Source organism: Pseudomonas asuensis (genome assembly GCF_014646755.1).
In the GTDB taxonomy this organism is placed as follows: domain Bacteria; phylum Pseudomonadota; class Gammaproteobacteria; order Pseudomonadales; family Pseudomonadaceae; genus Chryseomonas; species Chryseomonas asuensis.
This window is the reverse complement of sequence record NZ_BMNW01000001.1, coordinates 733,836-847,490: the sequence shown is the minus strand read 5'-3', so window position 1 is coordinate 847,490 and position 113,655 is coordinate 733,836. Positions and strand designations below refer to the sequence as shown.

At 55.8% G+C, this 113,655-nt stretch carries 109 protein-coding genes, 1 tRNA gene, 1 pseudogene and 2 riboswitches (2 of these 113 running past the window's edge); of the genes and pseudogenes, 63 read left to right on the top strand and 48 right to left on the bottom strand.

The window, feature by feature from the left end; genetic code table 11:
* On the bottom strand, positions 1-285 hold the 5' end (the start) of the coding sequence (locus IEX86_RS03900) for a lactate permease LctP family transporter (RefSeq protein WP_188864728.1). It extends 1,416 nt beyond the left edge of the window; the window shows 285 of its 1,701 coding nt (coding positions 1-285); the start codon lies at positions 283-285; the stop codon falls past the left edge of the window.
* A gap of 228 nt (positions 286-513) precedes the next feature.
* Here IEX86_RS03900 and IEX86_RS03895 point away from each other — a divergent pair, with 228 nt between their 5' ends.
* Positions 514-1,299, top strand: a complete 786-nt coding sequence (locus tag IEX86_RS03895) for a GntR family transcriptional regulator (protein ID WP_188864727.1) — start codon at positions 514-516, stop codon at positions 1,297-1,299.
* A gap of 22 nt (positions 1,300-1,321) precedes the next feature.
* On the opposite strand, the gene smpB is transcribed toward IEX86_RS03895, so the two are convergent.
* Positions 1,322-1,798, bottom strand: a complete 477-nt coding sequence (gene smpB, locus IEX86_RS03890) for an SsrA-binding protein SmpB (protein ID WP_188864726.1) — start codon at positions 1,796-1,798, stop codon at positions 1,322-1,324.
* 102 nt (positions 1,799-1,900) lie between these two features.
* On the opposite strand from smpB, the gene IEX86_RS03885 reads away from it, so the two are divergent.
* The 3 genes from IEX86_RS03885 to IEX86_RS03875 are packed head-to-tail and all read left to right on the top strand — an operon-like array spanning position 1,901 to position 4,050.
* Positions 1,901-3,301, top strand: a complete 1,401-nt coding sequence (locus tag IEX86_RS03885; protein ID WP_188864725.1) for a sodium-dependent transporter — start codon at positions 1,901-1,903, stop codon at positions 3,299-3,301.
* A 7-nt stretch (positions 3,302-3,308) separates the two neighbouring features.
* Positions 3,309-3,743 carry a type II toxin-antitoxin system RatA family toxin gene (locus tag IEX86_RS03880; protein ID WP_188864724.1) on the top strand — a complete coding sequence of 145 codons (435 nt, stop codon included), beginning with the start codon at positions 3,309-3,311 and terminating at the stop codon, positions 3,741-3,743.
* Complete coding sequence (locus IEX86_RS03875; RefSeq protein WP_188864723.1) at positions 3,736-4,050, top strand: RnfH family protein; 315 nt, start codon at positions 3,736-3,738, stop codon at positions 4,048-4,050. Before IEX86_RS03880 ends, IEX86_RS03875 begins: the two co-directional genes overlap by 8 nt.
* A 50-nt stretch (positions 4,051-4,100) precedes the next feature.
* Here the strand turns inward: IEX86_RS03875 and IEX86_RS03870 are convergent, their stop codons facing one another.
* The 5 genes from IEX86_RS03870 to IEX86_RS03850 form a co-directional block, all read right to left on the bottom strand.
* Positions 4,101-4,784, bottom strand: a complete 684-nt coding sequence (locus IEX86_RS03870) for an OmpW/AlkL family protein (protein WP_188864722.1) — start codon at positions 4,782-4,784, stop codon at positions 4,101-4,103.
* A gap of 90 nt (positions 4,785-4,874) precedes the next feature.
* A complete protein-coding gene (locus IEX86_RS03865; protein WP_373290383.1) occupies positions 4,875-5,363 on the bottom strand; it encodes a DUF3299 domain-containing protein in 489 nt (162 codons plus the stop codon).
* Between the two features lie 20 nt (positions 5,364-5,383).
* A complete protein-coding gene (locus IEX86_RS03860; protein WP_188864720.1) occupies positions 5,384-6,646 on the bottom strand; it encodes an ABC transporter permease in 1,263 nt (420 codons plus the stop codon).
* Position 6,647: 1 nt separating this feature from the next.
* Positions 6,648-7,355 carry an ABC transporter ATP-binding protein gene (locus IEX86_RS03855; protein ID WP_188864790.1) on the bottom strand — a complete coding sequence of 236 codons (708 nt, stop codon included), beginning with the start codon at positions 7,353-7,355 and terminating at the stop codon, positions 6,648-6,650.
* Positions 7,356-7,416: 61 nt separating this feature from the next.
* Complete coding sequence (locus tag IEX86_RS03850) at positions 7,417-8,019, bottom strand: DUF2796 domain-containing protein (RefSeq protein WP_188864719.1); 603 nt, start codon at positions 8,017-8,019, stop codon at positions 7,417-7,419.
* A gap of 121 nt (positions 8,020-8,140) precedes the next feature.
* Here IEX86_RS03850 and IEX86_RS03845 point away from each other — a divergent pair, with 121 nt between their 5' ends.
* Positions 8,141-8,518, top strand: a complete 378-nt coding sequence (locus IEX86_RS03845) for a hypothetical protein (RefSeq protein WP_188864718.1) — start codon at positions 8,141-8,143, stop codon at positions 8,516-8,518.
* Here IEX86_RS03845 and trxA read toward each other — a convergent pair.
* The 3 genes from trxA to IEX86_RS03830 all read right to left on the bottom strand — a co-directional run bounded on the left by trxA (position 8,512) and on the right by IEX86_RS03830 (position 10,550).
* Positions 8,512-9,384 carry a thioredoxin gene (gene trxA / locus IEX86_RS03840; RefSeq protein WP_188864717.1) on the bottom strand — a complete coding sequence of 291 codons (873 nt, stop codon included), beginning with the start codon at positions 9,382-9,384 and terminating at the stop codon, positions 8,512-8,514. The genes IEX86_RS03845 and trxA overlap by 7 nt on opposite strands.
* A gap of 63 nt (positions 9,385-9,447) precedes the next feature.
* Positions 9,448-10,107 carry a class I SAM-dependent methyltransferase gene (locus IEX86_RS03835; protein WP_188864716.1) on the bottom strand — a complete coding sequence of 220 codons (660 nt, stop codon included), beginning with the start codon at positions 10,105-10,107 and terminating at the stop codon, positions 9,448-9,450.
* Positions 10,104-10,550 carry a YbaY family lipoprotein gene (locus IEX86_RS03830; protein WP_188864715.1) on the bottom strand — a complete coding sequence of 149 codons (447 nt, stop codon included), beginning with the start codon at positions 10,548-10,550 and terminating at the stop codon, positions 10,104-10,106. Before IEX86_RS03830 ends, IEX86_RS03835 begins: the two co-directional genes overlap by 4 nt.
* A gap of 175 nt (positions 10,551-10,725) precedes the next feature.
* On the opposite strand from IEX86_RS03830, the gene nrdR reads away from it, so the two are divergent.
* From nrdR to IEX86_RS03775, 11 genes are all read left to right on the top strand, one after another.
* Positions 10,726-11,190: a transcriptional regulator NrdR gene (gene nrdR / locus IEX86_RS03825; RefSeq protein ID WP_010796873.1), complete on the top strand. Its 465-nt coding sequence runs from the start codon at positions 10,726-10,728 to the stop codon at positions 11,188-11,190.
* A 64-nt stretch (positions 11,191-11,254) separates the two neighbouring features.
* Positions 11,255-11,398, top strand: a riboswitch (FMN riboswitch).
* A gap of 173 nt (positions 11,399-11,571) precedes the next feature.
* Positions 11,572-12,681: a bifunctional diaminohydroxyphosphoribosylaminopyrimidine deaminase/5-amino-6-(5-phosphoribosylamino)uracil reductase RibD gene (gene ribD, locus IEX86_RS03820; protein ID WP_229685246.1), complete on the top strand. Its 1,110-nt coding sequence runs from the start codon at positions 11,572-11,574 to the stop codon at positions 12,679-12,681.
* A 15-nt stretch (positions 12,682-12,696) separates the two neighbouring features.
* Complete coding sequence (locus IEX86_RS03815; protein WP_188864713.1) at positions 12,697-13,362, top strand: riboflavin synthase; 666 nt, start codon at positions 12,697-12,699, stop codon at positions 13,360-13,362.
* An 18-nt stretch (positions 13,363-13,380) separates the two neighbouring features.
* Positions 13,381-14,466: a bifunctional 3,4-dihydroxy-2-butanone-4-phosphate synthase/GTP cyclohydrolase II gene (ribBA, locus tag IEX86_RS03810; protein ID WP_188864712.1), complete on the top strand. Its 1,086-nt coding sequence runs from the start codon at positions 13,381-13,383 to the stop codon at positions 14,464-14,466.
* A gap of 113 nt (positions 14,467-14,579) precedes the next feature.
* Positions 14,580-15,056: a 6,7-dimethyl-8-ribityllumazine synthase gene (gene ribH, locus IEX86_RS03805; RefSeq protein ID WP_188864789.1), complete on the top strand. Its 477-nt coding sequence runs from the start codon at positions 14,580-14,582 to the stop codon at positions 15,054-15,056.
* The gene (gene nusB / locus IEX86_RS03800) at positions 15,053-15,523 is read left to right on the top strand and encodes a transcription antitermination factor NusB (RefSeq protein ID WP_188864711.1); all 471 of its coding nucleotides are present in this window, start codon (positions 15,053-15,055) and stop codon (positions 15,521-15,523) included. The genes ribH and nusB overlap by 4 nt, the downstream gene beginning before the upstream one ends.
* Positions 15,524-15,531: 8 nt before the next feature.
* Positions 15,532-16,497, top strand: a complete 966-nt coding sequence (gene thiL, locus IEX86_RS03795) for a thiamine-phosphate kinase (RefSeq protein ID WP_188864710.1) — start codon at positions 15,532-15,534, stop codon at positions 16,495-16,497.
* Positions 16,498-16,537: 40 nt separating this feature from the next.
* Positions 16,538-17,059 carry a phosphatidylglycerophosphatase A family protein gene (locus IEX86_RS03790; RefSeq protein ID WP_188864709.1) on the top strand — a complete coding sequence of 174 codons (522 nt, stop codon included), beginning with the start codon at positions 16,538-16,540 and terminating at the stop codon, positions 17,057-17,059.
* A 24-nt stretch (positions 17,060-17,083) separates the two neighbouring features.
* Complete coding sequence (locus tag IEX86_RS03785; protein WP_188864708.1) at positions 17,084-17,722, top strand: retropepsin-like aspartic protease family protein; 639 nt, start codon at positions 17,084-17,086, stop codon at positions 17,720-17,722.
* 100 nt (positions 17,723-17,822) lie between these two features.
* Entirely contained in the window at positions 17,823-18,440 is a 618-nt protein-coding gene (ribA, locus tag IEX86_RS03780; RefSeq protein ID WP_188864707.1) for a GTP cyclohydrolase II, read from the top strand.
* A complete protein-coding gene (locus tag IEX86_RS03775) occupies positions 18,440-19,252 on the top strand; it encodes a cobalamin-binding protein (RefSeq protein ID WP_188864706.1) in 813 nt (270 codons plus the stop codon). Before ribA ends, IEX86_RS03775 begins: the two co-directional genes overlap by 1 nt.
* A gap of 15 nt (positions 19,253-19,267) precedes the next feature.
* Here IEX86_RS03775 and dxs read toward each other — a convergent pair whose 3' ends face one another.
* From dxs to ppa, 4 genes are all read right to left on the bottom strand, one after another.
* On the bottom strand, positions 19,268-21,205 hold the full coding sequence (dxs, locus tag IEX86_RS03770) for a 1-deoxy-D-xylulose-5-phosphate synthase (protein WP_188864705.1): 1,938 nt from the start codon (positions 21,203-21,205) through the stop codon (positions 19,268-19,270).
* Positions 21,206-21,307: 102 nt separating this feature from the next.
* Positions 21,308-22,186, bottom strand: coding sequence for a (2E,6E)-farnesyl diphosphate synthase (ispA, locus tag IEX86_RS03765; protein ID WP_188864704.1), 879 nt, complete (start codon positions 22,184-22,186; stop codon positions 21,308-21,310).
* Positions 22,183-22,425, bottom strand: coding sequence for an exodeoxyribonuclease VII small subunit (locus IEX86_RS03760; RefSeq protein ID WP_188864703.1), 243 nt, complete (start codon positions 22,423-22,425; stop codon positions 22,183-22,185). Before IEX86_RS03760 ends, ispA begins: the two co-directional genes overlap by 4 nt.
* Before the next feature lie 413 nt (positions 22,426-22,838).
* A complete protein-coding gene (gene ppa / locus IEX86_RS03755; RefSeq protein ID WP_188864702.1) occupies positions 22,839-23,366 on the bottom strand; it encodes an inorganic diphosphatase in 528 nt (175 codons plus the stop codon).
* Between the two features lie 190 nt (positions 23,367-23,556).
* Between ppa and IEX86_RS03750 the strand changes: the two genes are divergently transcribed.
* Entirely contained in the window at positions 23,557-24,654 is a 1,098-nt protein-coding gene (locus IEX86_RS03750; protein ID WP_188864701.1) for a mechanosensitive ion channel family protein, read from the top strand.
* A gap of 604 nt (positions 24,655-25,258) precedes the next feature.
* Here IEX86_RS03750 and IEX86_RS03745 read toward each other — a convergent pair.
* Positions 25,259-25,915 carry a DedA family protein gene (locus IEX86_RS03745; protein WP_188864700.1) on the bottom strand — a complete coding sequence of 219 codons (657 nt, stop codon included), beginning with the start codon at positions 25,913-25,915 and terminating at the stop codon, positions 25,259-25,261.
* A gap of 273 nt (positions 25,916-26,188) precedes the next feature.
* On the opposite strand from IEX86_RS03745, the gene mpl reads away from it, so the two are divergent.
* From mpl to ribB, 4 genes are all read left to right on the top strand, one after another.
* Positions 26,189-27,553, top strand: a complete 1,365-nt coding sequence (gene mpl, locus IEX86_RS03740) for a UDP-N-acetylmuramate:L-alanyl-gamma-D-glutamyl-meso-diaminopimelate ligase (protein WP_188864699.1) — start codon at positions 26,189-26,191, stop codon at positions 27,551-27,553.
* A complete protein-coding gene (ubiX, locus tag IEX86_RS03735; protein ID WP_188864698.1) occupies positions 27,550-28,179 on the top strand; it encodes a flavin prenyltransferase UbiX in 630 nt (209 codons plus the stop codon). Before mpl ends, ubiX begins: the two co-directional genes overlap by 4 nt.
* The gene (locus IEX86_RS03730; protein WP_188864697.1) at positions 28,172-28,459 is read left to right on the top strand and encodes a YceK/YidQ family lipoprotein; all 288 of its coding nucleotides are present in this window, start codon (positions 28,172-28,174) and stop codon (positions 28,457-28,459) included. The genes ubiX and IEX86_RS03730 overlap by 8 nt, the downstream gene beginning before the upstream one ends.
* Before the next feature lie 46 nt (positions 28,460-28,505).
* Positions 28,506-28,650: riboswitch (FMN riboswitch) on the top strand.
* Between the two features lie 81 nt (positions 28,651-28,731).
* Positions 28,732-29,391, top strand: coding sequence for a 3,4-dihydroxy-2-butanone-4-phosphate synthase (ribB, locus tag IEX86_RS03725; protein ID WP_188864696.1), 660 nt, complete (start codon positions 28,732-28,734; stop codon positions 29,389-29,391).
* A gap of 21 nt (positions 29,392-29,412) precedes the next feature.
* Here ribB and IEX86_RS03720 read toward each other — a convergent pair whose 3' ends face one another.
* Positions 29,413-29,883, bottom strand: a complete 471-nt coding sequence (locus tag IEX86_RS03720) for a YbaK/EbsC family protein (protein WP_188864695.1) — start codon at positions 29,881-29,883, stop codon at positions 29,413-29,415.
* 63 nt (positions 29,884-29,946) lie between these two features.
* Positions 29,947-31,323 carry an L-serine ammonia-lyase gene (locus IEX86_RS03715; protein WP_188864694.1) on the bottom strand — a complete coding sequence of 459 codons (1,377 nt, stop codon included), beginning with the start codon at positions 31,321-31,323 and terminating at the stop codon, positions 29,947-29,949.
* Between the two features lie 128 nt (positions 31,324-31,451).
* On the opposite strand from IEX86_RS03715, the gene IEX86_RS03710 reads away from it, so the two are divergent.
* Positions 31,452-32,387, top strand: a complete 936-nt coding sequence (locus IEX86_RS03710; protein ID WP_188864693.1) for a LysR substrate-binding domain-containing protein — start codon at positions 31,452-31,454, stop codon at positions 32,385-32,387.
* Here the strand turns inward: IEX86_RS03710 and IEX86_RS03705 are convergent.
* From IEX86_RS03705 to IEX86_RS03695, 3 genes are all read right to left on the bottom strand, one after another.
* Positions 32,367-33,008, bottom strand: a complete 642-nt coding sequence (locus IEX86_RS03705) for an oxidoreductase (RefSeq protein WP_188864692.1) — start codon at positions 33,006-33,008, stop codon at positions 32,367-32,369. The two genes, IEX86_RS03710 and IEX86_RS03705, sit on opposite strands and share 21 nt — an antisense overlap.
* Positions 33,009-33,141: 133 nt before the next feature.
* Positions 33,142-34,779 carry a C13 family peptidase gene (locus tag IEX86_RS03700; protein ID WP_188864788.1) on the bottom strand — a complete coding sequence of 546 codons (1,638 nt, stop codon included), beginning with the start codon at positions 34,777-34,779 and terminating at the stop codon, positions 33,142-33,144.
* 52 nt (positions 34,780-34,831) lie between these two features.
* Complete coding sequence (locus IEX86_RS03695) at positions 34,832-36,397, bottom strand: AhpA/YtjB family protein (RefSeq protein WP_188864691.1); 1,566 nt, start codon at positions 36,395-36,397, stop codon at positions 34,832-34,834.
* 166 nt (positions 36,398-36,563) lie between these two features.
* On the opposite strand from IEX86_RS03695, the gene serB reads away from it, so the two are divergent.
* On the top strand, positions 36,564-37,760 hold the full coding sequence (gene serB, locus IEX86_RS03690; protein WP_188864690.1) for a phosphoserine phosphatase SerB: 1,197 nt from the start codon (positions 36,564-36,566) through the stop codon (positions 37,758-37,760).
* A 52-nt stretch (positions 37,761-37,812) separates the two neighbouring features.
* On the opposite strand, the gene IEX86_RS03685 is transcribed toward serB, so the two are convergent.
* From IEX86_RS03685 to IEX86_RS03665, 5 genes are all read right to left on the bottom strand, one after another.
* Complete coding sequence (locus IEX86_RS03685; protein ID WP_188864689.1) at positions 37,813-39,897, bottom strand: EAL domain-containing response regulator; 2,085 nt, start codon at positions 39,895-39,897, stop codon at positions 37,813-37,815.
* Positions 39,898-39,953: 56 nt separating this feature from the next.
* Entirely contained in the window at positions 39,954-41,750 is a 1,797-nt protein-coding gene (locus IEX86_RS03680; RefSeq protein ID WP_188864688.1) for a cyclic-di-GMP receptor FimW-related protein, read from the bottom strand.
* A gap of 103 nt (positions 41,751-41,853) precedes the next feature.
* Positions 41,854-42,753 carry an archaetidylserine decarboxylase gene (gene asd, locus IEX86_RS03675; protein WP_188864687.1) on the bottom strand — a complete coding sequence of 300 codons (900 nt, stop codon included), beginning with the start codon at positions 42,751-42,753 and terminating at the stop codon, positions 41,854-41,856.
* Between the two features lie 144 nt (positions 42,754-42,897).
* Positions 42,898-43,710: a thiosulfate sulfurtransferase gene (rhdA, locus tag IEX86_RS03670; protein ID WP_188864686.1), complete on the bottom strand. Its 813-nt coding sequence runs from the start codon at positions 43,708-43,710 to the stop codon at positions 42,898-42,900.
* Between the two features lie 42 nt (positions 43,711-43,752).
* On the bottom strand, positions 43,753-45,300 hold the full coding sequence (locus IEX86_RS03665; protein ID WP_188864685.1) for an HDOD domain-containing protein: 1,548 nt from the start codon (positions 45,298-45,300) through the stop codon (positions 43,753-43,755).
* A gap of 114 nt (positions 45,301-45,414) precedes the next feature.
* Between IEX86_RS03665 and motA the strand changes: the two genes are divergently transcribed.
* Both motA and motB read left to right on the top strand, forming a co-directional pair.
* Positions 45,415-46,266 carry a flagellar motor stator protein MotA gene (motA, locus tag IEX86_RS03660; protein ID WP_188864684.1) on the top strand — a complete coding sequence of 284 codons (852 nt, stop codon included), beginning with the start codon at positions 45,415-45,417 and terminating at the stop codon, positions 46,264-46,266.
* A gap of 12 nt (positions 46,267-46,278) precedes the next feature.
* The gene (gene motB, locus IEX86_RS03655; protein ID WP_188864683.1) at positions 46,279-47,388 is read left to right on the top strand and encodes a flagellar motor protein MotB; all 1,110 of its coding nucleotides are present in this window, start codon (positions 46,279-46,281) and stop codon (positions 47,386-47,388) included.
* Between the two features lie 23 nt (positions 47,389-47,411).
* On the opposite strand, the gene rsgA is transcribed toward motB, so the two are convergent.
* Positions 47,412-48,431 carry a small ribosomal subunit biogenesis GTPase RsgA gene (gene rsgA, locus IEX86_RS03650; RefSeq protein ID WP_188864682.1) on the bottom strand — a complete coding sequence of 340 codons (1,020 nt, stop codon included), beginning with the start codon at positions 48,429-48,431 and terminating at the stop codon, positions 47,412-47,414.
* Positions 48,432-48,560: 129 nt separating this feature from the next.
* On the opposite strand from rsgA, the gene IEX86_RS03645 reads away from it, so the two are divergent.
* Both IEX86_RS03645 and orn read left to right on the top strand, forming a co-directional pair.
* Complete coding sequence (locus tag IEX86_RS03645; protein WP_188864681.1) at positions 48,561-49,331, top strand: class I SAM-dependent methyltransferase; 771 nt, start codon at positions 48,561-48,563, stop codon at positions 49,329-49,331.
* A 71-nt stretch (positions 49,332-49,402) separates the two neighbouring features.
* Complete coding sequence (gene orn / locus IEX86_RS03640) at positions 49,403-49,945, top strand: oligoribonuclease (RefSeq protein WP_188864680.1); 543 nt, start codon at positions 49,403-49,405, stop codon at positions 49,943-49,945.
* Here the strand turns inward: orn and queG are convergent.
* Positions 49,942-51,006, bottom strand: coding sequence for a tRNA epoxyqueuosine(34) reductase QueG (queG, locus tag IEX86_RS03635; RefSeq protein WP_188864679.1), 1,065 nt, complete (start codon positions 51,004-51,006; stop codon positions 49,942-49,944). The genes orn and queG overlap by 4 nt on opposite strands.
* Before the next feature lie 58 nt (positions 51,007-51,064).
* Between queG and IEX86_RS03630 the strand changes: the two genes are divergently transcribed.
* From IEX86_RS03630 to IEX86_RS03580, 11 genes and pseudogenes are all read left to right on the top strand, one after another.
* Complete coding sequence (locus IEX86_RS03630) at positions 51,065-52,552, top strand: NAD(P)H-hydrate dehydratase (protein WP_188864678.1); 1,488 nt, start codon at positions 51,065-51,067, stop codon at positions 52,550-52,552.
* Entirely contained in the window at positions 52,540-53,028 is a 489-nt protein-coding gene (tsaE, locus tag IEX86_RS03625; protein WP_188864677.1) for a tRNA (adenosine(37)-N6)-threonylcarbamoyltransferase complex ATPase subunit type 1 TsaE, read from the top strand. Before IEX86_RS03630 ends, tsaE begins: the two co-directional genes overlap by 13 nt.
* A 53-nt stretch (positions 53,029-53,081) precedes the next feature.
* Positions 53,082-54,278 (top strand): annotated as a pseudogene (locus IEX86_RS03620) (N-acetylmuramoyl-L-alanine amidase); the annotation flags it as partial.
* Positions 54,279-54,433: 155 nt separating this feature from the next.
* The gene (gene mutL, locus IEX86_RS03615) at positions 54,434-56,389 is read left to right on the top strand and encodes a DNA mismatch repair endonuclease MutL (RefSeq protein ID WP_188864676.1); all 1,956 of its coding nucleotides are present in this window, start codon (positions 54,434-54,436) and stop codon (positions 56,387-56,389) included.
* Positions 56,390-56,431: 42 nt separating this feature from the next.
* A complete protein-coding gene (gene miaA, locus IEX86_RS03610) occupies positions 56,432-57,400 on the top strand; it encodes a tRNA (adenosine(37)-N6)-dimethylallyltransferase MiaA (RefSeq protein WP_188864675.1) in 969 nt (322 codons plus the stop codon).
* A gap of 83 nt (positions 57,401-57,483) precedes the next feature.
* A complete protein-coding gene (hfq, locus tag IEX86_RS03605; RefSeq protein ID WP_145144391.1) occupies positions 57,484-57,732 on the top strand; it encodes an RNA chaperone Hfq in 249 nt (82 codons plus the stop codon).
* 14 nt (positions 57,733-57,746) lie between these two features.
* A complete protein-coding gene (gene hflX, locus IEX86_RS03600; protein WP_188864674.1) occupies positions 57,747-59,051 on the top strand; it encodes a ribosome rescue GTPase HflX in 1,305 nt (434 codons plus the stop codon).
* A 99-nt stretch (positions 59,052-59,150) separates the two neighbouring features.
* Positions 59,151-60,350: an FtsH protease activity modulator HflK gene (hflK, locus tag IEX86_RS03595; RefSeq protein ID WP_188864673.1), complete on the top strand. Its 1,200-nt coding sequence runs from the start codon at positions 59,151-59,153 to the stop codon at positions 60,348-60,350.
* Entirely contained in the window at positions 60,350-61,219 is an 870-nt protein-coding gene (hflC, locus tag IEX86_RS03590) for a protease modulator HflC (RefSeq protein ID WP_188864672.1), read from the top strand. The genes hflK and hflC overlap by 1 nt, the downstream gene beginning before the upstream one ends.
* 260 nt (positions 61,220-61,479) lie before the next feature.
* Positions 61,480-62,667: an ATP phosphoribosyltransferase regulatory subunit gene (locus IEX86_RS03585; RefSeq protein WP_188864671.1), complete on the top strand. Its 1,188-nt coding sequence runs from the start codon at positions 61,480-61,482 to the stop codon at positions 62,665-62,667.
* Between the two features lie 48 nt (positions 62,668-62,715).
* Positions 62,716-64,008: an adenylosuccinate synthase gene (locus tag IEX86_RS03580; protein WP_188864670.1), complete on the top strand. Its 1,293-nt coding sequence runs from the start codon at positions 62,716-62,718 to the stop codon at positions 64,006-64,008.
* 140 nt (positions 64,009-64,148) lie between these two features.
* On the opposite strand, the gene IEX86_RS03575 is transcribed toward IEX86_RS03580, so the two are convergent.
* Positions 64,149-64,235: transfer RNA gene (locus tag IEX86_RS03575), tRNA-Leu, on the bottom strand.
* Between the two features lie 203 nt (positions 64,236-64,438).
* Between IEX86_RS03575 and rnr the strand changes: the two genes are divergently transcribed.
* The 10 genes from rnr (at position 64,439) to IEX86_RS03525 (ending at position 76,753) form a co-directional block, all read left to right on the top strand.
* Positions 64,439-67,108 (top strand): ribonuclease R, encoded by a 2,670-nt coding sequence (gene rnr, locus IEX86_RS03570; RefSeq protein ID WP_188864669.1) that lies wholly within the window; start codon positions 64,439-64,441, stop codon positions 67,106-67,108.
* Positions 67,105-67,848, top strand: a complete 744-nt coding sequence (gene rlmB / locus IEX86_RS03565) for a 23S rRNA (guanosine(2251)-2'-O)-methyltransferase RlmB (protein ID WP_188864668.1) — start codon at positions 67,105-67,107, stop codon at positions 67,846-67,848. Before rnr ends, rlmB begins: the two co-directional genes overlap by 4 nt.
* 36 nt (positions 67,849-67,884) lie before the next feature.
* The gene (locus tag IEX86_RS03560; protein ID WP_268239847.1) at positions 67,885-70,005 is read left to right on the top strand and encodes an ATP-binding protein; all 2,121 of its coding nucleotides are present in this window, start codon (positions 67,885-67,887) and stop codon (positions 70,003-70,005) included.
* A gap of 17 nt (positions 70,006-70,022) precedes the next feature.
* Positions 70,023-70,400 carry a response regulator gene (locus IEX86_RS03555; protein WP_188864666.1) on the top strand — a complete coding sequence of 126 codons (378 nt, stop codon included), beginning with the start codon at positions 70,023-70,025 and terminating at the stop codon, positions 70,398-70,400.
* A gap of 170 nt (positions 70,401-70,570) precedes the next feature.
* Positions 70,571-70,999 carry a 30S ribosomal protein S6 gene (gene rpsF, locus IEX86_RS03550; protein ID WP_188864665.1) on the top strand — a complete coding sequence of 143 codons (429 nt, stop codon included), beginning with the start codon at positions 70,571-70,573 and terminating at the stop codon, positions 70,997-70,999.
* Between the two features lie 26 nt (positions 71,000-71,025).
* The gene (gene rpsR, locus IEX86_RS03545; RefSeq protein ID WP_007161145.1) at positions 71,026-71,256 is read left to right on the top strand and encodes a 30S ribosomal protein S18; all 231 of its coding nucleotides are present in this window, start codon (positions 71,026-71,028) and stop codon (positions 71,254-71,256) included.
* 35 nt (positions 71,257-71,291) lie between these two features.
* A complete protein-coding gene (locus IEX86_RS03540) occupies positions 71,292-72,182 on the top strand; it encodes a YybS family protein (protein WP_188864664.1) in 891 nt (296 codons plus the stop codon).
* Between the two features lie 21 nt (positions 72,183-72,203).
* A complete protein-coding gene (rplI, locus tag IEX86_RS03535) occupies positions 72,204-72,650 on the top strand; it encodes a 50S ribosomal protein L9 (RefSeq protein ID WP_188864663.1) in 447 nt (148 codons plus the stop codon).
* Positions 72,651-72,799: 149 nt separating this feature from the next.
* Positions 72,800-74,194 carry a replicative DNA helicase gene (gene dnaB / locus IEX86_RS03530; RefSeq protein ID WP_188864662.1) on the top strand — a complete coding sequence of 465 codons (1,395 nt, stop codon included), beginning with the start codon at positions 72,800-72,802 and terminating at the stop codon, positions 74,192-74,194.
* 306 nt (positions 74,195-74,500) lie between these two features.
* On the top strand, positions 74,501-76,753 hold the full coding sequence (locus tag IEX86_RS03525) for a YgiQ family radical SAM protein (protein ID WP_188864661.1): 2,253 nt from the start codon (positions 74,501-74,503) through the stop codon (positions 76,751-76,753).
* Between the two features lie 35 nt (positions 76,754-76,788).
* Here the strand turns inward: IEX86_RS03525 and IEX86_RS03520 are convergent, their stop codons facing one another.
* The 6 genes from IEX86_RS03520 to IEX86_RS03495 form a co-directional block, all read right to left on the bottom strand.
* Positions 76,789-78,432 (bottom strand): acid phosphatase, encoded by a 1,644-nt coding sequence (locus tag IEX86_RS03520; RefSeq protein ID WP_188864660.1) that lies wholly within the window; start codon positions 78,430-78,432, stop codon positions 76,789-76,791.
* A 274-nt stretch (positions 78,433-78,706) separates the two neighbouring features.
* Entirely contained in the window at positions 78,707-80,395 is a 1,689-nt protein-coding gene (locus tag IEX86_RS03515) for a bifunctional metallophosphatase/5'-nucleotidase (RefSeq protein WP_188864659.1), read from the bottom strand.
* 176 nt (positions 80,396-80,571) lie between these two features.
* Positions 80,572-81,429 (bottom strand): SDR family oxidoreductase, encoded by an 858-nt coding sequence (locus IEX86_RS03510; RefSeq protein ID WP_188864658.1) that lies wholly within the window; start codon positions 81,427-81,429, stop codon positions 80,572-80,574.
* 32 nt (positions 81,430-81,461) lie between these two features.
* The gene (locus IEX86_RS03505) at positions 81,462-82,529 is read right to left on the bottom strand and encodes a class I mannose-6-phosphate isomerase (RefSeq protein ID WP_188864657.1); all 1,068 of its coding nucleotides are present in this window, start codon (positions 82,527-82,529) and stop codon (positions 81,462-81,464) included.
* 141 nt (positions 82,530-82,670) lie between these two features.
* Positions 82,671-83,528: an SDR family oxidoreductase gene (locus IEX86_RS03500; RefSeq protein WP_188864656.1), complete on the bottom strand. Its 858-nt coding sequence runs from the start codon at positions 83,526-83,528 to the stop codon at positions 82,671-82,673.
* A gap of 135 nt (positions 83,529-83,663) precedes the next feature.
* Positions 83,664-84,251, bottom strand: a complete 588-nt coding sequence (locus IEX86_RS03495) for a cytokinin riboside 5'-monophosphate phosphoribohydrolase (protein WP_188864655.1) — start codon at positions 84,249-84,251, stop codon at positions 83,664-83,666.
* Between the two features lie 429 nt (positions 84,252-84,680).
* On the opposite strand from IEX86_RS03495, the gene azu reads away from it, so the two are divergent.
* Positions 84,681-85,133 carry an azurin gene (gene azu / locus IEX86_RS03490; RefSeq protein ID WP_188864654.1) on the top strand — a complete coding sequence of 151 codons (453 nt, stop codon included), beginning with the start codon at positions 84,681-84,683 and terminating at the stop codon, positions 85,131-85,133.
* 54 nt (positions 85,134-85,187) lie between these two features.
* Here the strand turns inward: azu and rutR are convergent, their stop codons facing one another.
* Positions 85,188-85,841, bottom strand: coding sequence for an HTH-type transcriptional regulator RutR (gene rutR / locus IEX86_RS03485; RefSeq protein WP_229685245.1), 654 nt, complete (start codon positions 85,839-85,841; stop codon positions 85,188-85,190).
* A gap of 339 nt (positions 85,842-86,180) precedes the next feature.
* Here rutR and rutA point away from each other — a divergent pair, with 339 nt between their 5' ends.
* From rutA to IEX86_RS03455, 6 genes are all read left to right on the top strand, one after another.
* Positions 86,181-87,269, top strand: a complete 1,089-nt coding sequence (gene rutA, locus IEX86_RS03480; protein WP_188864786.1) for a pyrimidine utilization protein A — start codon at positions 86,181-86,183, stop codon at positions 87,267-87,269.
* Positions 87,269-87,997, top strand: coding sequence for a pyrimidine utilization protein B (gene rutB / locus IEX86_RS03475; RefSeq protein ID WP_188864652.1), 729 nt, complete (start codon positions 87,269-87,271; stop codon positions 87,995-87,997). Before rutA ends, rutB begins: the two co-directional genes overlap by 1 nt.
* 2 nt (positions 87,998-87,999) lie before the next feature.
* Positions 88,000-88,386 (top strand): pyrimidine utilization protein C, encoded by a 387-nt coding sequence (rutC, locus tag IEX86_RS03470; protein ID WP_188864651.1) that lies wholly within the window; start codon positions 88,000-88,002, stop codon positions 88,384-88,386.
* A gap of 161 nt (positions 88,387-88,547) precedes the next feature.
* Positions 88,548-89,318 carry a pyrimidine utilization protein D gene (gene rutD, locus IEX86_RS03465; RefSeq protein WP_188864650.1) on the top strand — a complete coding sequence of 257 codons (771 nt, stop codon included), beginning with the start codon at positions 88,548-88,550 and terminating at the stop codon, positions 89,316-89,318.
* A gap of 41 nt (positions 89,319-89,359) precedes the next feature.
* Positions 89,360-89,899, top strand: a complete 540-nt coding sequence (rutF, locus tag IEX86_RS03460) for an NADH-dependent FMN reductase RutF (RefSeq protein WP_188864649.1) — start codon at positions 89,360-89,362, stop codon at positions 89,897-89,899.
* 107 nt (positions 89,900-90,006) lie between these two features.
* Positions 90,007-91,161, top strand: coding sequence for a hypothetical protein (locus IEX86_RS03455; protein WP_188864648.1), 1,155 nt, complete (start codon positions 90,007-90,009; stop codon positions 91,159-91,161).
* A 45-nt stretch (positions 91,162-91,206) separates the two neighbouring features.
* Here the strand turns inward: IEX86_RS03455 and IEX86_RS03450 are convergent, their stop codons facing one another.
* The 3 genes from IEX86_RS03450 to IEX86_RS03440 form a co-directional block, all read right to left on the bottom strand.
* Positions 91,207-92,544: an MFS transporter gene (locus IEX86_RS03450; RefSeq protein ID WP_188864647.1), complete on the bottom strand. Its 1,338-nt coding sequence runs from the start codon at positions 92,542-92,544 to the stop codon at positions 91,207-91,209.
* A gap of 264 nt (positions 92,545-92,808) precedes the next feature.
* On the bottom strand, positions 92,809-93,759 hold the full coding sequence (locus IEX86_RS03445; RefSeq protein ID WP_188864646.1) for a PDR/VanB family oxidoreductase: 951 nt from the start codon (positions 93,757-93,759) through the stop codon (positions 92,809-92,811).
* Positions 93,760-93,834: 75 nt separating this feature from the next.
* Entirely contained in the window at positions 93,835-94,896 is a 1,062-nt protein-coding gene (locus IEX86_RS03440) for an aromatic ring-hydroxylating dioxygenase subunit alpha (RefSeq protein ID WP_188864645.1), read from the bottom strand.
* A gap of 227 nt (positions 94,897-95,123) precedes the next feature.
* Between IEX86_RS03440 and IEX86_RS03435 the strand changes: the two genes are divergently transcribed.
* The 6 genes from IEX86_RS03435 (at position 95,124) to IEX86_RS03410 (ending at position 99,859) form a co-directional block, all read left to right on the top strand.
* Positions 95,124-95,837, top strand: a complete 714-nt coding sequence (locus tag IEX86_RS03435) for a GntR family transcriptional regulator (RefSeq protein WP_188864644.1) — start codon at positions 95,124-95,126, stop codon at positions 95,835-95,837.
* A gap of 86 nt (positions 95,838-95,923) precedes the next feature.
* Positions 95,924-96,670, top strand: a complete 747-nt coding sequence (locus tag IEX86_RS03430; RefSeq protein ID WP_188864643.1) for an SDR family oxidoreductase — start codon at positions 95,924-95,926, stop codon at positions 96,668-96,670.
* 97 nt (positions 96,671-96,767) lie between these two features.
* Positions 96,768-98,825, top strand: coding sequence for an AsmA family protein (locus IEX86_RS03425; protein ID WP_188864642.1), 2,058 nt, complete (start codon positions 96,768-96,770; stop codon positions 98,823-98,825).
* Positions 98,826-98,944: 119 nt separating this feature from the next.
* Complete coding sequence (locus IEX86_RS03420; RefSeq protein ID WP_010796957.1) at positions 98,945-99,181, top strand: hypothetical protein; 237 nt, start codon at positions 98,945-98,947, stop codon at positions 99,179-99,181.
* Positions 99,178-99,423, top strand: a complete 246-nt coding sequence (locus tag IEX86_RS03415) for a YgdI/YgdR family lipoprotein (RefSeq protein WP_188864641.1) — start codon at positions 99,178-99,180, stop codon at positions 99,421-99,423. The genes IEX86_RS03420 and IEX86_RS03415 overlap by 4 nt, the downstream gene beginning before the upstream one ends.
* 22 nt (positions 99,424-99,445) lie before the next feature.
* Entirely contained in the window at positions 99,446-99,859 is a 414-nt protein-coding gene (locus IEX86_RS03410; protein ID WP_188864640.1) for a Rho termination factor N-terminal domain-containing protein, read from the top strand.
* 156 nt (positions 99,860-100,015) lie between these two features.
* On the opposite strand, the gene scpC is transcribed toward IEX86_RS03410, so the two are convergent.
* From scpC to IEX86_RS03385, 5 genes are all read right to left on the bottom strand, one after another.
* Positions 100,016-101,551 (bottom strand): succinyl-CoA:acetate CoA-transferase ScpC, encoded by a 1,536-nt coding sequence (scpC, locus tag IEX86_RS03405; protein WP_188864639.1) that lies wholly within the window; start codon positions 101,549-101,551, stop codon positions 100,016-100,018.
* 168 nt (positions 101,552-101,719) lie between these two features.
* The gene (locus IEX86_RS03400) at positions 101,720-102,964 is read right to left on the bottom strand and encodes a complex I 51 kDa subunit family protein (protein WP_188864638.1); all 1,245 of its coding nucleotides are present in this window, start codon (positions 102,962-102,964) and stop codon (positions 101,720-101,722) included.
* Positions 102,965-102,975: 11 nt separating this feature from the next.
* Positions 102,976-104,631 (bottom strand): FAD-binding protein, encoded by a 1,656-nt coding sequence (locus tag IEX86_RS03395; protein WP_188864637.1) that lies wholly within the window; start codon positions 104,629-104,631, stop codon positions 102,976-102,978.
* A 10-nt stretch (positions 104,632-104,641) separates the two neighbouring features.
* Positions 104,642-105,277 (bottom strand): 4Fe-4S dicluster domain-containing protein, encoded by a 636-nt coding sequence (locus IEX86_RS03390; protein WP_188864636.1) that lies wholly within the window; start codon positions 105,275-105,277, stop codon positions 104,642-104,644.
* 176 nt (positions 105,278-105,453) lie between these two features.
* A complete protein-coding gene (locus IEX86_RS03385; RefSeq protein WP_188864635.1) occupies positions 105,454-106,716 on the bottom strand; it encodes a cation:proton antiporter in 1,263 nt (420 codons plus the stop codon).
* A 271-nt stretch (positions 106,717-106,987) separates the two neighbouring features.
* On the opposite strand from IEX86_RS03385, the gene IEX86_RS03380 reads away from it, so the two are divergent.
* Positions 106,988-107,374 carry an MAPEG family protein gene (locus IEX86_RS03380; protein ID WP_188864634.1) on the top strand — a complete coding sequence of 129 codons (387 nt, stop codon included), beginning with the start codon at positions 106,988-106,990 and terminating at the stop codon, positions 107,372-107,374.
* Between the two features lie 62 nt (positions 107,375-107,436).
* Here the strand turns inward: IEX86_RS03380 and IEX86_RS03375 are convergent, their stop codons facing one another.
* The 5 genes from IEX86_RS03375 to IEX86_RS03355 form a co-directional block, all read right to left on the bottom strand.
* Entirely contained in the window at positions 107,437-108,966 is a 1,530-nt protein-coding gene (locus tag IEX86_RS03375) for a DHA2 family efflux MFS transporter permease subunit (RefSeq protein WP_188864633.1), read from the bottom strand.
* A gap of 11 nt (positions 108,967-108,977) precedes the next feature.
* Entirely contained in the window at positions 108,978-110,177 is a 1,200-nt protein-coding gene (locus tag IEX86_RS03370; RefSeq protein WP_188864632.1) for an HlyD family secretion protein, read from the bottom strand.
* Positions 110,178-110,187: 10 nt separating this feature from the next.
* The gene (locus IEX86_RS03365; RefSeq protein WP_188864631.1) at positions 110,188-111,654 is read right to left on the bottom strand and encodes an efflux transporter outer membrane subunit; all 1,467 of its coding nucleotides are present in this window, start codon (positions 111,652-111,654) and stop codon (positions 110,188-110,190) included.
* Positions 111,655-111,658: 4 nt separating this feature from the next.
* The gene (locus IEX86_RS03360; RefSeq protein WP_188864630.1) at positions 111,659-112,129 is read right to left on the bottom strand and encodes a MarR family transcriptional regulator; all 471 of its coding nucleotides are present in this window, start codon (positions 112,127-112,129) and stop codon (positions 111,659-111,661) included.
* Positions 112,130-112,316: 187 nt separating this feature from the next.
* Positions 112,317-112,886, bottom strand: a complete 570-nt coding sequence (locus tag IEX86_RS03355; RefSeq protein WP_188864629.1) for a DUF6436 domain-containing protein — start codon at positions 112,884-112,886, stop codon at positions 112,317-112,319.
* 114 nt (positions 112,887-113,000) lie between these two features.
* Between IEX86_RS03355 and bipL the strand changes: the two genes are divergently transcribed.
* Positions 113,001-113,655 carry the 5' portion of a phospholipase BipL gene (bipL, locus tag IEX86_RS03350; RefSeq protein ID WP_188864628.1) on the top strand. 287 nt of this gene lie beyond the right edge of the window, so only the first 655 of its 942 coding nucleotides appear in the window; it begins with the start codon at positions 113,001-113,003; the stop codon falls past the right edge of the window.

The following is a 113,655-nucleotide window of genomic DNA, read 5'->3' as shown; positions in this document are numbered from 1 at the left end:
TACCGTGAGCTTGTAGAGAAACACTGCCGCAACAATGATCCAGGCGATTGGCCACAGCCCATATAGAAAACCATAGCCGGCGGCTGCCAGCGCCTTTGCAATAGGCATCTTGTAAATCGTTATGGCAATAGCAAGCGACAATGCCAGGGTAATAGTTCCGGCAAGGTGGCCTTTCATGCGAAAGACAGCCAACGCGAGAAAGAAAAACACGATAGGAACAAGTGCCGCTGTTGCAGACAGGCCTAAACTGCCAAGCGGTGTGTACAGCTGTTGCCAGGTTTCCATGTAGAGCTCCCTTGATTGTTTTTGTGTAGGGGGCAGTGCTTCCGATAAGCGTATCGGTCTCTTAATGTCAAAATTGGTCATACCAATTTACAATGGCTGACGATTGAGGTTAAAAGTTGCCTGGCAAGTCTGTCAAACCTTGGTTTTTAAGACTTTAGTCTGGATGCGTAAAAGCCCTTTGGCTCAGAATCAAGCCCGCCGCTCTGGCAGGCACATTAGAGGATGGAGATGGGGTTCGATCAGGTACAGCAGCGTCGTTTGTCGGATGGCATCGTTGAGCATATTGAGGCGATGCTTGTTGAGGGCTCGTTGAAAGCAGGTGAGCGGTTACCGGCCGAGCGAGTGCTGGCAGAGCGTTTTGGTGTTTCGCGCCCTTCGCTGCGTGAAGCAATTCAGAAGCTGGTTGCTCGAGGTGTATTAATCAGTCGCCAGGGGGGCGGTACTTACGTTGCCGCTTCTTTCGGTTCCACGTTTAGCGACCCTTTGCTTCAGCTGCTTGAAAGCCGTGAGGAAACGCGACACGACTTGCTGGAGTTCCGTCATATGCTAGAGGGCTCGTGTGCTTATTACGCAGCGCTGCGAGGGACCGAGCTTGACCACCAGCGTCTGACTGAAGCTTTCAGGGTATTGCAGGATTGCTACGCCCGGCCTGAAACAATCTCGCGTTCGGAAGAGGGCGCCGCAGATGCTAGTTTTCATCTGGCCATTGCTGAAGCCAGCCACAACGCTATTTTGCTGCATACCATTCGTGGTCTATTCGATTTGCTCAAGCGCAACGTAGTCACCAATATTGGCGGTATGTACGCACAGCGTAGCGAGACACGAGACATGTTGATGCAGCAGCACCATGATTTATATCAAGCCATTATTGATCGGCGTGCTGACGATGCCCGCGAGATTTCCAGCCGGCACATTCATTATGTGCAAGAAGTACTGGAGGAGGCACAGGAAGAAGCGCAACGCATTGCACGATCACAGCGCCGACAGCAGACGGAAGGCTTTTCAAAAGTATAAAGGGCGCTCGGAGCGCCCCCTATTATTTCTGATCCTTGTACATGGCGCGCTGGATCTCTCGATTCGAGTCGCGCTCTTTCTCTGTCGCGCGCTTGTCGAATTCTTTTTTACCTTTCGCTAATGCGATTTCGCACTTGATCAGGTGTTTTTTCCAGTAAATGGAGAGTGCAACACAGGCGAAGCCTTTCTGTTGTACCGCACCAAATAGCTTGCCTAGCTCCCGTTTGTGCAGGAGCAATTTACGGGTGCGCTGGGGGTCGGCAATGACATGAGTGCTGGCTGTCTGCAAGGGGGTGATGTGGCTACCAAGCAGCCAGGCCTCGCCATCCTTGAGCAGAACGTAACTGTCTGTCAGTTGCGCCTTGCCAGCACGCAGGCTTTTGACTTCCCAGCCGGACAGGGCTAGACCTGCCTCGAAGCGGGTTTCGATAAAGTAATCATGCAGAGCTTTTTTGTTCTGCACGATGGTTCCGGAAGAGATTTTCTTTTGTTTGGCCATAGACGCGCATTATAGGGGAGTCAGTAGGGCAATCGCCATGTGCTTGAGAGGGAGCGGTTAAAGTCGGACAATAGCCAACTTTTTTGGGTACCGATAACTTCAATGGCAAATGATCAGGTTTCGCATGGCGGGTGGGCTAGCCGCTGGGTATTTATATTAGCCGCGACCGGCTCCGCTGTAGGCCTGGGGAGCATCTGGAAGTTCCCTTATATGACAGGGGTTTATGGGGGCGGTGCATTTGTCATCATGTTCCTTGTCTGCATCGCCTTGATTGGCTTGCCTGTCATGTTGGCGGAAACGCTGATTGGACGGCGTGCCCGGCAAAGTCCAGCTAATGCCATGCGTGATCTGGCGATAGCAGCTGCTCGATCTCCACGATGGTCTTGGGCGGCGCTGGCCGGTATGGTCAATGCCTTGCTGATCCTTTCGTTCTACAGCGTCGTCGGTGGTTGGTCGCTTGACTATATTCTTGGTGTCGGCCGTGGTGATTTTCAAGGTGTCGATGGTGCTAAAGCCGGTGCGCTGTTTGGCACGCTGACATCTGACCCTTGGCGAATGACGTTGTGGCACACCTTGTTCATGGTGTTGTCGGCCTGGGTGATTGCCAAGGGTGTGGTGAATGGCCTGGAGAAAGCCTTACGTATCCTGATGCCGCTGTTGTTTGTGCTGTTGCTGCTCCTGCTGGGCTATAGCATGACGACGGGCCATTTTGTGGAAGGGCTACACTTCATGTTCCACTTCGATACCTCGCGGCTCATGGAAGGCTTGCTGCCTGCAATGGGGCATGCGTTCTTTTCGCTGAGCGTGGGTGTCGGGTCGCTTATGATCTACGGTGCTTATATGCCCAAGAGCGCTTCTCTAGGTAAAACCATTGTTGCAGTTGCCTTGCTGGATACGTTTGTTTCGCTCCTGGCAGGTGTCGCACTGTTTCCAATTGTCTTTGCAGCAGGCCTGAACCCCGGCGAAGGTCCGGGGTTGATGTTCGTGACGCTGCCGTTGGCCTTTGGCAGCGTGACAATGGGACAAATCGTTGGCCTGGTATTCTTTGTGCTGGTAGCAATTGCGGCCTGGACCTCTGCGATTTCTCTATTGGAACCTATGGTTGCTTACCTGATTGAGCGGACCCGGTTAAGCCGAGTCTGGATAACGGTTATTCTGGCCTTTATATGCTGGTCGGTTGGGCTGGGCACAGTGCTATCGTTCAATCTATGGGAGCAGGCCAAGTTTTTCGTAAACGAGGGAGGGCACTTTCATTGGTATCAATGGGGCGCTGAAAGCGGTCTGAACTTCTTTGGGGTCATCGACTTTCTAACCTCGCGAATCATGTTGCCACTTGGCGGTCTCTTCTTTGTAGTGTTTGCAGCGTGGGTAATGGGACGTGAGCAGGTTCGAGACGAATTATCGGTGCGCAGCCCGACATTATTTGCTCTGACGCTTTTCCTGATGCGCTACGTTGCCCCGTTAGGCATTCTCATCGTGTTTGCCGCACAGTTTTGGAATTGAGGTACCAATGACTACGCATATACAACGCTCGGCTTTACTGCCTTACCCTGCATCGGCGCTTTATGCGCTGGTGAATGATGTGGAGCGTTATCCTGAGTTTCTGCCTTGGTGCTCGTCTGCCCAGATCCTAGAGCAGGGCGAAAATGAAATGCGTGCAGGATTGACGGTCGCCAAGGGTGGGCTAAGTCAGCAGTTTACGACGCGTAACACTTTGACGCCTGATCAATGCATCATTATGGATCTGGAAAAAGGACCTTTTAGCCAGTTGCATGGCGTTTGGCAGTTCAAGGCGCTGGGTGAAAAGGCCTGCAAGATTTCGCTTGATTTATCGTTCGAGTATCAGGGAGCCCTGATTCGGGCAACCTTGGGGCCTTTATTCAATCAGGCCGCAAATACCATGGTTGATGCGTTCTGCCAGCGGGCCAAGCAGCTGTATGGCTGAGCTGATAAAGATCGAAGTTGCCCTGGCCTTGCCAAGTGATCAGGCGCTGATTGCACTGGAAGTCCCAATGGGCACCACTGTACGTCACGCTGTGAAACTGTCTGGTATGGCCGAGCGCTTTCCTGAAGTGCCTGTTGATACATTGGCTATCGGGCTATTTGGAAGGATTGTCCCTGATCCGGATGTTCGAGTTTTGGAGTCAGGAGACCGAGTCGAGCTTTATCGACCGTTAATCGCTGATCCTAAGGAAGCCCGCAAGCGGCGCGCTGAGTTGGCAAAAGCCAGAAAGGATGGCGCGGCGGGTTAGCATAGCTACAAAGAAGGCCCTCAAATGAAGGCCTTTTTTGTAGGTGTTAATTAAAACTTATAGCCTAGACCAACCATGTAGACCCACGGATCGATGTCGACATCAACCTTGACACGGCCTAAGGCCGAGTCGGCAGTTGCCTTTGTGTCAATATCGGCATACCAGACGGCTGCGTTGAAAAGTAGGTGGTCGGTCAGCTGATAATCCACACCTGCCTGTAACGCATAACCCCAGGAGTTATCCAGGCTCAGATTGCTGAAACCACCGCCTGCTGCAGATTTGCGGCTACTGGTCAGATCCTCGTCGAAGAAAAGAGTGTAGTTGATACCTGCACCTACATACGGCTGAAGGCGCGACTGAGGATTGAGCGGATAATACTGAAGTGACAGGGTTGGCGGCAGCTGCTTGACGTCTGCCAGTTTGCCATCCAGCGCACCTAAACCTTTTACGCCGATCCGGTGGTTGAACGGGGTAGCGGCCAGCAGCTCAATACCTACATGGTCGGTGATCATATAGGCTGCCGCCAAGCCAAGCTGGGTGTCGGAATCCACTGTTGCCTTGGTACCCGCGACCTTGCCACCTGCTGCAGCGGCCGAAATATTGCCGCTGTCTTCATGTGGATCCACTGTGGCCGCGCCGGCACGGATGATGATGTCGCCAGCCTGGTGGGCAAAAGCAACAGGCGAGACAGCGGTGAGGGCCAGCAGGGCGGCAGTTAGGGGCAGCTTACGCATGGTGCACTCCAAAGCATGTGTTTAGTTAGCTAACGACATGTTAAGGATGAGAAGTGCATCATATGTTGACTTGGCTCAATGAAACGCTGATTACAGCGAATAATGTGTCACCTGAGAGGCTTGCATCTGATAGCCCACCTCGGCCATGTCCGTACTGGCCGAGTCGACATGTAGAGTCCCTTCCACCCAGTAGGGAAGATGCAGTTGAGCCAACTCGACGCCTTTAGCCCCTTTGACATAGACAATCTGGTTGGACGGTGGCGGAGGTACGTGGATACAGGCTCCGTAATACGGTACGAGCAGAAACTCGGTAACCTCGCCTTTTTCAGACACCATGATCGGCACGATGTAGCCGGGTAGTTTGATTTCCTGCCCTTCCAGGGCTTTTACCACAGGTGCATTGGGTGACTGCTGCAAAGCAGCTGGCCCGCTCTCATCCAGTGAGCCCTGATGCAGGGGAATCGGTGGTGGAGGAGGTGGTGCGCCTTCCGGGATCAACTCTCCCCATGAAAGCGTGCGAGGCGCTGCCCAGATTGGTGAAGTAAACAACAAGGCAAGCACCAGCAGCACTCGATACATGGACCCTCCGGTCTTTAACATTACAGGCGAACGGACAGGCCGTCAGCCAGGGATTGACGGTAAGCGCGCCAAGCAGGAACACAGCCCATCAGCAGCGCGGCGATCAGGATGCCGCCAAGTAACGTCCACTCATAACGGGACGGCCATTCCAGAGGCAGATACAGGCCATAGTAAGCTTGTACGGGGGCTTGTGCGATAGCAATAGCCACATAGAGAAGTGCAAGCCCGGACACCACGCCTGCCAATGCCAGCGCAAACGCCTCTGCTACCAGCAAGCTGAAGATATGCCATGGGCGGGCACCTACCGAACGCAGAATGGCCATCTCCCGGCGCCGTTCGTTAAGGCTGGTCAGAATAGCAGTCAGCATACCGATCAGACCGGTGAGAACAACAAACAGTGATACGATAAATAGCGCTTGCTCAGCGGTGCCCATCAGGCTCCAGAGTTCTTGAAGAGCTACGCCCGGCAAGATTGCCATCAGCGGCTCTCCACGATATTCATTGATGGCACGCTGAAGCCCGAAGGTGGCAACTTTGCTGTTGAGGCCGAGCAGCACGGCGGTAATCGCCTTGGGTGTCAAATCCAGCTGACGGGCCTGCTCTGCGCTGATCTTGCCTTCGCCCCGGGCTGGCGCACCGTTCTGCCAGTCCACATGCAGAGCTTCCATGCCCTCAAGGGAAATATGCAGCGTTCGGTCTACAGGCGTACCTGTTCGCGCAAGTATGCCAACTACGGTAAAAGGTTTGTCGCCATGCTCGACTAGGCTGATAGTGCTGACGCCGTGGGCCAGGACGATATGGTCACCCAGTTTGTAATGTAGGGCCTCTGCTACCTCGGCACCAAGCACCACATCATAGATATCCTCGAAAGGCTTGCCCTCGCTCAGCTTTAACGCCTGATTGCGACCGTAGTGATAATGCTCGAAATAGGCCTGATTGGTACCTAGCACGCGATAGCCACGATGAGAGTCGCCCAGCGAAAGCGGAATGGCCCATTTGACCTTAGGGTTCTCGGCAAGCTGGGTATAGCTGTCCCAGCGGATATTGTTGGTGGCATTGCCAATGCGAAACACCGAATACAAGAGCAGGTTGACCGAGCCAGAGCGTGCCCCGACAACAAGGTCTGTTCCGGAAATGGTACTGGCAAAGCTGGCTTTGGCTTCGGTTCTAACGCGCTCGACTGCCAGTAGAAGGCAGGCCGATAAGGCAATGGCTAAAACGGTTAGAAAGGCAGTAAAGCGGCGATTGGAAAGGCTGGCAAGGGCCAGTCGAAACAAGTACATCTCACACCTCTGCCGGGCGCGCGGCGCGGTTGAGTTCAAGCAGGGATAGGCTACGGTCAAAAAGCGAAGCCAGGCCTTGGTCATGACTGACAAAGAGAAGGCTTGAGCCAGCGGCGCGGCATTCGGCAAACAAAAGATTCAAGAAGGCTTCGCGTGTATCGGCATCGAGTGCAGAAGTGGGTTCATCAGCAATGACAAGCTCGGGCTGGCCTATCAATGCGCGCGCGGCGGCTACACGCTGCTGTTGCCCAATGGACAGGACGCCTGCGCGGCGCTCCCCTAAAGCACGCTCGCCCAGGCCCAGCGCAGAAAGCAAGGCGCGCGCTGCTTCTGCCTGACTGCCGTGGCGCTCCTTGGCACGCTGTGAGCGCAGAGCCGAGAAGTGACAGGGCAGTTCGACATTTTCCTGAACGGATAAAAAGGGCAGAAGGTTGAACTGCTGAAAAATATAGCCTGTGTGGTCTACACGGAAGTGATCACGGCGCGCTGCCGACAGGGTTGTAAGATCCTGCTCCAGCAGTCTGACCATACCACGGCTTGGCTTGTTTACGCCGCCGAGCAGACCCAGCAGTGTTGTCTTGCCGCTACCGGAAGGACCCTTTAGAAACAAGGTCTCTCCGCGCTGTAGCTGAAAGTGTGGAATGTCCAGTAGCTCCGGTTGACCGGGCCAGGCGAAGCCCAGGTCGTTGAGTTCGATCAATACGCTCATGGTGGCCTTGGCATAAGAAGAACAGGTAGCCAAAGAAGGCTACCCGTCGTAAGGAGAGTGGTTATAGCGCGAGGCGAGTTTGGGTGGGCGTCAGCTCTTCACCCTTCTGGCCTTGAGCGGTAATGGCCTGAACATTGACCTTGTGCGTGGCTGGGAATTGCTTGAACAGGCCAGCAAGATCCAGCGCCGTCAGCGCCTTTGGGTTTTCGCAGGTCAAGGTATAGTCAGCGTCAATATCACTGTGAGCATGTTCGTGGTCATGCTCACTCTTGGCATGGCTGCCATGGGCCTGATTATCATGCCCGTGGTCATGATGTTCTTCAGCGCCACCAAACAGAGGGCTGTCCAGGTCGGTCTTGCTGACTTTGCAGCCTGCAGCCGCTGGAATGCCGAATAGGGTTATAGGGTTGGCCAGTTGTTGCTTGGCCATTTCGACAGCTTTTTTATCCTGATCCGATTGGGCCTTATGCTCGAAGCCCACCAGGTTCATGGCAGGGCTGTGCAGCTCCAGCTCCAATGAGTTGTTATCCAGTGCAACGTTGAGCTGTGCGACTCCATGTTCATGGGCGCCCAGGCTTCCATGTGCATGATCATGCTCGTCATGGGCATAGGCAACAGTAAGGGGCAGTACGGCAAACGGCAGGGCAAGCAGCAACGAACGCATAGTCAGCTCCATTGATGGATTTGATTATATGTTATGTCGTAACAAAACATGGCCGCAATAGGAATGCCCTTAACCTGAGCACATGGCATGATGAGGGAGGACTCAGGAAAGGCGATAAACGATGATTCGTATCCAAGGGAAAATAGGCGCTTGGCCAGTAGATCTGACAATTGAGCTGGAGCCAGAGGACTGGAGTCGTCTGGCGGAGGGGCTGGCTCATACAGCGCCCGCTCAGCCCAAGGAAACTGCGCCGGTTACCAGGGCCCATAGTGATCCCTTGTGGGAGTCAGTACTTGCACTGGTCCAACAGGAGCAGCGTATCGAAGGGCCCCATCTTTTGAGCCTATTGGAAAAGTTGGCAGGCAACGTGGGTTCAGCCAAGCAGTTGATCGTACGGCTGCGGCACAATCCAAATATTCGGATTGAAAAAACAAATGAGGCGCAAGTCTTTGTATGGGTAGGCGCTGGCCAGAAGCCAACGCCCAGCGGCAATCAGTAAAGCGCCTGATAAAGACGGCGACGGTAGGTCGCAACCAGCGGATGCTCATTACCAAGCAGATCGAACACCTGCACCATGGTCTTGCGAGGTAAATCCTCGCCATAGGAGCGATTGCGCATGAACAGCTTGAGCAGGGCTTCCAGGGCAGCCTCATATTGCTGACGCGCTAACTGCTGAATGGCGAGTTGGTAAGTTGCCTCATCATCGGAAGGATTCTGCGCCAGACGGGCCTTCAGGTCTGCTGTGTCGGGCAGGCTGGCAGCCTGGCGCAGGAAGGTCAGCTGTGCTTTTGCACCTGCCAGTGCCTGCTTGTGATCATCACCTGTGACCGCCCCTAGTACGGTTTCAGCTTCGTCCAGCTCGCCGCGCTCAGCAAGGCAACGCGCATAGAGGATCAGGGCGGGGGCATTGGTATTGTCTTCACTCAATAACTGCTTGAGGACGGCCTCGGCTTCTCCCGCTCGACCTTCATTAAACAGCAGTTGCGCGGCTTCCAGCGGGTTGTCGCTTTCAGGCGCAGGTGCCTGTACGTGCGGCTCCAGCATAGCGCGAACGGCAGATTCAGGCTGTGCGCCTGCAAAACCGTCGACGGGTTGGCCGTCTTTGAACAGGACAACCGTAGGCAGGCTGCGAATGCCGAAACGCATCACCAGCTCCTGCTCGATGTCGCAATTGACCTTGGCCAGATGCAGAGCACCGCCAAAGGACTCGGTAATGCTGGCCAGCATGGGCATGAGTACTTTACAGGGAGCGCACCACTCGGCCCAAAAATCGACCAGTACGGGCGTGTTGAATGACTGCTCTATAACCTTCTGTTCGAAGTTCTCAAGCGTCGCATCAAAAATGTAGGGCGTGTCCTGGCTCATAGACAGACTCGGATAACGAAAAGATGGAACTATATGTGGAGACGCGCCTGCCGAAAACAACCTTCAGCGGGCACGTTGTGCGTGGTAGAGGTTAACCCACCTGAATTCGGCCGGTTCGGCAAGGTCTGGCCAAGTGCAGGCCTCTCTTGTAGCCAGGGCGGTATAGTTCGGGTGATCGAAGTTCTTAACGCGAGAGTCTGCGACCAATACCTCTTCGCCACGACTCAAAAAGTTGTCCAGTAAAGGAAGGTTGGCGCGGTCATACAGTATGTCTGCCACGATGATCAGGTCGAACTGATCGGTCTCGGCAAAGAAGTCATCTGAATACTCAAGTATCACTTGATTTAAGTCCGCGTTTGCCCGGCATGCCGCCAGCGCCAATGGATCGCAGTCACAGGCCACTACTTGTGCCGCACCAGCCTTGGCGGCGGCAATTGCAGCTACCCCTGAGCCGCTGCCAAAATCAAGAACGCGCTTTTCCTGTACCCATTCCGGCTGCTCGGCGAGCCAATGTGCCAGGACCAGCCCGCTGGCCCAGCAAAAGCTCCAGTAGGGCGGGGCGTTCAATAGGCGCTGGGTTTCTTCGGGTGAAAAGGCTCGCTCCATATTGGAGGGATCTACCAGCCAGAGTGAGATATCGCATTCTGGCAATGACTGAATACTCAACTCGGCATCACCCAGCAAGTCTTGCAAAGCTGTCTGCAGGGATGCCGGCGGCATCATGGCTTCTGATCCAGTACTAATTCGCCCAGTACCTGATTGCTAGGCTGGCTGATAGTAACTGGGTCCAGGTAGCAGACCAGCTGGCCGGACTGGCTGACGCGAGCATGTAGCTCGACCTTTGCATTCTGAGGGAATATTTCGGGATTAAACGGCAGGCGGAATGCCAAAGCCTTACCGTTACCCGTCAGTGTTTCGCTGGCTAGAAGCCGCTGTGGGCGATCCTGGCTGTCAATAACCAGCATGGCGACTTCAACCTGGGCACCTGATGCAATGGCGCCATCGGGCGTTCTTAGGGTTCCAGAGACCTCACGCAGATTGCCAGGGCGCGGTGCACCGGCAACCGGCTCGGGCTCCTTGGCAGGCTCAGCCGGCGCAACAGGCTTTTCAGAGCAGCCTGCAAGTAGGCTGATCAACAACACGGGCAACAGCGGGCGCAACGACATGGCAACGGCTCCAGGCAGATTCGGCGGCGCATTCTTATACAACCTACGACCGGCGGGAAGAGGATTGTGTCACGGCTGCGCCAGGCGTGTTCTGTCGATTCTTGAGGCCTTGCAAGGTTCCTTCTCAGGCAGGATGCGCTACCATGACCTCCCGTTTATTTTGGCTGCTTCTGATATGCACTGTCCTTTTTGCGGTGCTCACGACACCAAAGTCATCGACTCACGCCTGGTCGCAGCAGGCGAGCAGGTGCGCCGCCGTCGTGAGTGCCTGAACTGCCAGGAACGTTTCACTACGTTCGAGACCGCTGAACTGGTCATGCCTCGCCTGATCAAGCAGGACGGTACTCGCCAGCCCTTCGATGAGGAAAAGCTCAGGGCCGGTATGCAGCGCGCGCTGGAAAAGCGCCCGGTCAGTATTGAGCGCCTGGAAGAGGCTATTGCCTACATCAAGCACAAACTACGTGCCACAGGAGAGCGTGAGATCAAGTCTCGGGTTGTCGGAGAGCTGGTCATGGAGGAGTTGCGCAAGCTTGATGAGGTTGCCTTTATCCGCTTTGCCTCAGTCTACCGACAGTTTCAGGACCTTTCCGAATTTCGGGAGGAAATTGATCGACTGGCGCGTGATCCAAGCAAAGCCTGACTGTTACGGTGGGTCATTTGTCGCTAGCCCATTGCTGGCAGAGGCTCTACTTCGCTATAGTCGGTCGGGTCTTCAGGGCGGGGCGAGATTCCCCACCGGCGGTAAACCCTACTAGGGTAAGCCCGCGAGCGCTCCGATTTGTCGGAGGTCAGCAGATCTGGTGTGATTCCAGAGCCGACGGTCATAGTCCGGATGAAAGAAGATGCGTCTGTCTGCGCGTGCCCTAAAAGCGTGCGCGTGCGGCTTTTGCCTATTTGCCCTGAAACGTTCACTCATGTTTAGCGAGGACGTTTCATGTCTATTGCCGATTCCTCTGATCATGCTGGCATTGCTGGCAACGGAGGTAATCCCAACGCTTCGGATCCTGCCGATCATCTCTATATGACGCGTGCGCTCGAATTGGCGCGCCAAGGGCTCTATTCGACTCATCCAAACCCGCGTGTGGGCTGCGTCATCGTCAAGGATGGCCAGATCATTGGTGAGGGCTGGCACGTTCGCGCCGGCGAACCTCATGCCGAGGTCCATGCACTGCGCCAGGCAGGAGAACGTGCACAAGGTGCGACAGCTTATGTCACGCTGGAGCCGTGCAGCCATTTTGGCCGAACGCCACCTTGTGCAGACGCTCTGGTTAATGCCCGCGTCGGACGTGTAGTGGCTGCCATGCAGGACCCAAATCCACAGGTAGCCGGCCGTGGCCTCTCACGACTTGCAGAGGTAGGCATCCAGGTAGCCTGCGGCGTACTCGAAAATGAAGCCAGGGCGCTTAACCAGGGATTTATCAAGCGTATGGTCACGGGTCTTCCGTTCGTACGCGTCAAGCTGGCCATGAGTCTGGATGGCCGAACAGCGATGGCCAGCGGTGAAAGCCAATGGATCACCGGCCCTGCGGCCCGTACCCAGGTTCAACGCTTACGTGCACAGTCCAGTGTAGTGTTGACCGGTGCCGACACAGTATTGATGGACAAGGCTCGGCTGACCGTGCGCGCCGATGAACTCGGTGAGTCAGCTGAGCAGGCCTCCCTTGCGATGGGACGCCAACCTCAGCGCGTGTTGGTGGATAGTCAGCACCGCGTCCCGTTGGATGTGGCTTTCTTTCAGGCAGGTCCAGCCTGGGTGGCAAGCCTTTCAACTGAGCGGGCAACACAGTATCAGACCCAGGGGCATGAGCTCCTGGCGCTTCCTGAGGATAATGGACATATCGCTCTGCAACCGCTGCTACAGCTTCTAGCCGACCGTGGTATGAACGAGGTGCTTGTAGAGGCGGGTCCCCGACTGGCTGGTGCGTTTGCACGGCAGGGGTTGGTCGATGAGTTCCACATCTTTATGGCCCCCAAGCTACTCGGTTCTATGGCTCGCCCGTTATTGGACTGGCCACTCAGCACCATGAGCGAGGCGCCTGAGCTTGAAATTATCGAGTTCACGTCGGTCGGACGTGACTGGCATATCGTGGCTAAACCTGTTTCAGGCGTTCCGGCGCCACTCATTTCCTGACGTTTCGAGGTAGACATGTTCACTGGCATCATCGAAGCCATTGGCTCGATCGCTGCGCTAACGCCTAAAGGCGGCGACATGCGCGTATATGTACAAACCGGTAAGTTGGATCTTGCTGACGTGAAGCTCGGTGACAGTATTGCTGTCAGCGGTGTGTGCCTGACGGCCGTAGAACTGCCGGGTGATGGCTTCTGGGCGGACGTAAGCCGCGAGACGCTGGCGCGTACGGCCTTTGTCGATCTCAAGATTGGCAGCCGGGTCAATCTTGAAAAGGCTCTGATGCTAACCAGCCGCCTGGGTGGACACCTCGTCAGCGGCCATGTGGATGGCGTGGGTGAAGTCATTTCGCGTCAGGATAATGCACGTGCCGTTCAGTTTCGTATTCGTGCTCCGCGCGAGTTGGCGCGCTACATCGCGTTAAAAGGCTCGATTACCGTTGATGGCACTAGCCTCACCGTTAACGCGGTGGATGGCGCCGAGTTTGAACTGACCATCGTGCCGCATACCCTGGCAGAGACCATCATGGCGGACTATCGACCTGGTCGTAAGGTTAATCTTGAAGTCGACCTGCTGGCTCGCTATCTGGAGCGTCTATTGATGGGCGACAAGGCCGCCGAGCCGCAGCAGGGCAGCGGTATTACCGAACAATTCCTGGCCCAACACGGCTATCTCAACTCCTGAGCGTAAAGGAAGACCTCCGTGGCATTGAACAATATCGAAGACATCATTCAGGACATCCGTGAAGGCAAGATGGTCATCCTTATGGATGACGAAGATCGCGAGAACGAAGGCGATATCATCATGGCCTCCGAATGTGTACAGGCCGAGCACATCAATTTCATGGCCAAGCATGCGCGTGGCCTGATCTGTATGCCGATGAGCAAGGAGCGCTGTGAGGCGTTGAACCTACCGTTGATGGCTGCCCGCAACGGCTCAGGCTTTGGCACCAAGTTCACGGTTTCCATTGAGGCAGCTGAGGGCGTGACGACCGGTATTTCGGCCGCCGACCGCGCTCGTACCGTACAGGTAGCCGCTGCCAAACATGCAACGGCAACAGACATTGTGAGTCCGGGGCACATCTTCCCGCTCATGGCTCAGCCGGGCGGTGTTCTGGCCCGAGCGGGACATACCGAAGCGGCTTGCGACCTGGCGCGCATGGCAGGCTTCGAGCCGACCGGTGTGATCTGTGAGGTCATGAACGATGACGGCACCATGGCGCGTCGCCCAGAGCTTGAGGCCTTTGCTGAAGAGCATGGACTGAAGATCGGTACAATCGCTGATCTGATTCACTATCGTCTGCTGCATGAGCATACCGTCAAGCGGATCGACGAACAGCCGCTGGAAACCGAGCTGGGACGCTTTAATCTAGTCACTTACCGTGATGAGGTGGAGGGGGATGTCCATCTGGCATTGACCATGGGCATCATCAAGGGTGATGAACCAACCCTGGTACGCGTGCATAATATGGACCCTCTGCGCGACCTGCTGCTGGTAAATCAGGAGGGCCGCTGGAGCCTGCGTGAAGCCATGACCAAAGTGGCTGAGGCGGGGACGGGCGTGGTGCTGCTGCTCGGGCATTCCCTGGCGGGTGACGATCTGCTTACTCATCTGCGCGAGCCGGTCAGCAAGCCTAAACCGCAAAGTACGTATAGCACCGTAGGCGCTGGTTCGCAGATCCTGCGTGACCTGGGCATACGTAAGCTTCGTCTGCTCAGTGCACCGATGAAGTTTAATGCCATATCCGGCTTTGACCTTGAAGTTGTAGAATACCTGCCTCCCGTATAAACCGGCCTACGGATGGCCTGACCGGTGCGATGGTTGATGACCGTCGCGCCGATGACCGGATTTTTGCAGGGCGTACGAATACGCCCTGGTTCTTTAACAGACGAGACCTGCTCATGACCGTGAAGACCATTGAAGGTACTTTCATTGCCCCAAAAGGCCGCTATGCCCTAGTGGTTGGCCGCTTCAACAGCTTTGTGGTTGAAAGCCTGGTTGAAGGTGCTGTAGATGCCCTGGTACGCCATGGTATCCGTAAGGAAGACATCACCATCATCCGTGTTCCAGGTGCTTTCGAAATCCCGCTGGCGACCCTGAAGGCCGCCCAGCGTGATGAATACTCCGCCATCATTGCGCTGGGCGCCGTGATTCGCGGCAGCACTCCACACTTCGACTACGTTGCAGGCGAGTGCACCAAGGGCCTGGCTCAGGTGTCCATGGAGTTTGGCGTGCCTGTTTCCTTTGGTGTACTGACCGTTGACTCTATCGAGCAGGCCATCGAGCGCTCGGGTACCAAGGCAGGTAACAAAGGTGCCGAAGCGGCGCTGTCTGCTCTTGAAATGGTGAGCCTGCTGTCGCAGCTGGAGGCCAAGTGAGCGCTGTAGACGGCCAAAAGCCTAAAGCTCCGCGCGGCAAGATTGCTGCGCGTCGGGAAGCCCGTAGTCTTTCAGTTCAGGCATTGTATCAATGGCACATGGCGGGGCAGGCGATCAACGAGATCGAAGCTCAGTTCCGCGTGGATAATGACTTTGCCAATGTCGATGCAGCTTACTTTCACGAAATTCTGCATGGCGTTCCCGGTTTGAAAACCGAGATCGATGATTTGATCACGCCATGCCTGGATCGTCCGTTAGATGACGTTGACCCTGTAGAACTCGCGATTCTGCGCATGTCTTGCTACGAACTGCGCAATCGTATCGATGTCCCCTACAAAGTAGTCATCAATGAGGGTATCGAGCTGGCGAAGGTATTTGGTGCAACCGACGGGCACAAGTTCGTCAACGGTGTGCTGGACAAGTTAGCGCCTAAACTGCGCGCTGCTGAATTACGCGCCAAGCGTTGATTGTAACCATGACCGAGTTCGAGTTGATCCGTCGTTATTTCGCTGCAGCGCGCTGCGCCCAGCCACGTAAGGATATCGCGCTCGGTCTGGGCGACGATTGCGCACTGCTGACGCCTCGCCCTAGCGAACAACTGGCTATTTCTACCGATACGCTGACAGCTGGGGTACATTTCCCAGAGGTCTGCGATGGCTTTCTGCTCGGACAACGTGCGTTGGCCGTCAGTGCCAGCGATCTGGCGGCGATGGGGGCAGAACCCCTGGGCTTTACTCTGGCGCTGACCCTGCCTGAAGTCGATGCGTACTGGCTGGAACGGTTTGCGCAAGGGCTCGATCATATGGCCGCGGCCTGTGGCCTGGCCTTGATTGGTGGCGATACAACACGCGGGCCACTTTCTCTTACGCTCACCGTGTTTGGCTCTGTTCCTCAAGGGCAAGCCCTGACGCGTGCGGGCGCTCAGCCGGGTGACTTGCTGTGTGTCGGCGGGGCTCCTGGAGAAGCTGGCGGAGCCCTACCTTTCGTATTGGGGCAGCGACATGAGCGGGGCGCTTATGTCGACACTCTCATGGCGCGCTACTGGTCACCTGCGCCTCAGTTCGAGTTGGGGCTTGCCTTGCGGGGCCGGGCTACTGCCGCGCTGGATATATCTGATGGGCTCCTGGCTGATTGCGGTCATATCTCCGCTGCCTCAAGCGTCAAGCTCATCATTGAGAATGAAAGGCTGCCTGTCAGCCCTGCATTAGCGGCGTTGTTCGAACCTGAGCAGATACGCATGCTGGCGATGTCAGCGGGTGATGACTATCTGCTTGCCTTCACGCTGCCTGCCCGGCACCTCAAAGCTCTGCAGGCGGACTTTCCCCAGGTTGGTGTCATTGGCCGTGTTGCCTCGGGGCAGGGCATTCAGGTGCAAGATGCTATTGGCCGGGATGTCACTCCGTTACGGGGTGGTTATCAACATTTTGCGATGAAGCCATGATGTATTCTGCTGATCTCCTCTCTCGCCCAGAGACAGTCTCGTGAACAGACCAGCTGCTTCGAAGCGGAGCGAAGTTATCTCACCGGCCGTCTGGCGTAATCCCTGGCATTTTCTGGCCTTTGGGTTTGGCTCCGGGACGTTGCCAAAGGCTCCGGGTACCTGGGGTTCCCTGGTGGCACTGCCTTTTGTTCCGCTCTGGCATTTGTTGCCGGACTCGGGCTATTGGCTGCTGTTACTGGTCTTTACGGTGTTCGGATTCTGGCTCTGCGGTCGTGTGGCTGATGACATGGGCGTACACGACCATGAGGGGATTGTCTGGGACGAGATGGTAGGCATCTGGATTACCTTCTGGATGGCTCCAGCCGGCTGGGTCTGGTGGTTGGTCGGTTTTGCCGTATTTCGCTTCATGGATATCCTGAAACCCTGGCCGATCAGCTGGTTGGATCGCCATGTTCAGGGCGGTATCGGCATCATGATTGATGATGTACTGGCGGGTGTTTTCGCTTGGGTAGTTGTGCAGGGATTGGGCTGGAGCTGGGCGCAGATCGGGATGCTCTCCTGACCGCAGCCGCTACAAGGGGACGGTGTGGTGCGTAAATGGATCGGTATCAGTGTATTGAGTCTGTTGCCTGCGCTCGTATTTGCCGCGCCTCAGGTTCAAGTGGTAGGTCTGTTCAACGGCGCAGCCGTAGTCAACATTGATGGGCAGCGCAAGATGCTCAAGGTGGGGCAGCGGCAAGGTGACGTTGAGCTGATCAGCGCGACAAGTCGAGAGGCTGTGCTGCGTATTGGGGGGAGTAATCAGACGTTTACGCTTTCGCGTGAATACAGCGATGGCTTTGCCGCCCCGCATAAGCGCCAGCTTAGTATTGCCCGCCGTAATGATGGTCACTATTGGGCATCAGGTTCTGTAAATGGTCAGCCTATCGAATTTTTGGTTGATACCGGGGCCTCGACAATTGCCATGAACGAAAGTCAGGCAAGTCGTCTGGGTCTGGATTATCTGAAAGGGCAATCCGTGCAGGTCAATACGGCAGGCGGGACCCGAAGAGCCTGGTTGGTAAGGTTGGACCGCGTTAAGGTCGGCACTATCGAGGTGCTGGGTGTCGAGGCCATGGTGTTGGCAGGCGGCCATCCAACCGAGACGCTATTAGGTATGAGCTTTTTGAACCGTGTCGGCTGGCGTGAAGATCAGGGCGTCTTATATGTCGAAGGCAAAAACTAGCGTGATAGCTTCAAGCGCAATAGCCTCATAGCCTTTATGACTGAGCCGTCCCTGTTCATGAATGGTACACTATAACCCTCTTTCCGATAGGAGCCTGACGGTGTCTGTCGTTTTCGTCGCCGCATCTCAATTACCTACGCCTTTTGGCATTTTTACCATGCATGGCTTTCTTGATGAGTCCGATGGTAAAGAACACGTGGCTCTGACTTTGGGCGATATCGCTGATGGTGAGCCGGTGCTGGGGCGCTTACATTCTGAATGCCTGACCGGTGATGCCTTATTCAGCCTGCGCTGTGATTGCGGTTTCCAACTGGAAGCCGCTATGCGGGCTATTGCTGAAGAAGGTCGTGGCGTCATCCTGTATTTGCGCCAGGAAGGGCGCGGTATCGGTCTTCTGAATAAAATTCGGGCTTATGAGTTACAGGATGCTGGCGCTGATACGGTTGAAGCCAATGAGCGCCTGGGCTTCGGTGCAGACCAGCGTACTTACAGCTTGTGCAAGCCAATGCTAAAGCACCTGGGCGTCAATGCGCTAAAGTTGATGACCAACAATCCGCGTAAGGTTAAGGCATTGGAAGACCTGGGGGTTGCCATAGCTGAGCGTGTACCTTTGCAGACAGGTCTTAATCCGCATAACAAGCGTTATCTGGCTACCAAGGCAGGTAAGCTGGGCCATATGTTAGGTAATATCCATCAGGGCGAAGTACTACCGTCCTGATGAAGCACAGGCGCTGCTCGGTTCTGACTGGCGCCTGCCTGCTGTGTTATTGCATTCTCTCTCAGGCTGCTGAGCGTATTATCAGCCTGGCGCCCTCAATGACTGATATCGTCCTTGAATTGGGCGCCGAAGCGCGGTTGATGGGTGTGTTGGATGCTGGTGAGCGTCCTGCTTCTCTAGCAAGCCTGCCATCAGTTGGCCGTTATGGCCAAATCAACATTGAGCAGATTGTCGCTCTACGTCCCGATCTCATTTTGCTCTGGCCCGGCGCGGTCCCGCCTGCTCAGCGTGAGCAGCTACAGCAATTGGGATACCCCATTGAAGTTTTGGATGTACATCGGCTGGATGAACTGGCAGACGGACTCGCTCGAGTGGGGCAGGTGGTTGGCGTCCCTGACGAGGGGCGGCGCTTAGCGGTTCAGTTTCGAGAACAGCTTACAGTCATGCGCACTCGTTATCAGCGTTTGCCGCCTGTACGTGTGTTCTATCAGGTTTGGGACAAGCCGCTTTATACCATTGGAAATACGCAGATTATTAACGATGCGATACAGGTATGTGGGGGCAAAAATATATTTGCGGATCTTCCACAACCCGCTCCGCAGGTTGGCATAGAAACCGTGCTAACAAGAGACCCTGACGTAATACTGGCCATGAACCAGGCACAGCTCCAGCATTGGGGGCAGTGGCCAACCCTTAAAGCAGTGGCAAGGCAGCACCTCTGGGCCGTAGAGGATAAGCGCCTCGAACGGCCTAGCTACGGCATGCTGAATGCAGTCGCCAGGCTATGCGAGTTACTCAATAAGGCCCGCTAGGTGACGCGCACCGGGTTAAGGCGCGCGTGAAGCAAGTGCAAGCGGTGCAGGCTTGGAGGCGGTATTTGCTTCGAGCTGCATCAGCCGCTGTTTAACGGCTCTTTCGATGCCAGCTACATCTAATCCGCACTCGGCCAGCATTTCGCTGGGCTTGGCATGTTCGACATAATAGTCGGGTAGCCCCAGATTCAGGATTGGCTTGAGTAGGTTCTCTCTGGCGAGGAACTCATTCACGGCACTTCCTGCGCCGCCCATGATGCTGTTCTCTTCCAGGGTAACCAGCAGGTCATGACTGTTTGCCAATTCGCGTATCAGGGTTTCGTCCAGCGGTTTGACAAAGCGCATGTCAGCTACGCTTGCATCAAGAGTCTCTGCTACCTGAAGCGCCTCTTTTAGTTGTACACCAAAGGCCAGGAAGGCAACCCTATGACCTTGGCGGCGAAGGATGCCCTTGCCGATTTCCAGCGGCTGAAGGCCAGGCTCAATCGCTGCGTTAGGCCCACTGCCTCGTGGATAACGAACGGCCGCAGGCCCCTCGAACTGGTAACCCGTTGTCAGCATACGGCGCATTTCGTTCTCATCGCTAGGCGCCATGATTACCATGCCGGGGATGCAGCGCAGGAAGGAAAGATCGAAGCTCCCCGCGTGAGTAGGACCATCTTCTCCCACTAATCCGGCGCGATCGATGGCAAACAGCACATCAAGATTCTGGACGGCTACATCGTGGATCAGCTGATCATAAGCACGTTGCAGGAAGGTGGAATAGATCGCCACTACCGGCTTGGCACCGTCACAGGCCAAGCCCGCTGCCAATGTCACGGCGTGCTGCTCGGCAATTGCAACATCAAAATAGCGTTCTGGGTACTGCTTGCTGAAACGGATAAGGTCGGAGCCTTCCTTCATGGCAGGCGTAATACCAACCAGTTTTGGGTCAGCGGCGGCCATATCGCACAGCCAATCGCCAAAAATATTGGAATATTTAGGGCTTCCAGGCTTTTTGGGCGCCGCATTCAGGGGCTCAAGCTTGGTAATGGCATGGTATTCGATAGGATCAGCTTCGGCTGCGCTGAAGCCCTTGCCCTTCTTGGTCACGATATGCAGAAACTGCGGGCCTTTGGCATCACGCAGGTTACGCAAGGTAGTGATTAGCGTTGGCAGGTCATGGCCATCGACGGGGCCAATGTAGTTCCAGCCCAACTCTTCAAACAGAGTGCCCGGAACCAGCATTCCTTTGGCAGCCTCTTCAGTACGGCGAGCGATCTCCCAGGCACCGGGCAGCTTGGCCAATACCTTTTTCCCACCTTCACGCATGTTCTGATACGTACGGCTGGAGAGAAGCTTGGCCAGATAATTCGACAGGCCACCGACATTGTGCGAAATAGACATGTCATTGTCGTTAAGAACGACAAGCATGTCGGCCTCTACATCGGATGCATGGTTCAGCGCTTCGAACGCCATGCCTGCAGTCAAGGCGCCGTCGCCAATTACGGCAACGGACTTACGCTTGCTACCCTGCATGCGTGCGGCAATGGCCATGCCCAGTGCGGCACTGATCGAGGTGCTGGAATGACCGACGCCAAAGGTGTCGTATTCGCTTTCAGAGCGACGCGGGAAGGCGGCAACGCCCCCTTTCTGGCGCAGTGTACCCATCTGGTCACGGCGTCCGGTCAGGATCTTGTGCGGATACGCCTGATGGCCGACGTCCCAGACAAGACGGTCGTCAGGCGTATCAAACACGTAATGCAGCGCAACGGTCAGTTCGATGACCCCGAGGCCGGCACCAAAGTGCCCGCCGGTCTGCCCGACAGTGTAGAGCAGATAGTGGCGCAACTCATCGGCGAGCGTTTCCAACTCGTGCTCGCTCAGATGGCGCAGCGCAGCGGGGGTATCGATGCGGTCGAGCAATGGCGTGGCGGGCCGCTCGCGTGGAATCTCGTGCAGCGTCTTGGGCATCAGGTCATCGTTATAAGGTGTGAAAGATCGAAGTTTACCCGAAGCCCTTCGGTCACCCAACAGTGAACCGTCATATAGCGCTTCGAGCTGTACTGTACATGACTAGTGGCGACGTTGGACGATGTAGAGTGCTAGCGCCCGTAAGGGTTCGGCAGACTCACCAAAGGACTGTAAGGCCTGCTGGGCTTGTTCACACAACCGTTGAGCATAATGCTTCGCCTCGTCCAGACCCAGCAAGGCCGGGTAGGTGGGTTTATCTCGCGCAATGTCTGCACCCTGGCGCTTGCCGAGGGTTGCCGTATCGCTCTCTACATCCAGGACGTCATCCTGTACCTGGAAGGCCAACCCTACAGCACGGGCGTAGCGGCTCAAAGCGTCCAGCTGTTCAGGTGTAGCCTTGCCGCTAGCCAATGCACCCAGACGAACACTGGCTTCGATCAGTGCTCCCGTCTTGTGGCGATGCATGACTTCCAGCGCAGGCTGGTCTATGTGTTTACCGACCGACTCCAGATCAATCGCTTGTCCTCCCACCATACCCGCTGGCCCCGAGGCTTGGGCTAGGACATTAAGCATTTCCAGGCGAGTCTCAGCCGCTTGCGGTGCGTTGGTCAACACTTCCACGGCGAACGTTTGCAGGGCATCGCCTGCCAGAATGGCACACGCTTCGTCGTAGGCTTTATGGGTCGTTGGGCGACCACGGCGCAGATCGTCATCGTCCATGGCAGGCAGGTCGTCATGCACGAGCGAGTAAGCATGAATCAGCTCGACGGCACAGGCGGCGTTATCGGCTTGAGACGGCTCGCCCCCAAGCGCCTCGCAGGCTGCATAGACCAATAAGGGACGCACACGCTTGCCACCGCCCATAACGCTGTAGCGCATGGCTTCATAGAGGCGATTGAGCTCCGGGCGTGGAGACACGAATAGGGTTTCCAGCACAGCGTCAACACGCGCCTGGCTGCGAGCCTGGTAAGCCTTGATCATGTGTCGTCGCCTTGTATATCAAAAGGCGTCTCGGTCAGGACGCCATCGCGCTCGAGCAGAGTCTGGACTTTCTGCTCGGCCTGACTCAGGGCACTCTGGCATTCGCGGGTAAGGCGAATACCTTGCTCAAATGCACCCAATGATTCTTCAAGGGAAAGCTCACCGCTTTCCAGGCGCTCGACCAGGGTTTGTAGCTCTGCCAGGGAGTGTTCGAAATCGGGAGCTTTCTTGCGGGCCATTGGCAATCTCGGGGGTAATACACAATCGCGGGACACTAGCAGAGGCTTAAAGGCTGAGCAAATACTTACAGCGGAAATAAGAACGGCCCTGTCCAGGGCCGATGGGGTAAGCGCCAGGACAAGACCGTATACGGTAGGGCGGATGCCGGAGCATGGGCCCGAAAGGAATTGCACTCTATAGGGTGTTACCCATCGAATCTGTCTGTTCGCTGGCCAACACTTACAGTAACTATCGCGCCAGGTGATGACAGTTTGATTTCACGTGCACTTTCTTTGAAATGGACGAACCAAATGTACTTTGCTAGCGCTCTAGTTACGTTACTGCACGTAATCGCGCCGTCTGGTCAGTAACATCTCTAACGGACAGGCATTAAAAAGCCGGCTTGTGGCCGGCTTCGTGAGGTAGTAACGACTTATTTTTGGTAAGCCGCGACTGCCTTTAAGATCTCCGCACGGGCTTCTTCAGCATTGCCCCAGCGTTCAACTTTTGCCCACTTGCCTTTTTCAAGATCCTTGTAGTTCTCGAAGAAGTGCTTGATCTGCTCCAGCAGCAGAGCCGGCAAGTCAGTGTATTCTTTTACATCATGGTACAGCACAGACAGTTTGTCATGCGGAACGGCAACTAATTTTGCATCGCCACCGGCTTCGTCGGTCATGTGCAGTACGCCTACAGGGCGCGCGCGAATGACTGCACCTGGTGTCACGGGGTAAGGCGTTACGACGAGCACGTCGAGGGGATCGCCATCGTCAGCCAGAGTGTTGGGGATGTAGCCATAGTTGGCCGGATAAAACATCGGGGTAGCCATGAACCGGTCGACGAACAGCGTATCGCTGTCTTTGTCGATCTCGTATTTGATAGGTGCATGGTTAGCCGGGATTTCAATCGCGACGTAGATGTCGTTCGGCACGTCTTTGCCGGCCGGAATCTTGCTATAGCTCATAGAGCGACTCACCTTTGTTGGTAGGCCAAATTGATGTGGCTTGGAGTATAGGCATATTTAACCCGCGATTCGAGCCTTGGTGTGGGATAAGGTTCAAAGCCGGAACTTTGAAGGAACATCGAACCCGAAAAAAGGAGCCCTCCTGCATGAGGACAGGGCAGATTTCCTCTGATTGGGAGAAAACTCCGGCATGTCGTTCAATTGGATTAATGAATCTACAGCGATCAATCTGGCGCTGGCGCTTGTCATTACACTTATCAGTTACATAGTTATTCGGCGGCTTATTACCGCTATCACCGGTCGTATCGCTTCATGGTCCAGCCGTAGTAGCCACGGCTGGACCCATTACCTGGGTGAAATCATAGGCCGAACGAGTCGGCTGTTGATTTTGCTCATGGCTATTCAAATGGGGCTTTACGTCATTGACCTGAGCCCTGCCTGGGAGTCCCGGGTCAGCCATATTTGGTTTCTGGTGCTGGCTTTGCAATTTGGCTTGTGGATGGACGCCGCTGTTTTGCTATGGGCGCGTTCGGCATTGAGCAGTAAATCGGGCCATCAGCGTAGCCAGCTGACGATGACTATGATTTCGCTCATGGTTCGGACAGCCTTGTGGGCTGTCGTGCTGTTGTCTGTTCTGGCGAATCTGGGCGTTGATATTACGGCGTTTGTAGCGAGCCTGGGGATTGGCGGTATTGCGGTGGCCCTGGCGGTACAAAACGTATTGAGCGACTTGTTCGCCTCGCTTTCGATCGGGATCGATAAGCCGTTTGAGCAAGGCGACTTTGTTGTCTTTGGTGATATCGCAGGCTCTATCGAATATATCGGCCTGAAAACCACCCGCATCCGTAGCCTAAGTGGCGAACAAGTCATTTGTTCCAATACCCAGTTGCTACAGCAGACCATTCACAACTACAAGCGCATGTCCGAGCGGCGAGTGCTGTTTCAGTTTGATATCAGTTATCGGACGCCTACAGAAAAAGTGGCTGAGGTTGCACCGCTGGTTAAGCAGATTATTACGTCATTGGAGAAAACACGGTTCGACCGTGCGCACTTACTCGCATTGGAAAGTAACGCTCTGAAGTTCGAGGTGGTGTATTACGTGTTGAGTTCAGACTACAACCAATACATGGATATCCAGCAAAGCATCAACATGGCACTGCTGAAGGAGCTTGAACAGCGTCAAATCAAGTTTGGTATGCCGGTTCGCTCATTGGAGTTTCTGGAGGATGTGCCAGTCATTCAGCGTGCATCATCTGATGTAGATGAGAGCAGGATGGTGCAGAAGTAACGTTTCGCTGAGTGAGGATGTGCAGTTGCTTAGAGTGGATTCTGGTGAAAGAACCAAAGCAGCTGCACATAGACCTCCAGAGACGCTTTATGGAGGTATCTGGTTTACAAGTGAAATATTTATGGCAAAGAGCAAAAGCTTTATCGAGCGCAGGAAATAGCTAACGCTTCAATACCTTGTTCAAGCCGTTGACCGCCGCGGTTACAAGCAGTCTGAAAGGCCTCGTCCACTGAGCGATTGCCATTTTCTAGTCTAAAGGTGGCGCGTCATGGAGCTTATGCGTTGCTCATGGATGACTGGATTGTAGCCATGCCAGTCACCGCACGTCCTACAACCCGACCACACGATGATGCTTAGATTTTGCAGCTAAGCCCTATTGCTGCCTTCAGCATATCGATCCTGTCCACCAAGAGTCACATCGCCCAGCAAGGTTATGGGCTTATGAGTCGGAAAGGGGGCGCTGCGTTGTTTAAGCTGGGTGTCATCTCGGCTTTTGAGCCTTGTCAGGATGGAAAGAGGGACGTGACCTTGGCCCCTGGCGCTGGCAGGACCGATATCCGCTTGAGGATATGCCGGTCCTGCCAGGCGGGCAGAGACTACAGGATCAACCGAGTTCGCTTCGGCTGGAGGCCGGACGTAAACGGCTGTTGACCATGCTGATGATCATTGGAAGCAGAGAGATGGCAATGATGGCAATGACCAACATGGACAGGTGCTGTTTGATGAAGGGTACGTTGCCAAAGAAGTAGCCTAGTGTCACCAGGCCGCCCACCCACAAAAAGGTGCCCAGGATGCTAAAGCCCAGGAAGCGGAAGTAGTTCATGTGCCCGACGCCGGCAACAAACGGAGCGAATGTACGGATGATAGGCAGGAAGCGCGCCAGTGTAATGGTTTTACCGCCATGCCGAGCATAAAACGCTTGAGTACGCAGGAGGTAATCACGACGGAATATCTTGGAGTTGGGCCGGGAGAACAGTTTCTCGCCCAGCGTTCGGCCAATGACATAGTTGGTACTGTCGCCAGCGATGGCAGCAAAAGCGAGCAAGCTGCCCAGGAGCCAAGGGTCCATGCCACCTGTGGCGCAAATGGCACCGGCAATGAACAACAGTGAGTCGCCCGGAAGGAACGGCATTACAACAAGGCCGGTCTCGCAAAAAATAACCAGGAACAGGATGAAATAAATCCATGACCCATAGTTGTTGACCAGCATTTCAAGGTAAACGTCGAGGTGAAGGATCAGGTCGATCGGGTTAAAGTCCATGTACAGCCTATCTATGGCGGCGGGTCGAAGGGGTCATTATAGGCTGATGACTCTATGTCGCCAGTAGCCGTTGGGTCGGACAGCACAGTACGATTTGCGACCTGCAGCACGGATATCCGCTTTCTTAATGGTTGCAAAACACTACAAGCAAAACACGGTGAAGAATTTTGTGAGGCTGCCACTGCCCTAGTCAGCAGGGCACGTGCCCTGCTGTGCTAACCTTCGGCGAGTTTTCAACGGGGCTGCCAAGGCTCTGCCTGCTAGAGGTTATTCATGCATATCCACATTCTCGGCATCTGCGGGACGTTTATGGGTTCTCTGGCCGTGTTGGCCAAGGAACTGGGTCATCGGGTAACCGGCTCCGATGCCAATGTCTATCCCCCAATGAGCACACAGTTGGAGGCTCAGGGTATTGAGCTGATGCAGGGATACGAGCCTGCCCATCTTGAGCCGACGCCTGATCTGGTGGTGATTGGCAATGCACTCTCTCGCGGTAATCCAGCTGTTGAATACGTTCTGAATAAAGGCTTGCCCTATGTTTCCGGGCCGCAATGGCTGGCGGATCATGTGCTACAGGGACGCTGGGTCCTGGCAGTGGCGGGTACTCATGGCAAGACTACGACTACAAGTATGCTGGCCTGGGTGTTAGAGCATGCCGGTATGAGTCCGGGCTTTTTAATTGGTGGTGTGCCACAAAATTTTGGTGTGTCAGCTCGGTTGGGCGGGACGCCTTTTTTCGTAGTAGAGGCGGACGAGTATGACAGTGCCTTTTTCGATAAGCGCTCCAAGTTCGTTCACTACCGCCCACGAACAGTAATTTTGAATAATCTTGAGTTCGATCATGCTGACATCTTTCCCGATCTAGAAGCTATCGAGCGGCAGTTTCATCATCTGGTGCGTACTGTTCCGAGCGAAGGGCTGATCATTCACCCAACAGCTGAAAAAGCGCTGTCCCACGTGCTAACGATGGGGTGCTGGACGCCGGTTCAGACGACAGGCGAGGGTGGTCAATGGCAGGCTCGGTTGCTCCATGAGGATGGCTCGCGGTTCGAAGTGATTTTTGATGGGCAAAAGCAAGGAACCGTGGAATGGCCCCTGACGGGTCAGCATAACGTCGCCAATGCCTTGGCGACGCTTGCAGCGGCGCGGCATGTAGGCGTTGTGCCGGTACAGGGCATTGAGGCATTAAGCGCCTTCAAAAGCGTCAAGCGTCGAATGGAAACGGTTGCCGAAATTGAGGGTGTCACGATCTATGATGATTTTGCTCATCATCCCACTGCCATTGCGACCACGCTTCAAGGGCTGCGCGCGCGCGTAGGGAAAGAGTCCATTATTGCCGTTATCGAGCCGCGGTCTAATTCCATGAAGTTGGGTGCTCATCGCGAGGGCTTGCCGGACAGTGTTCGTTTGGCTGATTCCGTTATCTGGTACGCGCCACCGAACCTGGGCTGGGACCTGGCAGGAACAGCGGGGGGCTGCCCTGTTCCTGCTGTTGTCTGCGACTCGCTGGACGCCATCATTGCGCGCGTGAAAAGCGAAGCACAAGGCAAGACTCATGTGGTCATCATGAGTAACGGCGGTTTTGGTGGTCTGCACGGCAAGCTGGCAACTGCACTGCGTGAAGGAGATCCTGCATGAGCGGACCGGAACGTATCACCCTGGCAATGACCGGCGCCTCTGGCGCTCAATACGGATTACGGCTGCTTGACTGTTTGGTGCAGGAAGAACGTGAAATACATTTCCTGATTTCCAAGGCTGCTCAACTTGTAATGGCCACCGAGACAGATGTGGCATTACCAGCCAAGCCTCAAGCCATGCAGGCGTTTTTGACTGAATATACCGGTGCCGCGCCTGGGCAGATCCGGGTGTTTGGTCAGAGCGACTGGATGGCGCCACCCGCTTCAGGTTCCAGTGCCCCTGCCGCCATGGTGGTTTGCCCTTGTTCGACCGGCACACTGTCGGCTATTGCCACAGGCGCCTGCAATAATTTGATTGAGCGTGCGGCCGATGTGGCGATCAAGGAGCGTCGTACCTTGATTCTGGTGCCACGGGAGTCGCCGTTTTCTAGTATTCACCTGGAAAACATGCTCAAGTTGTCGAATCTGGGCGCAACGATTCTGCCTGCTGCGCCAGGTTTCTATCATCAGCCACAAACGGTAGATGATCTGATCGACTTCGTAGTAGCACGAATTCTCAATACGCTGAGTATCCCTCAAGACATGCTACCCCGTTGGGGCGAGCATCATCTGGTGAGCGATGAATAAGCTCTTTTGTGCGTGCCTGGTGCTGGTTCTACTGAGTGGCTGCGCTAGCGTTAGTACGCTCAATGCCAGCGAGCCTGGCGCTCCGATTGTTTATTCGGGAACCCGGCTGGACTGGTATGCCATACAGGGGGGCTGCTGCCCAACAGAGCGTTTTGGCGTAGACGCTCCAACCTACCCCATGCTCGACCTTCCGGGCAGCCTATTGGTAGATACCGTACTATTTCCTCTGGCCTTGGCAAAGGTGTTAGGTATCGGGCTGAATGTTCGTGGAGGCAGTTAAGCGGTCTCGAACATTGTCGAAGGCAACTTTACTTCGCTATAGTCGGTCGCGTCTTCAGGGCGGGGTGAGAGTCCCCACCGGCGGTAAACCCAGTCAAGTGTAAGCCCGCGAGCGCTCCGGTTTGTCGGAGGTCAGCAGATCTGGTGTGATTCCAGAGCCGACGGTCATAGTCCGGATGAAAGAAGATGCGTCTGTTTGCCTATGCATTCTGGCATAGGCAGCGTCTGCGCTTTTTGCCCTGAAACGTTCACTCATTTCAACGAGGACGTTTCATGTCTACGCTCGATCCCCAACGTTATCCTCGGCTGCATGCAGCCGTAACGGCCTATCGAGAGGGGCGGCCGGTGCTTCTGCTGGATGATGTCGACCGTGAGAATGAGGCCGATCTGGTGGCGGCCGCCGAGAATATTAACCTGAATACCATGGTAAAGATGATCCGTGATGGCAGCGGTATCGTCTGCCTGTGCCTGGACGATGCCAGTGTGAGATGCCTGGACCTGCCGCCTATGGTCAAGAATAACCAGGCGCGCCATGGTACGGGGTTTACAGTATCCATCGAGGCGGCGGATGGCGTGACAACCGGCGTATCGGCGGCTGATCGCATGACGACTATTCGCGCGGCGCTGGATTCCTGTGAAGGTAAGAGCCGGATTGTCAGCCCGGGGCATATCTTCCCACTGCGTGCACGAGAGGGCGGCGTTCTGGCTCGGCGAGGGCATACGGAGGGCTCGGTGGAGCTGGCCATGCTGGCAGGCCTACGTCCGGCGGCAGTACTGTGCGAGCTGATGAACCCTGATGGCAGCATGGCGCGTGGCGCCGATGTTGAGCACTATGCGCAGCAGCACAGTATCCCGGTGCTGACCATTGAGGAGATCGTGCGTTACCGTGAGGAGGAAGCGCTATTGGCATCCCAGTCGGTCAGCGTCATCTAATGTAACGCCAATGTCTGTCAGCTACTCGGTTGGTTCCTGGCAGACATCCACCCATTGGGCCGCAACCAGTTCAGCCAACCGTTCTGGTGCAATGCGCACTGCGCTGTGAATAGCGCCAGCCGCCGGTAGCACCTCGTCGAAAGCCTTGAGCGAGACATCGCAATATACGGGCATGGGTGTCGCCAGCCCAAAGGGGCAAACGCCACCTACCGGATGGCTAGTCAGCGTTTGTACACGTTCTCCGTCCAGCATTTTGGCCTTGCCGCCAAACGCTGTCTTAAGCTTTTTATTATCCAGCCGAGCATCACCCCGTGCGACGAGCAGTACCTCTCGTTCACCCACTTTCAGACCCAAAGTTTTGGCAATTCGGCCTGGCTCGACGCCATGTGCCTCAGCGGCCAGCGCAACGGTTGCTGTGCTGGTTTGCAATTCAATGATGTGAATATCAGGAGCGTGCGTAGCGAAAAAGTTGCGGACCGAATCCAGGCTCATAGATGCCTCCAATCAATAGAGTCTGGATTTTTGAAAAGCCGAGCAGTGCGCGTCAACCTGCGATTAGCATTCGACCATACTGACGGCTAGCCCGCCACGGGAGGTCTCCTTGTATTTGTCCTGCATGTCGGCACCGGTATCACGCATAGTACGGATAACACGATCCAGGGAAATAAAGTGCTCCCCATCACCCCGAAGCGCCATCTGGGCGGCATTGATGGCTTTCACGGCGGCGATGGCGTTGCGCTCGATACAAGGCACTTGAACCAGCCCTCCTACCGGGTCGCATGTCAGACCAAGGTTGTGTTCAAGACCAATTTCTGCGGCATTTTCAACTTGCTCCGGCGTTGCTCCCAACAGTTCAGCCAGCCCGGCAGCGGCCATGGCGCAAGCCGAACCCACCTCACCTTGGCAACCTACTTCAGCACCTGAGATCGAGGCGTTCTTTTTGCAGAGGATGCCTACTGCAGCGGCAGCCAGCAGATAACGCACGACATCCTCATCGTTAGCGTACGGGTTGAATTTCATGTAGTACATCAGGACCGCAGGAATAATACCCGCCGCGCCATTGGTAGGGGCCGTTACCATGCGACCTCCTGCGGCATTTTCCTCATTGACAGCCAAGGCGAACAGATTCACCCACTCCATGGCCGAAAGCGTCGAGCTGATAACGCTCGGGTTGGTCATGGCACGCAGGCTGCGGTGCAGGCGGGCCGCACGACGCTGCACTTTGAGCCCACCAGGGAGTACACCTTCGTGGGCTAGGCCGTTTTGGATACATTCGCACATGGTTTGCCAGATATGCAGCAAGCCGGCACGAATGTCTGTCTCGCTGCGCCAGGCTTTTTCATTGGCAAGCATGAGTGCGGAAATGGACAGCCCATGTTCGCGGCACAGGCGGAGCAACTGAGCTGCACTAGAGAAATCATAGGGCAGTGCAGTAGTGTCTTGATCACGCTGGCCACTGGCGGCCAGCTGGCTGTCGATAACAAAGCCGCCGCCCACTGAGTAATAGGTTTCCTCGAGCAGCTCTCCTGTCTCGCCATATGCAGTAATGGTCATAGCATTGGGATGATATGGCAGGCTTTCATTAAGTAGATGCAGGTCTCGCTCCCAGACGAACTCTATGGGGTGCGCGCCGCCTAGCATAAGCGTATTTTCAAGCTTGAGGGTCTGGATACAAGGCTCTATTCGGCTGGGGTCAATCTTGTCTGGCCATTCACCCATCAACCCCATCAATGTGGCGCGGTCAGTACCATGGCCAACACCCGTGGCGGACAAGGAACCATACAGGCGTACCTCTATCCGACAAGTCTGCTCCAGGCATTGTTGCTCACGTAGGGTGGAGACGAATAATGCACCGGCTCGCATAGGTCCAACGGTATGAGAGCTGGAGGGGCCTACGCCGATTTTGAACAGGTCGAATACGCTGATGGCCATGCCGAAGTCCTTGATATGAGGTTCAATGGTGACCGTAACGCACGTAACAGTCTGGGGATCATCATGGGAAAAGTTACCTCCATGCACAAACGAAACGTTCTAAGCGACCCTTTAGTAGAGCTATACCCATGAGCCGGATCCTCAATGCACAAACGCAAGCCTGGCTTCAGGTATTTGCCTGTGCGGCGCGCCATCTTTCCTTTACGCGCTGTGCCGAGGAGCTGCATGTAACGCCGGGCGCCATTAGTCAGCAGATGCGTCTGTTAGAGGAGCGGCTGGGGTTCAAGCTGTTTCATCGGCTGGCTCGTGGGCTTGAATTGACAGCCGAAGGACAACGGCTGGCTTCTACAGTGAACCAAGCCTCGGGGCTTGTGGATGCAGAGTTGCGCCGTCTGAACGCAGGGCAATTTGGCGGGTTACTCCGGTTGCGCTCGATTCCTTCTTTTCTTGGTAAGTGGGTCATGCCGCGCCTGCCCAAGCTGCAGGCCCGCTTCCCAGATATTCAGCTTCGAGTTGTTGCGGAGGACAGTTCCTGGTCACTGCGAGAGGGTGAGTTTGACCTGGCTATTGACCTGAATGACGGCAGCTATCCCGGTCTTGCATCCACCTCGCTACTGGATGAACAGATATTTCCAGTGTGTGCCCCTTCGCTGTTGGAGGGGCGCCCGCCGCTTGATCGTCCCGAGGCACTGGATAGTTACCCGCTGTTGCATGACATTACTGCCTGGCGGGGCAGCTACGAGTATGCGGAGTGGGAGTTTTACCTGGCCTCTATCGGCGCTCCTGCCCTTGATGTAAGGCGAGGTCATACTTTTAATCGCAATCACCTAACCATCGAAGCGGCTATTGCCGGGATGGGCGTCGCTATTGCACGCCGGCATCTGATCACCAATGAGCTGGAGCGGGGCGCTTTAATTATTCCATTTGGCGTCTCGGTGCCGGCGCGAAAGCGTTATGTCCTGCTCTATGCACAGGGTGCATTAGCTGATCCGCGTATACGTTCATTGCATGATTGGTTGGTTGAGGAGGCTTTAGCGAGCGCGTCAGCGCCCCAGCCGGCGTAGTTCATCCGACTCGACAAAGCGCACGCCTTCACCTTCTTCCAACGCAAGGCGCCATAGGGCGCGTGCGAGAACGCACACGTCGATCCCATGCCATTTTCCCGGTAGCAATTGGGATAATGGAGCTGCGATCTGCTCGCCAAGCCGCTGCTCATGGCGTGGGCCTATCAACAGGGAAGGGCGGGCAACGGTAAGCTGTGGCCAACCCTGATCCTGTAGTGCTTCTTCAAGCTCGCCCTTCACCCGGTTATAAAAGATCGAAGAGGAGGAATCGGCACCAATCGCGCTGATAACCACAAAGTGCCTGGCACCTAATTCGCGAGCGCGGCGTCCGGTGGCAATAGGCAGGTCGTAATCAACGGCACGAAAGGCTTCCTGCGAGCCTGCTTTCTTGATGGTGGTACCCAGGCAACAGAATGCTGTATCCAATGGACCTGAGAGCTGAGGCAGCACATCCAGCAACTCGCCGACAGGGTTCTCCAGGCGCGGATGGTCGGGAAGGGGTCTGCGGGTGGGCGCCAGGACCCGCTGGATCGTTGGTTCATTCAAGAGACGATCCAGCAAATGTTCGCCGGTAAGGCCTGTAGCGCCGGTAATCAGAACGTGCTGCGGAGTCAGGTGCATCGCAAAGCTCCTTTCGATGAGCATGACTGGCGGAGCCTATAACGCTCGGAGCTTGTGCATGAATGCGTCAGGTCCGCTTCGTTGTAATGCCCGCCCTTATACGGTCAGACAACATTTCTAAGTGAAAGGCTCATTACTCTGCTACGTAGTTGGCCTGTCCGGCACGATAGGCCTGCCATTTCTTCAATACGGCGGGTGGTGCCCAGATTTGTGGCTCAGACGGCTCGAAACCTTGTGCGGCTTCGCGCTCGGCGACACGTTTGCTGGCTATCGAAAAGGCTTGCTCAGGGTCGTCGGTTGTCTGGAATGCTTCAGCAAACAAGGCCTTGCCAAAATAGGTGAAGTCCGCCTCGTCAGTGCATCCGAAGGATGTCCGGTCCGCACGTGAGGCGGTAATGACCAGGGTATGGTCATCCCGGAGTGCGGATAAAAAGCCGCCGCTATAACAAGCCGAAACGACAACGATCTTGTCTCGGTCTTTCAGTGGCTCAAGCAGCGAGGCAAGCTCAGTGGCCGGTAAGCTTGCCAGTTGCAGGCCCGGCTCGCTCAGTGATAGCCGGTGATCAGACGAGCCATGACTGGTAAGGTAGACGAAGATCAGGTCCTCAGAGCCAGTGCGTTCGGCCAGGGTAGCAATGGCGCGATGAAGATTCTCCCGCGTTGCCAGTGGGGTCACACTCTTGAGGTCGCGCTGATTGATCAGGCGAATCACGCTACGCGCACTAAAGCGATTGACCATCAACTTGGCAACATAGTCAGCCTCTCGCTGAAACACGCGCTGATCACCATCGCCAGCCAGGGTAATACCGTAAAGCTCGGTACTGGCTGAAGAGGGGCGGACGTTATTAAGCTCCTGTCCCAGGCGTTCCCCTTGCTCGAGCAAGGCGACCTCCATAGGGTCAGGCTGGTAGACGCCCTCATCACTACGAATGAACTGTCCCTCGCTCCACAGTCCGCTTTCCCGGCGGCCATCGGCATGGGTATAAGTGCCATTGCCATCGAATTGGCCGTTGAGAAAATCACCGATATAAACACTGCCGTCTGCCTCGGTGTATTGTCCCAATCCATGGTACTGCCAGCTTTTGAAGCTACCGCTATAGCGGCTACCATCGCTGCCACGGTATTTGCCTTGGCCGGTCATTTCCCCTTTTTGGAAAGCTCCCTCCCAGACATTGCCATCCACGCTCTGGTAGCGACCCTGGCCGGAGAATGCACTGTCGACAAAGTTACCTTCGTATAGATTACCTTCCAGGTCGACCCATTGGCCCCTGCCATTCAGGCGGCCATTGGTAAAAATACCGTTGTATTGGCTACCATCGCTTTCGGTCCGTGCGCCATGGCCTTGCATGCGGCCCTCGAAGAAATCGCCTTCGTAACGCCAGCCGTCATTGGACTCAAGAACGCCCTTGCCGTGATACATCCCTCGGTGAAAGGAGCCTTCGTAATGTCCGTTAGGAAAGGTCAGCTGGCCTTGGCCTTCATAGAGCCCACGATGGAAGCGGCCTCGATAACGGGTACCGTCCACAAAGAATCGCTCGCCCAAACCTTCAGCCAGACCGTCCCTGAATGAGGCGCGTAGCCAGTTACCGTTGGCCCAGTCGAGGCGTCCCTCGCCTTGCAGGCGTCCGCGTTCTACGTCGCCATGATAAACCGCACCGTCAGGTAGGCGGATTTCGGCTGCTTGAGCGAAAGGCGCGGGAAGGATCACGAGGCTCATGGCGAGCCCCAGGGGAAGAAGCGCTCGGGTCGCCCGATAAGGCGGCCTTACCATCCAGAGGGAGCGGCCCTGATGGAAGCGGGCCGCCAGCCGGCGCGTGCCAGCCTTAACGGGATTCGAGGCGAACCAGATGGCGTTCAAGGGTAGACGAATAGGGTTCAAGCAGGCGTTCGACACAGCTGGCACCTTCTGGACTCGCAATAGAGCGGATTCGGGCACGCTGGCGCAGCAGTTCATCATCGGCGATGCTGCGCTCCACCAGGAGCAGGTTACGGCTATGTCGACCAAGTGCAATGGCGTTCCGGACCGTATCGTTATTGAGCAGCTCGGGCAGCTTCAGGTTCACGAGTCGTTCACCCTGCGTCAGACCTAGTTGCAGTTGTAGCGTGATCCCGCTGTCGGCTACTTCGACCTGAAGGGCATGGCCCAGCGCCCGCATGATTTCACCACAGCAGAGGGCATGGGTCAGGTAGTCGTCCTCGCCTTGGGTCTCATGAAAAAGGATCAGGCTGCCACCATCGATAAGGCTGTGCAGCTCTCCTTTGTACAGGGAAGTGGCCTGCTCCAGGCAATCTCTGTAGCGCTCCAGAAGGCTGACCAGGCGTGTACGAGGAAGCTTGCGCAACTGTTCCTGTGAGCCCAGCTGGATAGCCAGCACGGCACTAGACACGATATCGGGCTCCGATGCCATGCCTGGGGTAACGGGCTGGACTGCTTCCACAGTGCTCGTGGCGACCGGTTCGTCTGCCTCATCCGGCATGACATCAGCAAAGGCGTCTTCATCAAACTCTTCATCGCTGTCTTCTGTCGTCACAGGTACCTTGGCTGGCTTTTTGGCCGCTGCGGCAGCTTTGCGCGGCGGGTTGGAGCGAACCTTGATACCTGCACTTTCATCGAGGAAGGGGTTGTCTTCATCACCCTCTACCTGCGCCACTGCCTTGGCTTTCTTGGACGGTTTGGCAGGTGCCGGCTTGGGCTTTTCTGGAACCAGCCGCGCCTGTAGCTGACGGGCAAGATCGCCTATCTCATCCTGACGGCCAACGCTCGGCGCGGGATCATCTGGGTCACGCAACCAGACACGTAGCTCCAGCAGGGGGGTGGAAATATTACGGCCCAGGCGCAGACTGAGGATAAGCGTCAGCACTAGCAGAATAAGTGCGAGCAGTCCCATGTTCTGCAGGCTGACAACCATAGGCTGTTGGAACTGATTCATGTCCAGGCTGATGCGCAGCTGGCCTGTGGTGACATCTTGGAACTTGATTGAGGTGGAATAAATCCCTTCCGCCTCGCCCAGCAGATTGCGTGTCGGGCGTGTTCCCGATTCAGCCAGTACCCGATTGTCCGGGCTGAATACCGCCGCGTGGGCCACTAGCGGGTTACGCGCCAGATTACCTAATAGGACGTTGAGACTCAGCGTGTCGTTGGACACCAGCAGCTCTGTCGCCGAGGCGGCCGTCTGGGTAACCAGCGTCTGGCCTAAGGCGTCGGCCTGCTGTTGCATGGCATGCCGGAATTGCATGGACACCACAACGGCATAGATCACCAGGGCGGCGATGACGAGGATAAGGCTGTGGGAAACAATGCGAAGCGCAATAGGAACACGGCGCTGGCGCATTGCACGAAACAGCAGAACGAAGAAATTGTCGGGCTTGACGGTCGCGTGCCGGGTCACTGGTGAATTCTTTGGGCAAAAATGTGGGCGAAGTATAACCAGCGACCAGAGGTCGTTAAAGCGTGCTAACCGAGTCCGTCAACCACTCGTCTGCGTCTGGGTGGTTCTGCGTAGTTTTCGGAAACAGGTAGAATCGGTTTTTTGACCCATTGGTGGAGGCTGCGCCTTGCGAGACATTCTTCTCATTACCAGTACAGGGCATGCGGGTCCTGGCTTGAGCGCCGCATTGACGGGCGTGCTGGCTGAATCAGGCGCAGCATTGCTGGATATCCGTCAGAGTCGTGTACAAGGCGCGGTGACGCTTGCGTTACTCACTAAGCTGCCTGAAGGGGCCGATACTGCCACTTTGGGTGAGGCATTGGAGCTGCGTGCTGCGGCCCTTGGGGCGCGGGTGCATGTGATAAGCCTCAGCACTGAGGCTTATGCGGCGTGGCAGGCCAGTGAGACCAGCCCTCGACATATACTGACACTGATGGGGCGGCAGTTGGATGCCCATCAGGTTCAGCATGTAAGCGAGCTTGTCGAGTCCCATGGCATGACTATCGAGCGGATCGAGCGGTTATCGACGCCTGAGGCACAAGAGCGTGCCGCGCTGGAGTTCACGCTCGCTGGCGAGCCGCAAAACATAGAGGCGCTCAAGGCTGCTTTCTTCGCCGCCACCCAGCAATTGGAAATGGATATTGGCTTCCAGGCGGACAACCTGTTCCGCCGTCATCGTCGGCTGGCAGTTTTTGATATGGATTCGACACTGATTCAGGCGGAGGTCATTGATGAGTTGGCCAAGGCCGCCGGTATCGGTGAGCGTGTTGCGGCCATTACCGAGCGCGCTATGCGGGGTGAACTCGATTTCAGAGCCAGCTTCAAGGAGCGGTTGGCGCTGCTTAATGGCTTGTCTGAATCGGTGTTGGAAGAGATCGGGGCGAGTCTGCGTCTGACCGAGGGGGCCGAGCGGCTGTTCTCCGAGCTCAAGCGGCTAGGATACAAAACAGCAATTCTTTCTGGCGGCTTCACCTATTTTGCCCGCCAGATACAGACTCGCCTTGGGATCGACTATGTCTATGCCAACGAACTGGAAACAGTAGACGGTAAGGTGACTGGTGTTGCGGTGGAGCCCATCGTTGATGCCCAGCGAAAGGCTGACCTGCTGCGTGAACTGGCGATGAGAGAAGGGTTGAGCCTTGAGCAGACCATTGCGGTAGGGGATGGAGCAAATGATTTGCCCATGCTTGGTCTGGCGGGCTTAGGCGTTGCCTTTCGCGCCAAACCGCTTGTGCGGCAGTCGGCACGGCAGTCCATTACAACATTGGGCTTGGATGGCGTGCTGTATCTCTTGGGCGTTAGGGATCGAGATTGCAGGGTTTAATCAAGTGCCAAAAGAAAAGCCGGCGTCATGCCGGCTTTTTTCTGCTCTTTGCTTATTCGTCCGCGACAAACTCATAGTTCATCGCCTGGCTAGGCTCCTGCAAATAGTAGCCCTGGATATAGTTCACCCCGGATTGCCACAGCGTTGCGAGAACCGTAGCGTTCTCAACGAACGGTACGATGCATAGCTTTTTGTGCTCCTGGATACCGCTGATAAGGTTTTTCAGCGTTTCCTGGTTTTCCGGGTTGCCCAGGTCACGGACGAACGAGCCGTCTACCTTGAGGAAGTCAACCGGAACCTGCTTGAGAATATTGAAGGGTGCCATAGCACAGCCGAACTGGCCCAGCGTCACCCGATGCCCCAGTTTTTTCAGGCCGTTGACCATGATCTTGGTCTGGTTGAGGTGCGCCAGGGCATTGGCCTCGCTGATCTGGAAGATCAAGGACTCGACCGGCAAGCGTGCGGCCTGCATTGCGGCCTGCAGCCAGAGCAGTAACCGAGCATCCTGTAGTGATGCAGCGGAAAAGTGAATGAACAGACAGGTATCGTGTCCACGGGACCGGTGATCGACCAGCACCTTGATAGCGTTATGGATTACCCAGCGGTCGATCTTTGCACTCAGCCCACTTTCTTCCGCCACCCGGAAGAACTCGGCTGGGGGGACTTCTTCATTCTGGGCGTTATTCAAGCGGAGCAACACCTCATAGTGCTCGCGGCTATCCCCACGCAGGCTGATCAGTGGCTGGAAGAGCAGACGGAATCGATTCTGTTCCAGGGCCTGCTGCACGATGGCAATCAGGCTTCCCCGACTGGCTGCCGCCGCCAGCTCTTCTGCCGGGTCGTATCGTTTGATGGCATTGCCACCCTGTTTAGCTGTCGCCAGGGCACAGCGGTGAGCACGGTCCATGATCTCTTTGGCATTGACAGTCTGCTCATCAAGCGCCGTCAGGCCAATGGAGTAGGAGGGCTGCAAGGCCCGCTTGTTGATTTCAATGGGTTGTGAAACGGCCTGGCGGAGCAGGGGTTTCAAGCGATCCTCAAGCTGCTCTGTCGCGCTACCCTGCACTAGAACAGCAAATGCATCATCGCTGAACCGCGCAAGCAAGGCTGGCGGGGCAAAATGCTCCTTTAACTGATTGGCCAGTGCAGCAAGTAATGCATCAATATCGGAAAGGCCGATTTCAGCCAGGATGGCAGCGTACCGATCCAGTTGCAGGTAGGCGAAGCTGGCTGTCTGCCCTTGCTGAACCACCTTTTCTATTTCAGCTTCAAGCGCTTCTACGAGTCGGGTACGGTTCAACAAGCCGGTCACTGGGTCAGTGCTGGTCGCTTCGCGCAGCTTTTCTTCCAGTTCGGCATCGTTATGATTACCGTCGCGTATAACGACTTGAATGCAGGGCTCGTCTTCGTAGTCCGCTGGCGAGAAGCTCATGTCTGCCGTGAACGTCGAGCCATCGGCGCGTAGTCCCTGGCAAAGGAAGCGGGCTGTACCGTTTGCCTCGGGATCGTTGGAGTACTGCTTTAGGAAGTCACGGAACGCCTGCTGATCATCGCTGGCCACGAGATCAATGATGGGCATTCCTTCAAGCTCCTCGACATCCGTATAGCCAAAGCGCTGCAGGTAGATAGGATTGGCATGCACATGCATTCCATCATGGACATAGGCAATTGCATCTTCAGAGCTTTGCAGAAGCAATTGGCAACGCTTTTCGGCTTCATGCAGAGCCAGTTCAGCTGTGCGGTACGCGCGGCGTATTTCCAGGTTGCCAATCTCGCGCCGGGACACGAGTACAAGCCGCTCATCTTCACCCAGCGGAACGGCATCCTGGGCGCCATTGAGTAGTGCTTGGGTAATGGCATCAGGCGCTTTGGGATCAACCAGCTGGATAACAGGAATATCCTTGGCCTGCCGCTTGATGATGGTGAGCGCTTCCTGAGGGCTAAGGTCTTCACAGGTGGGCGTTGCAATAAGCAAATCCCAGCTCTGCTGGAGCGAAGCGACCAGTTCGTCTGGCTCTGTTACGCACTGTGCCCGGGTTGCGCAGCCAGCATTTCGAAACAGGCTTACCAGTCGCTCGGCTTCATTTTGTGACTCCTCAACAATGAGCAGGCGGATGGTCTTCTTTTCGATAGCCATAGGTCTACATATGAACCCGGACAGTTAAAGCGGTTAATAATAGAAGAGGCAGGAATCTACAGAGACTTCCATAAGGAGTCAAAATCGTCCTCTGCATTAGAGGTCGGCCCCTGGCTTCCCGGCCTGGGTGGCTCTGGCGTCGGTCTTGCCTGTTCCAGCAGACGATACTCGAAGACGCTAAAGCTAACGGTAGCATTTTGACGCCTTGTAAGCATGCCTTGTTGCTCAACACCTTTTTGGTTGATCTGAATCTTGCTGCCTTCCTGAAAGGGCAAGCGTGGAGCGATGAGCGAGGGGGACTGGTCGATAGCTTTTATTTCTGGAAGCAAGAGGCCCCTTAAGTACTGGCTATGTTGCTCAGTCTTGCGAAGCAGCTGCAATCCGCAAGGGCGAGCCGTAGGTGCCAGTAACTCGATACCCATCTGGGTGCCGCTACCAGGGACTTGTCGTATCCAGCGAATCGCAGCGATACCCCAGCTGTGTTCGTTCAGCCCTCGCAGTCCCACTACTTCGCCAGCCTGCAACTGATCAGGCACTTCACCAGGCCAGCTGACGCAGTAACCGCCAGGGCTGTGATTGACGATAGGCAGTGAGAAGAGCGGATAGGCTTTATCCAGTTCGCCTTGCTCGCTCTTGGCCTCCATGGGCAGATCGTAATGGATTTCCTCATGCGCGGTCTGACTTGGGTTGTGTTCAGCGTCAAAGGCCATCGACCAGACATCGGGTGTCTTCTCCGCGGGCGCAAAATCCGGCTTGGTACTGGGTGGTTCCGGCAGGTTAAGCGTTTGGGCAAAGGCTATACGGCCCGAGAGGTGATAATGCAATGCGCTCATGCCGATGCAGATTTCCAGGCGTCCTTGTCCTGGCGTACGCTGAAAAGCCCGATCAGACTCCTGACCCCAGGCGGCTCGCAAATGCTGCAGCAGGTCGGTGCTGATATCCGGCTGAGCCGGCAACCGTGCGCGGCTGCGTTCTTCCGGTGGCAGCGCCAAATAGTCGGAAATCTGGCTAACCAGCGTCTGTGTCGATAGACCCAGCAGACCGCTCAGGCTGGCTTCCTTAAGCAGGGTACGATAGCGCGGCGGTGCATCGATCTGCGGTGCGACTACAAACAATACTCCAGGCTGATCAGCGGGCTTGATCTGCACAAGATTTGCCCATTGATCAAGATATTCAACTAACTGAGCGATCTGTCGCTGCCGCATCTGATTGCAACGAGCGGCTCCAAAGAGCAGCGGTACGGCATAGGCTTCCTGCAGGCTTTGGCCGTCGGGTCGTGTCAGCAGGTCATCACGTACGCGCTGACCTTGCAGGTTAAGCCGTAGGGTGATCTGGTAGAGCTGGTGCAGCTCAAGCCATAAATGATCAGCCGCCGGGGTATACAATTGGGCGGCGCGAATCAACGGGCCATAAAGGCTTTTCATGGCGCGCTGGAGAGCCAGCGGCAGCAGGCTTGCCCGCTCCCGAGAGGGGATATTGACCTCGTCAACCACAACCAGCTTGTAGCCTGCCGCCATATGGTTTTGCAGCGCCTGGCAGAGGTTGGCTACCTTGCGTGAGCGTTCGTCCAGCACGATAGGCTGATCCAGCACGTGGCGCTCGAGCATGGTACATACCCGATTCACCTCAGGCCGTAGCAGTTCAAGCATACGCAAGCGTTGATCGTTCGGCTGGATCAACTGGTTGATTTCCAGCATTCCCTGGTACAGCAGACGCGCCACTTCCCCGAGCTTGGCTCGCGGCAATTGATCTAGCCAGCCCTTCAATCCGGCTAGGCTAGCTTCGCAGAACGTAAGGTTCCGCTGTGTGGGCATCGGTACCCGCAGCAACTGCTGAGGGCCTTTACTATCCATTGACTGTCGGTTCTCCAGACTGAGCGGCGATAACAGTCATTATCCCCGCTATTCAACTACTGGACGCCAGATGTCTCGGACCGGCGCCTCTATGTCGCAGAGATCAGACGTCTCCTAGCAGGGGCTCAATAACATCAACGACCTTGGGCGAGGCAATCTGCTGCCCCATATTGACCGTGCTAAAGGCGCCTAGCTCCTGAGCCCAGCTCACTTGATCAGGGCCAAACAAGACAATAACCGTTGAGCCCAGCTTGAAACGGCCCATTTCTTCGCCTTTTTCCAGACGAATGGGCGCACGCGCGGCCTCATCGTAACGGGTTGTTTTCAGCATGCGCTTGGGCGGAGTGACCATACCTGCCCAGACCGTTTCGATACTGGCCACAATCATTGCCCCGACCAGAATCATGGCCATGGGGCCGCGCTCGGTATCAAAGGTGCAGACCACACGCTCATTGCGGGCAAACAGTTCGGGAACATTCTCGGCTGTCAGGTGATTAACCGAGAAGATTCGCCCAGGCACATACACCATTTCCTTCAGCGTACCGGCAATTGGCATATGAACACGGTGGTAATCCTTGGGCGATAGATAGATCGTCGCAAATGATCCGCCCATGAACGGCGCAGCGCGCTCTGCATCGCCCCCCACAAGTTCCAGCAGGCTATAGCTATGCCCTTTGGCCTGAAAAATACGGCCATGCTCAACCTGGCCGATCTGACTGACTTCACCGTCGCTAGGGCTGACAATGGCCATGGGATCTTCCGGTAGCGGACGTGCACCTGGCTTTAGACTGCGAGTGAAGAATGCGTTGAAGTTTTCGTATGCTGTCAGGTCTTCAACCTCGGCCTGGCGCATGTCCACGTCATAGCGACGGGCAAACCATGCCGTCAGGGCATTCTTGAACCAGGGCATCCGGCACTCAGCAAAGCCGCCAATCAACCGTGACAGGAAGTGATGGGGCAATACGTGCTGGCTAAGAATGAACAGGCGGTCTTTCAAATTCATGGTGTGTCCTTGAGCGGCAATAGGTGAAGCGTGAACCCGCAGGCGAGGCCAGACAAGGCAGAACAGGAAAAACCGGATCAGATTGCCGTGATCCGGTTCTCCTTTTATTGTACAGCCATTCTACTCGTGGCTGGAAACTCGCTATCAACGTTCGACCGGTGTATCCGGATGATTTCCCCATTCGCCCCAGGAACCGGCATAACCTTTGATTCGAGGGTAGCCCAGCGCTTTTGCGACCAGGTAGGTAAAACCTGAACGGTGATGTGTCTGACAATGAGTAATCACCTCCTTGTCCGGCGTGATGCCTAAGGCCTTCAGCGTCTCGGCAATATCACTGCGAATACGTAGGCCACGTGCCGGGTCCATGCCTGCCGTCCACTCGAAATTGATGGCCCCAGGAATATGTCCCCCTTTGGCAGCCAGGACTTTTTCACCCCGGTATTCTTGTGGTCCGCGCGCATCCCAGATGGCTAGGTCTTCGGCGCCCAGGCGGCTCTGTAGGTACTCACGCGTCGCAGTGGGTTCCTCATGCAGCGTAAGCTCGACAGGAGCATCCGCCGGAGGGGGCGTATCCTGCGTCATGGGTAGGCCCGCTTCGATCCAAGCGTGACGGCCACCGTTGAGGTAATGGTAGCGGTGATGGCCGATCACATCCAGCAACCAGATGAAACGTCCTGCCCAACCCCCGCCCTCATCGTCGTAAACGACATACACCGCTTCTGGACGATGCCCTAATTCACTGAATAGCATTTCGAGGTCGGTTTTTTCAGGCAGAAGGCCTGGAGCCGGAGGCTTGCCCAGCTGCGTACGTTGCGGCGCAACGAAGTGAGCGCCGGGCACATGCCCCTCGGCATAGTGAGCAGCGCTGGATAGATCGACCAGGATCAGCTCCGGCGCATCGAGGCGGGCAGCAAGGTCGGCAGGCTCAATTACGAGCGGCAGGTCTGTAAAGGACATATCAGGTCATCCAGTCTGAAATCATGTGTTCGATTGTAGTGATCATGTGAGGCGTTGGGCGTAGCTCGCCACGCCGCGCTCGATGCAGGTCACGGTCTTGTTGATAGCCTGCTGATCCTGCTCGGAAAATGGCTCGCCTCCCTTGTCGATAATGACCAGCATAGACACGCGCCCTTTGCTGCCAATCGAGCGAAGCACCATGTGCGAATGAGGAAACAATGCCTGCAGGTTGCCGGGCAGGTGAGGGCGAAACTGCGCACTGTTTTCCGGAGTAATGCGAAGCTGCGCGGGATCGCTCATTAACTTGCGCAGCAGAGGGTGGTTATTGATAGGCAGTTGAAGTCCTTTAGCTGCTTCCGGCAAACCATGAATGCCTTGAGATATGAGCAGTGCCTGGTCAGCATCCAGTGTCAGCAGGATCAGGCGCGACAAACCGCAGGCGGCCAGTGCATCCCTGGCGCAAGCAGTCAGCTGGATGCCATTGGTAAATGGAGTGGGGGTTTTGACCAGCTCGGCGCAATGTCTGCGCCAGGCATTTAATCCATCGTCTGCTGGCTGGCGTTTATTCGCTGCCTCAGTATCAGGCGTAGTCTTTTGGTTCGGCCGCAGGCGTCTGGCATTCCAAGGCCAGATCAGGGCTTCAGCGGGATGCCACAGGCCTGGAATGAATTGCTGGCGGGCATGCTGCGCCGCAGCCTGATGCGTGATTTGCTGGGTATGGTCCAGCGACTCGTGCATGTAGAGGCCAACCAAGCGCTGCCAACGAAGGATATGAGGGTTGCTCCAGCTTTGGTGCGAAGCGACAGCCAGACCGTTGGCCAGCAGAATCGTGTTGCCGGGTTGCGTGAGCCATCGGCGTAGCGGTAAGTCCTCATCCAGGCGTTGCTGCTGTTGAAGCGGATGAGCATCGTTATGAGCGATATGTAGCGCCTTGACCAGGCGGCGGCGGTCTTTTACCAACAGGCGATACCCATCTACGACCCACGCAGGCAGGCTCCAGCGTTCGGCCAGCGTCAGGCACAAGTCCAAAAGCGGTACGCCAAGCAGCTCCTGCTCAACCTTGATGGCGGGCTCGTTATTACCCAGGACACGTTGTTCCCACTCCTCCCATAGTTCTGGATAGGCCTGAACCAGTGGCCATACGGGCGCCAGGAACAGCAGCGTAGAGAGGCGAACCTCCTGGCGCAGGCGAGCCAGGGTATTGCCGAAGAGACCATTGGCTTGCGCCATGGCGTGCTCGCTAATCAGCAGGAGCTGTGAGAGCGCCGGCGAGTATTTCTCTTTAGATTCCGACGGAAGTGCCGATAGCAGGTACTCGGCGGGGCCCAGTCCTAGACGGTTCAGGGCCACCTCCAGGGAAACTGCTGGATTCTCCCGGCCAAGCTGGCTGCGGTTGGACTCTCTGAGCAGCACCAGCGAAAGGATGGGCGACTGAAGCGCTGCTTCTGCAATTTCAGGAATCGTCTTGTTGCCATTGGCCAGCGCCCGGCGGACATCCTCCTTGACTTCAGTGGGTATGGATAAACGTACGCTTTCCAGCTTTTTCAGCCAGGCGTCGAGCGTGTTGGGACGAGCGGTAGTGGCGGACATAGGAGGCTCGCATGAATGGCTTACAGAAATACCTACAGTCTGGCGCAGATTATCCGATAACTAAATCAGCAGCCTCTTTGTGGGCCCCTGTTTAACTAGAAGTGTTTGAAAATCATGGTCAAGATCATCGGCATTATCGTTGTCATCGGTAGCATACTCGCAGGCTTCGTACTGTCGGGCGGAAATATCATGGCCCTTGTGCATCCTTATGAAGTACTGACGATTGGTGGCGCTTCGCTGGGTGCTTTCCTGCAGGCCAACTCGGGAAGTACCTTCAAGGTCGTGTTCAAGAAGTCCTTGTCCATGTTTGGTCATCGCTTCACTCATGCGTACTACCTGGATGTGCTCAAGCTGCTCTATGAGATCCTCAATAAGAGCCGTCGCGAAGGCATGATGTCTATCGAAGGCGATATCGAAGAGCCTAACGAAAGCCCCATTTTCAGCAAATACCCAGCCATCCTCAAGGATGCGCGGATGACAGCATTTATAACTGATTATCTGCGCCTGATGTCGTCTGGCAACATGGCGCCGCATGAGCTGGAAGGCCTGTTCGACATGGAGCTGAACAGCACCAAGGCTGACCTGGAGCATCCTGCCCACGCCGTAGCCAAGATTGCCGACGGTATGCCTGCCATGGGTATCGTGGCGGCGGTACTGGGTATCGTAATTACCATGGGCCTGTTGGCTGAAGGGGATACCATCAAGATTGGTGCAAGCGTTGGTACGGCTCTGGTAGGTACCTTTCTGGGGATTCTAGCGTCCTACGGATTCTTTGCACCACTGGCGGCCTCGCTTGAGCATGATGCCAAAGAAGAGCTCAACGTTCTTGAGTCCATCAAGGCTACTCTGGTTGCCTCCGCATCCGGCATGCCGCCAACCGTGGCCGTCGAGTTCGGTCGTAAAGTTCTGTACCCCGCACATCGCCCAAGCTTTATCGAGCTTGAGCAAGCCATGCGCGGCGCGTGAGGTTAAGCCGTCATGGATAACAACCAGCCTATTATCGTAAAGCGCGTCAAGAAGATTGAGGGCGGGCACCATGGCGGCGCCTGGAAAATCGCCTTCGCTGACTTCATGACGGCCCTGATGGCGTTCTTCCTGGTGATGTGGCTGTTGATTTCAACCACACCCGAGCAGCGGATCGCCATTTCCGGTTACTTTCAGGACCCGATCGGGTTTACCGAAAGTGGGAGTCCTTATGTAATCGACCTGGGTGGTACGCCAACGGCGTCCCCCAATCAGACGCTGAACCCGACGATGGAAAATGATCCTCAAACGCCGGATTCACCTGATAGCTCAGACGAAGAGCAGATCGACCAGACCACTAAACCCAGCCCTGCGGATGCAGGCGGTATAAATGCCGAACAGGCTGAGAACATTGCGGAGAAAATCGATAAGGAACGTCTGCAACTGCTCCTGCAAGAATTGCAAAACAAGATCAACGAAAATCCGGATTTGCAGCGCTTCAAGGATCAGATTCTGCTGGAAATCACTCAGGACGGTCTGCGTATTCAGATTGTTGATGCGGAAAACCGCCCAATGTTTGACTCAGGCAGCGCTGAGCTGAAAATGTACTTCGAGAATATCCTGCTGGCCATGGCGGATACGATCAAGGAAGTACCAAACAAGATCAGTGTGAGCGGTCATACCGATGCCAAGCCGTTCGTAGGAAAAGGTTATTACGGTAACTGGGAATTGTCGGCGGCGCGTGCCAACGCAGCACGTCGGGCCCTGATAGCAGGTAGTTATCCTGAGGATCAGGTAGCACGTGTGGTGGGTTATGCCTCATCGGCGCTGTTCGACCGCAAGGACCCGCTCGATCCGGTCAACCGCCGTATCGACATTGTTGTCCTGACCAAGAAGGCTCAGAAGGCCATCGAAGGTGATAATGCTGGTAAAGCAGAGGATCAGCCGCCTGCAACCCCAGGCAATGCCCCTGCTGGCAGCGATAAGGGCGCCTCGACCGATGCGCCCGGCAGCGTGAAGGCCACGAGCAACTTGGCCAACCCGCTTAAGGGAATTGATCTGAAGAAGGAAATCAATGCCTTCGACGACGGTGCCCTGCAAATGAGCCCACCGCCCAAGCCGTAACGATAAAGGCTACCTGCCCGGACCTAGTACTCAGGTTCGGGCAGACTGGCGATGATATGCCGATAACTGGCAATGCGCTGGGGATGAATTCGGCCAGCCTCCTGTGCCGCTAGAAATGCGCAGCCTGGTTCACGGTCGTGCTTGCAGTCGCGGAAGCGGCAATGCCCGATAAGATCGGCAAACTCGATAAAACCAGCCTCTACATCGTGCCGGCTTACATGACCCAGGCCGAACTCACGGATACCGGGTGAATCGATAAGATCACCACCACCGGGGAAGTGGAATAAACGGGCCGTAGTTGTTGTGTGAGTCCCTTTACCCGTTACCTCGGACAGTGCTCCGACGCGTGTATCCACACCTGGTAGCAGGGCATTGACCAGAGATGATTTACCTACGCCGGATTGCCCTACGAATACACTGATATGCCCATCCAGCGTCTCTTTCAGCCTATCCAGGCTCAGGCCATTCAAGGCTGAGACTTCCAGTAATGGATATCCCAGGTTGTTATAAATACTCAGCAGGCTATCCATCCGCTCGGCATTGCTGTCATCGATCAGGTCGGCCTTATTCAAAAGCAGGATCGGCTGAATGCCGGCATGCTCGGCCGCCACCAGATAACGATCGATCAGGTTGCTGTGAGGTTCAGGAAGTGGCGCAAATACGATGACCAGCCGATCAACGTTGGCGGCTACCGGCTTCAAGATGCCACGCGCATCAGGACGGCACAGTTCAGACGTACGTGGCAATTGGGCAACGATAACGCCGATGCCCTGGTTGCCTGCACGCCAGACGACGCGGTCTCCTGTTACCAGGACCGGCAGATTCGCTCTCAAGTGGCAACGTTGAGCCTGGCCGTCTTCGCCTTCTACGTCTACCTGTACGCCAAAGTGGGCGATAATCCGGCCTGTCAGCTCTGGGCCCAAGTCGCCACCCTCAAGCTCTTCGATCAACCGGGACTCCCGGCGCTCGGCGCGAGCCGCGCGTTCGGTCTGAATCTTTTCGATACGCCAGCTTTGCCGGCGAGTGAGGTGGCGTTTGGCCATTAAGTAGCTCGATAAACCTGAAGTAAAGATAAAGTCTAACAGGCGGTTCGCTCGCCGGGGCAGAGATCGTCCAGCGGTCGGATCTTGGCTAGACTGCATAGCATCATCAGCTATTCACGATCCGGTCACATGCTCGATACCTTGCAACGCCGATATCCCGCTGTTCTCGCACTGCTGGTACAGGTGCTGGCTCTTTTGCTCACCTGGATTGTTCTACAGATAGCTCTGGTTACGGCTCATTATCGGGCGCCGCTGATGGGTGCAGCATGTCTGCAAGGGATTATGGCAGCAGCGCTTGGGCACTGGATGGGATTGCATCGCTGGTGGCTGTTCATCAACCTGGCCTTTGTGCCGGCATTGGTTGCTTTTGCCGGTTATACGATGCCGGGCTGGGTCTTTCTTGTAGGGTTCTTTGTCATTCTACTGTTGAATTGGAACAGTCTGACCGAACGGGTCCCGCTTTATCTGACCGGGCAAGACACTCAGAAAAAACTGAGTGAGTTACTTGCAAGGCGATCGGATGAGCTTTCCTTTATTGATCTGGGAAGCGGCCTGGCCGGAACGCTCATCTATCTTTCGCGCCTGCATCCACAAAGTCGATTTACAGGCGTGGAGACAGCACCAATGAGTTTTCTGCTCTCTTGGCTACGTTGCCTGCCTCGGCGTAATTGCCGGATTCGCTACCAAAGCCTATGGAACGTCGATCTGGCTGAATACGATGTTGTCTACTGCTTTCTCTCTCCCGCCCCGATGCCTGAGCTGTGGAAAAAAGCGCAGGCCGAGCTGCGTCCGGGGGCGCTGCTTATCAGCAATACCTTCGAGATTCCGGGCGTGCCGCCCAGTCAGGTTATCGAACTGAACGACTGGCGCCAGTCAAAAATTCTCATCTGGCAACGTTGACAGCATGGCTCCAGGCCAGCCGACCTGTATTTATTCCGCTAAACTGCCTGCATTGTTTAAGGAGTATTGCCATGCAGAATGACCAGAACCTGATCTGGATCGACCTCGAAATGACCGGCCTGGATCCGGATAACGATGTGATCATTGAAATGGCTACCATTGTGACAGACAGCGAGCTGAACACGTTGGCCGAAGGTCCGGTCATCGCGATTCATCAGCCGGACGAGATTCTGAACGGCATGGATGAGTGGAACACCCGCCAGCATGGCCAGTCAGGTCTGACCCAGCGGGTTCGTGAGAGCACCATCAGCATGGCAGAGGCCGAGCGCCAAACGCTGGCTTTTCTTGAGCAGTGGGTCCCGGTGCGTAAGTCGCCTATTTGCGGCAACAGTATCTGCCAGGATCGTCGTTTTCTCTATCGCCATATGCCGCAGCTGGAAGCCTATTTCCACTATCGGAATCTGGACGTTTCTACCCTGAAAGAGCTGGCGGCGCGTTGGGCGCCCCATGTACGTGATGGGGTGAAGAAGACCGGTAGCCACCTGGCACTGGACGATATCCGTGACTCCATTGAAGAGCTGCGCTACTACCGCGAGCATTTCATCAAAGTCTAAACGCTAGCATGGCGCCCCAACGCCCATTCCACGTGCTCGCGCACAAGCGGAGATGGGTGTTGCTGGTGTGCCTTCAATGCCTCGATCACCGGAATGCTTGTGGGAGCATTGCCTAAGGCCACAGCCAGGTTGCGCAGCCAGCGTTCATAGCCTGCTCGGCGCAAGGGCGAGCCCTCCGTACGGCTTAGGAATTCTTCTTCAGTCCAGCGAAAGAGCGTAACCAAGTCGCTGTTGTCCAGGTTATGCCGCGGCTGAAAGTCCGGCTGTGCAGTCGGCTTGGCGAATCGATTCCAGGGGCAGACAATCTGGCAGTCGTCACAACCAAAGACACGGTTGCCGACTAGAGGCCGTAGCTCCTCGGGAATCGGGCCCTTGAGTTCGATGGTCAGGTAAGAAATGCAGCGCCGCGCATCCAACACGTATGGCGCAACAAAGGCCTGCGTTGGACAGATAGCCATGCAGGCACTGCAGCGGCCGCAGTGGTTGCTGGGGTGAGGTTCGTCAACAGGCAAGGGCAGGTCGGTGAACAGTTCACCCAGGAAAAAGTAGCTGCCAGCTTTGCGATTGAGCACTAGCGTGTTTTTGCCAATCCAGCCAAGGCCCGCCTTTTCCGCCAGGGCTTTTTCAAGCACTGGTGCGCTGTCTACGAAGGCACGATAACCGAACGGGCCAATTGTGGACTGAATGCGCTCGGCTAATTGTTGCAGCCGCTTGCGGATCAGCTTGTGGTAGTCGCGTCCCAGGGCATAGCGGGAGACATACGCGTGCGTTGGATCTGCTAAACGTTTTGCCATGTCTGTATCGCCTGGCAAATAATCCATACGGAGCGAAACGATCCGCAGTGTGCCGGGGACCAGCTCGTCCGGGCGCGAACGTTTTTGGCCGTGTGCGGCCATATAGTCCATCTCGCCATGGTAACCCTCGGCAAGCCAGCGCTCGAGGTACGCCTCATGCTCACCCAGTGCCACACCGGTGATGCCGGTCTGTTGAAAGCCCAGCTCACGGCCCCATTCCTTGATGGAGGCTGCTAGCGTATCGAGATCGAGTGCGTAAGAAGACATGACGTGTTTAAGTTACTGATGAGAACCTATTTTGCCAGACCTTGGAGCTTGGTATCGCATGCACGACGAACTGCCGCTTTCCCTCTATAGCGCTGCGCAAGTCCGAGCGCTCGACGCCCGCCTGATCGAGTCGGGTACATCCGGTTTCGAGCTGATGCACCGTGCTGCACGAGCCGCCTGGCGATGCCTGCGGCAACGCTGGCCTGATGCTGGTGCGCTGACCGTATTTGCCGGAGGCGGCAACAATGGTGGAGATGGTTATTTAATCGCCTCGCTAGCCCAGCGGGGTGGCTGGCCTGTAAACGTGTATTACCTGAGCGACCCTGAAAAGCTCGAAGGCGATGCGGCTAAAGCCTACATGGAGGCAAAGGGCGTCGGCATCAACCCTCAGCCCTGGCAAGCAGGCGTCAAACTGACAGGCGTTGTAGTAGATGCTCTACTGGGTACGGGATTTTCTGGTGAATTGCGCGAGCCCTACGGCAAAGCCATCGAGCAGATCAATAACTGTACTCTTCCGGTACTGGCCGTCGATATCCCATCAGGGCTTAATGCCGACACGGGCTTTGTAAAAGATCAGGCCGTCAAGGCCAATCTTACCGTCACCTTTATCGGGCTCAAGCTTGGCCTATTGACGGGTAATGGACCCGACTATTGCGGTGACATTGAGTTTGCGGCCTTGGTGGAGGAGCCGCAGAACCCAGCCGATGCTATGGCACAACGGCTGGCCCCACGAAATTTGCCCAAGCTGGCACCTCGCAAGCGCAGTTCGCACAAGGGAAATTTCGGCCATGTACTGATAATCGGAGGAGATGAAGGTACAGGAGGTGCTGCACTCATGACCTCCGAGGCAGCGCTGCGCTGTGGCGCAGGTATGATTTCCCTAGCCACGCGACCCTCCAACGTGGCGCCCGTACTGGCGCGTCGACCTGAGGTGATGGTGGCAGGCGTCGAATCCGCTGGCAAGGTAGTTGCCCTGGCGGAAAAGGCTGATATCTTGGCTGTAGGGCCCGGCTTAGGGCAGGGTGCCTGGAGTCGCTGTATGATCAGTGTGGCGGCGTCACGGGATGTACCGCAGGTATGGGATGCTGACGCGCTCAATCTGCTGGCCAGTCAGGCGGTTAGCAAACCCAGGGGAGAATGGATCATGACTCCGCACCCTGGGGAAGCTGCGCGTCTGCTACGTAGCGATATCGCGACGATACAGAGTCGGCGGCCAGCGGCTGCCAGAAAGCTTGCAGAGCATTATGGTGCTGTCGTTCTGCTCAAGGGGCTTGGGACACTGATCGCTGCCCCGGATGGCCGCATGGCTCTGTGTGGGCGCGGTCACCCTACGATGTCTACCGGTGGCGCGGGTGATGTTCTCACAGGCATTATTGCAGCCCTTCTTGCACAACACCTTTCAGCCTTTGATGCCGCCTGCCTGGGTGCCTGGCTACATGGCCGCGCCGGAGAGCTGTTGGGGCAGCATGGCCGCGGGCTGGCTGCCAGTGATTTACCTGATACCGTTCGTCAGCTTTTAGAGAGTTACAATCCATGTCTGCAGTAACGCCTTCGTCCGAGACGATAACCCTGTTCGCGCCCGATGAAAACGCCATGACAGCCTTGGGGAAAGCCATTGCCCAAGCCAGCAAAGGCCGTGGAACACTTTATCTCCATGGGGACCTCGGGGCCGGCAAGACTACATTGTCACGAGGTATCGTGCGTGGCCTAGGGCATACCGGCGCAGTCAAAAGTCCCACCTTTACGCTGGTCGAGCCTTACGAGATAGGTGAGGTCCGCGTTTACCATTTCGACCTGTATCGTCTGGCGGACCCTGAGGAGCTCGAGTTCATGGGTATCCGGGATTACTTTACTGGCGATGCCCTTTGTCTGATCGAGTGGCCCGAGCGGGGCGTTGGACTTTTGCCAAAGCCAGACCTGGACATTACCATTACACCGCATGCGGGCGGCCGTAATTTGCAGTTGGTCTTTCAAGGCTCACATGGTGAGGCCTGGCGTGCCGCCCTATCTACAGGAGTTTGATGCAGATGGGTTGGGGGAAGCGTGTACGCCTGGGATGGGCAGCGTTAGGAGTCATGTTGTGTTGTCTGGCCAGCCAGGTGTGGGCGGCGTCAGATGTCAAAGACATGCGTGTCTGGCGTGCGCCGGACAATACGCGCCTGGTATTCGACTTGTCAGGGCCAGTCAAGGCCAATGTCTTTACGCTGACATCGCCTAACCGGATCGTCATTGATGTTAGTGGAGCTAAGCTGGCTACCAAGCTCAATGAGGCCCGTTTGAAAGGTACGCCCATTACCGGACTGCGTTCAGCTCAGCGATCAGCCGATGAGCTGCGCGTAGTCCTGGATGTATCCCAGCAGGTTACGCCGAAAAGCTTCACGTTGGCCCCTAACCAGCAGTACGGTAATCGCTTGGTAGTCGACCTGTTTGATCAGGGAGCGGACCTCTCCTCTGATATACCGGCCACGCCTACGCCAGGTAAGCCGTCTGCGCCAGTAACGCCTGTTCAACCCAAGATGACCGTGCCAGTCGGGCCTTCGGGCAAGCGCGACATCATTGTGGTTATCGATCCTGGCCATGGCGGCGAAGACCCCGGCGCAATCGCCAAGGGTGGCGGCCTGTATGAAAAGAACATCACGCTGGCCATTGGGCGAAAGCTGCAGGCACAGATCAACAGCATGAAGGGCTTCAAAGCCGAACTAACCCGTACAGGCGATTACTACATCCCGTTGCGCAAGCGTACGGAGATTGCGCGTAAGAAAGGTGCTGATCTGTTCGTATCTATCCATGCCGACGCTGCGCCCAACCGTACCGCTTCAGGCGTATCGGTATTTGCGCTTTCTCAGCGAGGAGCCACTTCCGAGACAGCACGCTGGCTGGCGGATACGGAAAACAGCTCCGACCTTATTGGTGGGGTAGGCAGTGCTCTGGATAATAAGGATCAAATGCTTGCTGGCGTTTTGCTGGACCTGTCCATGACGTCTACGATGTCGTCGAGTCTGGATGTTGGGCAGAAGGTGCTGACCAACGTAGGGCAGCAAACCAAGCTCCTGCACAATCGCGTGGAGCAGGCCGCCTTCGTGGTGTTGAAATCTCCGGATATTCCTTCGATCCTGATCGAAACCGGCTTTATTTCAAATCCGAATGAGTCCATAAAGCTTGCTTCGGCTGCGCATCAGGAGCTGTTGGCACGGCAGATCCGCAGTGGTATCTCTACATACTTCCAGAAGAGCCCGCCACCGGGTACCTACCTGGCTTGGCTACGGGACCAAAAAGCCCAACAAGTGGCGACCGGCTCGCGCTAACATAGCGCGATGCCTACATCACAACTGTTCGATAACGGCCGGCTGCCATTGCCTTAGGCAGTGCGGCCGCTTCTGTTTTGGCAGTACTGTTCACCCGATCACAGACCAGCCTGGCTAATTCCATGACTGAACTTCGTCGTATTCAACTTCTCAGCCCACGTCTGGCCAACCAGATTGCCGCCGGCGAGGTGGTTGAGCGCCCAGCCTCGGTAGCCAAGGAGCTGTTGGAAAACAGCCTTGATGCCGGCGCGCGCCGTATCGACATTGATGTCGAGCAGGGCGGCGTCAAGTTACTGCGAATCAGGGATGATGGTAGTGGTATCCCTCCTGATGATTTAGCGCTGGCGCTGGAGCGTCATGCCACTAGCAAAATTTATAACCTCGATGAGCTTGAGCATGTTGTCAGCCTGGGCTTTCGAGGCGAGGCGCTGGCGTCGATCAGTTCTGTCTCACGTCTCACGCTCACGTCGCGGCACCAGGACGCTGATCAGGCGTGGCAGGTCGAGACCGAGGGCCGCGAAATGCATTCGACGGTCAAACCAGCCGCACATCCTCAAGGTACTACGGTCGAGGTTCGCGATCTTTTCTTCAACACGCCAGCGCGCCGCAAGTTTCTGCGTGCAGAAAAGACCGAGTTCGACCATTTGCAGGAAGTTATCAAGCGCTTGGCGTTGGCCCGTTTCGATGTGGGGTTCAATCTCCGCCATAACGGCAAAAGTATTCTGGCGCTGCGCGAGGCGACAGACGATATTACCCAGGCCCGTCGTGTTGCAGCCGTCTGCGGCCCAAATTTTCTAGAACAGGCCCTGCCCATCCAAAATGAGAGAGGCGAGCTGCGACTGTGGGGCTGGGTAGGCATGCCTACGTTCTCTCGCAGCCAGGCGGACTTACAGTACTTTTATGTAAATGGTCGCATGGTGCGTGACAAGCTCGTTGCACATGCCATCCGGCAAGCCTATCGCGATGTGCTCTACAATGGGCGTCATCCCGCGTTTGTGCTATTTCTTGAGCTTGATCCGGGCGTAGTAGACGTGAACGTGCACCCTACCAAGCATGAGGTTCGCTTCCGGGATACCCGGATGGTGCATGACTTCCTGTATGGCACCTTGCACCGTGCGCTTGCAGATGTGCGTCCAGATGATCAGGTCACGGCACCGGCAGCCGTTACCGTACCACCACGTATTGCCGGTTCTGCCGCAGGGGAGTTTGGGCCTCAAGGTGAGATGAGCCTGGCGGCGCATACGCTGGAAAGTAATCAGTCGGCACCTGCTACCTATGCTTCAGAACCAGCTATGCCGGAAGCAGAACCACGCCCGCCTGCCAGTAACGGCTCTGGCAGCTATGGGGGCTCCAGCTATTCACCTAAGCCAGCATATCCCACGCAAAATGTGGCTGAATTGCAGGGGGCCTACCAAACGTTCTTTGCGCCGCTGCCTTCTGCAACGGGTAGCGCAGGTGCTGCATCGGCCGCCTTGCCGGAAAGTCAGGGCGATATTCCCCCGTTGGGTTACGCCTTGGCTCAGCTCAAGGGGATTTATATCCTGGCGGAAAATGCCTATGGCCTTGTGCTGGTCGACATGCATGCCGCTCACGAACGTATCACTTATGAGCGCCTCAAGGTTGCCATGGCCAGCGAAGGTTTGCGTGGACAGCCACTCCTGGTGCCTGAGTCACTGGCAGTTAGCGAGCGGGAGGCTGATTGTGCTGAAGAGAACAGCCAATGGTTCTCCAAGCTGGGGTTTGAGCTACAGCGCCTGGGGCCGGAAACGCTGGCTATCCGGCAAATACCTGCGCTGCTAAAGCAGGCCGAAGCGGGAGACCTGGTTCGGGACGTTCTGACTGATCTTCTAGAGTATGGTACGAGCGATCGTATCCAGGCCCATATTAACGAGCTCCTGGGGACTATGGCCTGCCACGGTTCTGTCAGAGCCAACCGGCGTTTGACAGTGCCTGAAATGAACGCTTTGCTACGAGATATGGAGATCACCGAGCGCAGCGGTCAATGCAATCATGGTCGCCCCACATGGACGCAGATGGGGCTTGATGATTTGGATAAATTATTCCTGCGTGGCAGGTAATCGGCGCCACATGATGTGGCGTCGGCTTTGATGAGAGTTTTCATGTCTTTTCCACCTGCCATTTTTCTGATGGGTCCCACCGCTTCAGGCAAGACCGATCTGGCCATTGAGCTTGCCAAGGTCTTGCCATGCGACTTGATCAGTGTTGACTCGGCGCTGGTGTACCGTGAGATGGATATCGGTACGGCCAAGCCTTCGCAGGCGCTGCTTGCGGACTTTCCTCATCGTCTGATCGATATTCGTGAGCCTAATGAAACGTATTCAGCTGCTGACTTTTGTACGGATGCGCTTCAGGCAATGGCCGAGATCACGGCGGCTGGACGTATCCCGCTGCTGGTAGGCGGCACCATGCTCTATTTCAAGGCTCTTTTTGAAGGGCTGGCGGATATGCCGAGTGCCGACCCGCTCATTCGTGCTGAGATTGAAGCTATTGCGGCAGAGCAAGGGTGGGGTGAGGTTCATCGCCTATTGGCGGAGGTCGATCCCGAGTCGGCTGCACGTATTCATCCTAACGATCCGCAGCGCCTGACTCGTGCACTGGAAGTCCATCGGGTCAGTGGAATGACCATGACAGAGCATCGGGAGCGTCAAAGACAAGGAAATGCAGATTCTGACGCGCCGTTTGTCGCACATTTCCCGTATACTGCCGTTCATCTGGCTATTGCTCCCCAAGAGCGTGCGCTGTTGCATGCGCGAATAGCCCAGCGTTTCCGCCACATGCTGGAACAGGGCTTTGTCGATGAGGTCTCACGTCTACGGGCGCGAGGTGATTTGCAGCCTGAACTACCCTCTATGCGTGCCGTAGGCTACCGTCAAGTATGGGAGTACCTGGACGGCGGAATGAGTTACAACGAAATGACAGAGCGCGGCATTATTGCCACACGTCAGCTGGCTAAACGGCAGCTTACCTGGCTACGCAGCTGGGGCCAGCTACAGTGGTTGGACAGTATGGCCCGTGACAATGTGTCGCGTGTCTTGAAAAGCCTTAAGGCGGTCTCCATATGCAGTTGAGTCTCAAGAAGAATGAAGCCGGTGATGGCGAACCTTCTGACCTTGCAACAAACGAATCTTTTACCTTTGAGGAGAGCGGCACAATGTCAAAAGGGCATTCGCTACAAGACCCTTACCTGAATACTTTGCGTAAGGAACGCGTTCCAGTTTCCATTTACTTGGTTAATGGTATCAAGTTGCAAGGTCAGATCGAGTCCTTTGACCAGTTCGTCATTCTGCTGAAGAACACTGTCAGTCAGATGGTCTACAAGCACGCAATCTCAACGGTAGTTCCTAGTCGCCCTGTTCGTCTGCCTAGCAGTGATCAGCCGGCTGAACCCGGTAACCTATAAAATAGGAGTCGCCTTTGTTCTTTGAACGCCCGGGTGGTGGTGAACGGGCCATTCTGGTCCATCTTGAAGGCCAAGATCCTGAATCCCGCGAGGATCCTCAGGAGTTCCAAGAACTTGCGCGCTCAGCTGGCGCTGACACGGTGGCGATGGTTACCGTGTCGCGGCATCAGCCTTCTGCACGTTTTCTCATCGGTACCGGCAAGGTCGATGAACTCCATGATCTGGTAAAGGCCGATGAGGCTGAGCTAGTCATTTTCAATCACACCCTTACCCCTAGTCAGGAGCGCAACCTTGAGCGTGCCCTGGAGTGTCGGGTGCTTGATCGTACCGGGTTGATTCTCGATATCTTTGCTCAGCGAGCCCGAACTCACGAAGGTAAGCTTCAGGTGGAGCTGGCCCAGCTCGAGCACATGAGCACCCGTCTGGTACGTGGCTGGACCCACCTTGAGCGTCAAAAGGGCGGGATCGGTCTTCGTGGTCCTGGGGAAACCCAGCTTGAAACGGACCGTCGCTTGCTGCGTGTTCGTATTCGCCAGATCAAGCAGCGTCTTGAAAAGGTGCGCAGTCAGCGTGAGCAGGCTCGGCGAGGACGGCGGCGTGCCGAAATCCCAGCTGTATCTCTTGTTGGATATACCAACGCGGGTAAGTCTACGCTATTCAATACCTTGACCTCATCCGAGGTCTATGCGGCGAATCAGTTGTTCGCGACGCTTGATCCGACGTTGCGTCGTTTGCAGTTGGCTGATTTAGGGCCGGTTGTGCTGGCGGATACCGTGGGATTCATCCGGCACCTTCCACACAAGCTGGTGGAAGCGTTTCGCGCCACGTTGGAAGAATCAAGTAACGCCGATCTCTTGTTGCATGTAATCGACTCCCATGAGGAGGACCGCATGCTACAAATTGAACAGGTAAATATCGTCCTGGGCGAAATCGGTGCTGACGAAATTCCTATGCTCGAGGTCTATAACAAGATCGACTTGCTTGAGAATGTCGAGCCGCATATCCAGCGTGATGAAGAAACCGGTCGCCCGATTAGGGTCTGGGCTTCTGCGCGTGAAAATCAAGGGCTGGAGCTGATCTGCCAGGCTGTGGCTGAACTACTGGGCGACGACTTGTTCGTAGGTAAATTACGCTTACCGCAAGCCCTAGGTCGTCTGCGTGCGCTATTGTTCAGTCAAGGGGCTGTACAGGAAGAGTCGCATGACGAAGATGGGTATACGCTTTTGTCGGTACGTCTGCCTCGGGCAGAACTTAATCGTCTCGTCAGTCGTGAAGGCTTTGAGCCGGATGACTTCGTGGCGCAACATACTTTGCAATAAAGCCTTTATCGACGTTTTTGGTCCGGGCGCTTGGCATCCGGTAGCATTGGTCGGCGCGCCAACCGGCGCGTTTTCGCTTTAGTCAGTAGGGAGAGCGCTATGGCTTGGAACGAGCCGGGTGGCAACTCAAATAATCAAGATCCCTGGGGCGGCGATCGCCGTGGCGGTGGTAATGGTAATAACGGTGGTGGTCGTCAGGGGCCGCCAGACCTGGATGAAGCGCTTCGTAAGTTGCAAAACAAGCTAAATCGCTTGTTTGGCGGCAAAAAGCGTCCGGATTCCCAGGGTGGTAATGGCCGACAGGGGGGCAGCAGTGCGGGTCTGATTTTAATCGGCTTGGCCTTGCTGTTTGGCTTGTGGCTATACAACGCTATTTACGTCGTAGACGAGCAGGAGCAGGCAGTTGTGCTGCGCTTCGGCAAGTATTACGAAACGGTAGGTCCTGGCCTGAATATTTATTTTCCCCCAATGGATCGCAAGTTCCAGGAAAACGTGACGCGTGAGCGTGCATATAGCAAGCAGGGGCAAATGCTGACTCAGGACGAGAACATCGTCGAAGTACCGCTGACCGTTCAGTACAAGATTACCGATTTGGAGTCCTTTGTATTAAACGTGGATCAGCCGGAAATCAGTCTTCAGCATGCTACTGATAGTGCCCTGCGTCATGTGGCTGGCTCTTCGACCATGGATCAGCTGCTGACATCTGGCCGTGAACAGGTCGCAGGTGAAGTGCGTGAGCGCTTGCAGCGTTTCCTGGATACCTACAAAACAGGTATTACGGTTACTCAGGTAAACATTCAAAGTGCTGCTGCACCTCGCGAGGTTCAGGAGGCATTTGATGATGTTATCCGTGCGCGTGAAGACGAGCAGCGTGAGCGTAACCAAGCCGAAACCTATGCCAACGGCGTGATTCCTGAGGCGCGTGGTCAGGCTCAGCGTTTGATTGAGGATGCTAATGGTTACCGTGAGGAGGTCATTGCACGTGCCCAGGGTGAAGCGGATCGCTTTAATAACCTGGTGGCCGAGTATGAGAAGGCACCTCAGGTAACACGTGAGCGTCTGTATCTTGAGGCTATGCAGGATATGCTGAGCCAGTCGAGCAAGGTTCTGATCACGGCACAGGGTGGCCAGAATAATATGCTCTATCTGCCGCTAGACAAGATGGTGCAAAACCGTCCTGCCGAATCGAGTGATTCATCGACCTCGCCTTCTTCAGGCAATAACAGCTCGAATAATCCCTCGCCGTCGGTAAGAGCTTTGCCGCAGCTGCCTGAAGTACGGACAAGGGAGAGCCGCTGATGAGTAACAAGTCTATCGCCGCTCTGGTTGTAGTGGCCATTCTGGGAATATTTGCCTGGAGCAGCCTGTTTATCGTTCAGCAGACCGAACGCGCAGTTATGTTGCAGTTTGGTCGTGTAGTAGATGCTGACCTTAAGCCTGGCTTGCATTTCAAGCTGCCCTTTGTAAACAAGGTACGCAAGTTCGACGCTCGTCTTATGACGTTGGACTCTCCAACGCAGCGGTTTTTGACCCTGGAAAAGAAAGCTGTGATGGTGGATGCCTATGCCAAATGGCGTGTCTTTAATGCTGAGCGTTTCTATACGGCAACCTCAGGTATGAAGCAGATTGCCGATGAGCGCCTGATGCGTCGTTTGGAGGCTGGACTGCGCGATCAGTTTGGTAAGCGCACCTTGCATGAAGTAGTTTCTGGCGAGCGTGATGCCATGGTGGCCGAGTTAACAGGTTCACTTAACAAAATGGCTAATGCAGAGCTAGGCATCGAAGTGTTGGATGTTCGAGTCAAGGCTATTGATCTGCCGAAAGAGGTAAGTCGTAGCGTCTATGAGCGTATGGGTACTGAGCGTGAGCGTGAAGCGCGTGAGCACCGTGCCAAGGGACGTGAGTTGGCTGAAGGTATTCGCGCAGATGCAGATCGTCAGCGTCGCGTCATTCTGGCGGAAGCCTATCGCGAAGCAGAAGAAACACGAGGCGATGGTGATGCCCGTGCTGCAGCAATCTATGCCCAGGCTTATACAAAAAACCCTGAGTTCTACTCTTTTACACGTAGCTTGCAGGCGTATCGCAATAGTTTCTCTAATAAGAGCGACATCTTAGTGATGGATCCGAAGAACGAGTTCTTCAAATATCTTGGTGATCCAACGCCGTAAAAAGGTAGGCGGGCGCTCGTCGCCCGCCGCTGACCTTTCTGTATTTCGTGGTATCATAAGTCAGCCGGGAACATCCCGGCTTTTTTGCGTCTGCATGAACCCTGCATGGCGGCGAGGTTGTGTCACGGGAGATGGCTCAGGCAATCTGCCGTCGCTGCGCTTGTTGCTCGCCACTGTACCGTGCTCTGTGCGGCAGCTTTGCCTGCGCGTGCATAAGGTCTTCATGACAGGCTGCCGCTCGCATGATGGAGAAAGGCTCAATGGCAACGGTAGACCGCTGGCTGCTGCCTGACGGAATTGAAGAAATCCTGCCCCCCGAGGCTGCCAGCATCGAGATCGCCCGTCGACGGGTGTTGGAGTTGTTTCAGCAGTGGGGGTACGAGTTTGTTGTAACACCTCACGTCGAGTTTCTGGAATCGCTGTTGACGGCAGCAGGCCAGGATCTGGAGCTACGCACCTTCAAGGTAACCGACCCGCTGTCAGGTCGCTTGATGGGGTTCCGCGCCGACATCACACCTCAAGTTGCCCGGATGGATGCACATGCATTACATCGAGAAGGGCCGAGCCGTTTATGTTATGCCGGTAGTGTCCTGCATTCTCGCCCTCGTGCATTGTCTACTTCGCGCAGTCCGATTCAGATCGGGGCCGAGCTGTATGGGGTCAAGGATACGGCTGGCGATCTTGAAATCATCAGTCTGATGCTGGGCGTGCTTGAGCTGGCTCAGATACCTGATGTGCATATGGATCTTGGGCATGTAGGAATCTATCGCGGTTTATGTGAAGCGGCGGGCCTCTCAGGCGCGGCCGAAGAGGCGTTATTCGACGCACTACAGCGCAAGGCTGTGGATGAGGTCATGATTCTGACTCAAACACTTCCTGCACCTTATGGCGATATGTTGTGCAGTCTGGTCGAATTGTGTGGAGGGCGCGAAGCCCTTGATGCTGCACGTCAGCGCCTTGCAGACGCACCGCCTTCCGTCGTTTTGGCATTGGATGCATTGTGTTCTCTGGCGGGTACGCTAGCTCAGCGGTTTCCAGATATCCCGTTGTATTTTGATCTGGGCGAGCTGCGCGGATATCACTACCACACCGGCGTTGTTTTCGCGGCATTTGTGCCGGGTAGTGGCCAGGCTATTGCTCAAGGCGGACGCTACGACAACATTGGTGCAAACTTCGGTCGAGCACGTCCAGCGACAGGTTTTTCTACCGATCTGAAAACCCTGGTCATGCTAGGCCAGGCTGATATGACCGAGTCATTAACAGGTATATGGGCTCCTCTTGGTGAGGAGGCTCAGTTATGGAATGCAATCCGCCAATTGCGATCATCTGGTGAGCGTGTGGTGCAGGCATTGCCTGGCCAGGATGACTCGGATGCACGCGCATCAGGCTGTGACCGACAGCTGACATGGCAGGACGGAATTTGGCAGGTGGCGCCCCTGGCGTCGTGAGAGTTCGCCGGGTTAGCCGGCTCCAGAGATTCCTATAGGGGAAAGGTTATGGGTAAGAATGTCGTCGTCCTGGGCACCCAGTGGGGTGATGAGGGCAAAGGCAAGATTGTCGATCTGCTGACTGATCAGGCTGCAGCGGTTGTTCGCTACCAGGGTGGCCACAACGCGGGGCATACGTTGGTAATCGATGGGGAAAAAACCATTTTGCGTTTGATCCCGTCCGGTATTCTGCGTGCCGATACGCAGTGCCTGATTGGTAATGGTGTGGTGCTAGCACCCGATGCCTTGTTCAAGGAAGTTGCTGAGCTTGAGGCTAAGGGTGTTCCGGTTCGCGAGCGTTTACGTATCAGCTCCGCCTGCCAATTGATTCTGCCTTATCACGTGGCGCTTGATCAGGCGCGTGAAAAGGCCCGTGGTGATGCCAAAATTGGAACAACTGGTCGCGGTATTGGCCCAGCGTATGAAGATAAAATTGCTCGTCGCGGTCTACGCGTGGGTGATCTGTTCCATCCTGAGCGCTTTGCTCAAAAGCTGCGTGAAGTGCTGGATTACCATAATTTTGTCTTGCAAAACTTCTTCAGCGAGCAGCCTGTTGATTTCCAGAAGACCTATGACGATGCAATGGAGCACGCCAAAGTACTCAAGCCGCTGATGCTCGATGTGGTATCGCGCTTGCACGAACTGCGTAGAGCGGGCGAGAACATCATGTTCGAGGGTGCTCAGGGTACGCTGCTGGATATCGATCATGGTACTTATCCATTCGTTACCAGCTCGAACACGACGGCGGGTGGTGTTGCTACAGGTTCGGGCGTAGGGCCTTTGTATCTGGATTATATTCTGGGTATCACCAAGGCCTACACCACCCGGGTAGGATCAGGTCCGTTCCCGACCGAACTGTTCGATGAGACAGGCGTTTATCTGGCAAAGAAAGGCCATGAGTTCGGTTCGGTAACAGGTCGTCCGCGTCGTTGCGGCTGGTTCGATGCAGTTATCTTGCGTCGTTCTATCGAGGTTAACAGTATCTCTGGCCTTTGCCTGACCAAGCTGGATGTTCTTGATGGGCTGGAAACCGTACGTATTTGCGTAGGCTATCGCAATGCTGAGGGTGAGCTTACTGAAGCTCCCACTGACGCAGACAGTTACATCGGCCTGGAGCCCATCTACGAAGAAATGCCGGGTTGGTCCGAGTCAACTGTAGGTGTTCGCAGCATGGATGAGCTGCCTGCCAATGCGCGTGCGTACATTGCTCGTATTCAGGAATTGGTGGGTGCGCCTATCGATATCGTCTCCACAGGTCCTGACCGTAACGAAACAATTGTGCTTCGTCACCCGTTTGCCTGATCTGATCAGGTAAGCAGAGAAGGGGTCGCTTAGGCGGCCCTTTTTCGTGGGCGCTAGAACAAATTATCTTGAAAGGGGTCTTGAAAAGCGGAACCCTAGAAACGACAAAACCGAGCTATTTAGCTCGGTTGTCTGTAAAGTGGTGCCCAGGAGAAGACTCGAACTTCCACGGTGTTGCCACCGCTAGGACCTGAACCTAGTGCGTCTACCAATTCCGCCACCTGGGCACTGTGCGATATGCGATGATCTCACCGTATTTCGCGTTAGCAACGTGCTTGCCGTTGCTGTGGCGCGAACTATACGGAGCTTTTTTAAGCCTGTAAACCCTTGAAGTGGAAAATTTTTATTATTTCTTGAAGACTAACCTTTAAGACATTTTCGAGCTTCAATATAGGAAGCTCCCAACCAGACAAAAGGTAACTCCAAACTGATGGCCGATTGGCAATCCCTCGATCCCGAGGCCGCTAGAGAAGCGGAAAAATACGAAAACCCTGTTCCAAGCCGTGAACTTATTCTGGCGCATCTGGCGCAGCGGGACGGTCCTGCTACGCGCGCGCAGTTAATAGAAGAGTTCGGTTTGACGGAGGAGGATCAATTTGAAGCCTTGCGCCGCCGCCTTCGCGCGATGGAAAGGGACGGGCAGCTTCTTTATACCCGCCGTGGGGCTTACGCACCTGTCGATAAGCTCGACCTCATCTGTGGGCGGGTCAGTGGACACCGTGACGGATTTGGCTTCCTTATTCCAGACGATGGCAGTGATGATCTCTTTCTGAGTCCTGCTCAAATGCGACTTGTCTTCGATGGCGATAAAGCGCTGGCGCGTGTGTCCGGTCTGGACCGTCGAGGGCGCCGCGAAGGTGCTCTGGTCGAAGTCGTACATCGTGCCCACGAGATCGTAGTCGGCCGGTTCTTCGAAGAAAGCGGCATTGCGTACGTTGTTGCAGACAGCCCTAAAATCCAGCAGCAAGTACTGGTTCCTGCGGGTAAGCATGGCGGAGCCCAGCATGGGCAGTTTGTTCAGGTCCATATTACCGACTGGCCTACTATTCATCGTCAGGCCCAAGGCGAGGTGGTTGAAGTGCTGGGTGATTACCTGGCGCCAGGGATGGAAATCGAAGTGGCATTGCGCAGCTACGATATTCCCCACGAATGGCCACCTGAGGTAGAAAAGGAAGCCGCCAAGCTCAAGCCTGAGGTTGCAGAGAAGGACAAGGAAAAGCGCATTGATTTACGCAGTATGCCGTTCGTGACGATTGATGGCGAAGATGCGCGTGACTTTGATGATGCTGTTTATGCCGAGAAGAAAAAGTCCGGTGGCTGGCGACTATTTGTAGCCATTGCAGACGTATCCCACTACGTGAAAATCGGTTCTGCGTTGGATGCCGAGGCGGGGCGGCGAGGTAACTCGGTATACTTCCCAGGCCGCGTAGTGCCAATGCTGCCTGAGATTCTGTCCAATGGATTGTGCTCCCTGAATCCTCTGGTAGATCGTTTATCGATGGTCTGCGAGATGACCATCTCGGCTGCGGGCAAGCTGACGGGCTATCAGTTTTATGAGGCAGTGATCCATTCTCATGCGCGGCTGACGTATACCCGAGTAAGTCAGCTATTGGAAATGCCAGAAAGCATCGAGGCAAAACAATTCCGCGAGCAGCTGCCGCACCTGGTGCCGCATATCGAAGAACTGTATGCCTTATATAAAGCCCTTGTGATAACCCGACAGGAGCGCGGAGCAATCGACTTCGAAACACAGGAGACACGTATCGTCTTTGGTGCCGACAAGAAGATTTCCGAAATCCGTCCTACTCAGCGTAACGATGCCCATAAGTTGATTGAGGAATGCATGCTGTGCGCGAACGTAGCGACAGCCAAGTTCCTTGAGAAGCACAGCATTCCGGCCCTGTATCGAGTGCATGATGCTCCGCCGCTTGAAAAGCAAACCAAGCTACGGCAGTTTTTGGGTGAAATTGGCCTAACGTTGACGAAGGGCAAGACGACACCTACGCCCAAGGACTATCAGGCGCTGCTCAAAGCCGTTCACGATCGGCCTGATTTCCGTCTCATCCAGACCGTCATGTTGCGCTCGCTCAGTCAGGCAGTTTATAGCCCTGATAATGAAGGGCACTTTGGTCTGAACTATGAGGCGTATACGCACTTTACTTCGCCGATTCGCCGTTATCCGGATCTGCTGGTACATCGTGCGATTCGCAGCGTGATTCGCTCCAAGGTCGAGACGCGTCATGTGAAGCGTGCCGGGGCTGCTGCAATGCCAAAGGCACGAATCTATCCCTATGATGAGGCGCAGCTTGATCAGCTGGGCGAGCAGTGCTCCATGACTGAACGCCGTGCCGATGAGGCTACCCGGGATGTCGCGAACTGGCTCAAATGCGAGTACATGCGTGATCGGGTCGGTGAGACCTACCCTGGAGTCATTACTGCTGTGACAGGGTTTGGCTTGTTTGTCGAGCTGAGCGACATTTATGTCGAGGGGCTTGTTCATGTGACTGCTCTGCCAAGCGACTATTATCATTTCGATGCTGTTCACCATCGCCTCTCCGGTGAGCGTAGCGGTCGCAGCTATCGGTTGGGTGACGTTGTAGAAATCGTCGTCGCGCGTGTGGACCTGGATGAGCGCAAGATCGACTTCGAGTTGTCCGGTACAGTACACACGGCTCCGACAGGCCGTCGTACTCGAGGCGATGTCAATACAGCCAAAGAGAAATCGCGAAAGCGTGAAAAGACTCAAGTACCTGCGCAAAATTCAGCCGTAGGGATTGAGGTCTCGCCTGAATTGCTCAAGCAGGCAGAAGTGCTTTTGGGTAATACGGACGTCAAGCGCAGTCGTGCGGTCAAGCGTGCTCTTCTGGACGAGGCCAAGACAGGAGGAGAAAAGCCTGTCAGGACCCAGCCGGCTGGGCAGGAAAAGGTAACGCCACGTACGCCAGCCAAAAAAGACAAGAAAAAAGCCAGCGGCGCCAAATCTGGCAAGCCGGCTAAGTCAACCAAGGCGACAAAGCCAAGCAAACATCGTAAGGGGCCCTCCAAGCCCAAGGCACAGGCGGCTTCTGGTGAAGTCCGCAAACGTAAGGTCAAGTCATGAGTCAATGGGAAATGGTCTATGGCATTCATGCCGTAGAAGCGTTGTTGCGTCATCACCCTAAGCGGGTGAAGCAACTATGGATAGCCGAAGGGCGCCAGGAGCCGCGTATACAGGCCGTAGTTACTTTGGCCGATGCCGCGCGGATTCCGATACAAACCCACAGTCGCCAGTCACTTGATGAGCAGATCGATGGCGTACATCAGGGAGTGGTAGCGCATGTAAGTCCGAGCCAGATCTGGGGCGAGGCGATGCTTGAAGAACTTCTTGATCGCGCTGAAAAACCACCGCTCCTTTTGGTGCTCGACGGGGTAACAGATCCGCATAACTTAGGCGCTTGCCTACGTACGGCGGATGCGGCAGGCGCTCAGGCGGTCATTATTCCCAAGGATAAGTCGGCTACCCTGAATGCTACGGTCCGCAAGGTGGCGTGCGGTGCGGCAGAGGTGATTCCCTTGGTAGCGGTCACTAACTTGGCTCGTACCTTGGAAAAGCTCAAAAAGCGGGGGGTATGGGTTGTCGGTACGGCAGGGGAGGCAGAGCAGGACGTTTACGATGTGGACATGACGGTTCCAACAGTGCTGGTTATGGGCGCAGAGGGCAAGGGGATGCGTCGTTTGACGCGTCAGCTATGCGATTTTCTGGTGCGCTTACCAATGTCCGGTAGCGTCAGTAGCTTAAACGTCTCCGTTGCGACAGGGGTTTGCCTGTTCGAAGCCGTTCGCCAACGCCGCCCTCGTTAGAGAGGGTCGGCTTGCTCGCTCAAAGTAGTTAAGTACATGCTCGATTTTGAAAGCATCTTCAGGGTCTCGCCGAATCCGTATGTTCTATTGAACAGCGCCATGGCTATCGTAGATACCAATGAGGCGTATCTGAAGGTTGTGGGGCGACAGCGTCAGGAGCTTCTTGGCGCTCATTTGTTTGAGGCATTTCCTGTCGACCCGTTGCAGCGTAACGTGCTGTCACAGCAGGCGGTGAAAGCTTCCATCGAGCGAGCCGCTATGCTCAGACAGGAAGACGCCCTCCCTGTTATTCGCTACGCGATCCCGCGTAGCAGCGCCAGAGGCGTAGTGTTTGAAGATCATACCTGGAGCATTACGCATACACCTCTCTTTAACGCTGAGGGCCAGCTGCAGTACATCCTGCAGCACGCTACGGATATCAGCGAACTCCAGACTATGCATACCTGCGCAGCTGGGGCCTCGCAGCAGACCGACGCCAAACTCCAGCTGGGGCAACAGCTTCTCAATCGAGCTAAAGCCTTGCAGGATGAAGGTGCCCAAATAAGACGGCTGTTTCAACAGGCTCCAGGCTTCATCTGTGTTCTGGGAGGACCTGACCATATCTTTGAGCTGGCCAATGATGCGTTTCTACATCTTGTGGCGCGTGAGGAGGTCGTGGGGCATTCCATTCGAGAGATTTTTCCCGAACTCGCAGAACAGGGTGTTCTTAGGTTATTTGACGAAGCACTTGTTTCGCACAGGACATTTTCCGGGCGGGGTGTTCGTCTGGATATTCAACGTGACGCTCTGGGGCGGCCTGAAGACGTATATGTAGATTTCATTCTGCAGCCCATTATCGATAACGGTCAGGTGACTGGAATTTTTATCCAGGGTAACGATGTTACTCAGCAAAAGCGGGTTGAAACCGAGCTGGCTAATTATCGTTTGCACCTTGAAGGCCTGGTGCAAGAGCGTACACGTGAGCTCAAGCGCAGTGAGGATGGACGACAGGCAGCTATGGCTCAGGCGCAAAAGCTGGAAGCAGTTGCCAAGCTGACCGGTGGTGTTGCTCATGACTTCAACAATGTTCTGCAGATAATCGGGGGCAATTTACAGTTGCTGAACGCCCGGTTAGCAGGTGACGAGGTCGGTCAACGCCGGCTACAGGCAGCTAATTCCGGTGTGGAGCGCGGTGGACGTCTTGCGTCGCAGCTGTTGTCCTTTGCGCGGCGACAACCCTTACAGCCAACGCCGATTGATACGAAGGGCTTGTTGGAAGGGATGAGTGATCTGTTGAGTCAAGCCTTAGGCGATGCCGTTACCTTGACGATTCTTGCCGACCCTGACTTATGGACGATATTTGTCGATGCAGGCCAGTTGGAAAACGTATTGGTCAGTCTGTTGCTCAATGCCCGTGAGGCGATGGTTGATGGAGGGCATGTTACCCTCGAATTGCGTAATGTTTTGTTGCCCGATGCTATAGGGCAGGCCGCTGATAATGTAATCCCTGGTGATTATGTTCAGCTGATCATCACGGATACCGGGCGTGGGATGACCGAGGATGTAAGGACACAAGCCTTCGAGCCCTTTTTCTCAACCAAGCGTGAAGAGCATGGCACCGGGCTTGGATTATCTATGGTCTATGGCTTCGTGAAGCAGAGCGGTGGACATATTTTGATCAACAGTGCCTTGGGAAAAGGAACGTCGGTCATCCTTTATCTGCCACGCGCTATACCGCATTCGGATACAGTCGACAGTTCCATGTGTTTGCCTTTGCCTGAGGAAGGCGGAAGCGAATGTATTCTGGTAGTGGAAGATGATGCTGATGTCCGTCAGATCGTTATGGAGATGCTGGCTGAGCTAGGTTATGAAGTGCTGGAGGCAAAGGATGGGCAAGCGGCCCTGGGGCTCCTTGAACAGGGAGCGCCTGTCGACTTATTGTTTACAGATATTGTAATGCCCGGCCCTGTACGCAGTACTGAGCTTGCACGTAGAGCTAGGGCACTGCGACCTTCTTTGAAAGTGCTGTTCACCTCAGGCTACACGCAGGATGCCGTGATTCAAGGCGGGCGTTTTGATACAGGCACCAATCTGCTCAGTAAACCCTATCGACGGGATGAGTTGGCGCAAAAGGTGCGTATGATGCTTGGCGTGCAAAGAAAGCACACCCCCTTATAGCTGTACTGGAAGAGGAAATGGCGTTGGAGGAAACCGCAAGTAATAGGGCGTTGAATATTCTGCTGGTCGAGGACGACCTGACCCTGCGTAGCCTGACCAGTGAGGTTATGGAGGAGTTCGGATACCAGGTCACGGCTGTGGCCTCTGCTGAGGAGGCGCTGGACGCCCTGCAAAAGGGTGGTTTCAATGTCCTTTTTACAGATATCGGACTAGGTGGCATGTCAGGTCTGGATCTAAGTCGCCAGGCACTCAAGCGTTATCCGGATCTACATGTCGTAGTAGCTTCCGGCTACGCCTTTGACAAGGACGATGAGCTTAAACATGTAAAAGCACTGCTCAAGCCGTACGATCTTTTCAAGATCCGGCAGCTGTTGGATGATCTGTCCGTCAGATAGTTGTACCGACGAGCCGGTTAGCTCGTTATCTTCCTTGCGCCACCCGGTGCCCTTCTCTAGAATACTGCCCCTTGCCTGTGGCGGTCTCTGCCTGCAGGCAAGTTAAAACGAAACATTCACTCCTTGCCTGACCGCATCATGTGGCAGGCTATAACCCGTAAGGAGCATTTATGCGTCATTACGAAGTTGTGTTTCTGGTTCATCCTGACCAGAGCGAACAGGTGGGCGGCATGGTTGAGCGCTACACCAAAGCGATTGAAGAAGACGGTGGCAAGGTTCATCGTCTGGAAGACTGGGGCCGTCGCCAGCTGGCTTACGCCATCGACAACGTGCATAAAGCTCACTATGTTCTAATGAACATCGAGTGCAGCGCCAAGGCACTGGCTGAACTGGAAGACAACTTCCGTTACAACGACGCCGTGATCCGTAACATGATCCTTCGTCGCGATGAAGCTGTTACCGACCAGTCTGAAATGCTCAAGGCCGAAGAAAACCGTAGCGAGCGCCGTGAGCGTCGCGAGCGTCCTGCTGAGTCCGAGTCTGCTGATGGCAGCGACAATGACAATGCTGACGTCGATGGCGACGATAGCGCCGAGTAAGCCTGGATTATTGAGGAATCATTGTTATGGCACGTTTCTTCCGTCGTCGTAAATTCTGCCGTTTCACCGCTGAAGGCGTGAAAGAGATCGACTACAAAGATCTGAACACCCTGAAAGCCTACGTCTCCGAAACCGGCAAGATCGTTCCGAGCCGTATCACTGGCACCAAGGCCAAGTACCAGCGTCAGCTGGGTACCGCCATCAAGCGTGCTCGTTATCTGGCCCTGTTGCCCTACACCGATAGCCACGGCCGTTGAGACCGGGCATCGACACGAACTAACGGATAATTCGCATGCGAGCCCTTGCTGATTTCATCATGCGTGGTCGCATGCAAGCCACCCTTACGGTGGTGATTGCAGCGGTTGTGCCATTTCTGTACTGGCTTAGCGCTGCAGCAGGGAGTCTGGTCGTCCTGCGCCGCGGCGCGAGTGACGCTGCAGGTGTAGTGGTTTGGGCATTGCTGCCGGCCGCGCTCTGGTGGTTTTTGGGGGATCCGAGCATTGCGCTCGTATTCATCGGCACCGTGGCGTTGGCAGTGGTTTTACGCAGCAGTGTTTCCTGGTCACGAGTCCTGCTCGCCAGTATTCCGGTTGGTCTGGCGTTTGCTGTGACTATTGGTCATGTCTACGCAGAGCCCATTAACCTCTTGGCAGGGGAGATTCAAAAACTTCTGCCACAGATGGCGGGTCAGTCACCGGATGCTTTGCCGGAAGCCAAGCAGGCTCAGCTGCATGACATGCTGATACCTGTGCTGACCGGTTTGATGGCGAGTCTTTTCCAGATTGTCTGTCTGCTGTGTCTGATGTTGGGACGTTATTGGCAAGCTGCATTGTATAACCCAGGTGGTTTCGCTCGTGAGTTTCACGCGTTGAGATTGCCGCCCGCCCTGGCTCTGGGAATGCTGTTGGTGATGCTACTGGCACCCAATATCAACCTGGGACTTGGAATGCTGACACCCCTGTGCAGCGTGCCTCTGGCGATAGCTGGTGTTGCGCTGATTCATGGGTTGGTAAGACAAAGGCACATGGCCACATTCTGGCTGGTGGGGTTGTATGTGACGCTGCTGATTTTTGGGCAGTTGATCTATCCGTTGTTGGTGATCGCAGCCGTTGTCGACAGTCTGTTTGATTTTCGTGGGCGCCTGGCAAATACGTCCAAGGACTCCACGAACGGTGAAGGTTAAAAGTTAAGAGGTAAGACTCAAATGGAAGTCATCCTGCTGGAAAAGATCGCCAACCTGGGCAACCTGGGCGATAAAGTGAACGTTAAAGGCGGTTATGCTCGTAACTTCCTGCTGCCGCAGGGCAAGGCGACTGCTGCTACTGCTGACAACGTTGCTACGTTCGAAGCACGTCGTGCAGAGCTCGAGAAGCAGGCTGCCGATAATAAGGCTGCTGCTGAAGCACGTGCTGCCAAGCTGAACGAATTGACTGTTACCATCGCTGCTAACGCTGGCGAAGAAGGTAAGCTGTTCGGTTCCATCGGCACTCGCGACATCGCTGAAGCTGTTTCCGCTGCTGGTGTTGAGCTGGACAAGAGCGAAGTTCGTCTGCCTAACGGCGCTCTGCGTAGCGTTGGCGAGTTCGACGTAAATGTGCAACTGCACACTGATGTTGAAACTACCGTCAAGGTGGTCGTGGTTGCTGAATAAGCGGTCATGACAACTGACTGGCGGGCTTGCACGAACATGCAAGCCTGCCGACAATCGGGCACGTCATTCTCGTGATGACGTGCCCGTTTTTTTTCAGGCCATGAAGGCCTGTCTTCTCTGATCGAACTTTCGGTGCCAATCGCTACGCCATGAATGAGATCGCCATCGCTGAACAATACGATTTGCAAACTGCCGCGCTGAAGGTGCCCCCGCACTCAATCGAGGCCGAGCAGGCCGTGCTGGGTGGCTTGATGCTGGATAACAATGCGTGGGAGCGCGTCTCGGATCAGGTCTCGGATGGCGACTTCTATCGCCATGACCATCGTCTGATCTTTCGTGCCATTGCTCGTCTGGCTGAAACTAACCAGCCTTTCGATGTGGTTACGTTATCCGAGCAGCTCGACAAGGAAGGTCAACTACCCCAGGTAGGGGGACTGGCTTACCTCGGTGAGCTGGCGAAAAATACCCCCTCTGTTGCAAACATCAAGGCCTATGGCCAGATCGTGCGCGAGCGCGCTACGCTGCGCCAGCTGATCGGCATCAGTAATGATATCGCTGACAGTGCTTATAACCCTGAAGGTCGTGGCGCTAATGAGCTTCTTGATGATGCGGAGCGCAAGATCTTTGAGATCGCCGAAGCGCGCCCCAAAACGGGAGGGCCTATTGGCGTTAATGACATTTTGACCAAGGCGATCGATCGGATCGACACCTTGTTCAACTCCGATAATGCGATCACTGGTGTCTCGACCGGTTTTGTCGACCTGGACGATAAAACCAGTGGCCTGCAACCCTCTGACCTGGTCATTGTGGCTGGACGTCCTTCCATGGGTAAGACGACCTTTGCCATGAATCTGGTTGAAAATGCGGTGCTGCGTACGGATAAAGCAGTACTGGTATTTTCCTTGGAAATGCCAGCCGATTCGCTCGTGCTGCGTATGTTGTCCTCTCTTGGGCGGATTGATCAGACCAAGGTCCGCTCGGGAAAATTGGAAGACGATGACTGGCCGCGTCTGACATCAGCGGTCAATCTCTTGAATGACCGTAAGTTGTTTATCGATGACACGGCAGGTATCAGTCCATCGGAAATGCGTGCACGAACCCGGCGTCTGGTGCGTGAGCATGGTGATCTTGCCTTGATCATGGTCGATTATCTGCAGCTAATGCGGATCGGCGGAACGGCCAGTGAAAACCGGACCAACGAGATTTCCGAAATCTCTCGCTCGCTCAAGGCGTTGGCCAAGGAATTCAATTGTCCTGTTGTCGCACTGTCCCAGCTTAACCGCTCGCTGGAACAACGGCCTAACAAGCGTCCGGTGAACTCTGACTTGCGTGAATCCGGTGCAATCGAGCAGGACGCCGACGTAATCATGTTTGTGTACCGGGATGAGGTCTACCACCCTGAAACGGAGTACAAGGGGGTGGCTGAAATCATTATTGGTAAGCAGCGTAACGGCCCTATCGGCACGGTACGACTTGCCTTTATCGGTAAGTACACCCGCTTCGAGAACCTGGCGCCCGGTAGCTATAACTTTGATGATGACTGAGCCGTCAAAGACGTAGAAGAGCCGCACACCTGTGCGGCTTTTTCTTGGATGCGTTATGCCTTATGTGCGCTAATCCAGGCGTCGACATGTTCTTCCAGCAGATGACGCTACTGTTGAGATGCTAATCATTGACCTCACAGAGATCGAGCCCGTTAGCCACAACTTATTGAGCTAATTGGTAAGCGCAGCGGCTCAGTAATCATGCGGCTGTCAGGCGACGGATAGCTTCTAGCCTCTCTTAATTGGCTATTTTTTGTGCTATTCTTGCGCATCCTCCCGCACTACTTTTTATCCCCGGAAGCCTTCATGCTCGCTGCCAAGCCGTTGTTCGACTATCCCAAATATTGGGCTGAGTGTTTTGGACCTGCGCCTTTTCTGCCGATGAGCAGGGAAGAAATGGACCTGCTCGGCTGGGACAGTTGCGACATCATCGTTGTAACAGGCGATGCGTATGTGGACCACCCGTCCTTTGGCATGGCCATTATTGGACGTCTGCTGGAAGCGCAAGGCTTTCGGGTAGGGATCATCTCCCAGCCAGACTGGCAGTCCAAAGACGACTTCATGAAGCTTGGCAAGCCAAACCTGTTTTTTGGCGTGGCCGCAGGCAACATGGACTCAATGATCAACCGCTATACGGCTGACCGCAAGATTCGCTCGGACGACGCCTATACCCCGGGCGGCATGGCAGGCAAACGCCCCGATCGTGCCAGCATGGTATACAGCCAGCGTTGCCGTGAAGCCTACAAGGGTGTGCCGATCGTGTTGGGCGGTATCGAAGCATCGCTGCGCCGGATCGCTCACTATGACTATTGGCAGGACAAGGTGCGCCATTCCATCCTGATGGATGCCAAGGCTGATATCCTCTTGTACGGCAATGCCGAGCGCGCGGTAGTAGAGATTGCTCATCGTCTGGCGGCAGGCGAGGCCATCCAGTCGATTACGGATATCCGGGGAACTGCTTTTATCCGCAAGGACACGCCGGAGGGCTGGTTCGAGCTGGATTCGACCCGTATCGACCGCCCGGGTAAGGTCGACAAGATCATTAACCCTTACGTCAACACGCAGGATCTTCAGGCGTGTGCGATTGAGCAGTCCAAAGGGCCTCAGGACGATCCTGAAGAGGCCAAGGTCGTGCAGTTACTGCCAAGCCCAAAGCTGACCCGTGACAAAACGGTCATTCGCCTACCCTCGTTCGAAAAAGTGAAGGGCGATGCGATCTTGTATGCCCATGCCAACCGCGTGCTGCATCTGGAGACCAACCCAGGTAATGCCCGCGCCTTGGTTCAGCGTCATGGTGATCAGGATGTCTGGCTCAATGCGCCGCCGATTCCACTGACTACTGAAGAGATGGACTATGTGTTTGGGCTAGCCTATGCACGCGTCCCGCATCCTGTTTACAAAGGTGAGCGCATTCCCGCGTACGAGATGATTCGCTTCTCGGTAAACATCATGCGTGGTTGCTTTGGTGGGTGCACCTTCTGTTCTATTACCGAGCACGAAGGCCGGATCATTCAGAATCGCTCGGAAGAGTCGATCATTCGCGAAATCGAAGAGATTCGCGACAAGGTTCCAGGCTTTACTGGCGTTATCTCTGACCTTGGTGGCCCAACGGCCAATATGTACCGCATTGCATGTAAGGACCCGGAGATCGAGAAGCATTGCCGCAAGCCGTCCTGCGTGTGGCCTGGTATCTGCGAAAACCTGAACACCGATCACTCGGCATTGATCCAGCTGTATCGTTCTGCACGTGCCTTGCCGGGCGTAAAAAAGATTCTGATTGCATCTGGTTTGCGGTATGACCTTGCAGTGGAGTCGCCGGAGTATGTAAAGGAGCTGGTGACCCATCACGTGGGCGGCTACCTGAAAATTGCGCCGGAGCATACCGAGGAAGGTCCGCTTTCTAAGATGATGAAGCCGGGAATCGGCAGTTATGACCGGTTCAAGCAAATGTTCGAGAAGTACACGAAGGAAGCGGGTAAGGAGCAGTATCTGATTCCGTACTTTATTGCTGCGCACCCGGGTACGACTGACGAAGACATGATGAACCTGGCGTTATGGCTCAAGCGTAATGGCTTCCGTGCGGATCAGGTGCAGGCCTTCTACCCATCGCCTATGGCAACCGCGACAGCGATGTACCATTCGGGCAAAAACCCGCTGCGTAAGGTAACTTACAAGAGTGATGGTGTGCCGATTGTGAAGGGTGAGCGCCAGCGTCGTCTGCATAAGGCCTTCCTGCGCTACCACGATCCAAATAACTGGCCGATGCTGCGTGAGGCGCTCAAGGACATGGGGCGCGCCGACTTGATCGGGAACGGCAAGCATCACCTGATCCCAACGTTCCAACCTGCAGTGGATGGCACTTACCAGAGTGCGCGTCGTAAGAACTCGACGCCACTGGGTAGCAAAAAATCCGGTAAGCCATTGCTTACTCAGCACACTGGCTTACCGCCACGTGCGACCGATGGCAGCAAGGGGTGGGACAAAAAACAGGAAGGACAGGCGGCAGCTTTTGCCAAGGGCAAGAAAAAGCCACGGCGAGAGCCCAATATCCCGCGCTAACACAACGGCGAGCCCAAAGGCTCGCCGTTTTGCTATCAGCGGATCGTTAATGCGCTGGTAAGGTCACCCAGCGGAGCCAGGCCGTGAGTAACGCGTGCAATATCACGCTCAACCAAGCCTTTAAGCGGCGGCAAGCCGTGCAGCCGGGTGATCAGTCGCAAGATTGATGTAGTGTCGTACAGTTCGTGATCCACCTGACCTTTACGTGCAAAGGGCGATACAACAAGGGCCGGAACACGTGTGCCTGGACCCCAACGGTCACCTTTGGGTGGCGCTACGTGATCCCACCAGCCGCCGTTTTCGTCGAAAGTAATGACGACCACGGTGTTTTCCCACTGGGGGCTTTTCTGTAGGTGTTCAATGACTTTAGCGATGTGCTGATCGCCCGAGGCTACATCGGCATAACCGGCATGCAGGTTGAGGCTGCCCTGGGGTTTGTAAAAGGTGACAGGCGGCAGGCGACCAGCATCAATGTCTGCCAGGAAGCGGTTGGTGCTCGGATCATCGCCAATCCCGCCGTCGCGGATGTGTTGCTCGCGTGCTGCCGTGCCCGGGGCGAAGCGCTTGAAGTAATTGAATGGTTGGTGGTGCGCCTGGAACCGGGTATCGGCGCCATTGCCCTCCAGCGCTGCCTGCCAGCCACCCGAGTACCAAGCCCAGTCCACGCCCTTGGCTGACAGCAGGTCGCCAATGGTGGCGTGGGTCTGTGGTGGCAGTACGCTCGGGTTGGTTGGGTCGGACAGGGCCGGGTCGCCTCCTGCCGGTGGCGGAATCTGGCTGGGCTGATAGGGCGGCAACATGGTGTTGATAGCATAGCCGTCCGGGCTAAGTGCGCCCGGATTGACGAATACCGGACGTCCATCCAGGGCCGAAGCTGGGGAGTTTTCCGCCAGAGCCAGTTCATAACCCAACGGATTCTTGCCCTTGAGTACAGCGACTTTATCCTTGGCCGGGCTGGTCGTGTGGTTGGGATAGAAGGGCGCGCGACCCGAAATCAGGAATTGGTGGTTCAGGAAGGAGCCACCAAAAGCTGCCATGAAAAAGTTGTCACACAGGGTGAATTCCTTGGCAAGTTTCCACAGGCGTAATTTCTCGGGCTGGCTGTAGTAACCCATGACCAGTGCACCGGAGTCGCCCCAGGCAACGAAGCCGTCATTGCGGCCACCGTTGATTTGCATCTGATTCTGGTAAAAGGCATGCACGAGGTCACGCGTAATCAGTCCCGGATGAAGCGGCTTGCCCTGCGCATCCTTCAGCGGGAAAGGTGCGTTTGAAAGTCCAGTAATCTGATCTTCAGTAATCAAATATTGCTGACCCTCGATGGTCTGGGCTGTCGGAACCAAACCTCCCCATATTTTCGGTAAGTGGGGCAGCCGCTGGCCATTGCGATCCTTCTGTTGGAAGTGCTTGGCACTGACCGCGGAAAGTGGCTTTGAAACGCCAGGAAAATCACCAAACAGGTTATTGAAGCTGCGATTTTCCGCATAGATAACGACGACATTTTTAATTTGCCGTTTTAGTGAATGGTCAAACGCCTTGCGCTCGGCGGCTTCAGCCATGCCCATGCGGTCAAGGCCAGGCAGCCCCAGCCCTAATCCGACGACCCCTGCTCCAATCAGGAAACGGCGGCGTGATTTCTCAAGGGTGGCATCAGGCTTATTGCGGTCGTCATCTTTCATTGGAGGAAACCTCTGTAACGGATCTGGCCTCTACATTAGTAACGAAATATTTCAGATTTTCGAGTGATGCCTTTCCATTAAGGCAGTTATTTGCATGTCTAGCTAACTTTTTTAAAAAGCATGTGAGTTAGCTCTTTTGTTTTACCTATTTGGGCCAAGAGGTCTACACGGAAGTGGTTGGGCTATGACGGATATAGGAATGACTTGCCTGCGGTATTAGAAGTTATCCAGCGCTCCGTTGAATAACGGAGCGCTGGATAATGTATTCCACCTTCTACAAGCGCTGGATTCGCCCTGCGGGTGTTGCCCGGCCTGCGGGTGCGCCTGAAGCGTCTTTGGAGACCAAGTATTGCTCAAGCGCATCGACATCAAGGATGCCGGTTTCCTGTACCTGGCGGCCTTGCTTGAGGGTATCGAGTCCATCACCCCCTTGAGCCATAAAGTTGTTTACGACAATTCGGTAGTCTCGGTCGAGTCGAATAGGTTGGCCATTTAGCCGCAGGCTGCCGGAAACCACTTTCTGGCCTGGTTTGCCTGCCGGATCCCAACGGTAGCTAAAGCCTTCTGAAACCTGCATCAATCCAGCGCTATCCTCACTTTCCCATTGCTCTTCCATGAGCTGATACAGCTGAGCGCCGCTCAAGGTAAGCAAGGTCAGCGTGTTACCGAACGGCTGGTTGGCAGCCAGTTGAGCATAGGTCAGCTTGGATTGGCCCGGCTCCAGGGTAAAATTGCTGCGGATACCGCCTCCGTTCATGAACGCAATCTGAGCCCCTAGTTTGCGCGTTGCTTGCAGTTGGGCGTCTGCGATGAGATCACCTAGCGCAGATTCTCCGTTTGCATCGGTCGAGCGTGTAATCTGTGGGACGGCAAGGCGTGCAATAGGCCGCTGAAGTACATGTTGGCTACGTGCTTCAACCTCCTGGCGTAGCGCGGCAAGCTTAGGATCTGGTGTATAGCGATGAGCGTCCACGGTCAGGTTTTCATTGTTGGCCGAGACAATATCGTGAGTCTTGGGATCGATACCGAGCCTTACATGGCTGACGAACTGTCCATAGGAGCCGCCCTGGAAGACAAGACGATTGTCTACATGGCAGGTATAGGATTGATGCGTATGGGCGCTGGCAACTACATCGACAGCAGGATCAAGACGTTTGGTGATCTCGACGATAGGACCCTGTAAGTGGGCGCAATCTGGCGTGTTGTAGGATTCCCTTGTTCCGCCGCCCTGGTGGATAACCGCAACGATAGCTTCCACACCCTGTGCCTTGATGGCTGGAATCTGAGCATTGATTGCATCAGCCTCATCCTGAACGCTTAGCCCGTCCATGCCTGCGGGTGAGACGATACGCGCTACATCCTTCAGCACAGCGCCTACGAATGCGATTTTTTGCCCATGGGCTTCCAGGATTTTGTAAGCCGGAAATACAGGTTTACCTGTCTGGTTGTCGATCAGGTTTGCAGCCAGATAGGTAAAGCGTGCGCCCTGGTAGTTCTTGTGCAGCTGACAGGCTTTCTGGGGACGATTCGAGGCACAGCCGCCGTTAACAATCCGTAGCAGCTCGTTCTTGCCGTTATCCAACTCATGATTGCCAACGGCAGATAGCTGAAGCCCCAACAGGTTCATGGCTTCAATGGTAGGCTCATCTGCCCAGAGCGATGAGATGGGTGGACTGCCGCTGATAAGGTCGCCGCTGGCGATGACCAGAAGTTCAGGGTCCTGGTGGCGCAAATGATTGATGACACCCCCTAACACATCTATTCCACCCGCTTCGATTATGCGCTTGCCATCGGGGGCAGAGGTGTCTGGGTAGGCCAGTTTGGCAGGTTGAAGATAGCCGTGAAAATCGTTGAACACAGCTAGGTTGACGTCTACCGGTTTGGGTTGGGTTGAGGAGCAGGCCACCAGCAGAATAGATAGGGTGACAGGGCCTAAGGCGGCGTAAGAGCGAGCAGGCTTCATCTAGCGCTTCCAAGTGCAGATTGACATACATGCGGTATAGGCATGCAAGAGCGAATCGCTTTATCTTTTAAGCAATAGCATGCTTTCAGCGAAACGGTAGGCGCAGTATGAGGCGAGGAGATGACAGAACAGCGTAAGAGAGCGGCTGGGCTACTGAGCAGCCCAGCCGTTATTGATTAAAGTACCGGTGAGCCGCCAGTGACAGGCACCATGGCACCGGAGACGTAACTAGACTCATCTGAAGCCAGCATCACGTAAACAGGTGCCAGTTCAACAGGTTGACCAGGCCGGCCCAGTGGGGCCATCTTGCCAAAGTTTTCCACCTGTTCGGCTGGCATGGTGCAGGGGATCAGCGGTGTCCAGATCGGGCCTGGTGCCACGCTGTTAGCACGAATACCTTTCTCGGCCAGGAGCTGCGCCAAGCCTGCGGTAAAGTTGGCAATGGCCCCCTTGGTAGCGGAGTAGGCCAACAGCGATGGCGGTGCAATATCAGCGTTGATCGATGATGTGTTGATGATTGAGCCGCCCTTGGGCATGTGCTTGACTGCCGCCTGGGTGATACGGAACATGGCGGTGATGTTCACATCGAACGTGTGCACCCACTCCTCATCCGGAATTTCTTCCAGTGATTGACGCGTCATCTGGAATGCGGCGTTGTTGACCAGCACATCGATACGGCCAAACGCTTCAACGGTTTTCTGCACGACGGCCAGGCAGTTTTCACGCTTGCTTAAATCGCCTGGAATCAGAATCGCCTTGCGGCCTGCTTCGGTAACAAGCCGTGCCGTTTCACGGGCGTCTTCGTCTTCGCTCAAGTAAGAGATGGCAACATCCGCACCTTCGCGAGCAAAGGCCAGGGCCACCGCGCGACCGATACCGCTGTCACCACCTGTGATAAGTGCCGCCTTGCCTTTCAGGCGACCGGAGCCTTTGTAGCTCTGCTCGCCAAAGTCCGGACGCGGATTCATCTGGCTTTCATAACCAGGGTAAGGTTGGGTTTCAGCTGGCATGGGGGGAGTTGGATAGTCAGACATAAAGACCTCCTTTATAGGTGAAGGGAAAGTGGTTATTCCGTAGTGCCCAATATGGCAAAGGCCTGAGGGCTGTAGCCCGCCGCACGCAAGGGGGCACGGATATCCTGTTCCAGATCGGGTACATAGCCGAACAGAACATCAGCCGGTCCGGCTAACTGGATTTCTCCAAGTGCAGCAGGCAACAGCAGGGTTTCAGCAGCGCCCAGCATGCCGGACCATTGACCCGCCTGGATGCGTACGGGTGTACCGACGTTGCTGAGCACTGTGGCCTTGTTGACGCGGTATGTAAGTGGCTTCGAGCCGGCACCTGCTACACGCCAGCGCTCCAGCGCGAAATAGGGGCTGGCAGTGCAAATCAGGCGGTCAATGTCATTGCCTTGGGGGAGCCGGAAGCCGGGTGTGAATTCAGGCTGGGGTTCGAGATAGCACTCTTCGAGCAGCTGATCGATACCGGTAATCCATTCCTGATGACTGAGCGGTGAGCCGTCAGACATCTGCCAAGGCATTGCCTGCTGCTGGATATCTGATGTTTGCTCAATCTCGTAGATCAACGTGCCAGGGCCAAAACTGTGTAGCGTTCCGCCTGGTATGTAGATGGTTTCGCCGGCACGAACCGGCAAACGGCGCATCACGGAATCGTAATCCTGAGCAATCAAAGCACTGCGTAGGGCATCACGATCTACGCCCGGTTTGATTCCGACCAAGGCAGTGGCGCCTGGCTCTGCCCAAAGGATATGCCAGGCTTCCGTCTTGCCGTTAGGCTGGCATTCGAGTCGGCGCGCGGTCTCGTCATCAGCATGCAGGTGTACCGGCAACATGCCGCAGCCATCGATGAACTTGCTGAGAAGAGGAAAGTAGAGGCCATCAAAGCCTGGGCCAACCAGTTCGGTTGGATAACGTTTTACCAAGTCACGAAGCGATTGACCGGCAAGTGCGCCCTCGGTGACGCGTGCGATGCTGTCTTCAACATCGCTGACTTCCCAGGTTTCAGCAATCCGGCCAGCAGGCAGCCCGCGGCGACCCAAGATCTCAGCAATGGCGTGACCACCGAACATATGGCTGCGAATGGGCGTGGATAGCCGGAGAGGATACCAATCCATGTTTGCTCCTTAGTACAGATGAGAAACAGGCAGGCAAAACAATCCCGTGCGCGCGCGTAAGCACAAAGGTTATTAAGAGCGTGTAGGTGTTCGATCTGGCCATGCTTGACTAGGCTCTAGCCAAGCATGGCGCAGCAGGTGTTACAGAATCGGCTTGCCGCCGGTTACAGCAACGCGAGCACCAGATACATAGCTGGCTTCGTCAGAGGCCAGCATGACGTAGACCGGTGCAAGCTCTACAGGTTGACCTGCACGTCCCAGCGGTACCTGACTGCCAAATTCCGACGCCTGCTCAGGCGGCATGGTGGACGGAATCAGCGGTGTCCAGATTGGACCTGGGGCTACACTGTTCGCACGGATACCTTTCTCAGCCAGGAGCTGCGCCAGACCTGCGGTAAAGTTGGCAATGGCTCCCTTGGTGGTTGCATAGGGCAGTAGGGTAGCCTTGGGCATGTCCGAATTCACCGAGGTGGTGTTAATGATCGAACCGCCTTTACCCATGTGTTTAACAGCTGCCTGGGTAATTCGGAACATGGCTGTGATGTTTGTATCGAACGTGTATACCCATTCTTCGTCTGGGATTTCTTCCAGGGTTTCATGACTCATCTGGAAGGCGGCATTATTGACCAATACATCGATACGGCCGAATTCTGAAACAGTCTTTTCCACGATATCCAGGCACTGCTGGCGCTTGCTGATATCGCCAGGCAGCAACAAGACCTTGCGTCCGGCTTCTTTTACATAACGTGCAGTGTCTTCAGCATCTTCATGTTCATTCAGATAGGAAATGACAACGTCTGCACCTTCGCGAGCAAAGGCGATGGCCACTGCACGACCGATGCCACTGTCTCCCCCTGTAATCAGCGCGACTTTGCCTGCCAGGCGGCCGGAGCCTTTATAGCTCTGCTCGCCACAGTCAGGAATTGGAGTCATTTTGGACTGGAGCGCTGGCGGCTCTTGAGGTTGTTCGGGGAAAGGTGGGCGTGGGTAATCGGTCATGGTGAATTCCTCCAAACGTGTAAGGGCGATGTAAAAATGCGACATGCCATACGTTGAGCGGGTTCACCAAAAGAGATGAATGGTGCTGAATCGATAAAACGAGGCCATACGCCTCGCTTTATCGACCGAAGCGACCTACTGGGGTGCGTTGGCGTGCCAGCGAGGCGCCACGGTGGGCTTCCACTGCTCGAGTGCATCGAGCAGTTCATCCGGCGACTGGCTGACCTGAAGCATCTCGCGATGCGGGCCGGCAACAAAGCCTTGGCCAACCGCATGATCCAGAAACTGTGCCAGGGGCGCGTAGAAATTGTTCACTTCCAAAAGACCCAGCGGCTTGGCGTGATAGCCGAGCTGACCCCAGGTCCAGACTTCGAAGAGTTCTTCCAGCGTACCTAGTCCACCGGGCAAGGCAACAAAGGCATCCGCCAGCTCAGACATACGTGCCTTGCGTGCATGCATGCCATCGACCACTTCCAGACGCGTTAGCCCTTTATGGCCAACTTCGGCGTCCTGAAGGCTCTTGGGGATGATACCAATCACTTCGCCACCAGCGGCAAGGGTGGCATCGGCGACGATGCCCATCAGACCTACGGCGCCACCGCCATAGACAAGGGTAAGCCCGCGTTCGGCCAGTGAGCGACCCAGCGCTTCGGCAGCTTCACGGTAAATCGGGTCGGCGCCTGTCTTGGCACCACAAAATACACAAACGGCTTTCAACGACATTGCTGATCCTTGGCAGGGAGGAGTTGTAAGCGTAATGCTCACAGCAGGGTTAACCAAGCCTTGTTAAAGGATCATAGGGGTAGATTAGGGTGAGCCAGGAAGCAACCGACAGCTATAAGGCCGGTTACTTCAGGCAGAGCGGGGCAGGGCAGGCATCAGGCAGAGACTTTCTCGGGGCAGGTGCCGCTTGCGCCTAGCGCATAGGCAACGAAAAGCTGATTGATGTAGTCCGGGAACTTCATAATGGTACTCCTCAAGACGGTAAGCGATAGGGACATCCTCTCATTATCAGGCTCGCCCTGCTGTGCAAAGTTTCGATGGCGCCTATAGCCGTTTCGTTGCAAAGCATGTTCCAGACGCTTTAAGCATTGGAACTCCCTTTCAAACATGCCAGTCTTCACTAAGTGAACACATGCGCTAGGAGATTTCATGAAACGTTCGCTTTTTGCTGTTTCTCTACTTGCTCTGGCCAGCTCATCTGTATGGGCTGCCGATCAGTGTTCGGTCGATATTCAGGGAACTGATCAAATGACCTTTAGCACCGATAAGATCAAGGTTAACGAGGACTGCAAGCAATTCACGGTCAACCTTATCCATCCCGGTACGCTACCCAAGAATGTCATGGGGCATAACTGGGTGCTGACCAAGAAAGACGATGTTCAGGGTGTAGCCACTGACGGTATCTCTGCCGGCATCGAGAAGGATTACGTAAAGGAAAACGACACCCGCGTGATTGCCTACACCAAAGTGATTGGCGGTGGCGAAAAAACGTCTGTAACGTTTGATACCTCCGCACTCAAGAAGGGCGAGGACTACGAGTACTTCTGTTCCTTCCCAGGCCATGCGGCCATCATGAAGGGCACACTCAAGATCGACGACTGAGTGTCGCGAAACAGATAGAAAGGCCCGGCATTGTCCGGGCTTTTGCATGAGAGGCTAGCGGGGCCTTAAGCCTTCCAGAATCAGTGTTTGTACACTGCTTAGGACCTCCTCGAAAAAAGCGGGGTCATCTAGCGTCTTGCCCAGGATGGCTTCTACCTGGACACGGAAATCAGCGTAATGCTGGGTGGTTGCCCAAAGGGTGAAGATCAGGTGATGCGGGTCGACAGGAGCTAGTTTCCCTGCGTCAACCCAGGCGCGAATCACAGCAGACTTGGCCTCGACGGTCTCCCTTAGCGGTGTTTCCAACTCGCTTAGGAGCAACGGTGCGCCTTGCAGAATCTCCATACAGAACAAGCGTGACTCGGCAGGGTAGTCTCGGGATATCTCCAGTTTATGTCTGATATAGCCTTTGATGGCTTCGATCGGGTCCTGCTCTGCACTAAAGGTCTTCAAAGGGGCCAGCCAGATCACCAGCAGTTGGCGTAGCACGCTGAGATAGAGTTCTTCCTTGCTGCCAAAATAATAGAGCAGGTTGGTCTTGGAGACATCAGCCTGGGCTGCTACCTGATCAAGGCTGGTGCCATGCAGGCCATAGCGGGAAAACAGCTCCAGCGCTGCGCCTAGAATAACGCTGCGCTTTTCCTCGAGCTGCCGTCGCCTACGCTCCAGCGTTGCGGCGCTGGGCTTGCGGGTAGGCTTGCTGGGTATAGGGGAATGATCCTGACTCACAACGACTCCTGCCTTTACAGAGCGGAGTGCACTGTAACGCGGCCAGCTCAGGGTGAGTACTGCCAATAAGGGGTTTAAATGGTTTGGCAGGCGCTTTGCCTGCGCCTTTCTGCCCCATCATTGTGCGGGCTGCACAAACCAGGTGCTCTTGTTTAGACCAGTTGGTCCACATTAACCAGGACCTTTTTACCTAACCCCTTGTTTGCCCAACAGAAACCCAAAGCTGGCAAAGTTTGTGCTCTGTCTTCGGTATTCCTGGCATGCGGTACGGCGGGAACTCACTTCGACCCATGAGCGAATCCGAGGCTGACCATGACTTTGAACATTGGCGTATTCATCCCGATCGGTAACAACGGCTGGCTCCTTTCCGAAAACGCACCGCAGTACAAACCGACCTTTGAACTGAACAAGGAAATCGTACAGCGCGCCGAGCATTATGGTTTTGACTTTGCCTTATCGATGATCAAGCTGCGCGGGTTTGGCGGAAAAACCGAATTCTGGGACCACAATCTGGAGTCCTTTACATTGATGGCGGGTCTTGCGGCCGTTACCTCACGCATCAAGCTGTTCGCTACCGCTGCAACACTGACCGTGCCCCCGGCCATCGTGGCGCGGATGGCTTCCACCATTGACTCCATTTCGGGCGGCCGTTTCGGCGTGAACCTTGTGACGGGTTGGCAGAAGCCCGAATACAGCCAGATGGGTCTTTGGCCTGGTGATGAGTTTTTTGCCACCCGCTACAACTACCTGGGTGAGTACGCCCAGATCCTGCGCGACTTATGGGGAACCGGACGCTCCGACTTCAAGGGCGAGCATTTCCAGATGGAGGACTGCCGTGTCAGCCCGCAGCCCCAGGCTGATATGCAGATCGTCTGCGCGGGCTCCAGCGATGCCGGTATGGCGTTCTCGGCCCAGTATGCCGATTACAATTTTGTCTTTGGTAAAGGCGTGAACACACCCAAGGCCTTTGCGCCGACCTCTGAGCGGCTCATGACCGCCACGGCTAAAACAGGGCGAGATGTCAGTTCTATCGTTCTATTCATGGTAATTGCCGGCGAAACCGACGAAGCGGCGCGCGCTAAATGGGAGCACTACAAGGCAGGTGCAGACGAAGAGGCCATCAAATGGTTGGGGACTCAAGCCGCTGCGGATACCAAGTCTGGCGGTGACACGAATGTACGCCAGATGTCGGACCCGACGTCCGCCGTCAATATCAATATGGGTACCTTGGTAGGCTCCTATACCAATGTGGCCCGTATGCTGGATGAGATTGCCGACGTGCCTGGGACCAGTGGCGTGTTGCTGACGTTTGATGACTTCGTGCAGGGCGTGACCGACTTTGGCGAAAAGATCCAGCCGCTCATGCAGAGCCGTCGCCATATCACCCAGCTGCAGGAGAGTGCCTGATGAATGCGTTCGAACCGGTGGCGGGATACGCCGTGACGGCTGGCAATCAGGAAGCGGTCACGTTACCTGCACGGCCTGAACCGCTGCGGCTGAAAGCCAGCGAGACGGCGGTGATCGTCGTCGATATGCAAAATGCCTACGCGAGCAAGGGCGGCTATCTGGACTTGGCCGGTTTTGATGTAGAAGCGACCGGCCCGGTAATCGAGAACATTGCCGGAGTCGTGGAAACCGCTCGCATGGCAGGGGTTCAGGTCGTTTGGTTTCAAAACGGTTGGGACCCGGACTATCAGGAGGCTGGTGGACCCGGCTCCCCCAACTGGCACAAGTCCAACGCGCTCAAAACCATGCGCAAACGCCCGAACTTGCAAGGCAAGCTGCTCGCCAAGGGAGGCTGGGATTACGCGCTGGTGGATCAACTTCAGCCACGTGAAGGTGATTTGGTCGTACCCAAGACCCGCTACAGCGGTTTCTATAACACCAACCTGGATAGTCTCCTGCGAGCCCGCAGTATCCGTAACCTCGTATTCGTGGGGATCGCCACCAACGTCTGCGTGGAATCTACCCTGCGCGACGGCTTCTTTCTCGAATACTTTGGCGTGTGCCTGGGCGATGCCTGCCATCAGGCCGGTCCGCGTTCGGCACATGACGCAGCATTGTTCAATATCGAGACCTTTTTTGGTTGGGTTTCGACGGTTGCCGACTTTCACGCAGCGTTCAAAAAGGACTGACCATGCCCAAGCAAAGCGTAATTCCTGCCGGAACCGGTAAGCCCCTGGCGCCCTTTGTTCCAGGCTCCTTGGCCGATGGGATTCTCTATGTGTCCGGCACCTTGCCGTTCGACAAGGATAATAACGTCGTGCACGTGGGGGATGCGGCTGCGCAGGCGCGCCATGTGTTGGAGACCATCAAGGGTGTGGTGGAGGCGGCGGGCGGTACCATGGACGACGTGACCTTCAACATGATCATGATTACCGATTGGGCTAACTATGGAGCAATCAACGTGGTGTATGCCGAATATTTTCCCGGTGATAAGCCAGCACGCTATTGCATCCAGTGCGGTTTGGTAAAGCCGGACGCGTTGATCGAGATCGCCAGCATTGCGCATGTGGGTAAGTGAGTGAGGGCGGTGGGGTTGGTGGGCGTCGCTGCGCTCCATTCGGGCGCCAACCTCCAAGGCAGGATGGGTTGAGCGAAGCAATACCCGGTAGAGGTTCTGCTGCCACCGCTGTCACATAAAACAAACACCACGTCATCCGATGGAACACAGGAGAGCCTTGCATGCACTATGAGATTCATGGCCGGCAGGATGCTGAAGTCGACACCATCGTGCTGTCATCTGGCCTTGGCGGTGCGGGTGCGTTCTGGGCGCCTCAGATGGCTGCACTGGGCGAACGGTTTCGGGTGGTGATCTACGACCAGACCGGTACAGGCAGGAGCCCGGCGGTTATTCCTGAAGGGTATTGTATTGAAGCCATGGCTCAGGATGTATTGGACATGGTTGATGGGCTGTGCATTACGCGCTGCCACTTTATGGGCCACGCCTTGGGCGGGCTTGTAGGGCTTCAACTCGCCTTGATGCGACCAGCCCTTTTGATCAGTCAAATCCTCGTCAATGCCTGGAGTAAGCCTAATCCGCATAGTGCTCGCTGTTTTGCCGTGCGACTCAATCTCCTGAACGATACGGGGCCCGCCGCGTATGTGCAGGCCCAGCCCCTTTTTCTATATCCCGCCGACTGGATGTTGGAAAATACCGAACGTCTCAAGGTGGATGAAGCTCATGCGCTGGCGCATTTCCCCAGTGAAGAGAATGTGCGTCGGCGCATCGCTGCACTGCAGGCATTTGATATCGATAAAGACTTGGCGCAAATCAGTACACCCACGCTGGTCATCGCCAATCAAGACGACATGCTCGTGCCCTGGGTGTGCTCCGAGCATCTGGCCAAACACTTGCCCAATGCACAGTTTGAATTGCTCGGCTATGGCGGGCATGCCTCCAGCGTGACCGACCCCGATACCTTTAACGCTTTAATGCTCGACTACCTGACTTGAACCCGATGACGGGAGCGCCGCTCCTGCAGTGAGGCTATGCCATGCAACGTGCCCACCTGAATATCGTTACGCCCGAACGACCATTGTGTGTGCCTAAGCAGGACTATCGTGATGCCATGGCCCGGCTGGGCGCGGCGGTCAACATTGTCACTACCGATGGCCCCCAGGGCCGTGCCGGTTTCACGGCAACGGCGGTATGCAGCGTGACCGACGAGCCGCCGACCTTACTGGTCTGCCTGAACCGTTCGGCCTCGGTTTATCCGGTTTTCAAGGCCAACGGTACGCTGTGTGTTAATACCCTAAGCAGCGAGCATAAGACGCTCTCCAATGTGTTTGGGGGTAAAACCGACATGGGGGAGCGGTTTGCTGCCGCTCGCTGGAGTACGCTGGTAACGGGTTCGCCAGTATTGGACGGTGCGGTAGTGTCCTTTGATTGCAGGATCGCTGCGGTCAACACTGTTGGCACCCACGACGTGATCCTGTGTGAGGTAGTTGCCATCGAGCGTCAGGACGATGTGAACGGACTGGTCTATTTCAACCGTGGTTATCACGATCTGCTGACGTCTGCTTCCTGCGGATGACAGCCACAGGGATGTGTTGCCTCACTATTCCCCGTACAGTAGTGGCTGACGGGCTGGTCCAGTAGGCTGGCGTCGGTTCGTATAGGGAATAGGCGAGGATAAGAGCCATGAAAGGTATCGTTTCTGCGCTACAGTGCGTTGGCGCAGCGCTGTTATTGTCTGCCGGTTCGGCTATGGCCGCGCCGATGTTGCTGCAAGGTACCATCGGGCAGGCCAAAGTGCTGGTCGAACTGGATCTGGATAAACCCGGCGAGGTCAGCGGGCGCTATTTCTATCAGAAGTACCACGCCGATATTGCGCTTGATGGTGCTCTGGATAAACAGCGCACCCTGCGCCTGAGTGAAAACCGTCCTTTTTTCAGCAAAAAAAGCGTGCCCATGCAGTGGACGCTCAAGCAGGGTGCCAACGGTCACTGGAGTGGTCGTTGGGCTGACAAGGGTAAAGCACTCCCTATCAGCCTTTCTCCTGTCGCTGAGCCGCCAGCGGACGCTAATGATCTGCCTGCTCTGGATGAACTGAGGCGTACGGCAACTTATGATTACCTGCGTCTCAAGGGGCTGAGCCTGAAGAAGGATAGGCAGGACACCTTCATGGGGTATGGCCTGCAGTGGTGGGCGGAGCCGGTCTCCGGTATTCGTCTGTTTCAGCTGGTCTCCTCTCCTGAACCAATGGATCTGAGTGCAGTTAACAAGACCCTAAGGAATCGACAATGGCAGGAGGTGAACAGCTATTTTGGTTGCCTGTCTGGTGCGCGAGAGCGTCATACGGAGTTCACACAAACAGTCAAACCTGTATTCATCAATGACTCCGTACTTAGCATCAGCGTGTTCACCAGCTACGACTGTGGTGGGGCACACCCGGACTTTGGCGATGCGCCGCTTAACATGGAACTGGCTACCGGCAAGATCCTGGAGCTGGAAGATATATTCTGGCTGGGTAAGGGGCCGTCCATCCATTACGAGCGGGGCATGGACAATCTGGAGGCGTTTTCTAACTACCGTGAGCAGATATTTGCTCCCTGGGTGGTTGATCAATTCAAGCGTCTTTATCCGGAGCTGATGAACGACGATCCGAACGAATGCAATTACCAGGACCCTTCGGTCTGGCAGTTCTCGGTATGGTATTTCGAACCACGTGGGGTGTATCTGGGACCCACCTTTGCGCGGGCGGCCAGAAACTGCGACGAGCCGGGCGATACGGTTATTCCCTACAAGACCATCAAAGCGCATCCTGGCCCAGTCAAGGTCACCCTGCCGGACTAAATGGAAAGAACCAAAGGCGGCCGGAGCCGCCTTTGGTTTATTCGCTCAATGGGCTTGTGAAGGTGCGCCTACCGTGCGAACGGGAGCGGATAGCTTGAGCAGCAGAACCGTAGCCGCCGCCAATACAAAGACCACTGCATACCCTTGGTATAGCTGAGCCGGACCCCAGTGCAGATCAATCAACCCGCCTGCCACCAAGGGCGAGAGGATGGCGCCAAAGCGGCCGATACCAATGCCCCAGCCCATGCCTGTTGCGCGTACAGAGGCGTCATACGCCATAGAGGCCAGCGCATAGAGACCGGCAATGCATCCATTGCTGAACAGGCCGATAAGCAGACCCAGGGCAAAGGCGGTGGTAAGCGATGAAGTCGTGGAAACGAACAGGCTGAGTAGCACTGCGGTGCAGGCCATGAAGACGGCCAGTAGATGGCTCATCTTGAATCGCGCTGCCAGCATGCCAATCAAGGCCGCGCCAAAGATTCCACCGATGCTCAGCAATACGCCGCCGGTGACGCCCTGCTGGGCGGAAAGACCTGCCGATACCAGCAGCTTGGGCGTCCAGCTCATGATGAAGTAGAAGCCGAACATCGTCAGGAAGAATGAGCCCCAGATCAACAGGGTGGTACGCAGCAATGCCGGAGAGAACAGCTGCTTGAAGCTGCTGCCTTTATGCGCTTCACGCAGAGGTTGCGGGGGGAGTTCGGTAAGCGGCGTATAGCCCAGCTTCTGGGCCAGACGATTAATCCGTACCAACGCATTGTTCGGGCGTTTGGCCAGCAGGAAGTCCAGGGACTCTGGTAGGCGCCACAACACGAATGGAATGATAGCGAAGGTCACTAGACCGCCAAAGATGAAGACCGAGCGCCAGCCCCAGGCGGACAACAACGCCACGGCAATCAGGCCGCCAATAGTGGCGCCAAGCGCATAGCCGGTGGATTGCAGCGTAACCGCCAGTCCGCGCCACCGCTTGGACGAGTATTCACTGGCAATTACGTTGCTGCTGGCCAGAATCCCGCCGATGCCAAGGCCTGTAATGGCGCGTAGCACCGCCAGTTGTGTGGCTGACTGAGTGAATGCTGAAAGCAGCATGCCAACACCCGCAACGGTCACGCAAGCCAGAATCAGCGGGCGACGCCCGAAGCGATCTGCCCAGGGGGCGATGAACAGCGAGCCCGCAGCCATGCCGAACAGTCCGGCGCTGAGCAGTACACCCAGCTCAGCGCCAGAAAGATTCCATTCAGCTGAAACAGACGCGGCCGTAAAGGCCATGACCAGAACGTCGAATCCGTCGATCATGTTTAGCGCGATACAGATACTGATAGCTGTCCATTGAAAGCGGTTCATGCGGCCTTCATCAACAGCCTGGCGGAGGTCGTTATGCATGGTTGACCTCCTGTTCGGCGGCTATGGCTATCAGGTGGGTACGACAAGACAACGAAATGGGTGTCATGCGCATGGGAGGCGCCTCTTGTTATTGTTGTATTGCTGAAAGTCTGCTCAACGTGGCGAGGGTTAACCGCGCAATGCTCAAGCAGACTGAATGCATTACTTATACGACACCGCGGCCCTCTGGCAGTACAGGAGTGGCCGCTTAACGAACAGCTTTTGATGGCGATCTGATAACCCGACGAGCGCATGCCTGCCCCGTCAGATATCCAGAACCAGTACAGCGCTCTTTGCGCGCGAGCAGCAAGGCGTGAATTGGTCGTTTGCCGCCTGTTCCTCTTCAGTCATGAACATGTCCCGGTGGTCCGGGGCGCCATCCAGTACCCGCGTCAGGCATGTGCCGCAGATACCTTGTTCACAGGACATCGGAATGTCGAATCCCGCCTCAAGCAGAACGTCGAGTGCGGTACGTTCAGCCGGAACATGCAGGGTCTGTCCGGTACTGGCGATCCTGAGGTCGAAGCTGCCGTCATTGGCGGTATCGGTGGGTGCTGCCGCAAAGTATTCACGATGCAGTTGCTCTTCCGGCCAGCCATTGGCTTTGGCTGTACTGAGAACGTACTCCATGAAGCCTGTCGGGCCGCACACGTAAACGTGCACATCTGATTCTGGCTGCCCCAGCACCTGAGCGGCATCCAGTTTCTGCTGCGCAGGGCCATCGTCATGGTGAAAATGCACCTGACCGGCAAAGGAGGAGGTTTTGATCCGCTCGACAAAGGCCGTGCGGTCGGCAGAGCGGGTACAGTAATGCATCTCGAAATCGGCGGCCATGTTTGACAGCCTTTCAGCCATGCACAGGATCGGTGTTACACCAATGCCGCCGGCAAACAGCAGGCTGCGCTTGGCACCGTGGGCCAGAGAAAACAGGTTGCGTGGCTCGCTGATGTGAACATGCGTACCTTCCTTGAGTTGGTGAACGCCCAGCGAGCCGCCACGGGAGGCAGGGTCCTTCAGGACGGCAATCTGATAGCGGTGACGCTCGCTGGACGGATTGCAAAGTGAGTACTGGCGGGTGAGTCCGTCTGGCAAGTGAATATCAATGTGCGAGCCCGCACTGAATTCCGGCAGCGGCGAGCCGTCTACACTGGCCAGCTCAAGGCTGCAAATATCCGTAGCTTCGGTTTTCTTCGAAACGATCAGGACTTCAATCACGATAGGGTCCTCGGTCGAGCGGCTGTCACGCTCATCAATGGCTGGCGCCTCTATGGAAAGAGGCGCCGGATGCTGTCACGCCGTGGCGATCATGTTTAAGGGAGCAGCCGCGCTGCGCTCGCTTTCGATCAGCCGCTCCAGAATTCGCCGTGACTGCACACCGCCGGCATCGATGTTCAGCTTGAGTAGCTGCCGCTCGGGGTAAGCCAGCAGGTTTTGCTGCTGACGCTCCAGCATCTCCAGATCTTCGGAGAAGATCTTGCCTTGACCTTCACGAATGGTCGCCGTCAGCGCCTCATCTTCAGGCCTGAAGTTGCGCGCCATGCCCCAGAAGTACCAGATAGAGGTCTCGGTCTCTGGCGTGATGAAGTCCACTACAATACTGGACGCCTTGTATTTAGGATCGGCTTCATAGCCACCTTTGCCGGCATGGGCTACACCTACTTCGATCAACACATGGCTTGGCGGCGTAAAGCGACAGATCTGCCAGCGGTCCACTGGGACATCATCAGCCAGGTTATTGCCACGTAACGCCATGCGCCAGAAGGGCGGGGCCATGATGTTTTCCATGTGGCGGCTGGTGACAACGGTATCGCCTTCGACCTTGGTGGTCGGGGAGGCTTCGTCAATTTCCGGCTGGCCGATGCTATTGGCGTGCACATAGGTCTCATGGGTCAAGTCCATGAGGTTATCGATCATCAGGCGATAGTCGCAGTTGATGTGATACAGGCCACCACCGTAGGCCCATTCAGGATTGTCGGCCCACTCCAGGTGGTGAATCAGTGCCGGATCGGCTTTTTCGGCATCGCCTGTCCAGACCCAGATAAAGCCGTAGCGCTCCTCGACCGGATACTGACGAATGCAGGGAAAACCACGGACACGCTGGCCTGGCATGGCAACGGTCTTGCCATCACAGCCCATTTCCAGGCCGTGGTAACCGCAGACGAGGTTGCCGTCACGTACAAAGCCCAGGGAGAGCGGAGCGCCACGATGAGGACAAAAATCTTCTAACGCCGCGACCTTGCCTTCCGGGCCACGATAGAAAACGATCTTCTCACCACAGATCTGACGGCCGAGGGGCTTGTCGGCGATTTCGTCAGGCGTACAGGCTACATACCACGTATTTTTCGGAAACATGGTCTTTCCTCACAGGGCTGTTTTGTTTTTATTGGATCCAATACTTCGCCCTTTCTGGTATGAGAGTCAACTGCTGTGCGATTTCTGGATCCATTTTTAGTGCGATTAACGATCACTCAGTTCGACGGCTGACGAGCGGATACCTGACGATAGCGGGTTCAAAACCTTACGCACGGGCTATGGCGGCCTGCGTTAAGATGCAGCGATTACAGGGGCGAGAGGATCTCATGAGCAAGCCAGGGCAGCGGGTGCTGGTCACCCTACGAAAGATGATTGTGTCCGGCGAGTTGGCGGCAGGTGAGCGGCTGGTGGAAATTCCGACCGCCGAGCGTCTCGGTGTTTCGCGTATGCCGGTGCGCATGGCCTTCCGAACCCTGGAGCAGGAAGGGCTGCTGTCCAAGAATGAAGGTCGGGGGTATACCGTTCGTACGGTGACGGGGGAGGAGATTGCTGGCGCAGTGGAGGTTCGGGGCGTCCTAGAGGGCTTAGCGGCTCGGCAGGCAGCGGAGCGCGGTTTGGATCCAAACGCGCAGGCACTGCTGCAGCAATGCCTCGAAACAGGCGATGCCCTGTTTGCGAAGGGATACGTCACTGAAGAAGACATGGAGATCTACCATGACTTCAATCGGCGCTTTCATCAGGTCATCATTGAGGCCAGCGGCAATCCAGCCATTGGCCATGCTCTGGCGCGTAATGATCATTTGCCGTTTGCTTCGGTAAGTTCATTGGCGGTCGACCGCAACGATATGGCTCGTGAGTATCGCCGTTTCAACTTTGCTCATATGCAACACCATGCAATTGTCGATGCACTGGTCAACCGGCAAGGCGCTCGGGCAGAGGCCCTCATGCGCGAGCATGCCAATGCAACCATGCGCTATGCGGATCTGTTCGGCGCGGCTCACCCCCAGCAGGAAGGTCTCAAGGTTATCCGCGATATGTAACCATGGCTTTCCAAACTGCTTTTGGATTCGCATCGCACGCGATTCCTGCCTAAGCTGAGCGGACCTTTCAATAAGTGAGGGCCCCCATGAGCAAGATCATTCTCATTACCGGCGCCAGCCGGGGTATTGGTCGTGAAACAGCACGATTGGCTGGTGCACGCGGTTGGCGTGTCGGCGTGAACTACACAGCAGACGAAACGGCTGCCAATGAGTGTGTCGCGCTGGTCGAGCAGGCCGGTGGCGAAGCCATTGCCATTCGTGGTGATGTTTCCATCGAGGAAGACGTCCTCGCGATGTTCGATACCATTCAGCATCGGTTCGGCGGGCTTGACGGGCTTGTCAATAATGCCGGTATTACAGGCCAGTCGCTGCAACTGGCTGACATGCCGGTCGAAAGGATGCGGCGCATGTTTGAGGTCAACATCCTGGGAGCCTTTTTGTGTGCCCGCGAGGCGGCACGGCGGATGTCGACCGAGCGAGGCGGCCGCGGTGGTGTCATTGTGAATGTATCTTCCGTCGCGTCACGGTTGGGCTCACCTAGCGAATACATTGATTACGCAGCGTCCAAAGGCGCAATCGATACGATGACACTGGGCCTTTCCAAGGAGTTGGGCCCTCAAGGCGTGCGTGTCAACGCGGTACGTCCTGGCCTGACCCTGACTGAAATTCATGCCAGCGGTGGCGATCCTGATCGTGGACTCCGGCTCGGCGTCACGACGCCCTTGGGGCGGGCAGGCGAGCCTGAAGAGATTGCGGCAGGCATTATCTGGCTGCTCTCGGATGAGGCCTCCTATACCAGCGGTGCGATACTCGACATTTCGGGAGGCCGTTGAGCAGGCGGTTGAACCACTGCCGTTCGTCGTTGACGTAGTAGGTACATGGCATAACGCCGTGATCTTTTACTGATGGCTGGCGAAGCGGAGAAAAGACGTGACACGGACCCGGAAAATCATCGTCTGGACGCTGGGCATCCTCATAGCGTTATGCGTGGTACTGATCGTCTTTGTGTCGACCTTCGATTGGAACCGGCTCAAGCCTACTATCAACGACAGGGCATCGTCTGCGCTCAATCGCCCGTTTGCCATCAACGGTAACCTGGGCGTCGACTGGCGCCGCGAAACGGATCAGGGCGGCTGGCGCGCCTGGATACCCTGGCCACATATCTCTGCAGAGAATATAGAAATTGGTAATCCTCAGTGGGCGAGCAATCCACGCTTTGTGCATCTGGATCGAGTTCAATTGCGGATTTCACCCTTGGCGTTACTGGGCAGGCAGGTTTACATCCCACGTATTGACCTGACCAAACCAGAGGCTAACCTGCAGCGCCTGGCGGATGGCCGCAATACCTGGACCTTTGACCAAGGTGACAAAGACAAAAAAGACCCCAATGAGCAACCCTCCGCCTGGACAGTGGACATTGGGACTATCGGCTTTGATGCAGGGCGTGTCGCTTATGACGATGACATCGTGCAGGCCGATGTCAAAACCACCATTACCTCCCTGGACGCACCCATTGCCTATGCTGATCTTGTCGGGCAGGCTGGTAATCAACGGCAGCGGTACAACATCAAGCAAACCCAGGCGCTGCAATTTGGCTGGACGGTAACTGGCCGCTATAAAGGGCAGCCGGTGGACGGCAATGGCAAGATCGGAGGCCTTCTGGCGCTGCACGACCCTGACGCACCGTTTCCCATACAGGCAGATGTTCGCGCGGGTGCTACTCACCTGAATGTCTTTGGAACGTTGACTGAGCCGCTGAAGTTAGGTGCGCTGGATTTACGGCTCAAGTTGTCAGGGCAAAGTCTGGCTCAGCTATATCGCCTGACGGGCGTAACACTGCCCGAAACAGCGCCGTACTCAACCGACGGACACCTTACCGTTGTGCTCAACGACCCAGCAGGGTCGCGTTTCCAATACGAAGATTTTTCCGGGAAGGTGGGGCAGAGCGACCTGTACGGAAGCTTGCAATTCGTGGGTGGCAAGCCACGGGCAAAGCTGACCGGTGAGCTGACTTCCAATCAACTGCTTTTTGCCGACTTGGCCCCTCTTATTGGCGCTGATTCGGCCGAGCAAAAGCAGGCACGTGGTGAGGAAAACAAGCAGCCCGCAGACAAGGCTCTTCCGGTATCGGAGTTTCGTACTGATCGTTGGCGTGCCATGGATGCCGACGTGAAATTCACCGGCAAGCGCATCGTACAGAATGCTTCTTTGCCCTTGTCCGACCTTTATCTACACCTGAAGCTGACCGATGGTGTCTTGCTTATCGACCCATTGCGCTTTGGCGCGGCAGGCGGTGCGCTAAACAGCACCGTTCGCCTGGAGGGTGACAAGAGTCCTATGCCTGCACGGCTGGATCTGCACATACGAGGTGTAAAGCTCAAGCAACTGTTTCCTACGGTTGAAGCCATGCGCGACAGCTTTGGCGAACTTAACGGTGACGCGACTATGGCCGGAACCGGTAATTCTATTGCAGCGCTGTTAGGTAGCAGTAACGGTGAGCTTAAGGTCTTGATGAACGATGGCTCCATCAGCCGTAGCCTGATGGAAATCGCTGGCCTTAATGTGGGTAACTACCTTGTCAGCCGCCTCTTTGGCGATGATGAAGTAGCGATCAACTGCGCCGCTTCTGATTTGCAGGTTAAAAACGGATTGATGAAGACTCGCGTCTTTGTGTTCGATACCGATAATGCGCTCATTCAAGTGGACGGTACGGTCAATCTCGCCAATGAACAGATAGACCTGTCCATCGAGCCCCACAGCAAGGGCTACCGCATCTTCTCGCTCCGCTCGCCACTGTATGTACGTGGCACCCTTAAGGACCCTTCACCAGGGGTTAAAGCATTGCCGCTGGCTGCGCGTGGTGCGGCGGCTGCTTTGCTTGCTACCTTTGCTGCGCCAGCTGCAGGCCTCCTGGCTCTGGTGGCACCCAGCAGTGGGCAGGAAAGTCAGTGCACTCCCTTACTTGAGCAGATGAAAAGAGGGAACTAAATCAGCGTTGCCGTTTATCTGTCAGGCCTTAACGAGGCGACCGTTCAGCGGGCGTGACAGAACAACTGAGGAGTTATGCCGCTCAAAAAAGGTGTATCTCACTCAGGGAGACCCAAGCCATGAGCGATATGGGCCAGGAATATGAAATCCACTATAAGTTACTGGGCGAGCCCCACACCGATCGCATTGCTGACTTGAACGTACCGGTCACCGATGTCGTCCGTGAGCTGGCCGTCAAGCACCTGATCGCCGTAAATGACGCACAGTACCTGTTGTTCGATCTGGAGCCAGGATTGCCAATCGTGGGTATCAGTGATGTTTCGATCCACCGACTGGATGATGGAGTGGCGCAATGATTCGCGCATTCAGGGAAAACCTAACACAGAGTTTTGCGGGTGTATTACTGCTGCTGAGCGCTGTTGTTTTGGGCGGTTGTTCCACCGCCACGGTTGTGACCCTGCAGGATGGTACCGAGTACATCACCCAGGACAAACCCAACACTAAAACTGCCGATGGTTTCTATGAATTCAAAGACGTTTCCGGTCGCCAGGTTCGCGTCCGGGCTGATGACGTAGCAACGATCAAAGCCGAAGACTGATCCGTCTGAACAGGAGGTACCTATGCCACGCGGCGACAAGTCAACCTACAGCGATAAACAAAAGCGCAAGGCCGAGCATATCGAGGAAAGCTACGAAGCCAAGGGCATGTCAGAGGATCAGGCGGAGGCGCGTGCCTGGGCTACCGTCAACAAGCAGTCCGGTGGTGGCAACAAAAGTGGTTCCGGTACTCAGAAGGGTGAGACAGCCAAGCGTGCTGATCGTAAGGATTCCGCTCGTCGAGCCGTAGCTACCAAGCATGGTCACTCACCGAATACAGGGCGTACGTCTACACGTACTACTGCATCTCGTGGACGCCGGGGCAGCACCTCGCTGACTGACATGACACGCGATGATTTGATGAAAAAAGCCGCAGAGCAAGGCGTTACTGGCCGTTCGCGCATGAAGAAGGACGAGTTGATCAAGGCCCTCAGCTGATCAAGCAGATTTCACGTTACACAGGCCTTTTCTGCATGCCGTGGGTGTGTTGGTCTGTGCGGGAGCAGCTGGCGCCTTAGGCAACCCTGCCCCACCTTGGTAACAAAAAAGCCCCAACGCCTGGCGAGGCGTTGGGGCTTTTTTGTCAGCGTCCAATCAGTCCTGTGCCTGATTGGCTTCCGGGCGGAACATGCTGCCGGTGACCAGGTAGCGCTCATGCCAGGACAGCGATTCTGTCAACAAATGGGGCGTGTGCTTGCCGTAACTGTTTGCATTGGCTCGGTCAATGTAGTCCTCCAGCATATCGTGGTAGCTGGGATGGACACACTTCTCCAGAATGACTTTGGCGCGCTGTTTGGGGCTTAGCATTCGTAGGTCAGCCAGACCTCGGTCAGTCACGATGACGCTGACATCATGCTCGGTATGATCGACATGGCTCACCATCGGCACGATGGTTGAGATCAGCCCATTCTTGGCTGTACTGGGCGCCATGAAGACTGAAAGGTAGGCATTACGGGCAAAGTCACCTGAGCCGCCGATGCCATTCATCATCTGCGTGCCCATCAGGTGCGTGGAGTTCACATTGCCGTAAATGTCTGCCTCGATCATGCCGTTTAGAGCAATACAACCCAGGCGACGTACCAGCTCAGGATGGTTGCTTACACCTTGCTGGCGCAGGATGATCTTCTTGCGCAGCATGTCGGCGTGCTCAAGGAAGCGCTCAATGCCTGCCGGGCTCAGGGAAAATGATGTGGCTGCCGCCAGATCCATCTTGCCACTGATCAGAAGTTCCAGCATGCCGTCCTGAATCACTTCCGTGAAGGCCGTCAGGCCGGAAAATTCGCTGTCACCCAGCCCCTGCATGAAGGCATTGGCAATGTTGCCCACCCCGGATTGAATCGGCAGCAGATTTGCTGGAATGCGACCCTGGCGCACTTCAAAGCGCAAAAAGTCGATCATGTGCTCGGCAATGGCCTTGGATGCCTCGTCAGGTGCCTTGAATGGACTATTACGGTCCGGCGCATCGGTCTCGACCACAGCCACGACTTTTTCCAGCGGCACTTGCAGGTAAGGCTCGCCCACACGCTCGCCTGGATAGGTCAGCGGAATAGGTGTACGGCTTGGGGGCAGGGCAGTGTCGTAAAAAATGTCATGCATGCCATCAAGTGCATCGGGCTGCCAGCGGTTTACTTCCAGGATCACCGCATCGGCCATGTCCAGCCAGGTCTTGTTATTGCCGATCGAGGACGAAGGAATAAGGCTACCGTCCTCACGGATAGCGCTTACTTCTACTACCGCAATATCGACCTTGCCAAAAAAGCCATAACGAACCTTTTCGGCCAACTGACCCAGGTGGATATCCATATAATCGAGCTGGCCTGCATTGATACGGCTGCGCAGCTCAGGGTCGGACTGGAACGGTACACGCAGCTCGATACCGTCAACGCGTGCCAGCACACCGTCCAGCTCAGGCGCAGTCGATGCTCCCGTCAGAACGCGAATACGAAAGGGCTCGCCTCGGCCGTGAGCTTCGGTGATGTGCTGGGCCAGGGCACCAGGAACGGCCTTGGGATAACCTGCGCCGGTAAAACCGCTCATACCAACAGTCATGTCATGGCGGATATAGCGAGCTGCCTGCTCGGCAGACATGCGTAGGGCAGCGAACGCGGGGTGACGGATGCGATCACTCATCAGTGGGACCTCACAGCAAGGATAAAAGCATGCCCGCTTTCCAGTCTTATCATTGTCATGATGGGGCGGAGCTGCGGGCACCGTAGACCAAAAGTAACGTTAGCGCCCTAATCAATAGGTCGTATTCTGCCCATTGATAAGCGCGCTAGAGCGGCAGATTGTCGCAGATTAGTCGATCAGTTGCTGCTGGTAATCTTCCTTGAACTGCATCAGCGAGCTGCGCACGACCGTCACCGCACCATCGATCAAGCCACAGCGTCCACTTCCAGGCAATAACTCACACAAACTCTCCAAGGCGCGTAAATCACTATGCAAACCGCCGCCGGTATCGATCCGTCGCAGCAGTCGGGCCAACTGGTAAGTCCCTGTTTTACAAGGTGGACATTGCCCGCAGGACCCGGCGGCGAAGAAATCTACATATTCAGCGACCTTGCGTACAATGCTAGTGCCCTCCGAGATCACGATCATTGCGCCTGTCCCCAGGCTGGAGCCTAGGGCCCTCACGGAATCAAAGTCCAGCGCTACATCAAGGTGCTGTTCGGTTAACAGTGTATTAGATGGTCCGCCGGTAAAAACGGCTTTGAACGGACGGTTCTGTAACATGCCGCCGCCGTACTCAAAGATGAGTTTGCGCAGCGAAGTACCCATCGGCAGTTCATATAGGCCTGGCCTGAGCACGTCGCCAGAAAGCGAGTAGAGCTTGGTCCCCACTGCACTGCCGATGCCCAAATCCTGATACCAACGTGCCCCGTGCCGCAGAATATGGGGCACATGGGCCAGAGTCTCGGTATTGTTGATCAGGGTAGGCTTGTTATCCACTCCGCATTCGGCCGGATAGGGCGGCTTGCGATGGGGAAAGGGGAAGCCTCCGTCAATCGTGGCAATAACAGCGGTTTCCTCCCCACCGATGTACAGCCCTGAGCTTGTCACAACACGCAGATCAATGGGCCGATCCTGCAAGGCAGCCAGCTCCTGCAACAGTGGCTCTGTCTGCCATTGCTGTACGGCTTGGCGCAATGACGCAACAGATTCAGGCTGATGAGGGTTTACATAGAGCAAGACATGGTTAGCGCCAATAGCCGTGGCGGCAATCAGCGCACCCTCAATGACCTGATGTGGTGATTTTTCCAGCAGTACACGATCCTTGAACGTACCGGGCTCGTCTTCATTGCCGTTGCACACGGCATATTTATCAAGGTGCGCAGGTTGTGCCGCGGTACGGGCCCACTTGTGGTGGGTTGGAAACCCTGCGCCGCCCATGCCGCGCAAGCCAGCTTCTTGCAGGAGCGGAATGATAGCCTGTGGAGCGGCCAGTGCCTGGCGCAGTCCCTGGCCGCCACCCTGGGCAAACCAAGCCTCCAGGTTGGCTCCGACCTGCGTAGCAGATGAGAGTAAAACAGGATTAAAACTCATGACGGTACTCCTCAGGACGGCGTCATGCCGGCCACCATGGCCTGAACTGCACCGGGCGCGCTGGCACGCAAGACCAGATCACGGCGCAAATCAAAGTTGCCATAATCAGGGAACAGGCAGGGGCCGCAGACCTCGGCAGGCAGCCCTGAGAGTATGATTTGTCGCTGCCAGTCATACAGGTGATACAAGCCTACTTTGGGTGCAGGTTTTGGGCTGGCCGTCGCGCCTGCGTGCTGGCCAGCGCGGCGGCCAAACGCGATGATCTCCAGCAGCGCATTGCCCATCATGCGGTTGCGCCCATGGATGCCGCCGGTGATTTCACCTGCGCAATACAGGCCGGGTATGGCTGTTGCGCCGTGCTCGTCGATTTCAACGCCGCCATTCTGATAGTGCAGGGTAGGCCGGACCATCATAGGCTCGGTCGTTGGATCGATTCCGCAGCGATGGGCCAGGTGCCCCAGGCTGACCAGACGCTCTCCTAGTATTCCTGGGTGTCTGCGTTCAAGGCCGGGTGTGTCCAGAAAAACGCCCAGGTTGCCGTCGCGCTCTACACCACGGCCCTCGGCGCATTCTTTTAGAATCGCAGCGGCCACCACATCGCGAGGTTGCAGTTCATCGACAAAGCGGTTGCCCTCACCATTGATCAGCCAGGCGCCTGCTGAGCGCGCGGCTTCGGAGATCAGACCGCCAACAAGATGTGACGGCCATGCCAGCCCCGTTGGGTGGTACTGGAACGAGTCCAGCTCTCGCAGCCGTGCACCCATCCGGTAGGCCAGCACCAGTCCATCGGCGGTTGCGCCATAGTGATTGGAGGTAGGGAAGTCATTCAGGTGTAGTCGTCCTGCGCCCCCTGTGGCCAGGATTACCCGGCTTGCACGTACCAGGATGAACCCGTGCCAGTCGAGGTTATAAAGCACCGCTCCTACGCACTGGCCGCTCTCATCGGAAAGTAGCTCTACCAGTGGGCAGCGGTTCCAGAGGGCGATGCGATCATCCAGCTCCACGGCTTCACGCAATACCCGCATCAGTTCAAGGCCGGTGTAGTCGTGGTAAGAAAGAATGCGAGCACATGTAGCGCCGCCGGGTTTCTTGCGCAAGAGCTTGCCACCGACTGGGGTACCCTCAGCCAGATCGAACAGCATGCCACGGTTGATCAGCCAGCGTATGCAATCCGGCCCCGACTCGGCCAGCCGCGCTACCAGCGTGCGGTCTGCGCAGAGATGCCCTGCACGCAAGGTATCCTCAAAATGACGTTGCAGGCTGTCGTCTTCGCCTACCGCTGCCTGGATACCGCCTTCTGCCATCACAGTGTTGCTGTCACCCAGGCGCAGCTTGGTCGCCAGGATAACGCGCCGCCCTTGCTCGGCCGCGGTCAGCGCGGCCGCCGAGCCCGCACCGCCACCACCAATCACCAGTACCTCGGTGTTGATGACGGGCGCGCCGGCCAGATCGGCGTCGGTGATCTGTGCGTTGCTTTGTAACAGGGTCGCCAGCCGGGTAGGGCATTCATCGCCACGGTTGGCACCAATAGTGAGACGGGTACGGGTGCCTTCCTGATAGTCAGGATGATAGCGGTGCAACAAGGGTGTTTTGTCCACTGCTGGAGGCGCCATGCCGTCAGACCGGCTCAGGTTTGCCAGGGCAAGTTCATAGGCAATTCCGCTCATGGCCAGATCCTCAGGTGAGCTCGACATCCGGATCGACCGGCATGACGCCCAGGTCGATCTGACGTAGTCGTAGCAACAGGTCAGAAGGGCGCAACATCACGGATGCCGTCATCCGGCGAATGTACAGCCCCAGGTGGTTGGGCGAGATGTGCTCCGGGCAGGCAATGGTGCAGAGGTTGCACATGATGCATTCGTCGAACACTTTGGCTGCGCTCAGATCGCCTGCGGCCGCCAGGTTTACACCTTTCTGCACATCCAGATGCTTGGGGCAGGAACGGTCACATCCGCCACAGTGACGGCAACGGCTGGCTTCAGGAAACGTCTGGTTAATACGGTTCAGCAGGTTCCAGGTGTCGTCCCAGTCGTTAGTGGTATAGGTGTGATGGCGGTTCATCGGCAGGTGATCCAGAAAGCTGACCTGCATGCCGTCCTCCACGGCCGTTTCACAGGCCAGGGCCGTCGTGACCTCACGTGAATCCTTGCGGCGTAGCAGAACACGGCAGGAGCCGCAAACGCCTTGCCCCATGCAGCCGACACCATCGGTAAGCGGCTGCCCTGAGTCGATTACCGCTTCCAGAAGCGAGCGGCTGGTCGAGGTCTTGATGATGTGGCCGTTGATGGTCACGCGAGCGCTGAGGTCTGTCATAACACCTCCCTGACAGTCAGTGCGGGCGCGGAGTACGCCTTGATCAGGGCAAGCATAGAGAGATGGCCGTCAGCGCATACTGATCTGGCTCAATAGGAAGGAGGAATGATCGGGCGGCTGACGAAAGGCCGCCCGGCCGGCGCTACGTTCAGAGCTGCCGTAGCGCCGGTAAAGGCTTAGTGACCGTGATGGTCAGGTTCCGGTGCTGCATTACCGGTAACACGGCGCACAACTCGCCCAATGGTCAGGCCCTGCATGAGGATAGAGAACAGGACAAGTATGTAGGTAATGGTCAGAATCAGGTCCCGCTCCGGGCCTACCGGTAGGGATAAGGCTAAAGCAACCGAAATGCCGCCGCGCAGTGCACCCCAGGTCAAGATCCCCATGGTCCCTTTAGCCATATGCCGCCAGTGAGAGGTCAGCATCACAACCGGTGTTACGCTGATCAGGCGGATCAGCAGGATAGCCAGCATAAACGCTATGCCTGCAGCGAGGTGCATGCCGGTCACAGGGAGCAGCAGAAGCTCCATGCCGATGAGCACGAACAGCATGGCGTTGAGGATCTCGTCGATCAGCTCCCAGAAGCCGTCCACGTAGCGGCGTGTGGTATCGGACATGGCTTTTTCACGGCCACGGTTGCCGATGAACAGACCTGCTACCACCATCGCGATCGGGCCGGATACGTGCAGGTGGGGAGCCACGGCAGCGCCGCCAATAACCAGCGCAAGTGTCAGTAGCACCTCGATCTGGTACTGGTCGATGCTTTTAAGCATCCGGTAGGTTACATAGCCGATCACCGAACCAAACAGGATGCCGCCCAGGGCCTCCTCGACAAACAGCATGGCGGCATGCCCGGCGGAAGGCGTCTCGCCGGAAGCAAGAATGCCAAGCAACACGGTAAACACCACAACGGCGACGCCGTCATTGAACAGCGATTCGCCCACAATGGTGATTTCCAGCGACTTTGGGGCTTTGGCTGAGCGCAGGATTCCCAGAACGGCAATCGGGTCGGTTGGCGAAATCAAGGCCCCGAAGAGCAGGCAATACACCAGATCTACGTGCCAGCCCAGCAGTGGGAAAAGGTAGTAGGCGGTTCCACCGATCAAGGCTGTGGAGACCAGGACACCTAATGTAGCCAAAAGGCCAATGGGCCAGCGATAGCTGCGGAGATCCTGGACATTGACGTGCAACGCACCGGCGAACAGCAGGAACGATAGCATCCAGTTCATCAACAGCTCATTGAAGTCGATTCGTTGGATGAGCCGCTCGATCGTTTCCTCCAGCAGGGGAAACCCCATTGCTGAAGCAATTTGCAGCAGCACGCTAAAAACCAGGGCGATCACCATAACGCCGATCGTAGGGGGCAGGCCGACGAACCGATAATTCACGTAGGTCAGCAGCGCAGTAAAACAAATAAAGGCAGCGGCGAGTTCAAGCATTGAACATCCTTTCAGTACAGCGGATAGAAAGTTGTGGCCATGATGGCCACTAGGTAATTCTTAGTAAGAGCACCTATACGCGCGGAAAGTTACAGCCTTTTGGCTAACCGCTGCAGGTAGAGAGTCACAATGATGGCGACCGGCAAGTTGTCTGTCAGGTCCACGCTCATATCACTAGAGAGAGGGTATTTGATGTGATTGGCCTGGAAAGCCCCTAACCTTTGCCTTATAAACAGGTCATTATCAGGTCTGCCAATACCAAGGATTTCTTATGACATTCGGCTACTGGTGCATCCTTTTTGCCTATCTCATTCCTTATGGCGCAGCGGCCTACGCCAAATTTACCGGTAGCGGCTTCACGCCCGAAAATAACCGGCACCCACGTGAGTTCCTGGCCAAGCTGGAAGGGGCTCAGGCACGTGCTAATGCAGCGCAGCAGAACGCCTTCGAGATTACACCACTGTTTGCCGCAGCCGTGATCGTGGCGCATATCACCGGAGGCGCTGCGCAAGGGACGATCAACTTTTTGGCGCTCCTGTTTGTGGTCAGCCGTATTGTCTATACCTGGCTATATATCAAGGATCGTGCTGCTCAGCGTTCCAAGGTATGGGCCTTTGGCATGCTGTGTATCGTGTTTCTTTTCTTTGCTGCGGTCTGATTCGCGCCGACTGATGAATCACCAAACAAGAAGGCCGGCATGGAAACATGCCGGCCTTCTTGTCAGTGATCGCCGCCTGCCGGGGCGCCGCCCTTGGCGGCAAAGGGTGGTTTGGCCAGCCAGATAATCAGGAACAGGCCCATGAACATCCAGCCGAGCAAGGTGAAATAATCAATAGTAGAAAGCATGTACGCCTGGCTTTCTACAACCTGATTAATCTGGGCATAGGTTGACTGAGAGGGGCCGCCCAGCTTCGAGATGTAGTCCTGTGTTGCCGGATCATATGCCGTCACGTGCTCGGTCAGTTGCGCATGATGAAACGTAGCCCGACGCGCCCAGATCCAGGTTGTCAGTGACGAGGCGAAACTACCGCCGAGTACCCGTAGAAATGTCGCAAGGCCAGAGCCGTCTGCAATGTCTTTTGGCGGGAGGCTGGAGAGCAGAATGCTGGTGGTAGGCATGAAGAACAGTGCGATCCCCAGGCCCATGAACATCTGCACTTCAGCGATATGACGATAATCCACTTCAGTATTGAACGTGGCGCGCATAAAGCACGAGGCACCAATGACCAGGAAGGAGCCGCCGGCAAGCAAGCGCAGGTCCATCTTATGGGCGAACCGGCCAACCAGCGGCGACAGGAATACTGGCAAGAATCCCATCGGCGCAGCGGCAAGACCGGCCCAGACAGGGGTATAACCCAGCTGAGTCTGCAACCATTGGGGCAGGAGCAGGTTGATTCCGAAGAAACCCGAATAGCCCAGTACCAAGGCCAACGTACCAAATGTGAAGTTACGGTATTTGAACAGTCGCAGATTCACAATGGGATGCTTATCGGTCAGCTCCCAGATCACACAGGCGATTAGCGCGATGACGGCAATCAAACTACCGATGATGATGAAGTTTGACTCGAACCAGTCCAGGTCATTGCCCTTATCCAGCACAACCTGCAGCGCGCCGACGCCAATGACCAGCAGCGTCAGACCTACATAATCGATCGGCTGACGGACAATCTGTTCCGGCTTCTTGCCTAACTGAGCCCAGACCACCATTGTGGCAAAGATGCCGATAGGGACATTGATGAAGAAAATCCACGGCCACGTGTAGTTGTCCGTGATCCACCCGCCTGCAATAGGACCGATGATCGGCGCCACAACCGTGACCATTGCTAAAAGCGCCAAGGCCATGCCGCGCTTGGCTGCCGGAAAGATCGACAGCAACAGCGTTTGTGCCATGGGGTAGAGCGGCCCGGCTACAAAGCCTTGCAAGGCGCGGAAAAACACCAGTTGTGGCATTGACTGTGCGATGCCACACAGGAATGAGGTGATGACGAACAGCACCACCGCAGCCAGGAACAGTTTTACCTCGCCAAAGCGGCGCGCCATCCAGCCTGTCAGGGGCAGTGCAATCGCGTTGCTGACAGCAAATGAGGTGATTACCCACGTACCCTGTTCGGAGCTTACGCCCAGGTTGCCTGAAATGGTCGTCAGGGCCACGTTGGCGATGGTTGTGTCCAGCACCTGCATGAAGGTGGCCAGCGACAGGCCGACCGTAGCGAGCACGAGGCTCGCCGGGCGGAATGCAGTATCGCTCATGAGATCTCCGATTAGCGCTTGGCTACATCACGGGAGGCCGGGCCGTTCTCGTGGATCAGACGCTCGATCAGGTGATCGGCCTCTTCCAGCTGGCGGGTATAGACGTCGGTCGTATAACGGGGCTGGGCCAGTGGCTTTCGTGCCAGGACCGGGCCATTCAGGTCATGCAGGTCGACGTCCACATTCATCGATAGACCAATGCGCAGCGGATGATCCGCTAACGAGTCCTGATCCAGGCGAATGCGCACGGGCAGGCGTTGCACGATCTTGATCCAGTTACCACTGGCATTCTGGGCCGGAAGCAGAGAAAACGCGCTGCCGGTGCCCACACCCAGGCTCTCTACGGTGCCGTGATATTTCACGTCTTCACCGTACAGGTCGGAATGGATTTCTACCGGCTGGCCGATACGCATATTACTGAGCTGCGTTTCCTTGAAGTTGGCATCGATCCAGATCTGATCCATTGGCACTACAGCCATCAGGGCTGTACCCGGTTGTACGCGGCTGCCAACCTGCACCGAGCGTTGGGCTACATAACCGGTTACCGGCGCGATGATGGTGCTGCGAGCGTTATTTAGATAAGCCTGGCGCAGTTGAGCTGCTGCCGCCTTTACATCCGGATGCGATGCAATAACGGTGTCGTCTACCAGCGCGCGGCTGGTACTGAGTTGCTGTTCAGCGCTGGTCAATGCGCTTTGGGCGGCATTGAGCGTATCGCGGGCATGAGACAGTTCCTCTTGCGAGATCGCACCGCCCCGAGCCAAATCCTGGCGGCGCTTGTAGTCAGACCGCGCACGCTCCAGTTCAACCTTGCGTGAGGCTACCTGCGCCTTATAGCTGTCGACGTTGCTGTACAGGCCACGAACCTGGCGAACCGTCTTGGCCAGATTGGCCTCAGCGCTCTGCAGCGCTACTTCAGTGTCGCTTGGGTCAAATTTTACCAAGACCTGACCTTCATGCACCAAGTCACCATCGTCAGCAGTAATGCTGACGACCGTACCGGTCACCTGCGGCATGATTTGAACGACGTTGCCGCTCACATAGGCATCGTCGGTACCTTCATGAAAGCGGCCATACAGGGTGTGATAGAAATAGACGCCTACTGCGCCCAGGATAACGAGCACGAGAAGGAGCAAAAGAAAGAACTTGCGCTTGCCGGATTTTGGCTTGCCGTTCTCGTGAGTGGCATTTTGTGCGTTTGATTCAGCCATGTCTTACGTCTCAACGATCTGAGGTTGCACGCGGGCCCGGTTGCAGGGTCGGCGTGTCAGGAGAGGGTTCAAAACCACCGCCCAGCGCCTGCATCAGCAAGACGGCGGTGTCGATACGTTCTGTTGCAAGGCTGGCCAACTGTCGGTCCGCCTGAAGCAACTGCTGCTCGACGCTAAGGGCATCGAGGTAACTGCCAATACCGGCGCCGTAGCGCTGCATGGCGATATCAAAAGATGCCTGGGCAATATCCCGTGCGCGCTGTTGCTCTTGGATCTGCTGCTTCAGCGAGCGCAAACGGGAAATGCTGTCACCAATATCGCCTAGCGCGTTGACCAGTGTCTGGTTGTACTGGGCGATGGCCAGGTCGTAGTCGGCATTGCGGCTTGCCAGATCAGCACGGCGACGACCGCCATCGAAAATGGGCAGCGACAGGGCCGGACCGATATTGAAGAAGCGGCTTGGCGCTCCAAACAGGGCGTCACCCAAGAGCGCATCCGTACCGGCAGCAACGACCAGATTGAGGTTCGGATAGAAATTTGTCCGGCTCGATTCGATATCCTTCGAAGCAGCCTCAACGCGCCAACGTGCAGCCACCAGGTCCGGTCGGCGGCCGATCAACTCGGCAGGGAGCTGGCTGGGCAGGGCCATTGCTTGAGGCGCAATCAATTGTGGGCGAGTAATGCTGGCGCCCCGGTCGGGGCCTTTACCCAGTAACACAGCAAGACGGATCTGGGCGCTTTCCACAGACTGTTTGGCAGCAGTGAGTTGCGCTTCCGAAGCAGCCTCGAGACTTTGGGTCTGTTGCAATTGGAATTCACTGTCCAGACCGGCCGAGACGCGGCGTTGGGCAAGGTCAAGCATGCCACGGGTGCGCTTCAGATCTTGCTCGGCCAGATCCAGCATGACATAGGCCTGACCTAGCTGGTTATAAGCACGTGTTACGTTGGCAGCTATGGTCAGCTCGGCCGCCTTGCGATCTACTTCGCTGGCGCGTGCGCGACCTAAAGCGGCTTCCCAGGCAGCGCGCTCGCCACCCCAAAGATCGAAGGTATAGCTGCCGTTGACCGACAGCTCACGCAATGTGCTGTAGCGCTCACCCTGGCCTGCCGGATCATCGCGGCGGGAAAGCCGGGAGCGGGTAACTGATGCATTGCCGTCAATAGTGGGCTGGCGATTGGCATTTGCCGCGACGACCGCAGCGCTGGCCTGCCGTGCACGGGCATCGGCTACCTGAAGGTCTGGACTGGACTGTAGGGCTTCACGAATCAGACTATCAAGCTGCCGATCACCCAGCGCATTCCACCAATCACTCTTAGGCCAGGCCGCTGGCGAGAGGGCAGTGCCTGCGACAGTCTGCTCGCTGTGCAGGTTGGCCGCATCAAGTGCCTGGCCTTCTGTATGCAGGCCTTTGGACGACACGCAACCCGACAGCACCAGAGCCATGGCCAGGGCTGATAGAGGGTATTTAAGGCACATAGGGTTATTGTTCTCCTTCGGTGGCCGGTAACAGGCCGGCCGGAACCAACATTTTTTTGAGCAGACGCTCGAGCTCATCAACCTCAGAACGGGTCAGCTCACCGGTCAGCTCGTTCATGGCATCGGCTGCAATCTGAGGAATCTGCTCACTCAGGCTATGGCCCTGTGCGGTGAGCTCAAGGCGAACCTGCCGCCGATCGGTTGTGCTGCGAACACGAGCGATCAGACCCTTACTTTCCAGGCGGTCGACCATGCGAGTCATGGCACCGCTGTCCAGTGATAGGCAGCGGCACAGCTCTGCCGGTGTATCCGCCGTTTGGCGAGCCAGAATAAGCAAGACCTTGAATTGCGCCGACGTGATGTCATAGGCCACAAGGTGCTTATCGAGCAGGCGATCCTTGAGCGAATTGACCAAATGGATCAGATGGCCGAGCGAGTAGCGCAGCGAAAAATGGTCTGGCTTGAAATGTGTCATGGCAGTTTCTGCCCAGGCAGCTAAGTCTGAGTAGAATACTGCCTAGGCAGCTATCTGTTTAGTAACATCTTGTAAAAGTCTCTGTTGCTAAGAGCGTAACAGTGAACAGAAGTGCCACAGGGGAGAGCGATGCCAAAAAGAAAAGGCCAGGCAATCAAGGGAGCGCCTGGCCTCTGGAAGAAGCAGGCTAGTTCTGCCAGCCGCAATAGCATCCTACCGACAGCGTATTGGTCGACTGCACGCTGCGCCCTGACGCAAGCGCTTCGAGAATAGGCTCGATAAAGCTGTTGCCGGCGGTGCAGATCATGCCTTCGCTATACGGTCCGACATAAGCCAGTTTGCCTGTTTTATCCCAGATCGCGACTGCCGGGCTGGCGGGTAGGGTGTCCGCTCCCGGGATCGTTGGCAGTGCCTTGAGCCGCCCGTCCAGCATGGACGGCAGTTTTCCTTCACTACCGGGTTTCTGCACGCTATAAAACTCGACACCCCGGTCGCCAAAGCGCGCCGTTAGGTTGCGCAAATGAGCCTGGTTGCCTTCGTTGCACGGGCAGTCCGGGTCCCAGAAGTGCACCAGCCGGATTGGACCCGGGCCTGCGATCTCTGGCGGAAGCTGCAAGCGGCTACCATCAAAAAAGGCGGTTTGCTCGGCGAACGAGCGCAAATAGCGCAGCTCGAACCACCAATAGGCAGCACCCGAGCCAGCGATGACAAGTACGGTGAACAGACAGAGCAGAATAGTGAATCGACGAGAAGGCATGGCATGGCCATTAATGCAAAAGAATGCATAGCTTGCCATGCCGGGGCGCGAAGCAGAACATGATTAAGTGTCCAAGCTTTACACGAGCAGACCTCTCTTTTTAGTGTGATAACTATGACCACGCCGTTTCACCCCGAACAACTACGACCGCTCCTGGCGGAACTGTCTCGTAGCCCTGGCGAGTCAGGTCCGGCCGTCCTGGCTTATCAGTCTTTCTATGGGCTCGATATGAGCCAGCATGCAGGCGTACAGGCCCGGCTAGGGCGGATGCATGTAGCTGATTACGAGATTGCCGTGCAAGGGTGGTGGCCTGACCAACCGCGGGCCACGCTGCTGGTGTTACATGGCTATTACGATCACATGGGGTTGTACCGTCATGTCATCGATTGGGCGCTGTCGATGAATTTTGCGGTGCTTTCCTGCGACCTGCCTGGACACGGATTATCCAGCGGCCCCCGTGCCAGCATCGATGATTTCGCAGAGTATCAGACAGTCTTAAAGGCTTTGCTCGATCAGGCCCGGCGCCTTGACCTGCCACAGCCATGGCATCTACTTGGGCAGAGCACCGGGGGGGCGATCGTACTGGATCATCTGCTAAACGGGCCGCCTGACACAGAGATAGGCGAAGCGATCCTGCTGGCGCCGTTGGTCCGCCCCTGCAGTTGGAAGATGTCTCATCTGACCTACCGTCTGGTTGGCCCTTTTGTTCGAGCGCTGCCCAGGCGGTTCTCAGCCAACTCAGGTGATGAGGCGTTTCTGACTTTTTTGC

Coding starts and splice junctions, on each gene's coding strand:
- IEX86_RS03855 (WP_188864790.1), bottom strand. CDS start 7,355: ATGAGCGTATTGATCGAACTCAACGACCTGGGCTTCGCCTGGCCCGGT.
- hflK (WP_188864673.1), top strand. CDS start 59,151: ATGGCTTGGAACGAGCCGGGTGGCAACTCAAATAATCAAGATCCCTGG.
- IEX86_RS03895 (WP_188864727.1), top strand. CDS start 514: ATGGGGTTCGATCAGGTACAGCAGCGTCGTTTGTCGGATGGCATCGTT.
- ribD (WP_229685246.1), top strand. CDS start 11,572: ATGACGCGTGCGCTCGAATTGGCGCGCCAAGGGCTCTATTCGACTCAT.
- IEX86_RS03555 (WP_188864666.1), top strand. CDS start 70,023: ATGGCGTTGGAGGAAACCGCAAGTAATAGGGCGTTGAATATTCTGCTG.
- rutD (WP_188864650.1), top strand. CDS start 88,548: ATGCACTATGAGATTCATGGCCGGCAGGATGCTGAAGTCGACACCATC.
- IEX86_RS03730 (WP_188864697.1), top strand. CDS start 28,172: ATGAATAAGCTCTTTTGTGCGTGCCTGGTGCTGGTTCTACTGAGTGGC.
- IEX86_RS03710 (WP_188864693.1), top strand. CDS start 31,452: ATGAGCCGGATCCTCAATGCACAAACGCAAGCCTGGCTTCAGGTATTT.
- mpl (WP_188864699.1), top strand. CDS start 26,189: ATGCATATCCACATTCTCGGCATCTGCGGGACGTTTATGGGTTCTCTG.
- ribH (WP_188864789.1), top strand. CDS start 14,580: ATGACCGTGAAGACCATTGAAGGTACTTTCATTGCCCCAAAAGGCCGC.
- IEX86_RS03385 (WP_188864635.1), bottom strand. CDS start 106,716: ATGCTTGAACTCGCCGCTGCCTTTATTTGTTTTACTGCGCTGCTGACC.
- ubiX (WP_188864698.1), top strand. CDS start 27,550: ATGAGCGGACCGGAACGTATCACCCTGGCAATGACCGGCGCCTCTGGC.
- IEX86_RS03510 (WP_188864658.1), bottom strand. CDS start 81,429: ATGTCTGACTATCCAACTCCCCCCATGCCAGCTGAAACCCAACCTTAC.
- IEX86_RS03580 (WP_188864670.1), top strand. CDS start 62,716: ATGGGTAAGAATGTCGTCGTCCTGGGCACCCAGTGGGGTGATGAGGGC.
- IEX86_RS03375 (WP_188864633.1), bottom strand. CDS start 108,966: ATGAGCGATACTGCATTCCGCCCGGCGAGCCTCGTGCTCGCTACGGTC.
- IEX86_RS03835 (WP_188864716.1), bottom strand. CDS start 10,107: ATGATGCCGCCGGCATCCCTGCAGACAGCTTTGCAAGACTTGCTGGGT.
- IEX86_RS03860 (WP_188864720.1), bottom strand. CDS start 6,646: ATGTACTTGTTTCGACTGGCCCTTGCCAGCCTTTCCAATCGCCGCTTT.
- IEX86_RS03430 (WP_188864643.1), top strand. CDS start 95,924: ATGAGCAAGATCATTCTCATTACCGGCGCCAGCCGGGGTATTGGTCGT.
- IEX86_RS03875 (WP_188864723.1), top strand. CDS start 3,736: ATGGCTGAGCTGATAAAGATCGAAGTTGCCCTGGCCTTGCCAAGTGAT.
- IEX86_RS03630 (WP_188864678.1), top strand. CDS start 51,065: ATGCACGACGAACTGCCGCTTTCCCTCTATAGCGCTGCGCAAGTCCGA.
- scpC (WP_188864639.1), bottom strand. CDS start 101,551: ATGAGTGATCGCATCCGTCACCCCGCGTTCGCTGCCCTACGCATGTCT.
- IEX86_RS03410 (WP_188864640.1), top strand. CDS start 99,446: ATGCCACGCGGCGACAAGTCAACCTACAGCGATAAACAAAAGCGCAAG.
- IEX86_RS03665 (WP_188864685.1), bottom strand. CDS start 45,300: ATGTCCGCCACTACCGCTCGTCCCAACACGCTCGACGCCTGGCTGAAA.
- orn (WP_188864680.1), top strand. CDS start 49,403: ATGCAGAATGACCAGAACCTGATCTGGATCGACCTCGAAATGACCGGC.
- mutL (WP_188864676.1), top strand. CDS start 54,434: ATGACTGAACTTCGTCGTATTCAACTTCTCAGCCCACGTCTGGCCAAC.
- IEX86_RS03395 (WP_188864637.1), bottom strand. CDS start 104,631: ATGAGCGGAATTGCCTATGAACTTGCCCTGGCAAACCTGAGCCGGTCT.
- IEX86_RS03845 (WP_188864718.1), top strand. CDS start 8,141: ATGATTCGTATCCAAGGGAAAATAGGCGCTTGGCCAGTAGATCTGACA.
- IEX86_RS03585 (WP_188864671.1), top strand. CDS start 61,480: ATGGCAACGGTAGACCGCTGGCTGCTGCCTGACGGAATTGAAGAAATC.
- IEX86_RS03645 (WP_188864681.1), top strand. CDS start 48,561: ATGCTCGATACCTTGCAACGCCGATATCCCGCTGTTCTCGCACTGCTG.
- IEX86_RS03745 (WP_188864700.1), bottom strand. CDS start 25,915: ATGGACTTTAACCCGATCGACCTGATCCTTCACCTCGACGTTTACCTT.
- IEX86_RS03400 (WP_188864638.1), bottom strand. CDS start 102,964: ATGAGTTTTAATCCTGTTTTACTCTCATCTGCTACGCAGGTCGGAGCC.
- hfq (WP_145144391.1), top strand. CDS start 57,484: ATGTCAAAAGGGCATTCGCTACAAGACCCTTACCTGAATACTTTGCGT.
- IEX86_RS03390 (WP_188864636.1), bottom strand. CDS start 105,277: ATGACAGACCTCAGCGCTCGCGTGACCATCAACGGCCACATCATCAAG.
- nrdR (WP_010796873.1), top strand. CDS start 10,726: ATGCACTGTCCTTTTTGCGGTGCTCACGACACCAAAGTCATCGACTCA.
- IEX86_RS03450 (WP_188864647.1), bottom strand. CDS start 92,544: ATGCATAACGACCTCCGCCAGGCTGTTGATGAAGGCCGCATGAACCGC.
- rhdA (WP_188864686.1), bottom strand. CDS start 43,710: ATGTCCTTTACAGACCTGCCGCTCGTAATTGAGCCTGCCGACCTTGCT.
- IEX86_RS03415 (WP_188864641.1), top strand. CDS start 99,178: ATGATTCGCGCATTCAGGGAAAACCTAACACAGAGTTTTGCGGGTGTA.
- IEX86_RS03750 (WP_188864701.1), top strand. CDS start 23,557: ATGTCGTTCAATTGGATTAATGAATCTACAGCGATCAATCTGGCGCTG.
- IEX86_RS03885 (WP_188864725.1), top strand. CDS start 1,901: ATGGCAAATGATCAGGTTTCGCATGGCGGGTGGGCTAGCCGCTGGGTA.
- tsaE (WP_188864677.1), top strand. CDS start 52,540: ATGTCTGCAGTAACGCCTTCGTCCGAGACGATAACCCTGTTCGCGCCC.
- IEX86_RS03700 (WP_188864788.1), bottom strand. CDS start 34,779: ATGGTAAGGCCGCCTTATCGGGCGACCCGAGCGCTTCTTCCCCTGGGG.
- IEX86_RS03715 (WP_188864694.1), bottom strand. CDS start 31,323: ATGGCCATCAGCGTATTCGACCTGTTCAAAATCGGCGTAGGCCCCTCC.
- ribB (WP_188864696.1), top strand. CDS start 28,732: ATGTCTACGCTCGATCCCCAACGTTATCCTCGGCTGCATGCAGCCGTA.
- ispA (WP_188864704.1), bottom strand. CDS start 22,186: ATGATCAAGGCTTACCAGGCTCGCAGCCAGGCGCGTGTTGACGCTGTG.
- IEX86_RS03880 (WP_188864724.1), top strand. CDS start 3,309: ATGACTACGCATATACAACGCTCGGCTTTACTGCCTTACCCTGCATCG.
- IEX86_RS03815 (WP_188864713.1), top strand. CDS start 12,697: ATGTTCACTGGCATCATCGAAGCCATTGGCTCGATCGCTGCGCTAACG.
- asd (WP_188864687.1), bottom strand. CDS start 42,753: ATGAATTTGAAAGACCGCCTGTTCATTCTTAGCCAGCACGTATTGCCC.
- miaA (WP_188864675.1), top strand. CDS start 56,432: ATGTCTTTTCCACCTGCCATTTTTCTGATGGGTCCCACCGCTTCAGGC.
- hflC (WP_188864672.1), top strand. CDS start 60,350: ATGAGTAACAAGTCTATCGCCGCTCTGGTTGTAGTGGCCATTCTGGGA.
- smpB (WP_188864726.1), bottom strand. CDS start 1,798: ATGGCCAAACAAAAGAAAATCTCTTCCGGAACCATCGTGCAGAACAAA.
- IEX86_RS03365 (WP_188864631.1), bottom strand. CDS start 111,654: ATGTGCCTTAAATACCCTCTATCAGCCCTGGCCATGGCTCTGGTGCTG.
- IEX86_RS03380 (WP_188864634.1), top strand. CDS start 106,988: ATGACATTCGGCTACTGGTGCATCCTTTTTGCCTATCTCATTCCTTAT.
- ppa (WP_188864702.1), bottom strand. CDS start 23,366: ATGAGCTATAGCAAGATTCCGGCCGGCAAAGACGTGCCGAACGACATC.
- rutC (WP_188864651.1), top strand. CDS start 88,000: ATGCCCAAGCAAAGCGTAATTCCTGCCGGAACCGGTAAGCCCCTGGCG.
- IEX86_RS03370 (WP_188864632.1), bottom strand. CDS start 110,177: ATGGCTGAATCAAACGCACAAAATGCCACTCACGAGAACGGCAAGCCA.
- IEX86_RS03495 (WP_188864655.1), bottom strand. CDS start 84,251: ATGTCGTTGAAAGCCGTTTGTGTATTTTGTGGTGCCAAGACAGGCGCC.
- motA (WP_188864684.1), top strand. CDS start 45,415: ATGGTCAAGATCATCGGCATTATCGTTGTCATCGGTAGCATACTCGCA.
- IEX86_RS03685 (WP_188864689.1), bottom strand. CDS start 39,897: ATGGCTATCGAAAAGAAGACCATCCGCCTGCTCATTGTTGAGGAGTCA.
- dxs (WP_188864705.1), bottom strand. CDS start 21,205: ATGCCCAAGACGCTGCACGAGATTCCACGCGAGCGGCCCGCCACGCCA.
- IEX86_RS03775 (WP_188864706.1), top strand. CDS start 18,440: ATGAAGCACAGGCGCTGCTCGGTTCTGACTGGCGCCTGCCTGCTGTGT.
- rpsF (WP_188864665.1), top strand. CDS start 70,571: ATGCGTCATTACGAAGTTGTGTTTCTGGTTCATCCTGACCAGAGCGAA.
- IEX86_RS03420 (WP_010796957.1), top strand. CDS start 98,945: ATGAGCGATATGGGCCAGGAATATGAAATCCACTATAAGTTACTGGGC.
- rutF (WP_188864649.1), top strand. CDS start 89,360: ATGCAACGTGCCCACCTGAATATCGTTACGCCCGAACGACCATTGTGT.
- IEX86_RS03865 (WP_373290383.1), bottom strand. CDS start 5,363: ATGTATCGAGTGCTGCTGGTGCTTGCCTTGTTGTTTACTTCACCAATC.
- IEX86_RS03830 (WP_188864715.1), bottom strand. CDS start 10,550: ATGTCGTTGCGCCCGCTGTTGCCCGTGTTGTTGATCAGCCTACTTGCA.
- IEX86_RS03515 (WP_188864659.1), bottom strand. CDS start 80,395: ATGAAGCCTGCTCGCTCTTACGCCGCCTTAGGCCCTGTCACCCTATCT.
- IEX86_RS03705 (WP_188864692.1), bottom strand. CDS start 33,008: ATGCACCTGACTCCGCAGCACGTTCTGATTACCGGCGCTACAGGCCTT.
- azu (WP_188864654.1), top strand. CDS start 84,681: ATGAAACGTTCGCTTTTTGCTGTTTCTCTACTTGCTCTGGCCAGCTCA.
- IEX86_RS03440 (WP_188864645.1), bottom strand. CDS start 94,896: ATGTTTCCGAAAAATACGTGGTATGTAGCCTGTACGCCTGACGAAATC.
- IEX86_RS03455 (WP_188864648.1), top strand. CDS start 90,007: ATGAAAGGTATCGTTTCTGCGCTACAGTGCGTTGGCGCAGCGCTGTTA.
- IEX86_RS03850 (WP_188864719.1), bottom strand. CDS start 8,019: ATGCGTTCGTTGCTGCTTGCCCTGCCGTTTGCCGTACTGCCCCTTACT.
- IEX86_RS03680 (WP_188864688.1), bottom strand. CDS start 41,750: ATGGATAGTAAAGGCCCTCAGCAGTTGCTGCGGGTACCGATGCCCACA.
- IEX86_RS03435 (WP_188864644.1), top strand. CDS start 95,124: ATGAGCAAGCCAGGGCAGCGGGTGCTGGTCACCCTACGAAAGATGATT.
- rsgA (WP_188864682.1), bottom strand. CDS start 48,431: ATGGCCAAACGCCACCTCACTCGCCGGCAAAGCTGGCGTATCGAAAAG.
- thiL (WP_188864710.1), top strand. CDS start 15,532: ATGACCGAGTTCGAGTTGATCCGTCGTTATTTCGCTGCAGCGCGCTGC.
- rnr (WP_188864669.1), top strand. CDS start 64,439: ATGGCCGATTGGCAATCCCTCGATCCCGAGGCCGCTAGAGAAGCGGAA.
- IEX86_RS03560 (WP_268239847.1), top strand. CDS start 67,885: ATGCTCGATTTTGAAAGCATCTTCAGGGTCTCGCCGAATCCGTATGTT.
- IEX86_RS03720 (WP_188864695.1), bottom strand. CDS start 29,883: ATGAGCCTGGATTCGGTCCGCAACTTTTTCGCTACGCACGCTCCTGAT.
- IEX86_RS03540 (WP_188864664.1), top strand. CDS start 71,292: ATGCGAGCCCTTGCTGATTTCATCATGCGTGGTCGCATGCAAGCCACC.
- IEX86_RS03360 (WP_188864630.1), bottom strand. CDS start 112,129: ATGACACATTTCAAGCCAGACCATTTTTCGCTGCGCTACTCGCTCGGC.
- rplI (WP_188864663.1), top strand. CDS start 72,204: ATGGAAGTCATCCTGCTGGAAAAGATCGCCAACCTGGGCAACCTGGGC.
- IEX86_RS03525 (WP_188864661.1), top strand. CDS start 74,501: ATGCTCGCTGCCAAGCCGTTGTTCGACTATCCCAAATATTGGGCTGAG.
- queG (WP_188864679.1), bottom strand. CDS start 51,006: ATGTCTTCTTACGCACTCGATCTCGATACGCTAGCAGCCTCCATCAAG.
- trxA (WP_188864717.1), bottom strand. CDS start 9,384: ATGAGCCAGGACACGCCCTACATTTTTGATGCGACGCTTGAGAACTTC.
- rutB (WP_188864652.1), top strand. CDS start 87,269: ATGAATGCGTTCGAACCGGTGGCGGGATACGCCGTGACGGCTGGCAAT.
- IEX86_RS03870 (WP_188864722.1), bottom strand. CDS start 4,784: ATGCGTAAGCTGCCCCTAACTGCCGCCCTGCTGGCCCTCACCGCTGTC.
- rpsR (WP_007161145.1), top strand. CDS start 71,026: ATGGCACGTTTCTTCCGTCGTCGTAAATTCTGCCGTTTCACCGCTGAA.
- IEX86_RS03520 (WP_188864660.1), bottom strand. CDS start 78,432: ATGAAAGATGACGACCGCAATAAGCCTGATGCCACCCTTGAGAAATCA.
- IEX86_RS03760 (WP_188864703.1), bottom strand. CDS start 22,425: ATGGCCCGCAAGAAAGCTCCCGATTTCGAACACTCCCTGGCAGAGCTA.
- rlmB (WP_188864668.1), top strand. CDS start 67,105: ATGAGTCAATGGGAAATGGTCTATGGCATTCATGCCGTAGAAGCGTTG.
- motB (WP_188864683.1), top strand. CDS start 46,279: ATGGATAACAACCAGCCTATTATCGTAAAGCGCGTCAAGAAGATTGAG.
- dnaB (WP_188864662.1), top strand. CDS start 72,800: ATGAATGAGATCGCCATCGCTGAACAATACGATTTGCAAACTGCCGCG.
- IEX86_RS03505 (WP_188864657.1), bottom strand. CDS start 82,529: ATGGATTGGTATCCTCTCCGGCTATCCACGCCCATTCGCAGCCATATG.
- IEX86_RS03355 (WP_188864629.1), bottom strand. CDS start 112,886: ATGCCTTCTCGTCGATTCACTATTCTGCTCTGTCTGTTCACCGTACTT.
- IEX86_RS03500 (WP_188864656.1), bottom strand. CDS start 83,528: ATGACCGATTACCCACGCCCACCTTTCCCCGAACAACCTCAAGAGCCG.